Source organism: Photorhabdus cinerea, from assembly GCF_011189575.1.
GTDB lineage: Bacteria > Pseudomonadota > Gammaproteobacteria > Enterobacterales > Enterobacteriaceae > Photorhabdus > Photorhabdus cinerea.
The window spans coordinates 1-115343 of sequence record NZ_PUJW01000002.1 but is presented as its reverse complement, the minus strand read 5'-3'; the positions used below and the strand labels follow the sequence as shown (position 1 = coordinate 115343).

Annotated in this window: 105 protein-coding genes, 1 tRNA gene and 7 pseudogenes (1 of these 113 running past the window's edge); 39 read left to right on the top strand and 74 right to left on the bottom strand. The window is 41.0% G+C overall.

The features are described from left to right. The 3 genes from C5469_RS02660 to C5469_RS02650 form a co-directional block, all read left to right on the top strand. Positions 1–91 carry the 3' portion of a hypothetical protein gene (locus C5469_RS02660; protein ID WP_166301965.1) on the top strand. Its footprint begins 437 nt before the window's first position, so the window shows 91 of its 528 coding nt (coding positions 438–528); the start codon falls outside the window, past its left edge; its stop codon occupies positions 89–91. Between the two features lie 2 nt (positions 92–93). Then, positions 94–579, top strand: a complete 486-nt coding sequence (locus C5469_RS02655; RefSeq protein ID WP_166301962.1) for an Hcp family type VI secretion system effector — start codon at positions 94–96, stop codon at positions 577–579. Between the two features lie 833 nt (positions 580–1412). Continuing rightward, positions 1413–1568 carry a hypothetical protein gene (locus tag C5469_RS02650; protein ID WP_166301960.1) on the top strand — a complete coding sequence of 52 codons (156 nt, stop codon included), beginning with the start codon at positions 1413–1415 and terminating at the stop codon, positions 1566–1568. Positions 1569–1659: 91 nt separating this feature from the next. Here C5469_RS02650 and hrpA read toward each other — a convergent pair. After that, positions 1660–5391: pseudogene (gene hrpA / locus C5469_RS02645) on the bottom strand (ATP-dependent RNA helicase HrpA); the annotation flags it as partial. Between the two features lie 299 nt (positions 5392–5690). On the opposite strand from hrpA, the gene C5469_RS02640 reads away from it, so the two are divergent. Next, a complete protein-coding gene (locus tag C5469_RS02640) occupies positions 5691–6296 on the top strand; it encodes an FMN-dependent NADH-azoreductase (protein ID WP_166301957.1) in 606 nt (201 codons plus the stop codon). Positions 6297–6372: 76 nt separating this feature from the next. Here C5469_RS02640 and C5469_RS02635 read toward each other — a convergent pair whose 3' ends face one another. Beyond that, a complete protein-coding gene (locus tag C5469_RS02635; protein WP_339413590.1) occupies positions 6373–6555 on the bottom strand; it encodes a YnbE family lipoprotein in 183 nt (60 codons plus the stop codon). Between the two features lie 335 nt (positions 6556–6890). On the opposite strand from C5469_RS02635, the gene C5469_RS02630 reads away from it, so the two are divergent. From C5469_RS02630 to C5469_RS02620, 3 genes are all read left to right on the top strand, one after another. Beyond that, a complete protein-coding gene (locus C5469_RS02630) occupies positions 6891–7895 on the top strand; it encodes a 2-hydroxyacid dehydrogenase (RefSeq protein WP_166301954.1) in 1005 nt (334 codons plus the stop codon). A 22-nt stretch (positions 7896–7917) separates the two neighbouring features. Further along, positions 7918–8343 carry a heat shock protein HslJ gene (gene hslJ, locus C5469_RS02625; RefSeq protein ID WP_166301951.1) on the top strand — a complete coding sequence of 142 codons (426 nt, stop codon included), beginning with the start codon at positions 7918–7920 and terminating at the stop codon, positions 8341–8343. 350 nt (positions 8344–8693) lie between these two features. Next, positions 8694–9314, top strand: coding sequence for a hypothetical protein (locus tag C5469_RS02620; protein ID WP_166301948.1), 621 nt, complete (start codon positions 8694–8696; stop codon positions 9312–9314). A gap of 68 nt (positions 9315–9382) precedes the next feature. On the opposite strand, the gene C5469_RS02615 is transcribed toward C5469_RS02620, so the two are convergent. The 4 genes from C5469_RS02615 to C5469_RS02600 form a co-directional block, all read right to left on the bottom strand. Then, on the bottom strand, positions 9383–10021 hold the full coding sequence (locus C5469_RS02615; protein ID WP_166301945.1) for a hypothetical protein: 639 nt from the start codon (positions 10019–10021) through the stop codon (positions 9383–9385). A gap of 196 nt (positions 10022–10217) precedes the next feature. Continuing rightward, positions 10218–10652 (bottom strand): YcgN family cysteine cluster protein, encoded by a 435-nt coding sequence (locus C5469_RS02610; RefSeq protein WP_054476560.1) that lies wholly within the window; start codon positions 10650–10652, stop codon positions 10218–10220. 24 nt (positions 10653–10676) lie between these two features. Beyond that, on the bottom strand, positions 10677–11333 hold the full coding sequence (locus C5469_RS02605; RefSeq protein ID WP_166301942.1) for a fumarylacetoacetate hydrolase family protein: 657 nt from the start codon (positions 11331–11333) through the stop codon (positions 10677–10679). A gap of 239 nt (positions 11334–11572) precedes the next feature. Next, a complete protein-coding gene (locus C5469_RS02600) occupies positions 11573–11845 on the bottom strand; it encodes a YcgL domain-containing protein (RefSeq protein WP_054476563.1) in 273 nt (90 codons plus the stop codon). Positions 11846–11984: 139 nt separating this feature from the next. Here C5469_RS02600 and minC point away from each other — a divergent pair, with 139 nt between their 5' ends. The 3 genes from minC to minE are packed head-to-tail and all read left to right on the top strand — an operon-like array spanning position 11985 to position 13777. Then, positions 11985–12668 carry a septum site-determining protein MinC gene (gene minC / locus C5469_RS02595; protein ID WP_166301939.1) on the top strand — a complete coding sequence of 228 codons (684 nt, stop codon included), beginning with the start codon at positions 11985–11987 and terminating at the stop codon, positions 12666–12668. 23 nt (positions 12669–12691) lie between these two features. Beyond that, complete coding sequence (gene minD / locus C5469_RS02590) at positions 12692–13504, top strand: septum site-determining protein MinD (protein WP_166301936.1); 813 nt, start codon at positions 12692–12694, stop codon at positions 13502–13504. A 3-nt stretch (positions 13505–13507) separates the two neighbouring features. Continuing rightward, positions 13508–13777 carry a cell division topological specificity factor MinE gene (gene minE, locus C5469_RS02585; RefSeq protein ID WP_023045613.1) on the top strand — a complete coding sequence of 90 codons (270 nt, stop codon included), beginning with the start codon at positions 13508–13510 and terminating at the stop codon, positions 13775–13777. A gap of 145 nt (positions 13778–13922) precedes the next feature. Here minE and rnd read toward each other — a convergent pair whose 3' ends face one another. Further along, positions 13923–15050, bottom strand: a complete 1128-nt coding sequence (gene rnd, locus C5469_RS02580; protein WP_166301933.1) for a ribonuclease D — start codon at positions 15048–15050, stop codon at positions 13923–13925. An 88-nt stretch (positions 15051–15138) separates the two neighbouring features. Beyond that, the gene (gene fadD, locus C5469_RS02575) at positions 15139–16827 is read right to left on the bottom strand and encodes a long-chain-fatty-acid--CoA ligase FadD (RefSeq protein ID WP_166301930.1); all 1689 of its coding nucleotides are present in this window, start codon (positions 16825–16827) and stop codon (positions 15139–15141) included. A 369-nt stretch (positions 16828–17196) separates the two neighbouring features. On the opposite strand from fadD, the gene C5469_RS02570 reads away from it, so the two are divergent. Beyond that, a complete protein-coding gene (locus C5469_RS02570) occupies positions 17197–17706 on the top strand; it encodes a GNAT family N-acetyltransferase (RefSeq protein WP_166301927.1) in 510 nt (169 codons plus the stop codon). A 99-nt stretch (positions 17707–17805) separates the two neighbouring features. Here C5469_RS02570 and C5469_RS02565 read toward each other — a convergent pair whose 3' ends face one another. From C5469_RS02565 to yoaA, 4 genes and pseudogenes are all read right to left on the bottom strand, one after another. Further along, positions 17806–18387 (bottom strand): Slp family lipoprotein, encoded by a 582-nt coding sequence (locus C5469_RS02565; protein WP_166301924.1) that lies wholly within the window; start codon positions 18385–18387, stop codon positions 17806–17808. A 94-nt stretch (positions 18388–18481) separates the two neighbouring features. Then, positions 18482–19177, bottom strand: a complete 696-nt coding sequence (gene tsaB, locus C5469_RS02560) for a tRNA (adenosine(37)-N6)-threonylcarbamoyltransferase complex dimerization subunit type 1 TsaB (protein ID WP_166301921.1) — start codon at positions 19175–19177, stop codon at positions 18482–18484. A gap of 66 nt (positions 19178–19243) precedes the next feature. Then, a pseudogene (locus C5469_RS02555) lies at positions 19244–19517 on the bottom strand (helix-turn-helix domain-containing protein). A 59-nt stretch (positions 19518–19576) separates the two neighbouring features. Next, on the bottom strand, positions 19577–21487 hold the full coding sequence (yoaA, locus tag C5469_RS02550) for a DNA repair helicase YoaA (protein WP_166301918.1): 1911 nt from the start codon (positions 21485–21487) through the stop codon (positions 19577–19579). Between the two features lie 102 nt (positions 21488–21589). Between yoaA and C5469_RS02545 the strand changes: the two genes are divergently transcribed. Further along, positions 21590–21934, top strand: a complete 345-nt coding sequence (locus tag C5469_RS02545; RefSeq protein ID WP_166301915.1) for a RidA family protein — start codon at positions 21590–21592, stop codon at positions 21932–21934. A 1010-nt stretch (positions 21935–22944) separates the two neighbouring features. Here C5469_RS02545 and mdtI read toward each other — a convergent pair. From mdtI to zwf, 3 genes are all read right to left on the bottom strand, one after another. Next, positions 22945–23277, bottom strand: a complete 333-nt coding sequence (gene mdtI, locus C5469_RS02540; protein ID WP_166301912.1) for a multidrug/spermidine efflux SMR transporter subunit MdtI — start codon at positions 23275–23277, stop codon at positions 22945–22947. 1 nt (position 23278) lies between these two features. Then, positions 23279–23695, bottom strand: a complete 417-nt coding sequence (gene mdtJ, locus C5469_RS02535) for a multidrug/spermidine efflux SMR transporter subunit MdtJ (protein WP_054476590.1) — start codon at positions 23693–23695, stop codon at positions 23279–23281. Between the two features lie 502 nt (positions 23696–24197). Next, entirely contained in the window at positions 24198–25673 is a 1476-nt protein-coding gene (gene zwf / locus C5469_RS02530; protein ID WP_166301909.1) for a glucose-6-phosphate dehydrogenase, read from the bottom strand. Between the two features lie 342 nt (positions 25674–26015). Here zwf and C5469_RS02525 point away from each other — a divergent pair, with 342 nt between their 5' ends. Next, positions 26016–26876, top strand: coding sequence for a MurR/RpiR family transcriptional regulator (locus C5469_RS02525; RefSeq protein WP_166301906.1), 861 nt, complete (start codon positions 26016–26018; stop codon positions 26874–26876). A 53-nt stretch (positions 26877–26929) separates the two neighbouring features. Here the strand turns inward: C5469_RS02525 and C5469_RS02520 are convergent, their stop codons facing one another. The 4 genes and pseudogenes from C5469_RS02520 to C5469_RS02510 all read right to left on the bottom strand — a co-directional run bounded on the left by C5469_RS02520 (position 26930) and on the right by C5469_RS02510 (position 28987). Then, positions 26930–27694: a DUF4123 domain-containing protein gene (locus C5469_RS02520; RefSeq protein ID WP_166301903.1), complete on the bottom strand. Its 765-nt coding sequence runs from the start codon at positions 27692–27694 to the stop codon at positions 26930–26932. Then, complete coding sequence (locus tag C5469_RS23990; protein ID WP_278249739.1) at positions 27691–27816, bottom strand: hypothetical protein; 126 nt, start codon at positions 27814–27816, stop codon at positions 27691–27693. The genes C5469_RS02520 and C5469_RS23990 overlap by 4 nt, the downstream gene beginning before the upstream one ends. Positions 27817–27839: 23 nt before the next feature. After that, positions 27840–28139 (bottom strand): annotated as a pseudogene (locus C5469_RS02515) (hypothetical protein); the annotation flags it as partial. A 674-nt stretch (positions 28140–28813) separates the two neighbouring features. Then, positions 28814–28987 (bottom strand): hypothetical protein, encoded by a 174-nt coding sequence (locus C5469_RS02510; protein ID WP_166301900.1) that lies wholly within the window; start codon positions 28985–28987, stop codon positions 28814–28816. A gap of 348 nt (positions 28988–29335) precedes the next feature. Between C5469_RS02510 and pyk the strand changes: the two genes are divergently transcribed. The 7 genes from pyk to darE all read left to right on the top strand — a co-directional run bounded on the left by pyk (position 29336) and on the right by darE (position 38042). Next, positions 29336–30778: a pyruvate kinase gene (pyk, locus tag C5469_RS02505; protein ID WP_166301897.1), complete on the top strand. Its 1443-nt coding sequence runs from the start codon at positions 29336–29338 to the stop codon at positions 30776–30778. A gap of 544 nt (positions 30779–31322) precedes the next feature. Further along, on the top strand, positions 31323–31496 hold the full coding sequence (darA-b, locus tag C5469_RS02500) for a peptide antibiotic darobactin B (RefSeq protein ID WP_166301894.1): 174 nt from the start codon (positions 31323–31325) through the stop codon (positions 31494–31496). Between the two features lie 253 nt (positions 31497–31749). Next, positions 31750–31926 (top strand): darobactin family peptide antibiotic, encoded by a 177-nt coding sequence (gene darA / locus C5469_RS02495; RefSeq protein ID WP_166301891.1) that lies wholly within the window; start codon positions 31750–31752, stop codon positions 31924–31926. Positions 31927–32305: 379 nt separating this feature from the next. After that, positions 32306–34675 (top strand): darobactin export ABC transporter permease subunit, encoded by a 2370-nt coding sequence (gene darB, locus C5469_RS02490; RefSeq protein WP_166301888.1) that lies wholly within the window; start codon positions 32306–32308, stop codon positions 34673–34675. 8 nt (positions 34676–34683) lie between these two features. Beyond that, on the top strand, positions 34684–35937 hold the full coding sequence (darC, locus tag C5469_RS02485) for a darobactin export ABC transporter periplasmic adaptor subunit (RefSeq protein WP_166301885.1): 1254 nt from the start codon (positions 34684–34686) through the stop codon (positions 35935–35937). 1 nt (position 35938) lies between these two features. Beyond that, positions 35939–36601 (top strand): darobactin export ABC transporter ATP-binding protein, encoded by a 663-nt coding sequence (gene darD / locus C5469_RS02480; protein WP_166301882.1) that lies wholly within the window; start codon positions 35939–35941, stop codon positions 36599–36601. A gap of 151 nt (positions 36602–36752) precedes the next feature. Further along, positions 36753–38042, top strand: coding sequence for a darobactin maturation radical SAM/SPASM protein DarE (gene darE, locus C5469_RS02475; RefSeq protein WP_166301879.1), 1290 nt, complete (start codon positions 36753–36755; stop codon positions 38040–38042). 265 nt (positions 38043–38307) lie between these two features. Here the strand turns inward: darE and lpxM are convergent, their stop codons facing one another. The 3 genes from lpxM to znuA form a co-directional block, all read right to left on the bottom strand. Continuing rightward, positions 38308–39276, bottom strand: coding sequence for a lauroyl-Kdo(2)-lipid IV(A) myristoyltransferase (gene lpxM / locus C5469_RS02470; RefSeq protein WP_166301876.1), 969 nt, complete (start codon positions 39274–39276; stop codon positions 38308–38310). Positions 39277–39427: 151 nt separating this feature from the next. Next, complete coding sequence (gene mepM, locus C5469_RS02465) at positions 39428–40738, bottom strand: murein DD-endopeptidase MepM (protein WP_166301873.1); 1311 nt, start codon at positions 40736–40738, stop codon at positions 39428–39430. A gap of 20 nt (positions 40739–40758) precedes the next feature. Then, positions 40759–41706 carry a zinc ABC transporter substrate-binding protein ZnuA gene (znuA, locus tag C5469_RS02460; protein ID WP_166301870.1) on the bottom strand — a complete coding sequence of 316 codons (948 nt, stop codon included), beginning with the start codon at positions 41704–41706 and terminating at the stop codon, positions 40759–40761. A 76-nt stretch (positions 41707–41782) separates the two neighbouring features. On the opposite strand from znuA, the gene znuC reads away from it, so the two are divergent. Continuing rightward, positions 41783–42547 carry a zinc ABC transporter ATP-binding protein ZnuC gene (znuC, locus tag C5469_RS02455; protein ID WP_166301867.1) on the top strand — a complete coding sequence of 255 codons (765 nt, stop codon included), beginning with the start codon at positions 41783–41785 and terminating at the stop codon, positions 42545–42547. Continuing rightward, a complete protein-coding gene (gene znuB / locus C5469_RS02450; protein ID WP_166301864.1) occupies positions 42540–43325 on the top strand; it encodes a zinc ABC transporter permease subunit ZnuB in 786 nt (261 codons plus the stop codon). Before znuC ends, znuB begins: the two co-directional genes overlap by 8 nt. A 203-nt stretch (positions 43326–43528) precedes the next feature. On the opposite strand, the gene ruvB is transcribed toward znuB, so the two are convergent. From ruvB to aspS, 6 genes are all read right to left on the bottom strand, one after another. After that, positions 43529–44536 (bottom strand): Holliday junction branch migration DNA helicase RuvB, encoded by a 1008-nt coding sequence (gene ruvB, locus C5469_RS02445; protein WP_054476613.1) that lies wholly within the window; start codon positions 44534–44536, stop codon positions 43529–43531. A gap of 15 nt (positions 44537–44551) precedes the next feature. Continuing rightward, a complete protein-coding gene (gene ruvA, locus C5469_RS02440; protein WP_166301861.1) occupies positions 44552–45169 on the bottom strand; it encodes a Holliday junction branch migration protein RuvA in 618 nt (205 codons plus the stop codon). A 78-nt stretch (positions 45170–45247) separates the two neighbouring features. Continuing rightward, entirely contained in the window at positions 45248–45769 is a 522-nt protein-coding gene (gene ruvC / locus C5469_RS02435; protein ID WP_166301858.1) for a crossover junction endodeoxyribonuclease RuvC, read from the bottom strand. 112 nt (positions 45770–45881) lie between these two features. Continuing rightward, positions 45882–46625, bottom strand: coding sequence for a YebC/PmpR family DNA-binding transcriptional regulator (locus C5469_RS02430; RefSeq protein ID WP_166301855.1), 744 nt, complete (start codon positions 46623–46625; stop codon positions 45882–45884). 136 nt (positions 46626–46761) lie between these two features. Further along, a complete protein-coding gene (gene nudB, locus C5469_RS02425; protein WP_166301850.1) occupies positions 46762–47199 on the bottom strand; it encodes a dihydroneopterin triphosphate diphosphatase in 438 nt (145 codons plus the stop codon). Then, entirely contained in the window at positions 47199–48971 is a 1773-nt protein-coding gene (gene aspS / locus C5469_RS02420) for an aspartate--tRNA ligase (RefSeq protein WP_166301847.1), read from the bottom strand. The genes nudB and aspS overlap by 1 nt, the downstream gene beginning before the upstream one ends. A 297-nt stretch (positions 48972–49268) precedes the next feature. Between aspS and C5469_RS02415 the strand changes: the two genes are divergently transcribed. Further along, the gene (locus C5469_RS02415; protein ID WP_054476624.1) at positions 49269–49667 is read left to right on the top strand and encodes an MAPEG family protein; all 399 of its coding nucleotides are present in this window, start codon (positions 49269–49271) and stop codon (positions 49665–49667) included. A gap of 118 nt (positions 49668–49785) precedes the next feature. Here the strand turns inward: C5469_RS02415 and C5469_RS02410 are convergent, their stop codons facing one another. Together C5469_RS02410 and C5469_RS02405 are read right to left on the bottom strand one after the other, a co-directional pair. After that, entirely contained in the window at positions 49786–50067 is a 282-nt protein-coding gene (locus C5469_RS02410; protein ID WP_166301844.1) for a type II toxin-antitoxin system RelE family toxin, read from the bottom strand. Continuing rightward, a complete protein-coding gene (locus C5469_RS02405) occupies positions 50057–50308 on the bottom strand; it encodes a type II toxin-antitoxin system Phd/YefM family antitoxin (RefSeq protein ID WP_036772782.1) in 252 nt (83 codons plus the stop codon). The genes C5469_RS02410 and C5469_RS02405 overlap by 11 nt, the downstream gene beginning before the upstream one ends. Before the next feature lie 196 nt (positions 50309–50504). Between C5469_RS02405 and cmoA the strand changes: the two genes are divergently transcribed. Both cmoA and cmoB read left to right on the top strand, forming a co-directional pair. Further along, the gene (cmoA, locus tag C5469_RS02400; RefSeq protein WP_166301841.1) at positions 50505–51263 is read left to right on the top strand and encodes a carboxy-S-adenosyl-L-methionine synthase CmoA; all 759 of its coding nucleotides are present in this window, start codon (positions 50505–50507) and stop codon (positions 51261–51263) included. Continuing rightward, positions 51260–52231, top strand: a complete 972-nt coding sequence (gene cmoB / locus C5469_RS02395; RefSeq protein ID WP_166301838.1) for a tRNA 5-methoxyuridine(34)/uridine 5-oxyacetic acid(34) synthase CmoB — start codon at positions 51260–51262, stop codon at positions 52229–52231. The genes cmoA and cmoB overlap by 4 nt, the downstream gene beginning before the upstream one ends. 60 nt (positions 52232–52291) lie before the next feature. Here the strand turns inward: cmoB and cutC are convergent, their stop codons facing one another. Both cutC and C5469_RS02385 read right to left on the bottom strand, forming a co-directional pair. Next, positions 52292–53038 carry a copper homeostasis protein CutC gene (gene cutC / locus C5469_RS02390; protein WP_166301835.1) on the bottom strand — a complete coding sequence of 249 codons (747 nt, stop codon included), beginning with the start codon at positions 53036–53038 and terminating at the stop codon, positions 52292–52294. A gap of 163 nt (positions 53039–53201) precedes the next feature. Next, a pseudogene (locus C5469_RS02385) lies at positions 53202–53330 on the bottom strand (VOC family protein); the annotation flags it as partial. A gap of 53 nt (positions 53331–53383) precedes the next feature. Here C5469_RS02385 and C5469_RS02380 point away from each other — a divergent pair. After that, positions 53384–53719, top strand: a complete 336-nt coding sequence (locus C5469_RS02380) for a toxin (RefSeq protein ID WP_166301832.1) — start codon at positions 53384–53386, stop codon at positions 53717–53719. Further along, positions 53720–54034 carry a helix-turn-helix domain-containing protein gene (locus C5469_RS02375; RefSeq protein ID WP_166301829.1) on the top strand — a complete coding sequence of 105 codons (315 nt, stop codon included), beginning with the start codon at positions 53720–53722 and terminating at the stop codon, positions 54032–54034. It begins immediately after the preceding gene. Positions 54035–54049: 15 nt separating this feature from the next. On the opposite strand, the gene C5469_RS02370 is transcribed toward C5469_RS02375, so the two are convergent. The 13 genes and pseudogenes from C5469_RS02370 to C5469_RS02315 form a co-directional block, all read right to left on the bottom strand. Beyond that, on the bottom strand, positions 54050–54613 hold the full coding sequence (locus C5469_RS02370; RefSeq protein WP_166301826.1) for a VOC family protein: 564 nt from the start codon (positions 54611–54613) through the stop codon (positions 54050–54052). Between the two features lie 313 nt (positions 54614–54926). After that, positions 54927–55067: a hypothetical protein gene (locus tag C5469_RS23205; RefSeq protein ID WP_207628718.1), complete on the bottom strand. Its 141-nt coding sequence runs from the start codon at positions 55065–55067 to the stop codon at positions 54927–54929. A gap of 73 nt (positions 55068–55140) precedes the next feature. Continuing rightward, complete coding sequence (locus C5469_RS02360) at positions 55141–55881, bottom strand: hypothetical protein (protein ID WP_166301823.1); 741 nt, start codon at positions 55879–55881, stop codon at positions 55141–55143. Then, positions 55878–57812, bottom strand: coding sequence for a lipase family protein (locus C5469_RS02355; RefSeq protein WP_166301820.1), 1935 nt, complete (start codon positions 57810–57812; stop codon positions 55878–55880). The genes C5469_RS02360 and C5469_RS02355 overlap by 4 nt, the downstream gene beginning before the upstream one ends. A gap of 24 nt (positions 57813–57836) precedes the next feature. Further along, positions 57837–58025 (bottom strand): hypothetical protein, encoded by a 189-nt coding sequence (locus C5469_RS02350; protein ID WP_166301817.1) that lies wholly within the window; start codon positions 58023–58025, stop codon positions 57837–57839. Positions 58026–58260: 235 nt separating this feature from the next. Continuing rightward, entirely contained in the window at positions 58261–59037 is a 777-nt protein-coding gene (locus C5469_RS02345; RefSeq protein WP_166301814.1) for a DUF4123 domain-containing protein, read from the bottom strand. Next, positions 59034–61046 carry a type VI secretion system Vgr family protein gene (locus C5469_RS02340; RefSeq protein ID WP_166301811.1) on the bottom strand — a complete coding sequence of 671 codons (2013 nt, stop codon included), beginning with the start codon at positions 61044–61046 and terminating at the stop codon, positions 59034–59036. The genes C5469_RS02345 and C5469_RS02340 overlap by 4 nt, the downstream gene beginning before the upstream one ends. A gap of 218 nt (positions 61047–61264) precedes the next feature. Then, positions 61265–62023: a hypothetical protein gene (locus tag C5469_RS02335; RefSeq protein ID WP_166301808.1), complete on the bottom strand. Its 759-nt coding sequence runs from the start codon at positions 62021–62023 to the stop codon at positions 61265–61267. A 62-nt stretch (positions 62024–62085) separates the two neighbouring features. Beyond that, positions 62086–62841, bottom strand: coding sequence for a hypothetical protein (locus C5469_RS02330; RefSeq protein ID WP_166301805.1), 756 nt, complete (start codon positions 62839–62841; stop codon positions 62086–62088). Then, positions 62838–64690: pseudogene (locus tag C5469_RS02325) on the bottom strand (lipase family protein). Before C5469_RS02325 ends, C5469_RS02330 begins: the two are co-directional and overlap by 4 nt. Positions 64691–64712: 22 nt before the next feature. Beyond that, on the bottom strand, positions 64713–65129 hold the full coding sequence (locus tag C5469_RS23450; RefSeq protein ID WP_242689374.1) for a type VI secretion system baseplate subunit TssF: 417 nt from the start codon (positions 65127–65129) through the stop codon (positions 64713–64715). Beyond that, positions 65099–66460, bottom strand: coding sequence for a type VI secretion system baseplate subunit TssF (locus C5469_RS02320; protein ID WP_242689373.1), 1362 nt, complete (start codon positions 66458–66460; stop codon positions 65099–65101). Before C5469_RS02320 ends, C5469_RS23450 begins: the two co-directional genes overlap by 31 nt. Before the next feature lie 11 nt (positions 66461–66471). Then, on the bottom strand, positions 66472–66744 hold the full coding sequence (locus C5469_RS02315) for a PAAR domain-containing protein (protein WP_166301802.1): 273 nt from the start codon (positions 66742–66744) through the stop codon (positions 66472–66474). A gap of 950 nt (positions 66745–67694) precedes the next feature. Here C5469_RS02315 and C5469_RS02310 point away from each other — a divergent pair. Next, positions 67695–68072 carry a LecA/PA-IL family lectin gene (locus tag C5469_RS02310; protein ID WP_166301799.1) on the top strand — a complete coding sequence of 126 codons (378 nt, stop codon included), beginning with the start codon at positions 67695–67697 and terminating at the stop codon, positions 68070–68072. A gap of 195 nt (positions 68073–68267) precedes the next feature. On the opposite strand, the gene C5469_RS02305 is transcribed toward C5469_RS02310, so the two are convergent. Further along, positions 68268–68846, bottom strand: a complete 579-nt coding sequence (locus C5469_RS02305) for a YceI family protein (RefSeq protein ID WP_166302357.1) — start codon at positions 68844–68846, stop codon at positions 68268–68270. A gap of 29 nt (positions 68847–68875) precedes the next feature. After that, positions 68876–69430, bottom strand: coding sequence for a cytochrome b (locus tag C5469_RS02300; protein WP_149616902.1), 555 nt, complete (start codon positions 69428–69430; stop codon positions 68876–68878). Positions 69431–69802: 372 nt separating this feature from the next. Between C5469_RS02300 and C5469_RS02295 the strand changes: the two genes are divergently transcribed. Both C5469_RS02295 and argS read left to right on the top strand, forming a co-directional pair. After that, on the top strand, positions 69803–70540 hold the full coding sequence (locus C5469_RS02295) for a cyclase family protein (protein ID WP_166301796.1): 738 nt from the start codon (positions 69803–69805) through the stop codon (positions 70538–70540). A gap of 274 nt (positions 70541–70814) precedes the next feature. Next, complete coding sequence (argS, locus tag C5469_RS02290) at positions 70815–72545, top strand: arginine--tRNA ligase (protein WP_166301793.1); 1731 nt, start codon at positions 70815–70817, stop codon at positions 72543–72545. Positions 72546–72671: 126 nt separating this feature from the next. Here argS and murJ read toward each other — a convergent pair whose 3' ends face one another. From murJ to rimJ, 4 genes and pseudogenes are all read right to left on the bottom strand, one after another. Next, positions 72672–74210 carry a murein biosynthesis integral membrane protein MurJ gene (gene murJ / locus C5469_RS02285; RefSeq protein WP_166301790.1) on the bottom strand — a complete coding sequence of 513 codons (1539 nt, stop codon included), beginning with the start codon at positions 74208–74210 and terminating at the stop codon, positions 72672–72674. Between the two features lie 223 nt (positions 74211–74433). Next, positions 74434–74868, bottom strand: coding sequence for a DUF29 domain-containing protein (locus C5469_RS02280; RefSeq protein ID WP_036774974.1), 435 nt, complete (start codon positions 74866–74868; stop codon positions 74434–74436). A gap of 891 nt (positions 74869–75759) precedes the next feature. Next, positions 75760–76140, bottom strand: a pseudogene (locus C5469_RS02275) (hypothetical protein); the annotation flags it as partial. A gap of 472 nt (positions 76141–76612) precedes the next feature. After that, positions 76613–77197 carry a ribosomal protein S5-alanine N-acetyltransferase gene (rimJ, locus tag C5469_RS02270; protein WP_166301787.1) on the bottom strand — a complete coding sequence of 195 codons (585 nt, stop codon included), beginning with the start codon at positions 77195–77197 and terminating at the stop codon, positions 76613–76615. 187 nt (positions 77198–77384) lie between these two features. Here rimJ and mdtH point away from each other — a divergent pair, with 187 nt between their 5' ends. Both mdtH and C5469_RS02260 read left to right on the top strand, forming a co-directional pair. Then, positions 77385–78590, top strand: a complete 1206-nt coding sequence (gene mdtH, locus C5469_RS02265) for a multidrug efflux MFS transporter MdtH (RefSeq protein WP_166301784.1) — start codon at positions 77385–77387, stop codon at positions 78588–78590. A gap of 37 nt (positions 78591–78627) precedes the next feature. Next, positions 78628–79191: a lipoprotein gene (locus tag C5469_RS02260; protein ID WP_166301781.1), complete on the top strand. Its 564-nt coding sequence runs from the start codon at positions 78628–78630 to the stop codon at positions 79189–79191. A 55-nt stretch (positions 79192–79246) separates the two neighbouring features. Here the strand turns inward: C5469_RS02260 and C5469_RS02255 are convergent, their stop codons facing one another. Both C5469_RS02255 and ghrA read right to left on the bottom strand, forming a co-directional pair. Further along, entirely contained in the window at positions 79247–79786 is a 540-nt protein-coding gene (locus C5469_RS02255) for a TorD/DmsD family molecular chaperone (protein WP_166301778.1), read from the bottom strand. A gap of 71 nt (positions 79787–79857) precedes the next feature. After that, entirely contained in the window at positions 79858–80799 is a 942-nt protein-coding gene (ghrA, locus tag C5469_RS02250) for a glyoxylate/hydroxypyruvate reductase GhrA (protein WP_166301775.1), read from the bottom strand. A 325-nt stretch (positions 80800–81124) separates the two neighbouring features. Here ghrA and C5469_RS02245 point away from each other — a divergent pair. The 3 genes from C5469_RS02245 (at position 81125) to C5469_RS02235 (ending at position 82004) form a co-directional block, all read left to right on the top strand. Continuing rightward, positions 81125–81214 (top strand) — tRNA-Ser (locus C5469_RS02245). 209 nt (positions 81215–81423) lie between these two features. Continuing rightward, the gene (locus C5469_RS02240; protein ID WP_166301772.1) at positions 81424–81702 is read left to right on the top strand and encodes a type II toxin-antitoxin system RelE/ParE family toxin; all 279 of its coding nucleotides are present in this window, start codon (positions 81424–81426) and stop codon (positions 81700–81702) included. Beyond that, positions 81702–82004 (top strand): HigA family addiction module antitoxin, encoded by a 303-nt coding sequence (locus tag C5469_RS02235; protein ID WP_036774941.1) that lies wholly within the window; start codon positions 81702–81704, stop codon positions 82002–82004. Before C5469_RS02240 ends, C5469_RS02235 begins: the two co-directional genes overlap by 1 nt. Positions 82005–82144: 140 nt before the next feature. On the opposite strand, the gene luxE is transcribed toward C5469_RS02235, so the two are convergent. From luxE to C5469_RS02195, 8 genes and pseudogenes are all read right to left on the bottom strand, one after another. After that, on the bottom strand, positions 82145–83257 hold the full coding sequence (gene luxE / locus C5469_RS02230; RefSeq protein ID WP_166301769.1) for a long-chain-fatty-acid--protein ligase LuxE: 1113 nt from the start codon (positions 83255–83257) through the stop codon (positions 82145–82147). Between the two features lie 62 nt (positions 83258–83319). Further along, on the bottom strand, positions 83320–84294 hold the full coding sequence (gene luxB, locus C5469_RS02225; RefSeq protein WP_166301766.1) for a luciferase subunit beta: 975 nt from the start codon (positions 84292–84294) through the stop codon (positions 83320–83322). A 14-nt stretch (positions 84295–84308) separates the two neighbouring features. Beyond that, the gene (luxA, locus tag C5469_RS02220; protein WP_166301763.1) at positions 84309–85391 is read right to left on the bottom strand and encodes a luciferase subunit alpha; all 1083 of its coding nucleotides are present in this window, start codon (positions 85389–85391) and stop codon (positions 84309–84311) included. 57 nt (positions 85392–85448) lie between these two features. Further along, positions 85449–86372 (bottom strand): acyl transferase, encoded by a 924-nt coding sequence (locus tag C5469_RS02215; RefSeq protein ID WP_166301760.1) that lies wholly within the window; start codon positions 86370–86372, stop codon positions 85449–85451. Positions 86373–86384: 12 nt separating this feature from the next. Next, a complete protein-coding gene (luxC, locus tag C5469_RS02210; RefSeq protein WP_166301757.1) occupies positions 86385–87827 on the bottom strand; it encodes a long-chain-fatty-acyl-CoA reductase LuxC in 1443 nt (480 codons plus the stop codon). A 1535-nt stretch (positions 87828–89362) separates the two neighbouring features. Beyond that, a complete protein-coding gene (locus C5469_RS02205) occupies positions 89363–89830 on the bottom strand; it encodes a DUF6392 family protein (protein WP_166302354.1) in 468 nt (155 codons plus the stop codon). A 105-nt stretch (positions 89831–89935) separates the two neighbouring features. Next, complete coding sequence (locus tag C5469_RS02200; protein ID WP_166301754.1) at positions 89936–90388, bottom strand: DUF6392 family protein; 453 nt, start codon at positions 90386–90388, stop codon at positions 89936–89938. Next, positions 90388–92067, bottom strand: a pseudogene (locus C5469_RS02195) (S-type pyocin domain-containing protein). Before C5469_RS02195 ends, C5469_RS02200 begins: the two are co-directional and overlap by 1 nt. Before the next feature lie 489 nt (positions 92068–92556). Here C5469_RS02195 and dauA point away from each other — a divergent pair. Continuing rightward, positions 92557–94272 (top strand): C4-dicarboxylic acid transporter DauA, encoded by a 1716-nt coding sequence (gene dauA, locus C5469_RS02190; protein ID WP_166301751.1) that lies wholly within the window; start codon positions 92557–92559, stop codon positions 94270–94272. A gap of 102 nt (positions 94273–94374) precedes the next feature. Here the strand turns inward: dauA and kdsA are convergent, their stop codons facing one another. Genes kdsA through hemA form a run of 5 tightly spaced genes read right to left on the bottom strand, consistent with a single transcriptional unit; the run spans position 94375 to position 99289 of the window. Next, positions 94375–95229, bottom strand: a complete 855-nt coding sequence (kdsA, locus tag C5469_RS02185) for a 3-deoxy-8-phosphooctulonate synthase (protein WP_166301748.1) — start codon at positions 95227–95229, stop codon at positions 94375–94377. A 42-nt stretch (positions 95230–95271) separates the two neighbouring features. Further along, positions 95272–96081 (bottom strand): invasion regulator SirB1, encoded by an 810-nt coding sequence (sirB1, locus tag C5469_RS02180; protein ID WP_166301745.1) that lies wholly within the window; start codon positions 96079–96081, stop codon positions 95272–95274. Next, positions 96065–96913, bottom strand: a complete 849-nt coding sequence (prmC, locus tag C5469_RS02175) for a peptide chain release factor N(5)-glutamine methyltransferase (protein ID WP_166301742.1) — start codon at positions 96911–96913, stop codon at positions 96065–96067. Before prmC ends, sirB1 begins: the two co-directional genes overlap by 17 nt. Beyond that, entirely contained in the window at positions 96913–97995 is a 1083-nt protein-coding gene (gene prfA, locus C5469_RS02170; RefSeq protein WP_166301739.1) for a peptide chain release factor 1, read from the bottom strand. Before prfA ends, prmC begins: the two co-directional genes overlap by 1 nt. A gap of 31 nt (positions 97996–98026) precedes the next feature. Further along, positions 98027–99289, bottom strand: a complete 1263-nt coding sequence (gene hemA, locus C5469_RS02165; RefSeq protein WP_166301736.1) for a glutamyl-tRNA reductase — start codon at positions 99287–99289, stop codon at positions 98027–98029. A 250-nt stretch (positions 99290–99539) separates the two neighbouring features. On the opposite strand from hemA, the gene lolB reads away from it, so the two are divergent. From lolB to prs, 3 genes are all read left to right on the top strand, one after another. After that, on the top strand, positions 99540–100181 hold the full coding sequence (gene lolB, locus C5469_RS02160; protein ID WP_166301733.1) for a lipoprotein insertase outer membrane protein LolB: 642 nt from the start codon (positions 99540–99542) through the stop codon (positions 100179–100181). Continuing rightward, complete coding sequence (gene ispE / locus C5469_RS02155; protein ID WP_166301730.1) at positions 100181–101056, top strand: 4-(cytidine 5'-diphospho)-2-C-methyl-D-erythritol kinase; 876 nt, start codon at positions 100181–100183, stop codon at positions 101054–101056. Before lolB ends, ispE begins: the two co-directional genes overlap by 1 nt. 64 nt (positions 101057–101120) lie before the next feature. Next, positions 101121–102068, top strand: a complete 948-nt coding sequence (gene prs / locus C5469_RS02150; protein ID WP_015834664.1) for a ribose-phosphate diphosphokinase — start codon at positions 101121–101123, stop codon at positions 102066–102068. Positions 102069–102192: 124 nt separating this feature from the next. Here prs and ychH read toward each other — a convergent pair whose 3' ends face one another. From ychH to C5469_RS02110, 8 genes are all read right to left on the bottom strand, one after another. After that, positions 102193–102468: a stress-induced protein YchH gene (gene ychH / locus C5469_RS02145; protein ID WP_166301727.1), complete on the bottom strand. Its 276-nt coding sequence runs from the start codon at positions 102466–102468 to the stop codon at positions 102193–102195. 602 nt (positions 102469–103070) lie between these two features. After that, positions 103071–104039, bottom strand: coding sequence for an Ig-like domain-containing protein (locus C5469_RS02140; protein WP_166301724.1), 969 nt, complete (start codon positions 104037–104039; stop codon positions 103071–103073). A 105-nt stretch (positions 104040–104144) separates the two neighbouring features. Further along, a complete protein-coding gene (locus C5469_RS02135) occupies positions 104145–105470 on the bottom strand; it encodes a hypothetical protein (protein WP_166301721.1) in 1326 nt (441 codons plus the stop codon). Then, positions 105467–106153, bottom strand: a complete 687-nt coding sequence (locus C5469_RS02130) for a hypothetical protein (protein WP_166301718.1) — start codon at positions 106151–106153, stop codon at positions 105467–105469. The genes C5469_RS02135 and C5469_RS02130 overlap by 4 nt, the downstream gene beginning before the upstream one ends. 168 nt (positions 106154–106321) lie before the next feature. Beyond that, on the bottom strand, positions 106322–107815 hold the full coding sequence (locus C5469_RS02125; protein WP_166301715.1) for a hypothetical protein: 1494 nt from the start codon (positions 107813–107815) through the stop codon (positions 106322–106324). Positions 107816–107960: 145 nt separating this feature from the next. After that, the gene (locus C5469_RS02120; RefSeq protein ID WP_166301712.1) at positions 107961–109466 is read right to left on the bottom strand and encodes a hypothetical protein; all 1506 of its coding nucleotides are present in this window, start codon (positions 109464–109466) and stop codon (positions 107961–107963) included. Positions 109467–110026: 560 nt separating this feature from the next. Next, a complete protein-coding gene (locus C5469_RS02115; RefSeq protein ID WP_166301709.1) occupies positions 110027–111523 on the bottom strand; it encodes a hypothetical protein in 1497 nt (498 codons plus the stop codon). An 809-nt stretch (positions 111524–112332) separates the two neighbouring features. After that, a partial coding sequence (locus tag C5469_RS02110; protein WP_207628670.1) for an Ig-like domain-containing protein occupies positions 112333–115343 on the bottom strand: 3011 nt, incomplete at its 5' end.

Sequence of the window (115343 nt, the reverse complement as noted above, 5' to 3'; positions counted from 1 at the left end):
TGCACTGTATAAAAACAAAGGCGGTGAAAAATGCTTACAAAAACTTATTTCTACCACTGGTAATTCAAAATCATTTTCTGAAGGAGATTAACGATGGCTATTCCTCTCTATATGTATATAAAAGACGATGGCGGATCAGATATTAAAGGTTCCGTCGATGTCTATGGTAGAGAAGGCAGTATTGAGGTTTTAGGTCTTCATCATAGTGTCAGTATCGCCAATGATGATAATACGGGAAAATTGACTGGAACGAGGAAACACCTCCCATTTATGATTGAAAAAGAAGTCGACTCGTCATCACCCTATCTTTATAAGGCATTAACCACAGGGCAAACATTAAAATCAGCAGAGTTAAAATGGTATAAAATAAATGAGCATGGGCAAGAAAAAGAGTACTTCAATACTTTCATGGAAAATGTAAAAGTGGTTAATATTGTTCCTGTTATGCTCGATATAAAGGACGCATCAAAAGAGAAATTCAATCATATGGAAATCGTTGAACTTCGCTACGAAAAAATCACCTGGAAACATAATGATGGAAATATCATTCATTCCGATAGCTGGAATGATCGAGTTTAAATCCTATAGGGCAGAAGGCCAAAAAAATGGCCTTTCCTTATTATCAGAAAGTCACTTTTTACATATCACGAAATTATATAATAATAACTTATTGATTATATTTAGTCATCATCACTATTAATATGATAATGACTATTTCTTCTATACCCTCATTGTAGTGTTCAAGTAAATATAATAGACAAAAATATCTGACTCAAAAATTTGCTATTAAAGACGCTAATAAATTCAGGCATCATAATGATACAGTTACATAAATTTTGGAGCCAACTCCCATATTACATATTAGACGAATGAAAAAATAGTGTGCCATTAGTATAATGAAAAAACGTTAAAACAACAGTGTCAGAAAATGACCAATTATCACAATCTCAAGAATAAAGTCATTGGTGGAACCGGTCAAACGAGTAGTTATGACATTGAATTCACTTTTGACGGCAAAAAACCGTAAACTTTTCGGTTAGTATTCTTTCCATTAACTGATGATGTTATTGGAGCCGAAAGAATTACAGAAATATACGATATTGATCCAAGCATCTTGTTTGCCATATCGATCATCTTCTTTGACCAGGCTTATGAGTCAATACCTATAGACGAGTTAAATGGCAGAACGCCATTTGATAAAGTAGATAAAACCGTTCATTACAATAAGAATGAACATCGCTATTTCTTTAATGTCTTAATATCATACATCCTAGATTATATTGAAGAATCTGAGGTTCATTACCTGTACTTTAGTAGCTATAGTTATTCTCACAAAAGAACCTATGAAAGACTTTTACAAAAGGTGAAATCAGGATTAATATCCGAGTATGAATATCTAAAAGGAGGAGCTTATGTTGTTAAAACGTGCTACAGCAACAAAGAAAACGACGACGCAGGCCGACTATGATCGTAACCGCGAAAGCAAAACTAACATGGTTAATACTTTCATTAAAGTTAATAAAACCAAACATGCAGAAAGCATCTGCCAACTAGAGCACACATCTTAAGTAAAAGCCACCTCTAAAAGAGGTGGCCTCCCTCTAGCTCATAAAAAAACCACATCACCGAAACCATGAACAGTCTCTGGCTTTTTTCTCATCAGGAAGCAATTTGCTCCATTGTTTGCAAAATTCGTTTATCAGAGACCGGATATGGTGTACCCAGTTGCTGGGCAAACAAACTAATCCGTAATTCTTCTATCATCCAACGAATTTCTTGTACCTCAGGTAGCTGTTTCTGGTGCAGCGATAATTTCGCTAGCCATTGCTGCCATTGTTGCTGAACATTCTCAACACACCCCATTTGCGTCCGATCCCGATGTGGGTCAACGGCCAATTTTTCCAAACGACGCTCAATGCCATGCAGATAACGCAAAATATCTGGCAAACGTTTCCAGCCATTAGAGGTAACAAAGCCTCTGAAAACCAGACCAGAAATCTGTGCTTTAATATCAGATAACGCTAGCGCCAATGAGATATCGACTCGGCCTTTAAGACGTTTGTTAATAGCAAAAACGGCAGTGAGTATCTGTTCTACCTGCTTAGCAATTTCCACAACCGTATCATTTAACTCAGCCCGAACCTTATCCTGTAACTGAATAAAAGCCTGCTCATTCCAAACTAGACCTCCATGCCCTGCCATCAATTTATCAACACCACAGGCAATGCAATCGTCGATTAAATCCAGAACTTTGCCATAAGAATTAAAATAGAGACCCAATTTGGATTTGTTAGGCAATTTCTCATGTAAGTATTTAATTGGTGAAGGAATATTTAGCAATAGCAGACGACGAGTGCCTTCCCACATAGCAACCTGTTGTTCGAGTTCAGTTTCAAACAGTTTAATACCAATACTCTCTTTTTCATCCACCAATGCCGGAAATGCTTTGACAGAATAGCCGCCACGTTTTTGCTCATACCGTTCTGGTAATTCACCGAAGCTCCAAATATGTAACCCACTCTGTTCAATACCATCATCGGCTACGGCTGAAAGTGTCTCCTGAACTTTGTCTTTCAATCGTAATTTCAGCGCAGATAAATCTTTGCCTTCTGCAATAGTCCGGTTCTTCTCTCCTACAATTCGAAACGTCATTTTAAGGTGATCAGGTACTTGTTCTAATTGCCAATCATCACGTGACACTGTCATACCAGTCATACGCCGTAATTCTTTCTCAAGACTATCCAGTAAGGTAGATTGTGGCTGAGACACTCGCTCCATAAATGCCTGAGCATAGTTTGGCGCAGGTACAAAATTACGACGAACCGGTTTCGGCAATGATTTAATCAGAGCAACAACCAAATCGTAGCGGATACCTGGTATTTGCCAGTCAAATCCATCATCGTTAATCTGATTCAGCACTGGCAGCGGAATATGAACTGTCACTCCATCGGCTTCCGTACCCGGTTCAAACTGGTAGCTTAGCCGTAATTTGAGTGCATCCTGATACCAGTAATTAGGATAATCCAATGCGCTGATTTTATCTGCGTCACCTTTGATTAACATATTTTTTTCAAAGTTGAGCAGCTCTGGCTGTTCTTTCCCTGTCTTCTGCCACCAGCGATCAAAATGGCGGGCAGAAACTACATTCTGAGGTATACGTTGATCATAGAAGCTGAACAGGGTTTCATCATCCACCAGAATGTCACGACGGCGGGATTTATGTTCCAACGCTTCAATCTCTTCACGTAATTTCAGATTCGAGCGGAAAAATGCGTGCCGGGTTTGCCAATCTCCTTCCACCAACGCATGGCGAATAAACAATTCACGGCTGAGCATTGGGTCAATTTTACTGTAATTAACCTGACGGCTAGCCACAATTGGCAGGCCATATAAAGTGACTTTTTCCTTAGCCATTACCGCGCCCTGAGATTTTTGCCAGTGCGGTTCGCTGTAATGATATTTCACCAAATGTACCGCTAACGGTTCAACCCACTCAGGCTCCACTCTGGCAGCAATACGCCCCCACAAGCGACTAGTTTCAACCAGTTCCGCCACCATTGCCCATTTTGGCGGTTTTTTAAATAAACCGGAGCCAGGGAAAATAGAAAAACGAGCATTACGTGCGCCGGTATATTCCTGTTTATCTGTATCTTTCTGGCCGATATGCGATAACAACCCGGAGAGTAACGAAACATGAATACTGCGGTAATCTGCATCCTGGCTATTTACTGGTAAACCAATTTCTTTCACTACTTGCCGTAACTGGGTATATATATCCTGCCATTCTCTGACTCTCAGATAATTAAGATAATCCTGACGACACAATTTACGAAATTGCGCAGAAGATAGCTCCTTTTGCTGCTCTTTCAGAAAATCCCATAATTTCAGGAATGCGATAAAATCGGAGTCTTTATCAGCAAATCGACGATGCTTCTCGTCGGAAGACTGCTGTTTCTCCAGCGGCCTTTCTCTTGGGTCTTGAATAGACAGCGCCGCCGTAATGACCATCATTTCACGTACACAACCATGATTACGTGCTTCCAGTACCATACGCGCCAACCGAGGATCAACGGGAAGCTGAGCCAATTGGCGCCCTATTACAGTAAGACGGTAATTACCCTGAACCGTGGTTTTCTGGTCAATAGCACCAAGTTCTTCCAGAAGCCGGACACCATCCTGAACATTACGTTTATCAGGGGGTTGCACAAACGGAAACGCGCTGACATCCCCAAGACCAATTGAAGTCATTTGTAGAATGACCGATGCCAGATTAGTACGCAGGATTTCTGGATCAGTAAATTCTGGCCGTGAAAGGAAATCATCTTCTGAATACAAGCGGATACAAATCCCGTCAGATACACGCCCGCAGCGCCCTTTCCGTTGATTCGCCGATGCCTGAGAGATTGGCTCTATCGGTAATCTCTGGACTTTCGTCCGATAACTGTAACGACTGATACGCGCATAACCGGTATCAATCACATACTTAATTCCCGGTACCGTCAAAGACGTCTCTGCCACGTTAGTTGCCAATACAATTCTCCGGCCAGCATGTGACTGAAAAATCCGGTTCTGATCACTGTTAGAAAGACGTGCAAACAACGGCAATACTTCGGTATGACGCAAATTCAGTTTATTTAAAGCATCAGCGGTATCACGGATTTCCCGTTCACCACTCATAAAGATCAGGATATCCCCAGGCTCTTCACGACCTAACTCATCAACAGCATCAATAATTGCTTCAAGCTGATCCCGTTCTCCATCATTATCATCCCCCATAACAGGCCGATAACGCACTTCTACCGGATAGGTTCGACCAGAAACTTCAATAATCGGTGCATGATTAAAATGGCGAGAAAAACGTTCAGGATCGATAGTCGCTGAAGTGATGATGACTTTCAAATCAGGACGTTTTGGCAGTAACTGACATAAATAGCCCAGAATAAAATCAATATTCAGGCTACGTTCATGCGCTTCATCAATAATCAGAGTGTCATACTGTTTAAGCAATTTGTCATTTTGCAGTTCCGCCAGCAAAATACCATCCGTCATCAGCTTAACCAATGTATTATCGCCTACATGGTCACTGAAACGAACTTTATAACCCACAGCCGAACCTACTGAGGTTTCTAATTCTTCCGCCAGACGATTAGCAACAGCACGAGCCGCCAACCGCCGGGGTTGAGTATGACCAATCAATCCTTTGATTCCCCTACCCAGTTCAAGACAGATTTTCGGGATCTGCGTTGTTTTACCTGAACCAGTTTCCCCTGCGATAATCACAACCTGATGGTCACGAATGGCCTTATAAATATCATCTTTCTTCTGGCTGACAGGCAGGTTTTCTGGATATTTGATTGTTGGACAGACAGCCTGACGATTAATGATTTTCTGAAACTCTTTCACCTTACATTGGTCCTTTGATTTCTTATTTTGCTGATTAGCCAGTGTTTATTAATGGCCCAGTTTTTATTGGCAACATAGCTCTTATTGGCAATATAGTAGCACATCCTATTTATTGGAGATAATTTCGGCGGGTACTCCTGCGAATGGATATTGGTACGGGTAAAGTTATTCAATAAATTTGAATTCTAATCTCTAAATATTGATCTGTTACCAGAAAGTAATAACTCATAGAATGACGATATCGCGATTAACAAGTGAACTATCAAAAGTTAATTTAAGGAATAAAAATGAGTAAAGTTCTGGTTCTGAAATCCAGCATTATGGCGCAACATTCACACACTAACCAAATGGCAGATTTCTTTATTGAAAAATGGCAAGCTAACCACGCTGATGACCATATCACAGTACGCGATTTGGCTGCACAACCTATCCCTATTCTGGATAACGAACTGGTTCATGCATTACGTCCAACGGGTAATGAAATGACTGCTCGTCAGAAAGAAGCTTTGGCATTATCTAACGAACTCATTACTGAGTTGCAGGATCATGACGTCATTGTTATGACTGCGCCTATGTACAACTTTAACATTCCAACCCAACTGAAAAGCTATTTTGACCTGATAGCCCGAGCGGGTGTGACTTTCCGTTATACCGAGAATGGCCCTGAAGGTCTGATAAAAGGCAAACGTGTAATCGTTCTGACCAGTCGCGGTGGTATCCATAAAGACGGCCCTAGTGATCTGTTAGTACCTTATCTGAGTCTTTTTCTGAGTTTCCTTGGTCTCACTGATATGGAATTTGTGTTTGTTGAAGGTGTAGGATTAAGTCCTGATACTGCAAATCAAGCACAACAGGCTGCCCGTGAAACTCTGGAAAAAATAGCGACCAGATAGTCATTTTTATTCATCATTCACACGTCACTTATCTATATATTGGCTGTATTTTGCGCGCCACCTGGCTGGCGCGCTTTTATTTCTTTAGCCATTGACCATTAATACCCAACACATACTCTCCGGATGCAGCTCTATTCACCCATTTTTCACCCGTCAGTTTAGCTACCTGTTCTGTAGAAATGTTATTACTGGCAGCAACTTCTTCAACCTCTCCGTCTACCTTTACATGAATTTCATGCTCAATCTTGACATTCCATATTAATATTAAGAGGGATTAAAAACCATACAATTAGTACAAGTAATGCCAACAATATCAACACGATAATAAATATTTTTCACCCTTTAATTATCAAATCATTACCTCTTCTTATTAAGCCTTAGATCGGTTACTTCTATTATTATTCCATATTTTAGCAGACACACCTTAAACTAAAACATTGATTAATAAGAAAATTATGTTGAACATATAGGAAAACAACGAGCAATACATCTATAGAGTTACTTAATTTATCGGTTTATTTAATCCTTTACGTCAGCAATAATTTAAGCCCTAAACAATTTATTAGCTACTTAAATTATAGCGGAGATAATTCCATGAAATTAGTCGTTTACAGTACCAAACAGTATGACCATAAACATCTGGAGCTGGTTAATCAAAAGCTCGGGTTTGATTATGATTTCGAGTTTTTCGATTTTCCTCTCAGTGCACAAACCGCTAAAAACGCTATTGGTGCAGATGCTGTTTGTATTTTCGTTAACGATAATGCTGACCGTGAAGTACTCAAAGAATTGGCTGAAATGAATATAAAAATCCTCGCATTGCGTTGTGCAGGTTTTAATAATGTCGATCTAGATGCAGCTGAAGAGCTGGGTATTCAGGTTGTACGGGTACCAGCCTACTCCCCCGAAGCAGTTGCCGAACATACCATTGGGTTAATTCTGTGCTTAAACCGCCGTATTCATCGAGCTTATCAACGCACCCGTGACGCCAATTTTTCTCTCGAAGGCTTAATTGGTTTCAATATGCATAACCGCACAGCGGGAATTATCGGAACCGGTAAAATTGGTATCGCAACTCTACGTATTCTAAAAGGGTTTAGTATGCGCCTGTTGGCGCATGATCCATACCCCAATCAAGCTGTTTTGGATCTCGGTGCTGAATATGTTGATCTGGATACGCTATATGCACAATCCGATGTGATATCTCTTCATTGCCCGTTGACATCAGAAAACTATCATCTGCTGAATGAACTTGCCTTCAGTAAAATGAAAAACGGCGTAATGATCGTCAATACCAGCCGCGGAGCCCTAATTGATTCCGTTGCTGCTATCAACGCATTAAAACAACAAAAAATTGGCTCTCTAGGTATGGACGTTTATGAAAATGAACGCGATCTCTTCTTTGAAGACAAATCTAATGATGTGATTCAGGATGATATTTTTCGTCGCTTGTCTTCATGTCATAACGTGCTGTTTACCGGTCATCAGGCATTTTTAACAGAAGAAGCCTTAACCAGTATCAGTGAAACTACGCTGAGAAATATCCAGCAATTAATCAACGGGGAAAACTGCCCGAATATTGTTAGTAAGTACCCGTAAAATAATATATTAGGAGATAAATATGAAAAAAATACTACCTTTGGCTACAGCAACTTTATTGTTAGCCACATTCCAAGCTTCAGCGGTAGAAAACGTGTCAGTTAATGATTTACAACATCACAGATTTGTTCTAGTAAGTGTTAATGGCGAAAGTGCGAAAAATCAAGATGGTCGCGTACCAACCCTCGAATTCGGTGAGAAAATGCATGTCTCTGGTTCCATGTGTAATAACTTTATGGGTCAGGGTAAACTGAAAAATGGTGTATTGACCGTTAAAGATCTGGCCAGCACTCAGATGCTTTGCGCTGATGATAAGTTAAACAAATGGGATTATTTGATTGGTAAGGTATTGGCCGATGGCGTTAAAGTCACACTAAAAAATCAAAAACTGACACTATCCCACGATGATAATACGCTGGTTTATAAATTAAAGGATTATGTTCAGTAATTAGAAAAATAAGTTATATGGCTAGCATTAAACGTTTTTAGGATTAGGATTAGGATTAGGATTAGGATTAGGATTAGGATTAGGATTAGGATTTTCGGGATTAATCTGAATAAGACTTTCTTTATTAAAACGTTTTTTGTTTCAGGTGCCGGGAAGTATTCTCCGGCACCGCCAAAAATTAGCATCTAAATTATACCATATTCATTTGTGAATATATTAAACCAAGATCGACAAAAATAGATATAGATAATACAGCTTATTTTTAACTTATTTCCACCAATTTAAATAAAGAATTCTACACTTTTTAAATTTAACAAATAGTTTACTAACTAAATACAAGGAAATAATCTATGTCCGATATTACACTTACTGATATCCAATTTATCGACCTAATGAATGAAATGCGTCAACACGCAAAACGTATATTAGATAATCCTAACATTAAACCATTTGTACCATCGACACCTGAACTCCAGGAATATGCAAATATGCTTGAGGAACAATATGAAAGTGTAAATATTACCGAAAATAAGGAAATAGATGGTATTGTTAATGAATTGAAAGATTCAGTGAAATCTGGTGCTAATTCAATAGCACAAGTTTCTAAAGCAAGTGTCACTGACAGCACCCAGAAATATCAAAATGCGATTACCTCTGATCCAGACAATGCAGACCAAGACTGGATCGATAACATGAATAAATCTCGTCAAAGAACCAAAGATGAGAATAACAGACAAATTGATGCAAGTTACGATAAAGCGATTACATTCGGCTTACAATATCCGGAAGCCAGAGCGGCAATACAAAGCTTTATGGAGAAAACTGGAACATTTTTTTCCAACCTGTTTGGTAGAATTTCCAGCTTTATTCTTGAGGCGGCCAGGCAACTCACTGAATGGCTAAGTAAAGCATGGGAATCAATTAAATCTTTCTTCGAGAGAATTAGTTCTTGGGTTTCCAGTGCTTTCTAATTAATTGATAATGGTTCGAGTTAGTTCGAACCATTATATTAACCTCAGATATAACATAGTACAATTAATTACTTATCAGGCAATTTGATCTTGGAAATAATCGCTAATCTATCCATATAATACTCTGCATCACCCCATAACCAACTCTGCTCTTTACCAACATCATCCTCAGTTAAGATATTTCTCAATTCACAAGTCATAACATCATAACCGTAAACATAAAGCCCAAACTGTAATGCTTCATACATTCGAGCTTGCCAAAAAGAGATATCGTCTATTATTTGGTTGACGTTTGAAGCAACTACATCATATGTTTTAATTAGATAGTGGAAAAAGATTTTAGCTGCTAAATCACTTAACGCCGCTTTATGTTTTGGTTTTTTCGTTCGCCATACAAGCGTTTGCGACGCAGGACTGCAATTAAGCACCAAATCATTCATCACAATGACTTTGTTGTAATAAACAACTTCTTTTGCATCGTCACTCAGCAACGCCAATTCAAAGTGAGGCTCATCTATATCCAAATCTAACCTGCTATCAACCCTGACCAATCGGTAGCCCGGTGGAAGAATGAGCTCATTCACATCATGCACAATATCAGTACCAGAGGAATCAAGAATACTATAAAGAGCACGGTTGAGCTCTGGCTCATTTAAACAACTGAAATCATTGGTAATTTTTTCTATGTTTTCCGAATATCTTGGCATATTTTATGCTTCCTCTAATAAACCACAGGTTTAATTACCTAATGGTAATAGTATAGATGCAATTATATACAATCAACCTTTAGTTAATTTCGATAGATACACCCCTTGGATAACTTAGCTCTGGAGCAAGATCCCAAACTGCTCCAGCCGGGGAAACATAGAAAAATAATTTATTAAATTACAGTTAATTAAACCATTATTCTGGCTTATTAATGATATGGTCTTCCCATTCCACAACATCAATTTCCCGTACTGCAATATGCCTGACAGAAATCCTTTCACTATGCATTGCTGATTTAGAACCTCTAATCAGTGGATGCCAAGGTAACAAGGACTTTCCTTCTTCAAGCAAACGATATGCACAAGTCATTGGCAACCATTCAAAAGTTGGCAAATTGTAACGAGTCAGTTTGATACAATCCGGCTCGTATCTAAAACGGTCTTCATAATTTTTACACTGACAGGTTTTTATATTGAGCTGATTACAGGCAACGTTAGTGAAATAAATCTCATCGGTATCATCATCCATCAACTTATGCAGACAACATTGTCCACATCCATCACATAATGATTCCCATTCTTCATCCGTCATCTGATCCAGAGTTTTTACCTGCCAGAAAGGCTGAGACATAACTTCTACTATTCCTTATATTATTCAAATCACTCTTGTGGTGAGTGAATTATCATTCAGAGTAACCTTCAACGTATCACCGGATGCTAGTGATCCAACACCTTCCGGTGTACCAGTGAGAATCACATCTCCTGGCCGCAAAGTGAAAAAGTGCGACATGTAGCTGATCAGAGGAATGATGGGGGTCAACATATCGTTGGTATTACCATTCTGCCGTAATTCATTATTAACTGTCAGTGAAAGCTGGGCATTTTGTGGATCACCAAAACTACTCATCCGAATAAACCCAGATATCGGGCAAGAGCCATCAAACGCTTTACTTTTTTCCCACGGCTGACCTGTTTTCTTAAATTTAGACTGCAAATCACGCAAGGTAAGATCCAATGCGACAGCAAAACCAGCAATCGCTATACCAACACGCTCCTCATTTGCTTGTTTTAACTGTGTACCAATCAGCACAGCCAGTTCAACTTCATGATGAACAACACCAAAATCTTTTGGAATTGCAATTGGCTGATGTATATCACACAGTGCAGTTTCCGGTTTAATAAAAATGACCGGCTCTTCCGGCGGCTGAAAACCCATCTCTTTAATATGTTTGGCGTAATTACTGCCAACGCAAACAACTTTATTGACTGGAAGATCCAGTAATGCGCCCTGCCAGTCTCTGTGCTGATACATACCCATTTCTCACTCTGTCTGGTTTGTCAGGTACCTCTGATTATAGCATTTGTTACACTACATCATCAGGAATAACGAGTCTGCGGCATTCAGAGGAAATTTATCCTCTATATTGCTCGATGGCCCAACCGGTACAACTCTACGTTATTTTCCCTTGAAACACCGTACCCGTTAATATTGTGGTGGTTAATAAAACCACAATGACGGTCAATTTCACCCATCAAATCCTCAGATTTTCCTTATTTTTCCATCTGGTTCAAATGTTGATTCATTAAATTTTCGACCGGAGGTGGGATTTGTAGGTAAAAACCCTGTTCAATTAACGATATTTTTACTTTTTCTATATCAGCACCTGCCAGTTTTTTCCTGTCTGCTAGGGAAATCATCATTGCATATTGAGGCCGACCAAAGCTTTTCAGTAACTCCTCAGGAACACGAGAGAAATTATCTCTTTTTTCAACATAAAGATATGTTTGCTCCCGCTTCGGGCTTCTGTAAATCACACAAATCATTATAATAAACTCTTTTAAATTAAGGCTGCGACTTGCTTGAATAATTCAGTAATTATAACATGCTTATTGTATTTCAAAATATCGCATCCCAGATGTTGTTTCTGGGGATCTCAAATTTGCTGAATCTGAGTCAGGATAGATGTCACAGTCGCCAATTGAGCTAAAAGGCAGTAATTTTACACTTTCAGTCGTTCATCTATACAATGATCAACCTGAAATTATTCTACAGGCCCTACAGGAAAAGGTGGAACAAGCACCGGATTTCCTGAAAAATGCGCCTGTTGTCATTAATATCTCCGCTCTGCCGGCAGAAGCTGATCTAAAAGCTCTGCATCATGCTATTGATTCAGCAGGATTCCGTATTGTCGGAATTAGCGGTTGCCGTGATGAAAAGCAACGCCGGGCGGCAATAAAAGCATCCTTACCGCTGTTGAATGAAGGCAAAAAACAAAAAGTTTCGGTACAGGAAAATAAACCGGCAGAACCTACGGCTAAAAAAACTCGCATAATTAATTTACCTGTTCGTTCAGGCCAGAGAATTTATGCGCAAGGAAGTGATCTTATTGTCACTAGCAATGTGAGTGCCGGTGCAGAATTGATTGCGGATGGCAATATTCATATCTATGGCATGATGCGTGGCCGAGCATTAGCCGGTGCATCCGGTGATCAGGAATGCCTGGTTTTTTGCACTCATTTAAACGCCGAGTTAGTCTCTATCGCTGGGCAATATTGGCTCGGCGATAAAATCCCAACTGAATTAGCAGGAAAAGCCGCAAAACTTAGCCTGATAAATAATGAATTAACTATCGAACCTTTAATCTAGCCCTTTTAATAAGGAATTACTTCATGGCACGCATTATTGTTGTTACATCAGGTAAAGGTGGCGTTGGCAAAACCACTTCAAGCGCGGCCATTGCTACTGGCCTTGCTCAAAGAGGTAAAAAAACCGTTGTTATCGATTTTGATATCGGTCTACGTAACCTCGATCTAATTATGGGATGTGAACGTCGCGTGGTTTATGACTTCGTAAACGTCATTCAAGGTGACGTCTCACTTAATCAAGCATTAATCAAGGATAAACGTACCGAAAATCTTTATATCTTACCTGCATCACAAACCCGCGATAAAGACGCTCTCACTTCTGAAAGGGTTGAGCAAGTTCTACTCGATCTGGATAAACAGGGTTTTGATTTTATTATCTGTGACTCCCCAGCGGGAATTGAAAGTGGTGCATTAATAGCGCTCTATTTTGCTGATGAAGCCATTATCACAACTAACCCTGAAGTCTCTTCAGTGCGTGATTCGGACCGCATTCTAGGTATTTTGGCCTCTAAATCACGACGGGCTGAACGCGGTGAAGATCCAATTAAAGAGCATCTATTACTGACTCGTTATAATCCAGGACGTGTAAGCCGTGGTGATATGCTCAGTATGGAAGACGTTCTGGAGATTTTATGCATTCCTTTAATTGGTGTTATTCCTGAAGATCAATCTGTGCTGCGTTCATCCAACCAAGGAGAACCTGTCATTCTGGATACAGAATCCGATGCAGGAAAAGCGTATGCAGATACTGTTGAACGTTTACTGGGCGAAGAGCATCCTTTTCGTTTCATTGAAGAAGAGAAAAAAGGCTTCTTAAAACGCCTGTTTGGGGGGTAAAACATGGCCTTACTAGATTTTTTTCTGTCGAGGAAAAAGACGACAGCAAACATCGCTAAAGAGCGACTGCAAATCATCGTGGCAGAACGTCGCCGCGGTGATTCTGAACCAGCCTATCTGCCTGATATGAAACGGGATATTCTGGCTGTAATATGTAAATATATACAAGTAGATCCTGAAATGCTCTCTGTACAATTTGAGCAGAAAGGTGATGACATCTCCGTACTGGAGCTTAATATAACATTACCTGAAACAGAAGAAGCTCAGAAATAACGTGGGTGAACAAGGTTGTTTTATCATTATAACCATGCTGATTATGTAACAGCCTGAGATGGGGTAACCCTAAGTGAGAACCCCAACCCACACGCTTTAGCCTGATATTGAGCAGGCTAAAGCAGTCACTCTCATTCGATGCGAGTTAATTAGAATAGTTCGCCAAAATCTCTGTGACTGGCCCAGCTAGCAATTCTCCCCGCCATCCACTGAGCAATTCAGGTTTGCCATTTAATTGTTTCAATTTCCAGTGAGCGCTGAGTAACTGATTAATCTGACGACGAGACGCCAGTAATTCTGAATTAAATTTATGTTGTTCACTTACCTGATTGATCAGTGCCTTAATATCCTTAAATGCTGTGCGATAACCAGGTTGATCAATCAAGTTTGTCACTGGTGGGGGACATTCGCATTCTGGAATATTTCCACTTTCAATCACCATTGCCAACAGACGACGACCATGACAACGAATCTCTTGCCCACTTAACCCCAGTGCATCCAACTCACCCAAAGAGGTTGGCATATAACGCGCTACCTGCCATAAGTTTTCTTCACGAATAACAAAATTCACAGCCAAATTACGCTCTCTGGCCTGATTCAAACGCCATGCCGCCAGCTTTTTCAAACACGCAAGCTGTTGGGGACGTAATTGACAGATGTTACCTATCTGTTTATAAGCACATTCTGGCGCTAATATCTCTCCGCGGCGCCGGCTGATAAGCTGACATTCCCCAATTGCGGCTTCCATATATCCGGCCTGTGTCGTCGTAGCCATCAAGATATCAGCCAAAGGCAGTAGATAATAAACATCTGCCGCCGCATATTCGCACTGCTTTTCACTTAATGGACGAGCAAGCCAATCAGTACGGGATTCACTTTTATCCAGTTCGACATGGATATATTCAGCCACCAACGCGGCAAAACCACATGAAAGAGGATGCCCGGTAAAAGCGGCAAGGACTTGAGTATCTATCATCGGCTCCGGCAGACATTGAAAAGCATTCAGAAAGACTTCCAAATCTTCACTACCAGCGTGCAGAAACTTCAATATCTGAGGATTGGTAATTAATTCACGAAAAGGTTGCCAGTTGGTGATATTAAGTGGATCTATCAGAGACAGTTGTTCGCCATCATACAGTTGTATCAAACCTAATTGCGGGTAATACGTCCGTGTGCGTACAAATTCAGTATCCAATGCTATTTTTGAGTGTTCTTTTGCTCTTTCGCAGACTTGTTGCAACTGAGCATCTGTGGTGATCAACTGATAATTCAAAACATAGTTCTCTTAGCCATTCATGGAGTAAGCACGACAACGCCGGTTTTATCCGGCGTTGTCGTGCTTATAAGTATTATGAAAAGGATCAGGCTACAATTGCATTCCTTACCTTTTCCTCTTCACTTCGTAGTTCCCTTCGAAGAATTTTACCCACATTAGATTTAGGTAATTCATCCCGGAACTCAATGATCTTAGGTACTTTATACCCTGTCAAATAACGACGACAATGTGTTTTAAGCTCATCTTCGGTCAATCCAGGCTCTCTGCGAACCACAAATACTTTGACAGTTTCACCTGAGCTTTCACTTGGTACGCCTATTGCTGCTGACTCTAGCACTTTCGGGTGAGCTGACACAACATCTTCAACTTCATTAGGATATACATTAAAACCAGAAACCAAAATCATATCTTTTTTACGATCTACGATATGAATAAAACCTTGCTCATTAATATTCGCAATATCACCCGTCGCGACCCAACCATCTTTCAACACCTCTTCTGTCGCATCAGGGCGATTCCAATAACCTACCATAACCTGTGGGCCACGGACCCACAGCTCCCCCTGTTGGCCTATTGGTACCTCATTACCATTATCATCGGTAAGTTTGATCTCAGTTGAAGACACCGGAAAACCTATACTACCCGTGTAATTTTTCACGTTGTAAGGATTACAGGAAACTAGTGGTGAACACTCTGTCAAACCATAGCCCTCAAGAAGAGTCCTTCCAGTCACTTCAGCCCACTTCTCAGCAACTGCTTTCTGAACTGGCATACCACCACCAACAACAAGACGCAATGCGGAAAAATCAAGCTTCTTAAATTCTTCGTTATTCAACCAAGCGTTAAATAACGTATTCACTCCAGTCACTGAAGTGAACGGATAACGACTCAATTCTTTAGCTGTCCCTGAAATATCACGCGGGTTAGTAATCAGAAGATTACATCCACCCACGTAAATAAGTAGCAAACAGTTCACCATTAACGCGAATATATGATAAAGCGGCAGCGCAGTAACGATTAGCTCCTGACCTACACGCAGTAATGGTGAATAAACTGCTTTTGCCTGTTCAAGATTTGCTAGCATGTTACGGTGACTCAGCATTGCCCCTTTGGCTACGCCAGTAGTGCCGCCAGTGTATTGCAAGAAAGCCAAATCATCACCGTTAATATCCGGTTTCACATATTGCATGCGATAACCTTTGTGTATCGCACAACGAAATGAGATAGCATCAGGCAGGTGATACTTCGGTACCAGTCGTTTGATATATTTCACAGCAAAATCAACCAACGTACCTTTAGGACGAGATAGCTGATCACCCATACGTGTCAAAATAACATGTTTAACTCTGGTATTAAAAACGACTTTTTCCAGTGTATGAGCAAAGTTAGAAACGATTACAATGGCTGAAGCACCACTGTCATTAAGCTGATGTTCAAGCTCGCGTGGCGTATACAACGGGTTGACATTTACGGCAATCAAACCTGCGCGCAAAGCACCAAACAGAGCAACAGGATATTGCAACAAGTTTGGCATCATCAGTGCAATACGATCCCCTTTGCTTAATCCCAAACCATTTTGCAAATAAGCGGCAAATGCCCGGCTACGCTCTTCCAACTTACGGAAGGTCATAACCTCACCCATATTTATATACGCAGGTTGATCTGCATAGTGCGCAACGGCATTTTCAAACATCTCAACCAATGATGCATAACGATCCGGATCAATTTCCACAGGGATATCTGCCGGATAATGCTTTAGCCAGACTTTCTCCAAGGTAGTACTCCTGAAATTTTATAATTGCTATGTTATCACTCGCCTAATAAATAACGCACGCCTTGTTTTAACAAATTATTAACTCAGCATACCAGTTTAAAAAAGAAACATTGTTCAGGTTGAGATATACATCACTAATTTAATGTTAACTCTTCATACAGAAAACCAAGAGAACTGTGCCGTCTGTAAATTATTTTTAATTATCAGTATATTATTGCCGTAGTTAACATTTAACTTTGTCGCTATTGATTATACATTAACCGATACATTTTCACTTAAGATAGCATTTTTAGAATAGTATTTATTGCTTTCATCTATTCCAATACATTATTAAAAAACCAGAACTAATAAAACATGATTATGAACAACATGACGATCAGAATGGCGAGCTATGAAGATGGTGTTAACATCAGCGATATAGAACTACAAGCGGCTTCCCTTTTTCCAGATGAACTACTGCCGAAAACACTCTGTAGTCAAACCTTGCCTGTACATGAAATTGAATCAGCAGTTCAAGAACAACGGCTTTGGGTCGCAGAAAGTGATCAAAAACGGGTCGGATTCGCGCTAATCCGCTTTTCAAATCAATTAACTCTGTTAGCTGAGATTGATATACTACCTGAATATAATGGTAAGGGCATTGCCAGTGCCCTTCTTAATTCAATCATCGAAAAATTAAAGCAGCACGACAAAACGGCACTTTATCTCACAACTTTCCGCGATTTTATACCAAGCCGCAGATTATATGACAAATTTGGTTTTGTAGTACTAGAATCGGGTGATATTCCTGATGAATTACGGAAAACTTTGGCTAAGGAAGCAACCGCTGGCTTGGGTACAAGGATTGCAATGAAGTTAACGATAAGACCCCAAAAATAGCGACATAAATAACCGCCACATATAATGCGGCGGTTCCAACAAAATTAGATTACGGCACCCATAAACTGCTTATTAACAGTTCCCGGTATTGAAATTAGCTCACCTGGTCAAAATAGTCTCAACAAGCGCTGGATCGGGATAATACCAATTCCATCCCCAACCTGAAGAATATGGATAACCATAATAATTCCAGGCCCCCGAATTATAAGGCACCAATACCCGCTGAACAGTCTTCCAACGTTGATAGCCCGTTGCATTAATCACAACATAGGAGTGATCCGCATGACCAATTTTACCCTTCTCCAACCCCATTATCGGGCCAACAACCGTGACGTAATTTCCTTTAAAATCATCAGGCTCAAGAAAGTTATTAACATAAGCATAGACACGACCGAAAGAAGGCTCATGCAGTTCTGGACTGGCATCTGATGCTAATGGCAATGACGATATCTCCAGACGGGTACGATGATTTTCATTCACCACATCAAGTACCTTACCACCAAATCTCCCTTCCTGACCGATAAACAACTCAGGTGCGTTCTTAACAGAAAGCAGATCTTGAACTGGCGATGGTGACGTTCCTTTTACTGAATCAGGAACGGAGATACAACCTGTGAGCATGACAACAGCTAATACGACTAGTGCTTGAATACTCGTTCGGCAGTTTATTACTTTTAACATAACCACCTTCTCCTAAAAATTGATCCAATAATACGATCAAAATAACTCTATTTATTTGATACTTTGTTTTACTACAAGTTTCATCAATCGATGCTTAACGGCCCGGTAATTTTTTCCAAGTAACTTCATTACGTAAGTATACCGGTTCAGCGTGTTCTACGGCCGTTACCTCACCGTTCCGCCACATCTGCACAGCCAGGGGTAACATATCTTCAGCATGAGGTAATGTGATATCACTATCAGTTAGCGTTAAATGACTTATCACCAATTGAGGATAAGTCTGCCAGCCAGTACCAGCAACCACCCAATCTCCATTCAATGAAGCCATAATCTCCTGTACCCGCTCCGGTTTCAGCACGGCTTCTGTTTCATTTCCCTGCCATTCACCTCTCTGATTACGAACATATTGCCCCCAGTAAATTTCCCCCATCCGGGCATCAATAGCTGTTAATACCTGAGTTGATCCTGTCAAACGAAAAACACCTTGCGCCATTGTATTGAGCGTTGAAACACCAATTACCGGCAATTCAGCTCCCAGAGCCAACCCCTGAGCAATACCAACACCAATACGCACACCAGTAAAACTACCCGGCCCACGACCAAAAGCTAAAGCATCGAGTTGCTGTAAACTGACACCCGCTTCTGCCAAAACAGATTGGACCATAGGTAAAATACGTTGAGTGTGTTCACGTGGAGAAATTTCAAACTGTGCCAAAACGGCACCATCATTCCAAAGAGCAACTGAGCAGGCTTCCGTTGCAGTATCAATAGCCAGAATTCGTGTGGACATGCCTTAACCTCGGCAAGTAATATATAATTCGAAATAAGGCGCTATCTTATCATAACTTTGCCTATTTTACCCAGCAGCCGGCCCTCCGGGTTTTTTTGTCCCTCGCTCCCAATCCGATATAAGATTTTTACTCACATTTAAATACCGGGCAAAAACAGGTTGTGACAAATGTTCCCGCTCACGAAGAAAACGTATTTCCTCTGGATAATGATTCTATGGGGGTCAAACAGGCGGCATCAAACTCACGCATAGTTTGCTTATTGACACTCCCTATTTCACTCAATGCCTCCATCGTTTCGTGAATTGCAGCAAATGCCTCACTACGATACTTTTTAACCATATTTAATCACCTCTGAAAAATGCCCCTTGTCAATTAACCTGTCTTTTTCCTCCTTTGATTCAAGAAGATTGCCGAGCTTCAAGGAAAGCGATAGCTTTTGCTAAATCACGAGTTCGCGGCGAAGGGGGTAAACTGTTAAGAAACACTTCACCATATGGACGCATCACCAAGCGGTTATCACAAATCACAACCACGCCATAATCATCAACGTCACGAATAAGCCGCCCGACACCTTGTTTCAGGCTGATAACCGCATCCGGCAACTGAACTTCATTAAATGCATCACCACCTTTAAGCTGGCAATCTTCAATACGCGCTTTTAATAACGGATCATCCGGTGCCGTAAATGGCAACTTATCGATAATGACACAAGAAAGCGCATCACCCCGCACATCTACACCTTCCCAAAAACTGCTGGTTGCCACCAATAACGCATTGCCGGCAGAAATAAACTGCGAAAGTAACTGACTTTTGCTGGTTTCACCCTGAACTAAAATCGGCAATGTCATGCTGGCACGGAACTCTTCAGCCAAACTGCGCATCATCTGGTGTGAAGTGCACAAAAAGAAACAACGGCCTTTATTAGTTTCAATCAGAGGCTTAAGCATCTTCGCCAACCATTTTGCACCACCAGCCTGATTCGGTGACGGCAAATGACGAGGAACACAAAGTAGTGTCTGACTCTGATAATCAAATGGACTTGGCAACAATAAGGTCTTTGCTTGTTTTAGCCCAAGCCGTTCGGTGAAATGTGAAAGCTGTTCGTTAACAGATAATGTGGCTGACGTAAAAACCCAACAGCTGGATTGCTCATTAATAATTTCACTGAATTTGTCGGAAACAGACAGAGGTGTCAACGCCAGAAGAAAATGACGACCATAACTTTCAAACCAATAACTGTAACCGGGGATGGTCACATCTTTCAAACGCTTAAGGCGATTGCGATAAACTGTCGCTCTCTCAAATGCGGCATCCAACATAACTGAACGCCCTAAAGACAACTTCATCACGTCGTAACAAAGCTCAAATGCATCATCAAGCAATACGAGTGCCCGTTGTACCTGCGTATTTTGCAATAATTCTCGCAAATTGCCACGATAACCATTCTCGCCCAACGCCAACCGGAAATCCTGTGTACTCTGACTTAGGCGATCAGCGCTCTTTTGTAACTGAGCTTGATCCCGTACTTCCGTGCGGTACGCCATAATAATATCTCTGGACAGATCCATTAGCTGGCGACTGCTTAATTGCTGACCAAAATATTGACTAGCGATATCGGGAATTTGATGTGCCTCATCAAATATCTTGACTTCCGCTTGTGGGATCAACTCACCGAATCCAGTTTCTTTCACCACCATATCTGCCATAAACAGATGATGGTTGACAACGATCACATCCGCATCCATTGCCCGACGGCGAGCTTTCAGAACAAAGCACGCCTGATAACTCGGACAATCACTGCCAAGGCAATTATCATTAGTACTGGTTACCAACGGCCAAACCTGGCTATCTTCCGCTATCTGATAGCAAGTGCTGATATCCCCCTCTTCCGTTTGCGAAGACCAGCTTTTCAGTCGAACCATATCTGACAGAACTTCCGCTTCCAGTTGCCCTCCGCTAAAAGAATTCTGTTCCAGCCGTTCCAGGCAAAGATAATTTGAACGGCCTTTTAACAGCGCCAGTTTACCAGAGAAATTAATTGCCTCAGCAACAGTCGGCAAGTCACGATTATAAAGCTGATCCTGTAGTGCTTTGGAACCAGTAGAAATAATCACTTTCTGCCCAGAACGCAATGCAGGCACCAGATAAGCAAATGTCTTACCCGTTCCTGTGCCCGCCTCTACCACCAATTGTTGATGGTTTTTAATTGCACACTTAATAGCAACAGCCATTTCTCGTTGAGCATCACGGGGTTTGAAACCTTTTATTGCTTTAGCAAGCGCACCGTTTTTCGCAAAATCGTCTGACACAGACTGTCTCTTTTAATAGAATGGATGGAGATTATGCCAATACTATTCCCTGATCACCACCCAAAATCAGGCAGATATAGTCGTTAACTTAAAGAGGTATCCATGAAAATTGAACGTATTGATCCACAAGATCGCTGGTCCGAAGCAGTAATCCACAACAAAACCATTTATTACACCAGTGTCCCAGAAAAACTGGATGGTGATATTACGGAGCAGATGGCTGATACACTGGCCGCTATTGATATCATGTTACAGCGCCTTGGTTCTGATAAAAGTAAAATTATTGATGCCACTATTTTTCTGGCTGATAAAGAAGACTTTGCCGGTATGAACACCGTCTGGGATGCATGGGTTGAAGTAGGAAGTGCGCCAGTGCGCTGCACAATTGAAGCCAAACTGATGAACCCCAAATATAAAGTCGAAATAAAAATTATCGCGGGAATTTAATATTAATCTCGGGATATTCTTTACTACCCGTGTTTATATTTTGATTACGTGGAATTTATTAAGAATATCCCAACAAGTCTTATAATATCTATATTTTACTGTTTCAGATATATTTCCAGCTTTGCAGACAATAGCTGACAAAAATTTGATATCAAAACTTACTATAAATCAATCTCTCAGACCAAAACATCGACTTTAACAATGGCCCTTTTTAGAAAAAACTTTAAATTATGCCATGTTTAAATAACTAATAAGACTTTGATAATAAATTTAAACAAAATAATCACCACTACTGTTTATAATAAATAGAGTTTATTTCATCTGACAAAGTTAATACACCAAACGGATTTTCTATATTTACACTTCAAATATTGAATTATGCTTATGAGTCATCCATACTTTCTAATAAGCACATAAGTGCCCGGCCATTGTTTAGTGAATATCAACGTGGCCTAAACCTTTAATAACTTTTATCACTTGGTATGGAGCATTCTATGGATGTTTGTTCAAGTTGTAACTGTTCCTTTCATGATTCAATTGTTGCAGAACTAGAAGGCAAGCTCTACAAAAGTTGCCCATCTTGTTCTGTCTCAATTGGTCAACACATTTTCTATCGCTATGAAGACTTTGGCATGAGGGATATGGGTGATGGTCTCCATATCGTCCAATCTTGGTGCCCTGGCTGTCGTTCGAAAGATGGTCATACACCAGATGTATGTTTTACTTGCTAAAAGTCATTTTATCTATATCTGCTGGCTATTATGCAAAATAGTTATATACCAGCAGATATATAAAAAAACAAATAATAATCCGCCCTCATCATTTATTTAAAAACCAAAATGCTAATAATATATCTTTGCCCTGATTTTTAAAATTAAAGAGGGAGGCGACATACAGTATTTAATTAAAATATCTGAGCAGAGAAAAAATAATTATAAGCTGCATCAGAAGCTAAAAAATTAAAACAATCTCTGTAAATCACACTCCCCCAGATTGGGTTACGCTATGGCTTAAGCCATCTTGATCATCACCATCCCCAACAGCAATAAAGCAATTCCCCCCCAACCTTTACAATTCAAACGTTGATTAAACATAATCCAACCAGCTGCAACTGTTGCGATAATACCGAAAGCCCCCCACAAAGCATAAGCAATAGAAAGCTCAATTCCCTTCACTGCCTGAGCAAGCGCACTGAAAGCCCCAAGGACAGCAATAAGTGAGAGAATACCCATCCAAGGACGTCTGAAACCATCAGAAAATTTCAGTAAAATATTCGCTAAAATTTCTAACACTACAGCAAGAAACAGAAACGCAGCATGCCACCATTCAAATTGTTGCAACATGTTATGCCTCCTTTATTTTACTGTTTTTGGTGGTTGCGGCACTGACAGCCTTACTTGCCATCTGTTTCATTGCCTCAGCTGATTTTTTGACCGTAGCTTTTTTAGTGCCAGATTTAATCAGCATAATTCCTGTCACCAGCAGAGCCAAACCGCCCACTTTCATCAATGACAGTGATTCATCAAACCACATCACACTAAAAACAGTAATAAATAGAATGCCAACGCCTTCCCACAAAGCATACGCAACGCCCAATGCAACTTTTTTCACCGCCATTGCCAGCAAGATATAGGATGTGGCGATCATGATGTACATAACTGCCATGCCAGCTACACCACCGGAAACACTGGCATGTTTCATCGATAAGGTACCGATAACTTCGGTAACAATTGCCATTGCAAGGAATAACCAATAAATCATTTTCTTTCTCCTGAACACGCAAATATGCACGTCAAGACACAAGTCACAAATAACCTATTTCCACCTACGCATGAGATGAAAAATAAATAACCTGATGTTTTGACGAAACAGAAACACCGGTTGAAAACCGGTTAACAGGAGTCAGACGCTACAATGCACCGCACCAGTAATGTTCACTGGATAAAATGGCAGAAAGGAAAAGTACGTGGGTGGAACTTTGAAACTTGACGCTTTTGGCGCTGTTCATGGTATTTTATTCTTTCATCGCACCGACAATCTGTGCGATATACTAAGAATCCTCATAGTTATAGTGTCGATTACTTTGATACTTCTACCATATGGAATAATAGAAAGCAATTATTCAATTTTATTCTTTTCTCGTCTGACATCACAAAATGAATAAAAAACAGCGCAGATATCGGCATAAGCCGATAAGACCAAGCCGCTTATAACGCGGCTTGAGCCTCAATGAAAGGGTTATACGTTCCTCATTTATTGCCCGTTATTCAAACTCATTCCACGAACGGCCATCACGGGTGATCATAGCAACAGAAGCAACTGGCCCCCACGTTCCCGCCTGATAAGGTTTAGGAGCATCATTATCTGCCACCCATGCCTCCATAATGGAATCAACCCACTTCCAAGCTTCTTCCACTTCATCACGACGAACGAATAACGCCTGAATACCACGCATAGCTTCCAGCAGCAGCCTTTCATAAGCATCTGCTAACGGAATATGATTGAAAGTTTCAGAAAAACTCAGATCCAGCTTGGTGGTTTGCAAACGGTGCTTATGTTCAAGCCCCGGAGCTTTATTCAGCACTTCAATATCAATACCTTCATCCGGTTGCAGACGAATAGTCAGCTTGTTCTGCGGTAATTGTTGATAAGATTCAGAGAACAGATTCAGCGCTGGTTTCTTAAAATAAACCACCACTTCAGAACATTTAGTTGGCAATCGTTTACCGGTTCTCAGATAGAAAGGAACCCCGGCCCAACGCCAGTCATCAATATCGACACGGATAGAGACAAAAGTTTCTGTCCTGCTAGACTGGTTCGCGCCCTCTTCTTCCAGATAACCCGGAACTTTACTCCCTTGCACAAAACCGGCGGTGTACTGACCGCGTACCGTTTTCTCCCGCACATTGGTGCGATCAATACGACGCAGGGAACGCAATACTTTCACTTTCTCATCACGGATATGGTCTGTTGTCAAATCTGCCGGCGGAGACATAGCAATCATAGTTAGGATTTGTAACAGGTGATTCTGAATCATGTCGCGCATCTGCCCGGCTTGATCAAAATAACCCCAACGGCCTTCAATACCGACTTCTTCCGCTACTGTAATTTGTACATGATCAATTGTCCGGTTATCCCAGTTACTGACAAACAACGAATTGGCAAAACGCAGTGCTAACAGGTTTAATACCGTTTCCTTGCCCAGATAATGGTCAATGCGATAAACCTGACGCTCATTGAAATATTTAGCAACCTCATCATTGATGGCTTTGGATGACTCAAGATCCGTCCCCAGAGGCTTTTCCATCACAACTCGGTTTGGCTCTTTATTCAACCCCGCAAGACCCAATCCGTGGCAAACAGCACCAAAAGTGCTTGGTGGCATCGCAAAATAGTGGATTGCAGGCCGGTTATCTTGCTTAAGAATTTTTTTCAGTCTGGTGAAATCTTCCTTTTCGTTCACATCCAGATTACAAAACGCCAAACGTGCACTCAACGTCTGCCATAACTTTGGATCTAATTCTTCCGGCAAAAATGTATTTAAAGCTTCTTCAACAACTTTGGTATAAGCTTTTTTATCCCAATCAGCCCGACCAACACCAATAATCCGTGTTTCCGGATGGATATAACCCGCTTTTTCAAGCTGATAAAGGGAAGGTAATAATTTCCGGCGAGCCAAATCCCCTTTAGCCCCAAAAATTACTAAATCACAAGCCTGAGCTGTGGAAGTAACCGCCATATTGCATCTCCTCGTTGCGGGATATTGTAATTTTGTTACAGCCTTAACCAATAATGTACCCTTTTGGTTATAGCGCGTAAACAGCTATAGTAAATAACTCTAATCTTCCATTAACAACAGGCGCTACCACCACTGAATAGTTATATTAATATGTAATTTTGCAACTTATATGAAAGATAATTACCAATATGAAAGTTAGACACTTGTCATACTTTTATGAAAAATATTAGATTATTGTGATTTCCTGCTGCCAGCTTCAATTTACTAGTAGTATATTTTCATAAAACTTACATAGATTTCTCCTTTGAATGAAATCATTAAAACCATAGGTAACTACGTTTTATGAACACACTGGAACGGGTGCAAAACAGTATTGAATTCTTAAGTAAATCAGAAAAAAAAGTGGCGCAAATTATTCTGGCTTCACCGCAAACAGCAATTCATTCCAGTATTGCAACGCTGGCAAAAATGGCACAAGTCAGTGAACCAACCGTTAACCGTTTTTGCCGTCGTCTGGATACCAAAGGTTTCCCCGATTTCAAACTCCATCTGGCCCAAAGCCTTGCCAATGGCACACCTTATGTAAACCGTAATGTTGAAGAAAGCGACACCGTTAGCGCCTATACCAATAAGATATTTGAATCGGTAATGGCGACGCTGAACACGGTAAAAAACAATTTGGATATCACAGCGGTTAATCGGGCTGTCGATTTACTGACTCAGGCGCGGAAAATCTCATTTTTTGGCTTAGGTGCTTCTGCCGCTGTTGCTCATGATGCAATGAATAAATTCTTCCGGTTCAATATTCCGGTTATTTATTTTGATGACATTGTGATGCAACGGATGAGTTGTATTAACAGTACCGAAGGTGATGTAGTCGTGTTGATATCCCATACTGGCAGGACAAAAAGCCTGGTTGAAGCGGCACAACTTGCGCGTGAAAATAATGCAACGGTCATCGCGATTACCTCTCAAAATTCCCCACTTGCTCGCGAAGCAACGCTCGCCATTCTTCTGGATGTACCGGAAGATACAGATATCTATATGCCAATGGTTTCAAGAATCGCCCAATTAACTGTTATCGATGTTCTGGCTACCGGATTTACCTTGCGTCGTGGCGCAACATTCAGAGATAACTTAAAAAGAGTCAAAGAAGCACTACGAAATTCACGCTTTAATAAGATTGGCTTTCCCCCGGTCTGAAACCTTCTATTACTGTCATGCTGACTCGCAACGATTGCGCAGTCAGCGATCGCCTATTGCTCATTGAGTGTCTGTAAATAATCTGCACTGGTCAGTTTACCAATGTCATCCCCACTTGCTAAACGATATCGTAACCAATCAGTAATCTGTTCCTGTAACTTTCCTTTTGGCGCATCCAGTTTCTCAGCCAATCCACCGTGGTTTTCCCATAGATGACTACTGAGCGCAAATACCAACCCTTGCAGGGCATAAGTGGAACGATACCAGGCTTGAATCAAATGATGCTCCAGAACAAAAGGCTTATCGCTCCCGCTTTGATCACAACTTTCAGTACGGTAATAAATGTGTGGTTCAGGTGTACCTATCATCAACTCACTTACCGGGGTCAGCAATCCTGACCAATCGCTATCGGTCATTGCCGGGAATAACGAACTAAAAATGCGCGCATCCATTAAGCGAAAAACCACCTGTTTTTCCCGCAATATCACCAACTGACGTGAGCGCCAGTGATTAAGCTGTTGCGACCATGAATTATCACTACGATAAGCCCAACCCCAGCTGATATCACTCAATGCATGGCGATCAAGCTGATGAGCTATCATTGATAAGCAGCCTAACTTTGGCCGAACTAACCAAGGGCTTTGCGCCAAAAGGTGATTCATCTGTGTATCACTATATAAAGGAAACGCCTGTTCAACCCAGTCCTGAGTGTAAAAGAGATCAACCGGATCGGGCTGGGCCAGCGAATTCAGCATAAAGAAAACGGGCGATTTATTGGGGGCAGTCAACCACTGTTGCCAGCTCATAGCAATATTCATATATCCTCCTGTTGATTGATAACCCAGTTAGCTTCGCGTTGAGCCAGCACAGCACAAGACGGTTTAGCCGGGAATTTGATATCCGGCAGCGGCTCTACACCATCCGGCAGTTGCAGAGACAAACCACGCCCGACACCGGCGGAACTCCACCATTAAAAGGTAATTTCGTCTGAAAGTAACCCGTTTGCGGATCAGCCTTCACATCCAGACGTAATCCGTGATAGGTCGGTACCTTATAAGACGACATATCCGCATGCCACTGAGATTTAAGACAGTCTTTTGATATATACACTGCGGATACAGACGGTTTTGTGTATTTCGGTGCTACCCCCTCTACGATGATCCACTGGTTATCTTTCGGAGGCGAAAGCGGTTCATTCGGATCAGCACAGCCTGATATGAATATGACTAATAATATCGGTAAGTATTTTTTCATATTTATCATAGTCAGTTTTCTTCAATCCCTATCGCATTATCAGTATAGCGAGTTAAAGCCAACAGACCCTGTTTATCCTGTTGAGTGCAAATCAGTGATTGTTTCAACTGGTGGTCCATCTGTAAAAATAAAGTATCCCTCTGTCGAATATCAGCAACAATATCACGCCTCTTTCTTTAATTGCGACTACACCCAGAAACACCAGCGGTTCTCATTCCCGTAAATACAGGTAAATAATGATGACAGTCAATCGAATGACCACGCTGTTATTCTCGGTTCATCTTCGTAGATACGAAGAACCGATACTTAGGATTATTAGGATAGAAAACGTCAGGATTTACCCTGTGACATAACAAAGCGATAATCCATTGTTCATATTTAGATAGAGTTGGCAGATAACCCTTGTCAAGTTATTTTATTTTCCAGTCACCAATAGCATTGCTGCTGATATTCACTCGACCCTGAGGTTAATCCCGTTCTCATCCCCGTAAGCACAGGGAACAGTGGTTGAAATAAATTGAATTACCACTTCATTTACGGTTCATCTCCGTAGATACGGAGAGCATATGACTAAATACTATATTAGGATAGAAAGAATTAGGGTTTACTCGGTGATATAACAGAGCAAAGTATCATCCATCGTTCATTATGAATATTGAATTAGCTTAGGCAGCTACTCATTGTCAAGTTATTTTAGTTTTCCTTAAGCCAGCACGCTCATCCACCAACTGGAACTCTATCCAATGTTTCAGAATGTTCTCACTGTCAATACAATCCAGTGGACCTAATTTGCTTATCAATATCACTCCCTTTTTCTTGGTGACTACATCCATCCTAAAACACAGCTCAAACATCATCGGTTATCCCCGGTCAGTATGTCATAGGAAGCCTTATCACCTTCCATACTGCATTTTTTAGCATAATAATCCCCCCATATAAAAATATTTAAGCCATTATATAAATAGGAACAAAATAAACAGATGGCAGGTATACCAGATAAATAGCTTCTAGAATAATGCTGTGTTTTTGTTCACTATTTATTAAATTGTCAGACTGATAGCATATACTGACGGTAATTTTAAAAATGTAATCTGTAACCAACCTTGATAGTTGGATTGCCGAAGAGGTTTTTTTACTCGTTTTATAGGATAATTAATAGATTATTGATTATTTTTATAAATACTCACAGGTCAACGGAGTAATACATGTCCAGACGGCTCAGAAGAACGAAGATTGTTACTACCCTTGGTCCGGCTACCGACCGCGATAATAACCTTGAAAAAATTATTATTGCGGGTGCAAACGTAGTCCGCCTCAACTTTTCCCACGGCACGGCAGAAGATCACCTCCAACGTGCCAATAAAGTCCGCGAAATAGCAGCCCGCCTAGGCCGCCATATCGCTATTCTTGGCGATCTTCAGGGACCTAAAATCCGCGTATCAACGTTTAAAGAGGGCAAAATTTTCCTGAATGTCGGAGATAAATTTCTACTTGATGCCAACCTTAATAAAGGCGAAGGCAATAAAGAGAAAGTCGGTATCGATTACAAGGGATTACCCGCTGATGTTGTACCGGGTGATATTCTGCTGCTGGATGATGGACGTGTTCAACTGAAAGTATTAGAAGTTCAGGGCATGAAAGTATTCACGGAAGTCACTGTTGGCGGCCAGCTGTCTAACAATAAAGGTATCAACAAACTAGGTGGAGGCTTATCCGCTGAAGCTCTGACCGAAAAGGATAAAGAAGACATTATCACCGCCGCCAAAATTGGCGTTGATTACCTCGCCGTCTCTTTCCCTCGTACTGGCGAAGATCTCAATTATGCCCGCCGTCTGGCGCGGGATGCCGGCTGCGAAACGCAAATCGTGGCAAAAGTTGAACGTGCTGAAGCCGTCAGCAGTGATGAAATTATTGACGAAATTATTCTGGCTTCCGATGTTGTAATGGTTGCCCGTGGTGATCTCGGCGTAGAGATCGGTGATCCAGAGCTGGTCGGTGTTCAGAAAAAATTGATCCGTCGTGCCCGTCAATTGAATCGCGTCGTAATTACCGCTACTCAGATGATGGAATCCATGATTACCAATCCAATGCCTACCCGTGCAGAAGTGATGGATGTAGCGAACGCAGTTCTTGACGGTACTGACGCAGTGATGCTTTCCGCTGAGACAGCCGCAGGCCAATACCCGGCTGAAACTGTTGCTGCCATGGCTCAGGTCTGTTTGGGGGCAGAAAAAATGCCAGGACTCAATGTATCCAAACATCGGTTAGACACTATTTTCGAAAGTACCGAAGAAGCCATTGCCATGTCTACCATGTATGCAGCAAACCATCTAAGAGGTGTGAAGGCGATTATCGCAATGACCGAATCAGGTCGCACCACTCGGATGATGTCCCGCATCAGTTCTGGTTTACACATTTTCTCTATGTCGCGTCATGAAAAAACATTGAACCAAACGGCGCTTTACCGTGGCGTTACACCGGTTTATTGCAGCAGTCATACTGACGGCATTACAGCCGCTAATGAGGCCGTTAACCGTCTGCGTGATAAAGGTTATCTGGTTTCCGGCGACCTTGTTCTGGTTACTCAAGGCGACCAAATGGGGACAATTGGCAGCACTAACACCTGCCGTATTCTTGAAGTGGAATAAAACATTACTACAGAAATTAAGGGGCGCACCCGAACTGTGCGCCTTAATTTTATATTGATATCGACCAGAAATTTAATCGGCAACTTAATGATCATAATGCAATAATTATTTGATATAACTCAGGCCGTTTATAATAGTGAACCTTCTACCTCAAAAGGATAATTTTTATCTCTTCTAATGTTTTACTGTAGAAATATTTTAACTATATATTATAAAATATGATATTAAATTCAGGTTAAATACATTTACTTTAAATAACAGTAATAATAACGACTTAAATCAATTCTCATAACCTATAAAATTAAATCCTGCAAGACGATACTTGCCTGATACATCCAAAAATCCAGATTTTTACTTCTTAAGCGATGTCATAAAAGACAACAAAGCACATTGACAATGCTTTAACATAGTACTATTAATTAAATGCTGATATCAGCATTTTTCATATGGATATAGAACAAGAGACATCCTGACAATACATTTGTATTTAAAGGAAATAATCAATCAATTAACTAATCATCTGAAAATGTGAGCGGAGAATATCATGCAAAATATTCCTATTGAAACCTGCAAAGATCAAGAGTTACTAAATTCCCTTGTCACATCATTCAAAGGGACAGAACTATCAATTACGGAAAAGGCTCTGGACGAATTAGCCAGTAATACCGAGATCCCTGAAATTAATGCCTGGAACTGGACAAAAAGATTCCCTATCTAAATAGGGTAAGGATGTTATTAATCTTTCATTGTAAGGTAATAACCAGACATATCTAAGAGATTTAATTTTTATCTTTTAGATTGAGTCATAAAAAACAGAAAAACACATTGACAATTATTCAACATAGTATTATTAATTGGGCGTTGATATCAGCATTTTCCATATGGAAGTAAGAATTTCCTGACCATATTTTTATTCGAAGGAAATCGTAAATTATCTCATTAACCATCTGTAAAACAAAATGGAGATTATCATGCAAAACATTTCAGTTGAAACTTGCAAAACTCAAGAAGCACTAAATTCTCTTGCTGCATCATTCAAAGAAACCGAACTCTCAATTACTGAAAAATCGCTGAATGAGTTAAGCAGCAAGTCAAAAATTCCTGAAATCACTGCCTGGAATTGGTCGAAAAGCTTTCAGGAAATTTAATTCCTCCAATTAAGACATTTATTAAACCTTAACCATAGGGTAATCCTATGAATTTATTAGGATTACCCTAAATAATTTCATCATGTTAATATAATAATTTGAACAATATGGATAAGTTCCTCAAATCTAAAACTTTACCCTTGAATATTACTACCTTTTACCACTAATATTATTACATATTCTAATTTCTACATAAAAACATAATACACTCCAGTAACTAAAAAGAGTAAAAACGCGATAAAAAATCAATATTGACAGAAAAAAACATTTTAGTTGGATCTTTATGTATATTATGTGAAATACTCAGAAACAGAGACGAAGATCTCGGTATCTAAATACTATAAAAGTTAATCTCAAGAAAAGGAATGGTAGCTACAAAATGAACGCTATTAACATCTCAAAATCCATGAAGCGTTTCAATATATCGGTATCGATACTCTCGGTATCAATAGCAATACTAGCCCTTTATTTACTTTCTACCGCCTTCTATTCAGATACTAAAATCGATAACTATTATCAGGATAATGGCAACTTTTACCGGGTAGAAACCACATTCAATTTACCTAACGGAGAAAAAGTAAGATCAGCAAAATCTCCACTACCACTCATTGATGAACTGAGAAAAGATGCAAGAGTAAATCATGTAGACTACATTTTCAAACTTAATACGACCATTGAACTACAAGGTAAAAAGATCACTAAAGTTCCTGTGTTTGCAGTGAGCCATGAATTCCTGAATACCTTATCTCCCTTTAAGAGAGCAGATAACACCCTGGGAGCAAATGAGATTTATATCACAAAAGATTTCAACAACCGATATCTCGGACTGGAAGATCCCAAAGGAAAATCTATTACTCTGGATAATGAAACCTATATCATCAAGGATATCTTAGAAAGACGTCATGATTCGAGTCTCAATATGGATGCTATTATTTCATTTAAACCAAACCTTATAAAAGACTACAACAAAGAAATATTCAATTGGTATGATACACACGCTTATATTTTTGTAAAATTTACTGATAAAAATACAACATTTAATAAAGATATACTTCTCAAAAATATCATTGAAACAAAAGCATCCAATCTTCCAGGTGCTCCATTTACTGCCAGTGAATTTATTCATTTGTCATTAAAGAAATTAAAAGATATTCATTATCAAGACAAATTACCTGATGAAATTGCTATTGGTTTATCAAAGGAAGTCATCTATAGCTCATATATAGCATTCACATTTATTTTATTTGCTGCGTTAACAAACTATTATAATTTAACTTCCGCTGATTCATCAGAAAAAAGGGATATCTATCAATTAAAAAAAGCGTTGGGTGCATCGACCTTCAATATTATTTGTGATTCACTACCAATAATGCTGGTAAGAATGGTATTTTCCACTCTTATTTTCTTAGTATTTATCATAACCATATTCAATACATCCCTATATATAAAAAACCTATTTTACACTTTAGAAACAAACAACTTGATATATCTTGGGATATTTTCTATTCTTATTGCGTTTATTCTTGTTTCATCAATACATTTTTCATTCTCATTACGCTTCTATATTTATCAGAGAAACCGAAAAATGGATATGAGATATGAATCAACCTTATCCTCTTGGTTTAGAAAATCATCATTGGCTATTCAATTGCTTGTTTCTGGCATCTCTATCTATTTAGTCACTGGATTAGTTAATCAATATATTCATCTTGTTGATGTACATACTCCATATGATAATACCAAAACAATATCAATCACCATTAATAATGACAATAACAAGAAATTAAGCATTAATGAATTAAGCTATGATCTTGCTAGCAAATATAGCACTTCAAAAATAACACTTAGTAACTGGCAACCATTTGACATGTCAAGAGACAATATAACCATTTATTATTCTGGCCAACAAGATATAAATAATTATATATCTTCAAATGTCATTATTGCAGACGAGAACTTTACTGACGTCTGGAAAATGAAAATATTAGCGGGTAATGACAAACGAGTATACCAAAGCGATAATACTGATGTTGTTAATGCATTAGTGACAAAAGAGTTTTTGAAACAAAATGGAATTATCAAGTACGATGATATTTTTAACAACTACTATTGGTATACAATAGAAGGTAAAAAAATCCAAATCAGGTTTATTCAGATTATAGAAGATTTTAATTTAGGTGCTATAGATGAACCATTCAAGCCAATAGTTATTTTTATAAAAAAGGATCAGAGTAAATATGCTTCACTAAATTTAAATAACATAGATAACCTTTCACCGGTACTTAATGAATTGCTAGCATATGGCTTTGATAAAAATGAAATTAATTTAACCAGCAATTTATTCAGTTATTATTATGATAATTATTTAAAAGTAATAAAACTATCATCTGCTGTCGCTATTTTCTCAATATTATTATTGATTATAGCCTGCTTTACTACCAGCATGACTGATTTCAACCATATGAAAAAGGAATTAAGTATAATGGAGTCCATTGGGGGTTCTATTTATACAAATCTTATCCATTTTTTATCGAAAAGCGTCATTCCTATAATTGCATCAATTTTCATAGCATATATATCAGGAAGAACCATTTTGGTTTATTTACTCGGCGAATATAATGTGATTTACACTGATTCTTTTGTATATAGCGCTCTCGCCTTATCTGCGACAATGATATTCACCGTTATTATAATGATCATTACCTATTTGATGAATTATAGAAAATTATCTGCTACTAAATTTTTGTGAGATTAATCATGGATATAGAAATCAGAAAAAAAGGCATACATAATAAAGAGAAGTTATTAATTCTTATTTTCTTTATCGCTTTTATTTCATTTATCGTATTTATGGCTTATTATGTCATTTCATCTAAAGAAGCTTCCGTGAATGAAAATGAGGTCAAAAAATTTCGTATCAGCAGCAAAATAGATAGTGATATTTTAAAAACAAGAGCCGTTGTTGTTCCTAATAAAAGCGTATCGATCTCAACAGAGATTGGCGGAATCGTTACCGATATAATGAAAAAACCATCACAAAATGTCTTAAAGGGAGAAGAAATAGTTAAATTATCTAACTTTAATTTCACATTGAATAATTCTGCAATGTTAGCAGACGTTACAGATAAACTGAATAATTTAATAAACATAAGAATAAGCTTGCAATCTGATTATAGAGATATCAATAACAGATTCTTAGAAGCATCCAAAGAGTTAAAAGAAACAGAAGATAAGTCAAGAAGATATAATAACCTGGTAAATAAAAATTATGTTTCTAAAGAAACCATTTCTGATTTAAAGATTAAAAAAGACTATTGGCATGATGTTTATCTATTTTACAAAAAATTAAAAAATGATAAAGATCGTGACATATCAAAGCAATTAAAAGAGATAGACGAATTTGTTGAAAAACAGAGAAAGCTCTCTGAAATCATTGAAAATGGTTTTGAACAACTTTCAATAAAATCACCTATAGCAGGCAATATAAGTTCATTAGATTTAATTTTAGGTCAACGGTTAAAACCTGGCGATCAAATAGCTATTGTTGATGATTTATCAAGTTTTTATTTCGAATCAGAAATCAACGAATACTACTTGAACAAAATAACATACAACTCATCTGCTAATTTAGTCTATAATAATGGAAAAACACCTTTGCTTGTGAAATTGATTTCATCTGAGGTGAATAATGGAACTTTCAAAGTCAGATTTGAATTAGAAGATAAAAAAGCACTTGATTTCAAGCGAGGTCAATCAGTTGATATCATCATTAAACTTGATGAAGATAGGAAAATATTCTCTGTCCCTTCATCTATGGTGTTCTCCATTGATAACAAGAGCTATGTGTTTATTTACCATCCAGATAAAAAAGTTGCCCAGCGCATTCAGGTCTCCACCGGCCAAGATAATGGCTCTGATATTGAGATCAAAAATGGTATTACTGAAGGGCAAACAATAGTTAGCTTTGGTAAGAATAGATTGGTTAATAATGATACCGTAAGGATTGAATAAAATGATTAGCATGATGAATGTCTGTAAATCATATAAAACGAAATTCATTCAAACAAATGTTTTGAATGAAATAAATCTCAATATAGATAAAGGTGAGTTTATTTCTATAATGGGAGCATCTGGATCAGGGAAATCAACATTACTGAATGTTATTGGCATGTTCGAGACCATCGACAGTGGTCAATTGACACTGGATAATAATAATATTTTAAAGATGAAATATTCTGAGAAAATATCATTCAGACGCGAATTTATTGGATATATTTTTCAATCATTCAATCTGTTACCCAATCTGACCGTATTTGAAAATATAGAATTACCTTTGAAATATAGAGGTTTTTCTAAAAAGCAGAGAAAGAATAAAGTACTTGATGCAATAAATAATTTTGGATTAGAAAATCGGGGAAATCATAAACCGATACAATTATCTGGTGGGCAACAGCAACGTGTCGCTATCGCCAGGGCAATGATCTCAAACCCCACTATTTTATTAGCTGATGAACCGACGGGGAACCTGGATAGCATAAATGGTCAGAATATTTTATCTTCACTGAAAGATCTGAATGAAAACGGCACGACTATTGTTATGGTAACCCATTCCGTAGAAGCGGCTTCATTTTCCGACAGAATATTAACAATGAAGGATGGCCATTTGCTTGTTTGAGCATATACCCAATAGATTTCAAGATGCATCGCGACGGCAAGGGAGCGAATCCCCGGGAGCAGAGATAACTCTGTGACCGGGGTGAGTGAGTGCAGCCAACAAAGAGGCAACTTGAAAGATAACAGGTATAAATAACATGAAGGAGTTCGTTATGGATACTATAATCCCAATAAAACATTTAGATTCAGACGGATCATCGATTCTCAAGAAATCGCCTAAAATTAATTACAGGCAACTAGCTTGTAGGATTATTGGTGAAATTCCTGCCGAAAAAATATTAGATGATGATGAACTGGCTCTATATAATGAGGAAATCGGCATACAATTTAGCCCTGAAGTGGTCAATGCCAATAAGTTAGTTGTTGTTGTTAAAGCTACAAGGCTTTGCAACTTGAGGTGCACTTATTGTCATTCCTGGGCTGAAGGAAAAGGGAATACCTTAACGTTTTTTAACTTGATGCGCTCTATGCACCGTTTCTTATCCATACCCAATATAAAGCGATTCGAATTCGTTTGGCACGGTGGTGAAGTCACCTTATTGAATGTTAATTATTTTAAGAAATTAATCTGGTTGCAAGAACAATTTAAAAAACCAGATCAAGTTATCACTAATTCGGTACAAACCAATGCCGTCAATATTCCCGAAGATTGGTTGGTATTCCTTAAAGGTATCGGAATGGGAGTCGGTATAAGCGTTGACGGTATTCCAGAAATACACGATAGCCGAAGATTAGATTACAGAGGAAGGCCAACATCTCATAAAGTTGCTGCAGGTATGAAGAAATTAAGAAGTTATGGCATACCTTACGGTGCACTGGTTGTCGTCGATAGAGATGTTTACGAATCAAATATCGAAAAAATGCTCTCTTATTTTTACGAAATTGGTTTAACAGATATCGAATTTCTAAATATTGTGCCAGATAACCGGTGTCAGCCAGGTGACGATCCTGGAGGAAGTTATATAACTTACCATAATTATATCAATTTCCTTTCTAATGTTTTCCGGGTCTGGTGGGATGGTTATAAAGGTAAAATAAATATTCGTCTGTTTGATGGATTTATTGATAGTATTAAATCATCTCAAAAGAAAATATCAGATTGTTATTGGGCTGGTAACTGTTCTCAGGAAATCATTACATTGGAACCCAACGGTACTGTATCAGCATGTGACAAATATGTTGGTGCCGAAGGGAATAATTATGGTTCAATTATCGATAATGATCTTGGAAATTTATTAGTTAAATCAAATACAAATAAAAACCATCTTATAGAGGAGAGGGAATCATACGAAAAAATGCATCAATGCAAATGGTTTCACTTATGTAATGGCGGATGCCCTCACGATCGAGTGACTAACAGGAAACATAATCCAAACTATGATGGTTCTTGCTGTGGAACCGGCGGTCTGTTGGAGACAATAAAACAAACCATAGCCGCATAAATGTTGTCCTGATATTTTAAGTGTAAGTAACATGCTTCATCATAAAACCCCCTAATCACTGGATATTATATCCAGCATTAGGGGGCAATTTAAATTCTCAAACTGTAATGATGACTTTCACATATATACCCAATGGATTTCAAGATGGATCGCGACGGCAAGGGAGCGAATCCCCGGGAGCATAGATAACTCTGTGACCGGGGTGAGTGAGTGCAGCCAACAAAGAGGCAACTTGAAAGATAACAGGTATATCTCGTGATTAGAATCACAGATCTTCTCTGTTATACGGCTCAATATCACCCTCTTTCCGGGTCTTAAGCAATTTAAGTATCCAGGTATATTGTTCAGGATTTGGTCGCACTAATTGTTCTAATTCTTCATTCATCCGGCGAGCAATAAAAGCATCATCTTTGCCATCAATATCATCCATTGGTGGACGAATATAAATATCAAGCTGGTGAGTACGGTAATTATAAACCGGAAACAAGGGAACAATAGCCGCACGACAAACTTTCATCAATCGCCCAATTGCCGGTAATGTTGCTTTATAAGTTGCAAAGAAATCGACAAATTCACTGTGTTCTTCACCATGATCCTGATCAGGAAGATAATATCCCCAGAAACCCTGGCGAACAGTGGTGATAAAAGGTTTAATTCCAGCATCACGGGAATGTAAGCGACCACCAAATTGACTGCGAGCTTTATTCCAAAAATAATCTGATACTGGGTTTTTTTGATGATGAAACATAGCCGCTGCTTTCTGTCCACCCGCCGTCAGTAATATCGCAGGAATATCCACAGCCCAGCCATGAGGAACCATGAAAATAACGTTTTTTCCCTGCTCTTTCAGTTGAAGAATAATCTCTTCGCCATGCCAATGAGTCCGGTTTAACGTTGATTTTGTACCACGTAAATAAATTTCAGCTAACATGACAAAAGGTTGAGGCGCGGTAGAAAACATTTTATCAATCAATGCTTCGCGCTGCTGTCCAGTCAATTCCGGCATACAGTAACACAGGTTTATTCTCGCTCTGCGACGCGCCCCTTTTGCAAATTTACCAGCCAACCATCCTATTTTCGCCAACAAAGGATCACGCAGTTTAACTGGAACATAAGCTAGCCCAGCCAACACCCCCACTCCCGCCCATATTCCCCAGTAACGAGGATGCAGGTAGGATTTATGAAATGTCGGCACATAACCCACTTTACTGTCTGTATCTGTCTCTTTATGCATGAGATAACTCTTTAAAACAAAACGATAATTTGCCATTTTAATACAGGAATCTATATCAACAAATGTCAACATATCTTGTTCTGCAATACAAAACGACAGCGGATGATATCAATCATCCGCTTTAAAGTCTGTTATTTATGATCAGTTAAACTCAATCCAGCAAAAGCTGAGGTGTCACCTCTTTCACCGTCGCCAGGAATTCTGTGCGTTCTTTACCACTCAGACCACCAGAACGCGGCAATTTCGCAGTTAATGGATTTACTGCCTGCTGATTGTTCCAGAATTCATAGTGCAAATGAGGGCCAGTAGAACGACCGGTACTACCGGACAGTGCGATACGATCACCGCGTTTCACTTTCTGCCCCGGTTTCACCAATAGTTTTCTCAGGTGCATATAGCGGGTGGTATATTGGCGACCATGACGGATAGCAATAAAGTTACCTGCTGCCCCATTATATTTAGAGACAATAACCTCGCCATCCCCTACCGCCAAAACAGGGGTTCCCACTGGCATGGCAAAATCCACACCTTTATGCGGCGCAACCCGACCTGTCACCGGATTCACACGCCGGGGATTAAATTGGGAAGAGACACGGAATTGTTTGGTTGTTGGAAAACGCAAAAAACCACGCTCAAGACCGGAAGCCTCTCGATCATAAAAACGACCATCTTCCGCACGGATTGCATAATAATCTTTACCACCACTATTCAAACGAACACCAAGTAATTGACTTTGTTCACTGTGACCATCCAATATTTCACGGGAAAGTAGTACAGAGAAACGATCGCCTTTACGTAATTTACGCAAATCTATTTGCCATTGTAGTGCCTTGGTGACTTCACGTGCTTCGCTACTGGTTAAACCCGCATTTAAAGCACTGCTGGTAAAGTTATTATCAACAACACCTATAATAGCGCTATTTTTCCATTCACCTTTTTGAAACTCTTTCGTTTCTTTAAATACATCACCTTCACGGGTATAAATGCGGGTTTCTCGACGGGAAACACCCCAGGTCAGGCTTTGCAAGTCACCCGTTTCGTTTACTGTCCATGACAATGGCTGTCCGATATTAAGCCCCCGTAACACGCGGTGCTGATTAGCCAGTAACGCCACATCAGAAGAGTCGATACCAAATTGAGTCAGAATACTACTGAGAGTGTCACCGTCAGAGACAATATATTCATGCGGAGTTTGAGCGGTGGCTTCCGAATTGGTTTCCTCATCAGGAATACCTTCATCCGGTAATTGTTCACTACTATCCGCAATAATCTCATCGGTATTTGCTGCGGGAGTATTGATAGCAATGCTACCCGTTGTGATTTCTTCTTGTTCATGATGATAAGCAATCGGCTGCCACATCGTGACAACCAATGTTGCTACAGTCAACGAACCAAGCATAATCTTATGCGGTCGCGGTAACTCCCTATACACCAGAACGATAGTTTTAACTATCTGTTGCACTAATAGAATTCCTTATTACTCTAATTCAGGCAACCTGCGTACTGTTCCGACAACTGAGTTATAAATTTCATATAGCTGTCCTTATCCAATACAATGCGGCTTCCTAACGGGTCTAAAGTGCCCATGCGCACTCCCGTATCTTTCGCGACAACATTTATCACGGTCGGCCTGAATTGTGGCTCAGCAAAAATACAGGTTGCTTTTTGCTCAACCAATTGTGTTCGTATGTGATGTAATTTTTGTGCGCCAGGTTGTATTTCAGGGTTAATCGTAAAATGCCCTAGTGGAGTCAGGCCATAATGCTGTTCGAAATAACCGTAAGCATCGTGAAAAACAAAATACCCCTTACCGCGCACCGGTTTAAGAATATTAGCAATATTTTTGTCAGTTTGCGCAAGCTGAACGTTGAATTTACGTAGGTTTACGTCCAGTGCAGCTTTTTTATGCGGATAGTGCATCAATAATTGGTCATGGATCGCCTGAGCAGCCTGTTTCACTATTTCTGGCGATAGCCAGATATGCATATTATATTCGCCATGAGAATGATGTTCATGACCGTCTTCATGTTTATGCTGATCTGGTTCGTGTAAATCTTCATTATTTTTCAGCAATAATGGTTTAATCGTTGGCAATTGTGCTAAAGCCAGCTGCTTATCTTGTGGAACTTTGGCTAACGGTTTAGACAAAAAGACTTCCATATCAGGTCCAACCCACACAACTAAATCTGCCTGATTAATTTTCTTAAGATCGGACGGTTTCAATGCATAATCATGCGGTGATGCGCCATCAGGTAACAGTACCTGTGTATCAGTTACCCCATCTGTTATTGCAGAAGCAATAAAACCCAACGGGCGGATTGAGGTTACGACATCAGCACTAGCGGATTGTATTGTTCCTGACATTAAAACCGTGGCAATCGCAGCTTTGCAGAAAAATTTGTGCGTCAGTTTATATGATTTGTGTAACATAATGTAAATATCTCGTGGACATAAGCAAGAATTGTTATATTATAACATCTCAATGTTCACGCAAGATATATTTAGCATGCCTACACTTATCGCCTTAAAAAATGTTGCCGTTACCTTTGGCAATCGTCAGATACTAAACAATATTTCCCTCAGCTTGCAACAAGGGAATATCCTGACTTTGTTAGGGCCTAATGGTGCCGGTAAATCAACATTAGTCCGTGTTGTTCTGGGGCTTGTTGGGCCGTCATCCGGCACCATTGAACGTACCGATGGGTTAAGAATCGGCTATGTTCCACAGAAGTTGCATCTTGACCCCACCCTGCCATTAACCGTCAAACGCTTTATGATGCTGAAACCCGGTGTAAAATCTGCCGATCTATTGCCAACACTTGAGCGGGTCAAAGCTGCTCATCTATTGCAACAACCCATGCAAAAATTATCCGGCGGAGAAAGCCAACGGGTTTTATTAGCCAGAGCGCTATTAAATAAACCCCAATTATTAGTTCTTGATGAACCAACACAAGGAGTCGATGTTAATGGTCAATTAGCGCTCTATGATTTAATCAATCAAATTAGAACTGAATTGAATTGTGCTGTACTTATGGTATCCCATGATTTGCATCTGGTAATGGCGAAAACAGATGAAGTTTTATGTCTTAATCAACACATTTGCTGTTCCGGTACACCTGAAGTCGTTTCTATTCACCCTGAATTTATCGCTATGTTTGGTCACCATGGGGCCAGACAATTAGCAGTATACCGACATCAGCATAATCATCATCATGATCTGAAAGGGGAAATTGTTTTGAAAAATAACAGGGAATGTGCCACTGATGCTTGAATTATTACTTCCCGGTTGGCTAGCAGGAATATTATTAGCCATTGCGGCTGGGCCATTAGGTTCATTTGTTGTCTGGCGCAGAATGTCTTACTTTGGCGATACTCTGGCGCATGCCTCATTACTAGGCGTTGCTTTCGGATTATTGCTAAATATTAGCCCTTTTTACGCGGTTATCGCTGTCACGTTGATATTAGCAATCATTCTGGTCTGGCTGGAAAAACGCCCTCAACTGGCAATTGATACTTTATTGGGAATTATGGCCCACAGCGCATTATCATTAGGACTGGTCGTTGTCAGTTTAATGTCTAATGTGCGAGTTGATTTGATGGCTTATCTGTTTGGTGACTTACTGTCAGTCACTTATGAAGATATCTGGTTGATTGCGATCGGTGTCGCTATTGTCACCACACTGCTGTTTTGGCAATGGAACGCCCTGCTTTCTATGACCGTCAGCCAAGAAATAGCTTTTGTCGATGGCATTAAAATACAGCGGCTGAGAGTACTGTTAATGCTGGTAACCGCGTTGACCATTGGCTTGGCAATGAAGTTTGTCGGCGCTTTGATTATTACCTCGCTCCTGATTATTCCAGCCGCTACCGCCCGCCGTTTTGCCCGTACGCCTGAACAAATGGCAGGTATCGCTATTGCAACGGGTATAATCTCCGTCACTGGCGGATTAGCCTTTTCTGCCCTTTACGACACCCCAGCCGGGCCTTCTGTTGTTCTGTGCGCTGCGGTGTTATTTATTATCAGCCTGGTCAGTAAAGCAAGAAACTAATCATACCCGTTATCTTTCAAGTTGCTTCTTTGTTGGCTGCACTCACTCACCCCGGTCACATAGTTATCTATGCTCCCGGGGATTCGCTCCCTTGCCGTCGCGATCCATCTTGAAATCCATAAGGTATATATTCCCATTCCCCAATTTCTTATTTCTACAAGGAAAACAAGAATGGGATGCCCTTGAAGGCGTCCCTATTCCCATTACTCCTGATCTTTAACCATACCAAAATGACGGTAAGCATGATTGGTGGCAATTCGTCCACGGGAAGTACGCTGAATAAAACCTTGCTGAATCAGGAAGGGTTCCAGCACATCCTCAATTGTTTCCCGCTCTTCGCCAATGGCGGCGGCAAGGTTATCCACCCCGACAGGACCACCCATAAATTTATCAATGATGGCAATCAGTAACTTACGATCCAAATAATCAAAACCCGCAGAGTCTACACTCAGCATATCCAGCGCTCTGGTAGCAATATCACCATCAATGGCACCATTCCCTTTTACCTGGGCAAAATCACGCACCCGCCGCAATAAACGGTTTGTAATACGCGGCGTTCCACGAGAACGCATAGCAACCTGCCGCGCCCCATCGTCAGTAATATCGACCCCCATAAAACGAGCGCTGCGTGAGACGATACTTTGCAAATCATCCACGTTATAAAATTCAAGCCGCTGCACAATACCGAACCGATCACGCAATGGAGAAGTCAAAGAACCTGCGCGGGTAGTAGCTCCAATCAAGGTAAAAGGAGGCAAATCAATTTTTATCGAACGGGCTGCCGGTCCCTCACCGATCATAATATCCAATTGATAGTCTTCCATTGCCGGATAGAGAATCTCTTCCACTACCGGAGACAAACGGTGAATTTCATCAATAAACAGCACGTCGTGAGGTTCAAGGTTCGTCAACATTGCCGCCAAATCGCCCGCCTTTTCCAAAACAGGGCCAGAAGTTGTACGGAGGTTCACACCCATCTCATTAGCAACAATATTCGCCAGCGTGGTTTTCCCTAACCCCGGCGGGCCAAAAATCAGCAGATGGTCAAGAGCATCACCCCGCTGTCTGGCAGCCTGAATAAAAATCTCCATCTGCTCACAGACTTGCGGTTGCCCGACATATTCAGACAACAATTTAGGTCTGATGGCCCGGTCAATGGCTTCATCGTCTTGCAAAACTTCCGCAGAAACCAGACGGTCAGCTTCAATCATGGCTTACCCCTACAACTAAAGAACTGCGCGAAGTGCTTCGCGGATAAGTGTTTCACAATCCGCCCCCGGTTTAGCAACCTTACTTACCATTCGGCTCGCTTCCTGTGGCTTATAGCCGAGAGAAACTAATGCAGCAGCAGCTTCCGCTTCTATATCAGCATCAGCAGTTGTCTGTTTAGCCGTTGCGGGCAGATCAATATCACTGCTCTGATTGAACAAATCGCCATTAAGCCCTTTAAAACGATCTTTCATTTCAACCACCAGCCGTTCAGCGGTTTTCTTACCCACACCGGGCAATTTAACCAGAGAAGCTATCGCCTCTTTCTCAATCGCAGAAACAAATTGCTGCGCAGACATGCCTGAAAGAATCGCCAGTGCCAATTTAGGCCCTACGCCATTCACTTTAATTAATTCACGGAACAGCGCCCGCTCTTGCTTATCATTAAAACCATAAAGTAATTGCGCATCTTCACGCACCACAAAGTGAGTAAACAAGACAGTTTCCTGTCCGATATCAGGCAATTCATAAAAACAGGTCATTGGCATATGCACTTCATAACCCACGCCATTCGTTTCCAATAAAACTAACGGTGGTTGTTTCTCCAGCACAATTCCTCTGAGACGCCCTATCACTTGTTTACCCCCTGAAAATAAAACTGATTATTCTGCTAATGCTTATAACACAAAAAAGGCTGGATGCATATCCAGCCATTATTTTAAACGCCCACGTGCCAGAATTAATCTGGGGTCACCAACACGCAAAAGATTCTGATTAAAATGACAATGAGTTATTGCAATTGCCAATGCATCTGCCGCATCTGATTGCGGATTAGCAGACAATTTCAGCATAGAACGCACCATATGCTGAATCTGACTTTTTTCAGCGGCCCCGGTTCCAACAACGGTTTGTTTCACCTGTCGGGCGGCATATTCAAAAACCGGTACAGATTGATTAACCGCAGCAAGAATAGCCACCCCACGCGCCTGCCCTAACTTCAGGGCTGAATCAGGGTTCTTCGCCATAAATACTTGCTCGATAGCGAAAGCATCCGGTTGGAATTGTGTAATAATTTCAACGATACCGGCATAAATGCGCTGTAATCGGCTCGGTAGATCATCAACTTTGGTACGGATACAACCACTGCCAAGATAAATCAGATGGCGCCCTTGCTGACGGATCACACCATAACCGGTGACACGGGAACCAGGGTCGATACCTAAGATGATCGCCATATCTGTTTATTCACCTTCGATTATCACCGCTAATTAAAAGGGTGATAAAAACATTAGAGAAAGTGCCCTGAACAACAGCACACTTTCTCTACGCTGTACAACCCAATTGAAATTACAGCAAAGCCGCAACTTCATCAGAGATTTCACCGTTATGGTAAACCTCTTGCACATCGTCTGAATCTTCCAACATGTCGATCAGACGCAGTAACTTAGGTGCGGTTTCCGCATCCAGTTCAGCTTTAGTCGAAGGAATCATTGAAACTTCTGCTGATTCAGCAACAAAACCCGCTGCATCCAACGCATCTTTCACATCACCAAAAGTTTCTGGTGTCGTGTAAACATCAATAGCGCCATCATCATAAGTTTCTACATCATCAGCACCCGCTTCCAATGCCGCTTCCATAACCGCATCTTCATCCAGTCCCGGAGCATAAGAAATCACCCCTTTCTTGGTGAACAAATACGCAACAGAACCATCAGTTCCCAGATTACCACCGGTTTTGGTAAAAGCATGACGAACGTCAGAAACAGTACGGTTACGGTTATCACTCAAACATTCAACCATTACCGCAGTTCCCCCCGGACCATAACCTTCATAAATGATGGTTTCCATGTTATCCCCATCATCGTTGCCAACACCACGAGCGATAGCACGGTTCAAGGTATCGCGGGTCATGTTGTTGGACAGCGCTTTATCAACCGCCGCACGCAGACGTGGGTTCGATGCAGGATCGCTACCACCCAAACGGGCAGCTGTTACCAACTCACGGATAATTTTGGTGAAAATCTTACCGCGTTTCGCATCCTGTGCGGCTTTACGGTGTTTGGTGTTGGCCCATTTACTATGACCTGCCATAAGGTTCTCCGATAAAATATCTATTCATATACCTTTCATCCTTCAAGTTGCTGCTTTGTTGGCTGCGTTCACTTGCCACCGCGCTGCAAATTGAAATCTATTGGGTATAGACTCAAAACCTAATTTCAATAGGTTTTTAATCAATAACAAATTCTTCAATTGCCTGCCGATTGCTCCATGACTTAGTGAGCTTTGCCGCTTTATCCGCATCCAGCCACTGATAAGCCTGGTGTTCAGTCAACAGGAATTCACGCTCTTCAGGCAATGCCAGACAGAACCAGTACTCTTTATTACGGGTTACTCCCGGAGCATAGCGATGGCGCAAGTGGATAAAAATCTCAAAATAAAGGGAACGCTGGCAATCTATCAGTTCAAGATTTTCACCCATGATATCAATACCAACTTCCTCTTGCACTTCGCGCAATGCCGTCTCGCGCGGCGTTTCATCTCCGTCAAGGCTGCCAGTCACAGACTGCCAGAAATCAGGATCATCACGCCGCTGTAACATTAGCACCCGTCTGCTGGAAAATGCATAAATAACTACCAGCACAGATTCAGGGCGCTTATAAGCCATTATTCACTCTCTTTTCTGGCAACTACCGAGATTGCCAATTCTTCAAGGGCCGCTGTATTGGCATAGCTTGGTGCTTCAGTCATCAGACAAGCGGCAGCCGTTGTTTTAGGGAACGCGATAACATCACGGATGTTGTCAGTACCTGTCAGCAACATCACCAGACGGTCAAGACCAAATGCCAAACCTGCATGTGGTGGCGTACCAAATTTCAGTGCATCCAACAGGAAGCCAAATTTTTCCTGCTGTTCCTGCTCATTGATACCCAAAATGCGGAACACAGTTTGTTGCATTTCGTTACGATGAATACGCACTGAACCGCCGCCTACTTCATAACCATTAATTACCATATCGTAAGCATTGGCAATCGCCGAAGTCGGATCTTGCGCCAATTCTTCTGCTGACATATTACGCGGTGAAGTAAATGGATGATGCATTGCACTCAGACCACCTTCTTCGTTATCTTCGAACATTGGGAAATCGATAACCCACAGCGGTTGCCAACTATCCAATTTCGTCAGATTTAGGTCACGACCCAGTTTCAGACGCAACGCACCCAAGGCATCAGTGACTACTTTTATACTGCCAGCACCAAAGAACAAGATATCGCCATCTTGTGCACTGGTACGGGAAAGCAGCCCTTCAATCACTTCTGCATTGAGGAATTTGGCTATCGGACTTTGTACCCCTTCCAGACCCGCAGCTCGCTCATTAACTTTTATCCATGCCAGCCCTTTAGCGCCATAAATTCCAACAAATTTGCCATATTCATCAATTTGTTTACGGCTCAGTTCAGCGCCACCCGGTACCCGAATCACGGCTACACGACCTTTACTGTCATTTGCCGGCTCAGCAAAAACGCTGAATTCCACATTCTTAACCAAATCAGCAACATCAACCAATTCTAATGGATTACGCAGATCAGGTTTATCAGAACCGAAACGACGCATGGCTTCTGCAAAAGTCATGACCGGGAAATGTCCTAAGTCAACGCCTTTAATTTCAAGCCACAGTTCACGGATCATTTTTTCCATCATTTCCCTTACCTGCTCAGCAGTCATAAAGGAAGTTTCCACATCGATCTGAGTGAATTCTGGCTGGCGATCTGCACGCAAATCTTCATCACGGAAACATTTAACAATCTGATAATAGCGGTCAAAACCGGACATCATCAGCAATTGCTTAAATAATTGCGGAGACTGAGGCAATGCATAAAATTTGCCTTTATGAACACGGCTTGGTACCAAATAGTCACGCGCGCCTTCCGGTGTCGCTTTAGTCAGCATTGGGGTTTCAATATCCAGGAAATCCTGACTGTCCATGAAACGGCGAACAAAACTGGTAATTTTAGCGCGGGTTTTTAAGCGATTTGCCATTTCAGGACGGCGTAGATCAATATAGCGATATTTCAGACGCTGCTCTTCACTGTTAGTCTGATTGCTGTCCAATGGCAGAGGTTCGGAACGGTTGATGATATTCAGGCTTTCCGCAAAAACCTCGATCTCACCGGTAGCCATATCTTTATTGATTTGACTGTCAGGACGGGCGCGTACAGTACCGGTGATTTGAATACAAAACTCATTACGCAATTCAGCAGCCTGAGAAAATGCGGCTTGCTGATCCGGGTCAAAAAATACCTGAACGATACCTTCACGATCACGCATATCAATAAAAATCAGTCCACCCAGATCACGGCGGCGATTTACCCAACCACAAAGAGTCACCTTCTGGCCTTCATGGGTCAGATTCAACTGCCCACAATAATCAGTACGCATACAATATCCTTTTACTCGGCTGTTGTGCTGTTGCTGCGGAAATTTTGGCATCGTTCTTGAATTTGGAAAATTCTTTTTCAGAGCTTAAAAAATTCAGAACTGTCAAAAAAGGCCGCTATTATAATAGAAATTCTGCTCAGAGATAAGGGCAGGCAATTACCCTTGATTATACCATTGCCTTGATGTCTGATAATCAGGCAATTTATTTTCAATTACTGTTTTTTTATAGCGACAGTTTTATTTTTGCAGTTTATCATTACTTAATTGGCCAATTTCGGTTAGGCAATGGGGTTAAAAATGGTTAGCTCGCTTTATGTTGTGTTGGGCGCACTATTATTGATTAAGCTGTCTTTTGATGTGGTTAAATTAAGAACACAATATCGAGTCTCATATGGAGATGGCGGCTTCTACGAATTACAAACAGCTATCCGTATCCATGGCAATGCCGTGGAATATATTCCTATTTCCATGTTATTGCTGGTCATGATGGAGATGAATGGTTCAAATGTGTGGATGATACATGTTTGTGGTTTGATCCTACTCATCGGAAGATTGTTACATTATTATGGCCTGCACCACCGTGAGTTCCGCTGGCGACGTTCAGGCATGGTAGCAACCTATCTTTCAATGGTATTAATGATCATGGCTAATATTTACTACTTGCCTTGGGAGCAGATATTTTCTCTTTATGTCTAATATTTCCGGCACTATTTTACAGGCAGCAAGTTCTGCTGCCTATTACTCCAACTGTCGCTATTCCATATGAGGCAGACTTTCCAGCGTTGATATGCAAGCGAGTAAGTGTTATGTTTTTTTACCGCTCATTGGCGAGGGTATAAACTGCATTTCCGGCCCGTTTACCAATAGCAATTACCAGCAAAATAATCTTGCTATCATTCACTTCATAAACCAAACGGTAGCCAGAAGACCGCAATTTAATTTTGTATCGGTTAGCTCGCCCACTTAACCTTGCTGACGGCACATGAGGGTTTTCTAAACGTTCAGCCAGTTTTTTCTTTAGCTGTTCCTTGACTGGATGAGCTAACTTCTTCCACTCTTTTAAGGCCCGCTTTTCAAATTGTAGGCTATAGCTCATCTAGGTTCACACTGACAAATTCAGCATCTTTTAAACGTTCATCCGCAATTCTATTTAGTGCGGCATCCTCAGCCAGTTCCTGATAGTAGGCGAATAACTCAGGCGGCACACAATAAAACGCAGGTTCATTCCGATTAAGTATTGCGACAGCCTCACCTTCTCCCTGCAAATAGGTCCCCATTGGGTTACGTTTCAAATCGGTAATACTTGCCGCTAAATTTGTTAAGATCTGATATGCCATACACCACCTCGCGCTTTTATGTAAGCAAACAATAGGTCATTTAAAGGTGCTTTTCAATGTGTCTTCACTTTTTTATATAAAATCAGAAGATCCCCTATGCTAACTGACCATTAAAGAAAGAGAAAATTGGTTCAAGGTCAAGCTTTACATCTGTTAGAATGCCGCCTTCTATTTTTTTCTGATAATCAATGCTGTTATGTCAAATCAAGATCCTCACAATCAAAGGGATAGCCTGTTTGCAGCGCCTATTGCCAATTTAGGTGACTGGAGTTTCGATGAACGGGTTGCAGAAGTATTCCCTGATATGATCCAACGTTCTGTGCCAGGTTATTCAAATATCGTTTCCATGATTGGTATGCTGGCCAGTCGTTTCGTGACATCAAACAGTCAAATTTACGATCTGGGTTGCTCTCTTGGCGCATCAACCTTGGCAATGCGCCGCAATATTACAGCGGAAAACTGTAAAATCATCGCAGTTGATAATTCCCCCGCAATGGTAGAACGCTGTCGTCGCCATCTTGATGCTTTCCGCGCGCAAACACCCGTTGAAGTCATTGAAGCTGATATTCTTGATATCAACATTCAGAATGCTTCTATGGTCGTGCTGAATTTCACCTTACAATTTCTCAACCCGCAAGATCGGCAAGGTTTGCTCAACCGGATTTATCAGGGATTACGTCCCGGTGGCGTTCTGGTCTTATCAGAGAAATTCAGCTTTAAAGATCAACAAATTGGTGAGTTGTTGTTCAACATGCATCTCGATTTTAAACGTGCTAACGGATACAGCGAATTAGAGATCAGCCAGAAGCGCAGTATGCTTGAAAATGTGATGTTGACCGATTCAGTCGAAACACATAAGTCTCGCCTCCATCAATCTGGTTTTGAACATGTTGAAGTCTGGTTTCAGTGTTTCAACTTTGGCTCATTGCTGGCGATAAAAGGAGCCGGTCAATGATCGATTTCAGTAATTTTTATCAACTTATAGCGAAGAATGATCTTAAGCACTGGCTCAATTGCCTGCCGGCCCAACTGGATGAATGGCAAAAAGCTGCCCTGCATGGCAGTTTTAAATCGTGGGTAAAAACCCTGGAAAACCTGCCAGAAATTTCACCAACAACATTAGACCTAAAAAACGGTGTGATCGCAGAACGCGATCCCGCACTATCTGAAGGTGAAGAAACCTGTATTACAAATATATTGCGAGTATTCATGCCATGGCGCAAAGGGCCATTTTCTCTTTATGGTGTGAATATTGATACCGAGTGGCGTTCAGACTGGAAATGGCAGCGAGTGCTGCCCCATATTTCCCCATTAACGGGTCGAACAATTCTTGATGTTGGCAGCGGCAGTGGCTATCACCTCTGGCGTATGGTGGGTGAAGGCGCTGAACTTGCCGTGGGTATCGATCCAACTCAGCTTTTTCTCTGTCAGTTTGAAGCCGTCAGAAAGTTACTGGGCAGCGATCAGCGTGCGCATCTTTTGCCTTTAGGAATCGAACAATTGCCAGCTCTGGCCGCTTTCGATACGGTTTTCTCGATGGGGGTCCTCTATCACCGCCGTTCTCCACTCGATCACCTCTGGCAGTTGAAAAACCAACTGGTATCCGATGGCGAATTAGTCCTGGAAAGTCTGGTGGTTGAAGGTGATGAAAATACCTGCTTAATCCCTGGTGAACGCTACGCCCAAATGCGCAATGTCTATTTCATTCCATCAGCAAAAATGCTGAAAGTCTGGCTGGAAAAGTGTGGTTTTGTCGATGTAAGAATCATCGATCAAGCAGTGACCACCACGAAAGAACAACGCCGTACTGCATGGATAAAAACGGAATCATTATCTGATTTTCTTGATCCTACGGACAACAGCAAAACCACCGAGGGTTACCCTGCACCTCTACGTGCAATATTGATTGCCCGTAAGCCCTGATAATTTGATGTGAGAACTGGCCCAACAGGGTCAGTTCTCAAATTTACTTAACAGCAGGATTTATTCAAATAAAGTTAAACTCAACATCCCCTTCATCACCTCTACTGCACCACCATCAACACAATAATGTGAAAATTCATCCACTTCATTGTCCGCACTCATCGTAACCCCTGCTTTGCGGTAAGTCATGGTAGAAGGCATAATCCGACCCGCTGAGCTATGAACTTCCGTTAACCCTATGTCGATAAATTTATGGATATTACTAAGGCGAACACCTGCACCTGCCATAATAATTGGCCCTTGACTGGCTTGATGAAGTTCTTTCAATAATGGTAATCCCAATTCAGCATTTTGTTGCTGACCGGAAGTCAATATCCGTTTAACACCAAGCTGAGTTAGCTGGTCCAACGCAACATAAGGATTAAAACACATATCAAATGCACGGTGAAAAGTAACAGCCATATCACCAGACAATGCCATCAATTGTTGCATACGCGGCAAATCAATATGCCCTTCTTCATCCAATATGCCAAAAACAACCCCCTCAAATCCCATATCACGGATCTGAGCGATATCATTTTTCATCACCTCAAAATCTGAATGGCTGTAACAAAAGTCTCCCCCTCTTGGGCGAACAATGGGGTGTACAGGAATACTTAATTGCTCAATCGCCTGCTTTAATGTACCAAAACTCGGTGTTAATCCTCCTTCCGCCGGACTAGCACACAACTCTATCCGGTCAGCCCCAGTCTGTTGCGCGATTAATGCGCAACCTACGCTAAAACAACAAATCTCTAACTTTGTCATCAGAAGTTCCTTAAACACCAGGTCATTAGCAAGCAATGAATCTAAACGATTCAGTAAGTCAATTCACTAACTATGGCATTTAACTATCTCCAATGATTTGTAGGAAATCACAAGGTCAGAATTTTTCTCTGAATCGCAGGGATGAAGAAGTTAATTTTGCCGACTAGTGCTCACTTTCAACAATTTCACGCAATGTAAATGGGTGAAACTTGATAGAGATCTCACCATCAGTAATCGCTAAGGTGGGATTAGGCAGCCGCTCTTGCTCCCCTTTGGGCTGACTCTGTTTAACTATCCCCAACTTGGGTGTATATTATATTCAAGTTGGGGACAGATGGATAAGTGATGGAAGCGATATTTATTGAACTACCACCCTTTGAACGTTACCGCCATAACTACCTAAGTGATGAGGAGTTTCGAGCCTTCCAAAATATGCTGTTGAAAGATCCAACAGTAGGAGACGTTATCCAACACACTGGCGGATTACGTAAGGTGCGTTTTACTGATTCCCGAAGGAAAAAAGGAAAACGGAGCGGTATTCGGGTAATTTACTATTGGTGGGTATCTGAATCGCAATTCATACTTTTCACTATCTACGATAAAGATGAAATGTCAGATTTGACTAAAGAGCAACGCGAATCTTTACGTCAAATGTTGGAAATGAGAAAAAAGGGGGCATAAATGAGCCGTGATCTATTTGCAGAACTCAATGAAGGAATGAAAGCTTGGGAGGAAGCTAATAAAGGCAAACTCACATTGAAAACTCACAAGAGAGTGTTAAAAAATGATATCTCCATCAATCCGGATGAGTTGAAATCCATCCGGAGTAAACTGAATATTTCTCAGGCTGTTTTTGCCCAGTACCTGCATACCGGTGAGACAACATACCAAAACTGGGAACAGGGACGGGCTAAACCGAATAAACAAGCAGTATTACTGATTAAAATGGTGGATCGCCACCCGCAGGCACTAGAATTCCTTGCCAGCCTCACATAACGATATCACTTTAATTCATGTAGCCAGGAATTCACTTTCAACAATCTCACGCAATGTAAATGGGTGAAATTTGACGGTGATTTCACCATCAGTAATCGCTAAGGTGGGATTAGGCAGCCGCTCTTGCTCCCCTTTGGGCTGACTCTGTTTAACAGAAAAACCTGTCGGCAAAGGTTGCGGTAATAACGCCTTTGCTGCTGCTGATAATATTTCGGGAGCCACAGGCAACACCAGTTCTACATGTTCCCAACCCTGATGCGGGTAAATTTTCTTACCCGGATAGGGCAATTCAACACAATCAATTTGCCAATTAAGTACCGCAATTGGCTGCACTAAATCAAACAGACAAATCGGACGCCCATTAATAATATTTTCTGACATCAAACTACCACATTGCAAAAAACCTTTACGCCAACGTTCCGCTACAGATATATCATGACAACGTAAGGAAATATGATCAGCTTGATATTGCTCAACATGCAAATTAAGCCGCTGTTTAAACCGTGCCAATTTTTGCGCAAATATGGCCAGATCAGCCACTAAATCCTGTAATTCAACAATAGAAGAAAAATGAGCCATATTATCCCAGTTAAAATGCTATAGATTGGTACCCTTCCCTTGGCCTCTAATCGCCCAAGAGTTCCAAAGACTTGCCGCTATTCAAACTTCGAATGATACTCTCAATTTATAGCAAATTGAAATTTAGTACGCTCTCAATAAGTTCCTGATTCTCTGCTGGCTTCTTGCAGTGCCTGCGGACATTTACCTTGATGATGAATAGACACGATTTATCTGCGGGTATGGCTTCAACCGGGTGCTCACTGAAGTCAAAGATTTTACCGAGCATCAATTTAAAACCATGACTTTGCCCACCGCCGGCCAGACGTTGGTTCTAAACTGCCTGCTGACGGCGCTGGACAAACAGTTTCGCCTCCGCATCTTTCTGAAAAAGCCAGTTAAAAAAGGTATCGCCTAACGCCCAGTAAATAAAAGAGAGAAATAATAAGAGCAACGTTATTTTCAATATCTTCATACTAACGATTCCTTTAGAACACAGTGTTCTCGTGTTGGTGTTTAGATAAACTGGTGATATAGCCTTCGTGACATTACTTTATTTTCCAGTAGTCTATTGTCTGGCGATTAAGGTCAATTCGCCCATCCGGGTATTCAACCCATTCCTTCCCTTTAGTAATAGTTATTTTCGGCATCTTGGTTTCATCTAATTTAGGTTTATAAGTAATTCTCCATTTAGCGCCTGATACTAACCTCAATCTAAAGGGATACATATCAACCTTACCCTGCAAGAATACACTCTTCGGGAATTTTTCAGATATTTCCAAAACAGGATAAATAACCGGACTAAAGTCAATAGTATTTAATGCCGCGATTTCGCTAATATTCGTCTGGACAGCATCATTGATAAATGCGGTTAAACCAGTTCCCGTATACGGCACAGCATCTTTTACCAAATGGCGTACATCGGTATACCCCACTGCCACAGAAGCTTGATTGATTTTCCATTTACACCATCCTCCACCATTGAAAGGTAATTTCGCCTGAAAATAACCGGTTTGCGGATCAGCTTTTACATCCAAATCCAACCCATAATAAGTCGGCACCTTATAAGGTGACATGCCTGCATCCAACTGATATCTAAGACAGTCTTTTGAGATATACTGCGCGGACACATACGGTTTGGTATATTTCGGCACGACACCTTCCACAGTAATTAACTGTTCCTTCCCGGCAGATGAAAAGGGAAAAAGCCAGTTAAAAAAGGTATCGCCTAACGCCCAGTAAATAAAAGAGAGAAATAATAAGAGCAACGTTATTTTCAATATCTTCATACTGATAGTTCCTTATTATCGCAGTAATGTTGTAAGGCCAGTGTGCCTTGTTCTTCCTGTTGGCTGACGGTCAGTGATTTTATTAACTGTTTGTCCATATCCAGAAAATAGAGATTACGATAATAAATGTTGTCAGGGATAAGCATCTTATCATTATCCATTTTCGCCTTAAATTGACGCTGACTGTCCTGATAGACCGTAATCTTATCCGGTTCGCATAACTCTCTGAGACGATTATCAATATAACCTGCATATTTATACGAGCTATGATTAGAAAAGCCAAATCTCCCTTTTAAATCAGCCCCTCTGTTTTCAACAAACAGTTCTTCTTTTTCTTGTTGACTGAGCTGATTAAACAACGCATTTTGCTGCTCACCGGCCAGAGAAAAATCTTTTTCTGTTTCCGGGTTTAATTCAGGAATTAAATACAACTTGGTGGTGTTATTCAATACTTCTTCGGTCACTCCAGCCACACCCATTATAAAGAGGACATTCCTGGCGGAAATCAGCCATTCTGGGCAACTGTTAGCTTGAAAGAAATGAACAACCTTACCATGATGCAAATAGATTTCTTTACTGTCAGTCGCTTGTTTAATGGCTTTAAAAATCGGTGACGGTGGCAACAACTTTATCATTGCCCATTCATACCCCGCCGGCGCCCAGTAATTAAAAAATCTATTATCCATATCCTGTTCAAAAGGTACCGAAGGGATCGGGTCATCTTCATTTACATGGCGATAATGGATAATGGCAGACAATTCCTCTACCGCACTGCGGGTCAATGTTCTCGGCATCCTATAACTGTAAAGACAAGGATTATGTTCTTTCAGTTGCGCACTGTGCAGTAATGCCAGTGCACCACCCAAACTATGGCCACAAATAAATAATCGTTTGTTTGTAACCAAATTGGTGATATCTCGAAACACTGTTTTAGTTTTAGTTTTATCACTGGGAACGATTAACCTCCCACCCAGATTAAATGCCTCCCAAAACCCTCTATGCACTTTGCCGTGATGAATAAACTCACTGCATAATGCTTTGTCATCATCGCAGCTTAAAGCCAATGGTTGGAAAGTGGCATCAGTCAGGTAATTTTCCAGAGTAACCGTACCTCGCCAACTGATAATCACATCTTTCTTACTGGCAGCATAAAACAGTTTGGTATCACCCTGTTTATTATCCCCTGCTTGTGAATCAATAAATTCCACCCGGGTATAACGTTCGCTAAACGGCACATTATAAACCACAGGGGTCGCCGATGCTTTTTCCACCTGATAAGGCAATTTCGAAACATCCACCATTTGCCGGTTAAAAAAGTGAGTCACAGATCCTTCAACATTAACATCCCCATCAGCGTAGGCTAGCACGCTCATCAAACACTGATTATAAGCATTCACAATGGAATACTCTTTCTGATGATGCAACAGCAAAACCCAGGCCCGGAATGGACAGACTTCCAATACATACCGCTGATTTAACGGATGGACCTGATAACCTTTTGGTTCCGGATTAGGGAAATGATAAGGCGGTGGAATGTCTTTAGGATCGTTCCAATCCTTAATCACCGGCACTCCATCACTGATTTGCCCGATAGTCACATAGCGATATTGATGGCCTTCGGCTTCTGCTTTTGGCTTCACCACCGATGCCTCTTCTCCCCGTATTTCTCGCAATGGCCGTTGTTCCATCTCATCCGCCAATGGCTGAGCACCGATATACAAAGTGACTGGATGGGGCGGCATCTCTTCTTCCCTTAATAATCCATTGCCATCGGTAACCCCTTTACGTCCCATCAGAGGATTCCCCCGAACTTTCAAACGGTAAGGCATATTAACCAGCGGTTTTCCCTGTTCATCCACCAGCTGAAATTCTATCCAGTGTTTCAGAATGTTTTTACAGTCAATATGATCGAGTGGACCTAATTTGCTCATCGATATGATTTCCTTCTTTTGACATTACATATAAGCACGCAGCCCAAACATCATGTTCTGAAAGTCCCGCAAGACTTCCCCCGTCCGAGCATCAATCACTTTCATCATCAGAAAAGCGCCTGCACTGATGAAACCAACATAGATATCCCGCCAGAAATGGAAATGATGGATTGCGTCACCAAAGAAATAAGATAGTAAAAATCTTATTACCACAGACAAAAAGCACCGCTTATGCCATGAGTCATGGTGCATTGAACGACAGGAAGATAAAAATATATCCCCATCAATTAATCCCTTCGAACAAAGGGAACGGAATTTGAAATTTCCTTCATACTGTTCATATGATGGAACTCAAATTATAGTTATTAAGCTATCATCAAATAGCAAGAAAATTTTTCATTTTTTTAATATCACTATGACCATTTATCATAGCGACCAATGACATCATCTATTCATTCAAATATTGTTCATCAAGCCTCTGCAAATAATCTGCACGGGTCAGGTTGCTAATATCACCTCCATTTTCTAAACGCGCTTTTAGCCAATTAATAATCCCTTCCACTAATTGTCCCTCTGGCTCATCCAGCTTTTCAGCTAATTTTCCGTGGTTTTCCCATATATCATTACTGATCACAAATGCCTTTCCTTTCAAGGCATAATCGGAATGATGCCAGGCGTGCAGCAAATGACTCCCCAAAACAAAAGGCTGTTCACTCCCTCCGTGACCACAATTTTCAGGACGGGAATACTTCCGGGGTTCAGGGACATCGATCATTAACTCACTCACCGGTGTTAAAAATGCCGCCCAATCACTGATTATCATTGCCGGTAATAACTGACTGAAAACTCGGGGGTCCATACTACGCAAAATCACCTGCCTCTCCCGCAATATCACCTGCTGGCGCGAACGCCAGTGATTAAGCTGTTGGGTCCACACATCCTCACTACGATAAGCCCAACCCCAGCTGTTATCGCTCAGAGTTTGGCTATCAAGCAGATGACCGATTATTGATAAGCAGCCTGACTTGGGCTGAACCAGCCAGGGACCTTGTGCCAGAATATGCTCCATCGGTGTACCGCTATATAGTGGAAAAGCCTGCTCTACCCAGTCATTTTTATAAAAGAGATTGACGGGATTTGGCTCTGCCAACGAGTTGAGCATAAAGAAAACAGGGGGCTTATCAGGCGTAGTCAACCACTGTTGCCAATTTATGGCAGTATTCATACATCCTCCTGGTTATCGATAATCCAGTTAGTTTCTTGTTGAGCCTGCACAGCACAACATGGCCTGACTGGAGATTTTATATCAGGCAAGGGTTCTACACCATCCGGCAGTTGCAGAGACAAACCACGCCCGGCACCGGCGGAGCCTTGCCCGACGGATAAATCCGGGGAAGTCAGAATACCGCCGGGAGTTAACCGGATAAAATGACCGCCGACTTTTAACGTAATCTCTGACGCCGCTTCCAATACCATTTTTCCGCCACTTTTCAGATGCGTTTCCTGACCACTTTCAGCGACTAACGCTTCTCCGGTCTGTAAATGCTGACTGCCGGTAATACGGTGTGACACGTTGCCATCAGTGCTGTGCTTAATTGAACCAGTGATTTTTTGGTGATCATCAGCATGAATTTCACTGTAACGGTTATTATCGATCCGTTGTTTATGGTCATGTTTGATATGCCAGTAAGCATCATTCTGGATATGGGCGGTCAAATCTTTCTGCCCGTGCAGGTAAATCTCTTGCTGGTCTTCAGCATCCTCAAACCGCAATTCATTAAAGCCTTTTCCTTTGTGGGTCCGGGTCTTAAAGGTGGTGCGGGTTTTTTCGGCGGGTAAATCCAGCGGCGGACGATTCAGACCGTTGTAGGTACAGCCGGTAACAATCGGACGATCAATATCACCATTCAGATAGGAAACAATCACCTCCTGACCAATGCGAGGAACCGCCATAAAACCGTAACCGTTACCATTCCAGCCCTGCGCGAACCGTATCCAACAGGCGGCGTTTTCATCGGCCTTATCATAACGATCCCAGTGAAAATGGATACGAATACAACCGTCTTCATTAACATAAATCTCTTCCCCTGCCGGGCCAACCACCGTGGCGACTTCATCACCATCCGCCAGCGGTTTGTAACGATATAGCGGTCGCCAGTCCTTATAGCCCGAAATAAAACTGAATTCGTTATGCAGATAAGTGCCTGACTCTCTGCTGGCTTCTTGCAGTGCCTGCGGACACTTACCGTGATGATGAATAGACACGATTTGCCAGCGGGTATTTATGGCTTCAACCGGGTGTTCGCTGAGGTCAAAGATTTTACCGGGCATCAGTTTAAAACAATGACTTTGCCCGCTGCCGGCCTGACGTTGATTCTGGACTGCCTGCTGACGGCGATGGACAAACGGTTTCGCCTCCGCATCTTTCTGAAAACGACCGTAGCTTTCAAAGATCGAAAACAGGGTTTTCTGCCCCGCAACACGTCGATCGGTATCGGCCCAGTGCGTCAGGAAGTAAGCAGGATTTTGCGGATTTCTATCCTTATAAATAACCCGTTGCGGGGTCATGGAAACACCCAGATGCACCTGATTGATCACATTCATTTCTGTGGCAGTCTGTATCTGGGGATTGTAGACCAGCGGTAAATTGGCGGTCATGCCTAAGTGGCTATCACTGAAAAACAGTTTGTGGTCTTCAAACCAGAAATTCAGCCCTTCTTCGGCGACTAACCGGGCAAAAAAGTCATAATCGGACTCCCGTTTCTGCGTCACATATTCACGTGTGTAATGAAACTCATCCAGTTGGGAATCAGCCAGCACCTGATGTTTTTTTAGCAAACTATTAAGAATGGCCGGCACACTTTGCTGATGATAAATCCGGCTATCCTGATTCAGAGTCATTCGCCAAAGCGCGGGCCGGACAGTGAGGGAATAAAGGGTACGATGAGCATGAGTCTCTCTTAATACCGCCTGGGCGATAACACCACTGACCTGACGTTGTTCAACGCCATTAAAAACCACCCGGAATTTCACCGACTGTAATAACAGTGATTCTAAATCAATATCGGCCCGTTTGCTGACCAGAGTTAAGGACAGCGTAAACAGCTGGGACAATTCCTCCTGCAAAGAAAATTCAGCGACCGCAAACGTTTTCTCCGGCAAATCGGTAACCTGACAGAGAAAATGTAATCCATCGTTCAGCTCCGCGTTTAATAAAGTGTGGGATGCGTTCATTACATTTCCTTATTTATAAGGTTGATATTTATATTTAAACAAATCAGTGATAAGACCTTTTCAGCATTATTTTATTTTCCAATAGTCAATAGAATCTCTGTTAATATCCACCCGGCCATCTTTCAATACCGGTAAGTATTTTTTTGTATTTACCATAGTCGGCTTTCCTCAATATCTACAGAGCTATCCGTATGAGTGTCAAAGTTATATTTCCCCGCTTATTTTGCTGGAGGTTTTGGTGCCGTTATTTTCCAGTAATCTATTGATTGCCGATTCAGATCAATTCGCCCATTAGGATACTCAACCCACTCGCCCTTGCCATCAGTCACAGTAATTTTCGGCATTTTGGTTTCATCCAATTTAGGTTTAAAGGTAATTTTCCATTCCGCTCCCGGTGTTAATTTCAATCGAAAGAAACGCATGCCTACTTCACCCTGTAAAAATACGCTTTTCGGCAATCCTTCAACTAAATCCAGAACAGGGTAAATAACCGGGCTAAAATCTATGGTATTCAGTGCCGCTGTTTCGCTAAGGCTTGTTTGGACCGCATTGTTGATAAATGCGGTTAAACCTGTTCCTCCTCCTCCGTCGTATAGAACCGCATCTTTCACCAGGTGGCTAACATCGGTATAACTCACCGATACAAAAGCTCGATTGATTTTCCATTTGCACCGACCTCCACCATTGAAAGGTAATTTCGTCTTAAAGTAACCGGTTTGCGGATCAGCTTTCACATTCAAACGCAATCCATTATAAGTCGGCACCTTATAAGGCGACATATCAGCATGCAGCTGATATTCAAGGCAATCTTTTGAAATATACTCTGCCGATACATGCGGCTGTGTGTATTTCGGTGCCACCCCTTCTACGGTAATCCATTGATTATCTTTTGGGGGCGAAAGCGGTTCATTCGGGTCAGCACAGCCTGAGATTAATGTGGCTAACAATACCGGGAAGTATTTTTTTGTATTTACCATAGTCGGCTTTCCTCAATATCTACAGAGCTATCCGTATGAGTGTCAAAGTTATATTTCCCCGCTTATTTTGCTGGAGGTTTTGGTGCCGTTATTTTCCAGTAATCTATTGATTGCCGATTCAGATCAATTCGCCCATTGGGATACTCAACCCATTCCTTTTCTTTAGTCACGGTGATCTTCGGCATTTTGGTTTCATCCAGTTTAGGTTTAAAAGTAATTTTCCATTCCGCTCCCGGAACTAACGTTAACCGAAAGGGGCGCATTCTTAATTCCCCCTGCAAGAATATTCTTTTCGGGAACTTCTCAACCATCTTCAATACAGGGTAAATAGTAGGACTGTAATTAATGGTATTCAATGCCGCCGTTTCGCTAAGATTTGTTTGAACTGCATCGTTGATAAACGCGGTTAACCCCGTTCCTCCCCCTCCTTCATATATTACAACATCTTTCATCAGATGACTGACATCGGTATAACTCACCGATACAAAGGCACGGTTGATTTTCCATTTGCACCGACCTCCACCGTTGAAAGGTAATTTCGCCTGAAAGTAACCCGTTTGCGGATCGGCTGTCACCTTCAAACGAAGTCCGTTATAAGTTGGCACTTTATAGGGCGACATATCAGCATGCAGCTGATATTCAAGGCAGTCTCTTGAGATATATTCTGCCGATACATGCGGTTGGGTATATTTCGGTGCCACCCCTTCCACTGTAATCCATTGATTATCCTTTGGGGGAGAAAGCGGCTCATTCGGATCAGCACAACCTGATATGAATATGACTAACAATACCGGGAAGTATTTTTTTATATTTATCATGGTAAATGATCCTCAATTCCGACAGCATTTTCTGCATAGCGCGTTAAAGCCAATAAGCTTTGTTTGTCCTGTTGAGTGCAAATCAACGCTTGTTTCAACTGGTGGTCCATCTGTAAAAATAATGTATCGCGTTGTCGAATATCAGCAACAATATCGGTCCTTTCACACAATGTTTTTTCAAATAATTGTGCCTGATCCCGGAAAAAGTGGTATTTCTCCGGTGCAACCAGTTCTGCTAATCGAGCACCAATATAGCGGGCATATTTCAGTGAACTGTGGTCTGGGAAGCCCAGGGCATCTTTTAAAGTCGGGTTTTCATTCAGCGGAAACCATTTAGCTTTATCTGCCTCACTGATTTGTTGAAAAAATCTTTTCTGAATATTCCCAGCCTCTTTCAGATTACTTTCTGTTTCAGGGTTGAGTGACGGAATTAAATACAATTTTGTTTTGGTCGGTAAAGTAGTTCTGAGCCGTACATGATTACTTGGGTTACGTTCTTCCAGCCACTCAATAACCAGATTGATTTTACAAAAATGTACTATTTTTCCATGATGCAGATACACTTCCCCGCTGTCGGTAAAATCCAGCAATTCAATGGGGCTAAACAGATAACCTAGCGGCCCCCAACAACGATAAAGCCAGTTATCCAGATTTTTTTCCGGTGGCACAGCGGGGACCGGATCATCTTCATTCACATGGCGATAGTGGGTAATAGCTGCCAGCTCTTGTACTGCACTGCGCGTTAATGTTCGTGGCATCCCGTAGCTGTAGAGACAGGGATTATATTCTTTCAGCTGTGCCCGCAAATAAATAACCTTTTGCTTGCGACCAAATCCAAAATATCATTGAAGACGGCTGTAATACTGTCACTAGGGATTGTTAGCTTTTCAACCAGACTAAATGCTTCCCAAAACCCTTTATGCACTTTACCACTGTGAATAAACCCGCTACACAGGGCTTTTTCATCACAATCTAACCCCAAAGGCTGGTATGCTGCATCCGTGACAGCATCCGTCATGTTAGTTGTACCCCGCCAACTGACAATTACATCACGCTGGCTGGCCGCATAAAACAGCTGGGTATTACCTTGCTTATTATCTCCGGCTTTTGAATTAATAAACTCCACCCGGGTATAACGTTCACTAAACGGCACATCATAAACAATCGGGGTTGCCGACAATGTCTCTACCTTATTAGGCAGCTTCGAGACATCCACCATCTGCCGGTTAAAAAAGTGAGGCACTGAGCCTTCTACGTTGATATCCCCGCCCGCATAAGCCAATACGCTCATCAAACACTGATTATAGGCATTCACAATGGAATACTCTTTCTGATGATGCAACAGCAAAACCCAGGCCCGAAATGGACACACTTCCAATACATACCGCTGATTTAACGGATGGACCTGATAGCCTTTGGGCTCCGGGTCCGGGAAATGATAGGGAGGTGGAATTTTTTTAGGATCATTCCAATCATCAAGCACCGGCAACCCATCACTAATCTGCCCAATCGTCACATAGCGATATTGATGACCTTCCGCTTCTGCTTTTGGTTTCACCACTGACGCCTCTTCTCCCCGTATTTCCCGCAATGGCCGTTGTTCCATCTCATCCGCCAATGGCTGAGCACCGATATACAAAGTGACTGGATGGGGCGGCATCTCTTCTTCCCTTAATAATCCATTGCCATCGGTAACCCCTTTACGTCCCATCAGAGGATTCCCCCGAACTTTCAAACGGTAAGGCATATTAACCAGTGGTTTTCCCTGTTCATCCACCAGCTGAAATTCTATCCAGTGTTTCAGAATGTTTTTACAGTCAATATGATCGAGTGGACCTAATTTGCTCATCGATATGATTTCCTTCTTACTATTACATATAAGCGCGCAGCCCAAACATCATGTTCTGAAAGTCCCACAAGACTTCCCCCGTCCGACCATCAATCACTTTCATCATCAGAAAAGCTCCCATGCTAATGAAGGATGTCATCAGACGCATGACCACCAGACTGAACTGATACATCTCCCCCTGATTGACGTAACAATCCGGGTTCAGGGTCAGGATAAGCTGGTGTCCCCGCACAGGAACGCCCTTATCCAGGCGATCTATCGGAATGTTCTCCAGTTGGACGATGCCGTTTATATGTGCCTGAATACGCCGGCTTAATACCTGATCTGGAGAAAAATCAAATATCTTCAAAAAGTCTTGTAACGAGTGAGTTTTAAATATTATCCAGGGCGAACCGGCAAAGCTGGAAATCAATGGCCAGGCCGATCTGTCTTGTACCATCGGTGGATAGCAGGCAGAAACCGGGTGATATTGCTGATTGTCAGCCCCATAGCGTTTTCTCCCGGCTGATTAATCTCACCAATACCGAGATCAGCGGCCTTTAACTGATAGCCAGTAAACTGACAAAAAATCGGTTGCGGTGGCAGGTTATTCGCCGGCTGACCATAACAGTCAAAAAAATGAAGCTGATGGTGGATATGCTGCAAAATATCGCAGTCCGTATTCAGTTGATAATAATAAATAAACTCAGCATCCGGCTGGAAATGAGCCGTTGGGGTAATTGTTTCGATAGGCAGATAGCGGTATGGCTGCCCGCGCTCCAGCTTCGGCTCAGTCAATATATAAACGTGATCAAGGCTGAACAGCTGTTGAGTCGGCTCTAAGGGGATTTTATAATCATTACTCCCCTTGTTTACCGGGATTTCCACACTGGTCATTGGCTCCAGGTGCCTGACCGGTACACAATCCAACAGAAAGGTTTGAGTAATATCGGTCAGTTCCAGATTACCTTCAAACCGCAAAATCAGCTCGAATGTCCGATCCGCGTTCAACTTCACTAACGAACGATCATCCCTGATATCAATGGTCACAAAATCATGGACATGAGGCAGATAATAGTATTCAGTCATCAGTTGCAGAATAGAAACCGGCGAGTTTTCCCTGGCGGGCAGAATGGAAACCTGCCGCTCTGTCCCCCACAACGCCGATACCGGGTAGCAGTTATCCAGCGTGATGGTTTTATCCTGTGTCCGTAACTGGACATCACAGAGATAAAAGTCAAGCCATAAGGCTAATTGCGCCGCCTGCTCACGATCTCGGCCTAAAAAGAAATGCAGCGGGCAGCTTCGCCATTCTGGGGTATTACCCGAATAGTACAGCGTTAACGTTATCTCACTGTACTCCGCGGTTGTATTCAATTGCCGGTTAATCACCGTCAGCGGTTCGATATGCAGGGGACAACAGGTTTCAAAACACATTTTTTGTTCACCTTCGCCGGCAAAAACCGATGTACCTGCCGGCAAGGTCCTTGCGCCTAAGTGATTTTCCCCAGTTGGTGAAAACTGAACGAGACTCGTTGGTGGTAACGGACGCAGTGCTTGCGGCCAAATACGCATTATCATCCCTAACCCATACTCAGGAAAATCATCTTCAATTTTATAGCGGACGCGGGAAGCGAGCAGTGCAAAGCCCTGCGTTAATCGCTCAATCCCCGGTTCACCGGCCCCTTCAGATAAAAAATTCGCTAGATGTGGGCTTTCTTTTGCAACTTCCAGCGCCAGTTGTCGCATATAACTCAGTTCTTGCAGGAAAAGCGATTGTCTTCTATTCATCACTCGCTCTCCTACATGATTTTTATCTGACAACGTGTCTGTGAGGCAACCAAAGTTGCCCCACAGGAAGTTTTCATGCCCTCCAAAGCAAGCCCTTGTTGATTAGTCCCGACTGTATTAGAAACCCCTTCAACAATGATTTGATACCCGCCACACGTTGGACAGGACACCGGATCGTTAATCCGCGCCACACTTTTTCCCAAAACCTGAAAACTCTCATCACCCGCTAATACAGAACCGCCATGAGAGGTTTTGTCACCTTGTCGTATGATATTTTTCAACATAGATATCCCGCCAGAAATGAAAAGGATTAATTGCGTCACCAAAGAAATAAGATAGTAAGAATCCTATTATCACAGGCAAAAAGCACCGCTTACACCATGAGTCATGGTGCGTTGAATGACAGGAAGATAAAAATATATCCCCATCAATTAATATCCCTTTAAACAAAGGGAACGGGATTGAAAGTTTCGTTCATATGATGGAACTCAAATTATAATTATTAAACTATCACCAAATAGCAAGAAAATTTTGTATTTTTTTTACTCACAGAAAATCAGTTCGTAAGAAAGCGCGGAAAATTCAACAGGGATTGAGTTATCGCCAGACATTCAACCTATTAATTTTTAATTAAAAAATATCGCCACTACCATTTATCATAGCGACCAATAATATCATCCATTTAATCTTTTAATTAATCGTTTGATTAATAACTCAGTCTGTATTAAATACCGGATATATATCCAATAGATTTCAAATTGCAGGGCGGCGACAAGTGAACGCATCCCCAGTCGTGGGATCATCTGCAAGATATTTCTGAAACTCACGAAATACTATTTATCAATAATTTACTGTAACCATTTTACACAATTTCCGCACACAATGAGAATTAAGGGAAACCTTGGTTCTCTAACCTAATTATATTAGGAAATAAAAAAGAGAAATCTTATTCTTTTATCCTGACGATTCTGGAAGATCATTTAAAATCAAAAATCATAACAAAGTTTATTATTCAATTTGAAATTAATATTTCATAAAAAACAAAAATGAAAAAACAATTATAACACTAAATTAACCATCTCTCTGAAAATTATTATTGTTATTAACGCAGATCACAATCCATGATTTTTTTCATTGTTGCTTCTATCATAAAAATATAAATTTTCTTTTAGTCAAATATATAAAAATCTTTGACTAAATTATTTCTATAAAATACAATTTCAGAGACAACACTATGTACAATTGGTCAGGGAATGTTCTAGCTAACGCTATAAACGGTACATCCACAGGGCTTATGCTCAAACAAGGAGATACAATCTCTGTTGTTGCTCATGGATGGGTGAAATATGGCCTTGGTGATACTGAATGGGCATCACCTGATGGCCCTGTACCTAATAATCCACAACCGCCATCAATAGCCACGCTCGCCGCTAAAATTGCCAACAGAAAGTTTAAAATTGGCAATGGAATACTTCATAAAACAGTTCCTGTAGATGGCGAATTAATACTTTTATTCAATGACACAACGGGTAATTATGGTAATAACTCACGTGAATTCCAAGTCGAGGTCATAATAGAATCTCAGTACTCCCCTCTACAAGAAATAGTGTAAATATGTATTAACAATAAAATAATAAACATTCTCTCATTGATATAATGCCAAGTGAAAAATCACATCATTTCACTTGGCAGATGGCATCCCACAATCTATGATATCAACTAAAAAGAGGGTTTTTCCTATCAATAAAAAGGCCACGCAATGCGCAGCCCTTAATAAATTGCACTACCGAATTAAGTCATCAGAATATTACTTCTCCCGAACGCCTTCGATAGAAATTAATAAATCCGCTTCCTGTGATTTAGGCCCCAAATCTTTTTGGAAATTAAAGTCTTTCAGTTTGATTTTACCATAAGCTTCAAAACCTACGCGGTAGCCACCCCACGGATCTTTACCTTCACCCATCAATTTTGCATTCAGTACCACTGGCTTTGTCACACCATTTAAAGTCAGATCACCTGTAACAATATATTTCTCCCCTTCTTTTTTCACTTCAGTTGAAATGAATTTTGCTTCAGGGTATTTCTCTGTATTAAAGTAATCTTTACTACGCAGATGTTTATCACGCTCAGCATGGTTAGTGTCCAGACTGGCTATTTTGATCGTCACATCAACTTTATTTGCTGCCGGATTTTTCTCATCAAATGTGAAAGAGCCATCAAAATCTTTAAATGTCCCATATAGCCAGCTATACCCCAAATGCTGAATGCGGAATTCAATAAAGGCGTGCTGGCCTGGGATATCAATTTTATAATTGGCTGCTAATGCAGAACTTGCATTCAGTAACAATGCACCCGCAGTCAGGCCAAGTAACGTCTTCTTTAACAACATATTATTCTCCATAAGCATTTTTTGTATTATTCAGAACGGAAACCCAGCATACGCTTCAGGGTTGCATCACGATCAATAAGATGATGTTTTAACGCAGCAATAGTATGTAATAACGATAAAATCACCACCGTCCAAGCAAGGTAAAGATGAATCATTCCAGCAGCATCTGCCTGTTTGCCCTGACCCATTAATGTGGCTGGCACAGTAAACCAATCAAAGACAGTAATCGGTTGTCCATCAGCGGTCGAAATTAAATAACCACTAATTAAAATGCCAAACAGTAAGATGTACAACAGAATATGCATTAAAACAGCACTGACCCTAGTCAAACAGCTATAACTGGCTAATGGTTTTGGTGGTGGTGATACAAAACGCCAGATAACACGCCCAACCATCGTTATCAGTAGCACTATTCCGATGCTTTTATGAATTTCAGGTGCTTTGTGATACCACGTATCGTAATATCCCAACGTCACCATCCACAATCCTAGTGCAAACATGCCATACACAGCCAATGCAACCAGCCAGTGTAAAAGGACGGATAAATGACCAAATTGGTTAGAAGTATTCTTCCAAAGCATATGTAGTTCCTTTTTAGGTCAATGCTGGTGAGCTATTTTGGATTAATTAAATCATAAACGATATGGATTTCTTTTTTATCAAAAATTTCAACAAATAATTTGCAAAAGATTTTCAATTTTAATCAATAAAACTCATTTAAAAATAAAAAAGCATTAAATAACAATAAAATAGAAATAAATCACATTAAGAGCACGAACCAAAAACATATAATATATATTTTTTTATTATATTGGATTTTGAATTTTAACTAATGTAAGAATCAATTATCTTATTCTCTGAGGAATATCACTATTTACAGCAACAAATCTTACAGCATTAATCATGCAATAGTGGTAAAAATAACATCAATAATTATCAAAAAGGAGGTTTTTATGTCAGATAACATCTTACAAGCACTGACTTTATTAAAATCGAAAAAATGGGTCGATTTGACACACAGCTTCGATAAAGACTCTCCACGTTTTTTTATGTTTGATTCAGCAGAGTTTAAAACTCTTTTCAATTATAAAGATGGCTTTTTTACTCAGCAATTTTCTTTTCCCGGCCAATACGGGACTCACATTGATGCTCCCTGCCATTTTGTTCCCAATACCCGTTATGTTGATGAGCTAGAATTAAAAGAGCTGGTTTTACCTTTAATCGTACTTGATCAATCAGAAAGAGCAAAACAGGACCCTCATTTTTCACTTTCTAAAGCAGATATTCTTAAATTTGAAGAAGAATACGGGATTATCGAAGCAGGTACTTTCGTTGCTCTCAGAACTGACTGGAGTAAACGCTGGCCATCTCAGGAAGCAATGGATAATAAAGATGATTCTGGCAATAACCAAATACCTGGTTGGGGAATAGATGCCCTCAAATTTTTATTTGAAGAACGCCATATTAAAGCCATTGGACATGAAACATTTGATACCGATGCCGCTAAAGATTTTAGAAAGAATAATGCGTTGCTAAGCGAAGATTATGTATTAAAGCAAGATACTTATCAGATAGAACTTTTAGCTAATTTAGATCAAATCCCTGTGCGTGGTGCCGTTATTTTCAATATCGTGGCCAAACCTAAAAAAGCATCTGGTTTTCCAGTTCGCTCGTTTGCCATACTCCCATGACTACTCCTGCTGCCTTGAAATTAATGATACCTTATGCCGTATATTAATTACGGCATTATATACCCGTTATCTTTCAAGTTGCCTCTTTGTTGGCTGCACTATTTTTCGATAAAATGCGTTTTTTGTCTTCGCAGCCTGGCACAAAGCAACAGTAAAGTGGAACGTCATATGTTGAATATGGTATAAAACCTGCCGTTTTTTCTTATGAATCATTTTGTATAGGGTATTGTTTGCTACAATATACCTATTCTCGTTCGTAATTTAAGGTAACCAGGTGAATATTCAGGCGATTCTTTCAGAAAAAGTCAGCCAAGCGCTGATTGCAGCCGGTGCTCCAACCGACAGCGAAGCTCACATCCGCCAATCTGCGAAAGTACAATTTGGTGACTATCAGGCCAATGGCGTGATGGCCGCCGCGAAAAAAGTGGGTATGCCACCCCGACAACTGGCAGAAAAAGTTGTTAGCCTGCTAGATCTGCAAGGTATCGCCAGTAAAGTTGAAATCGCTGGCCCCGGTTTTATCAACATTTTTCTTGATAAAGCATGGATTGCAGCCAATATCGAAACTGCACTGAAAGATGAAAAACTGGGCGTTACCCCGGTCAAACCACAAACTATCGTTGTCGATTATTCAGCTCCCAATGTCGCTAAACAGATGCATGTGGGTCATCTGCGCTCCACGATTATTGGTGATGCCGCGGTCCGTACGCTTGAATTCCTCGGTCATAAGATTATCCGCGCTAACCACGTTGGTGACTGGGGAACGCAATTCGGTATGCTGATTGCCTATCTGGAAAAAGTGCAAAATGAAAATGCCAGCGATATGGCACTGTCCGATCTGGAAGCTTTCTACCGTGAAGCGAAAAAGCACTACGATGAAGATGAAGAGTTTGCGGTTCACGCCCGTAGCTATGTAGTAAAACTGCAAGGCGGTGATGAATATTGTCGTACCATGTGGCGCAAGCTAGTAGACATCACGATGGCCCAGAATCAGCAAACCTATGATCGTCTGAATGTCACTTTGACTAAAAATTCTGTCATGGGTGAAAGTCTGTACAACGATCTGCTGCCGGGTATTGTCGCTGATCTGAAACAAAAAGGACTGGCGGTAGAAAGTGATGGTGCAACCGTGGTTTACCTTGAAGAGTATAAAAATAAAGAAGGTGAATCCATGGGCGTTATTATCCAGAAGAAAGATGGTGGTTACCTTTACACCACAACGGATATTGCCTGTGCAAAATACCGTTATGAAACCCTGCACGCTGACCGCGTTCTTTACTACATCGATTCCCGTCAACATCAGCATTTGATGCAAGCATGGGCTATTGTCCGTAAAGCAGGCTATATCCCAGAATCTGTGTCACTGGAACACCATATGTTTGGCATGATGTTGGGTAAAGATGGCAAGCCATTTAAAACTCGCGCCGGTGGTACGGTCAGATTGACTGATCTGTTGGATGAAGCCATCGAACGCGCTAATATCCTTATCCGTGAAAAGAACCCGGATATGCCAGAAGACGAACTAAAAGAAGTCGTTGCAGCTGTGGGTATCGGCGCAGTGAAATATGCTGATCTTTCCAAGAGCCGTACCACAGATTACATCTTCGATTGGGATAATATGCTCGCCTTTGAAGGTAATACTGCACCTTATATGCAATATGCTTACACCCGCGTGGCTTCAATTTTCAAACGTGCTGAAATTGATGAAAGCAGCCTGACACTGCCAGTTATCTTGAATGAAGATCGCGAACAAGCGTTAGCCACCCGTTTATTACAGTTTGAAGAGACCATTACCACCGTCGCCCGTGAAGGTACACCACATGTTATGTGTGCCTACCTGTACGATCTGGCTGGTCTGTTCTCTGGCTTCTATGAACACTGCCAGATCCTCAATGCGGAAAGCGAAGAATTGCGTCAAAGCCGCCTGAAACTGGCTCTATTGACCGCTAAAACACTGAAGCAAGGTCTGAATACTTTAGGTATTGAGACAGTAGAACGGATGTAATTAATAGAGTAATCATTGCCTTGCTAAAAAATTGGCGTGATATGGGATATATCACATTGTCACGCCTTTTATTTTAAGTTAGCTTAGCTCTGCCTGAGCTGATAATAACGGCTGATATACCTAAACTTATTGCAAATCGCGTTGAGCGAAATCTTTCAACCGAAATCCCATCAAAGCTAATGCGGCAAAATAACTACCCGCCCCAGCGATAACCACCATCATTAACCTCAACAAACGGATTGCCATATTTCCCTGCTCCCATGCTGGCATTAACCATAAAGTCACCGCTAATACGGCAATCATTACCGCAATGGCCACAACCAGTTTAAATAAGAAAACGCCCCAACCAGCTAATGGCTTAAAGATATTTTGTTTACGTAATTGCCAATAAAGCATACTGGCATTAAAACAAGCTGCCAGACCGATAGAAAGCGCCAACCCTGCATGTTTCAATGGACCAATAAAAACAAGGTTCATTAACTGGGTCAGAATCAAAGTCGCAATCGCAATTTTTACTGGGGTTTTAATATCCTGACGGGAATAGAAGCCCGGTGCCAACACTTTGACAATAATTATCCCCATCAACCCAAAGCAATAAGCAATCAATGCTCTCTGGGTCATTTCCGCATCAAATGCAGTAAAATTACCATATTGGAAAAGAGAAACCGTCAAAGGTTTTGCCAGAATACCCAACGCAATAGCACAGGGTAACGCCAATAGAAAACAGAGCCGAAGTCCCCAATCCATCAGCCTGGTATATTCCCCATGATTTCCGCTGGAAAAACTTTTCGCCAAGGAAGGCAAAAGAATAGTTCCGAGAGCAACACCTAACACGCCGGAAGGTAATTCCATCAAACGGTCAGCGTAATACATCCAGGACACAGAACCAGATACCAGAAATGAGGCGAAAATCGTATTGATAATTAATGAAATTTGGCTAACTGAAACCCCAAGAATCGCGGGTCCCATCTGCCGCATCACCCGCCATACTCCGCTGTTACGGAAAGAAACTCGTGGCAATACCAGCATGCCTATTTTTTTCAGGTGAGGAAGCTGATAGACGAGTTGCAAAACACCGCCGACAACCACAGCCCAACCCAACGCCATCACGGGTGGATTGCAATAAGGTGCGACAAACAACGCAAATACAATCATGCTGATATTAAGCAGCGTCGGGGCGAAAGCAGGCACAGAAAACCGGTTCCAGGTATTTAATATCGCTCCTGCCAACGAAGCCAGTGATATTAGAAAAATATAGGGAAAAGTAATTCTTAACAGATTCGTCGTCAAAATAAATTTATCCGGAGTATCAGTAAAACCCGGAGCCGTAATATAAATCACCCACGGTGCCGCTAAAATACCCAGTACAGTGACAACCGCCAGAATTAGCGTCAACATACCGGAAACATAGGCAATAAACGTCCGGGTGGCTTCATCACCCTGTTGATTTTTATATTCTGCCAAAATTGGCACAAACGCCTGAGAAAATGCACCTTCTGCAAATATACGGCGCAATAGATTAGGTAATTTAAATGCAACAAAAAAGGCATCCGGTGCCGCACCTGCGCCAAATATGCGGGCAATAATGGCATCACGGATAAAACCCAGCACCCGGGAAAACATAGTCATAGAACTGACCGCAGCCAGCGACTTCAATAAACTCATTGTATTTATCCCAAAATCATGTTAACTGATTACGAATCAATAACATAAATGAAAATTAGCGCAAAACTTATGCGACAAAACATCACATGTCGTTAAACACTTCAATAAATTACATCACCATTTAGAACGATAAAAGGGCCAGAAGGCCCTGTTTATGCAAATAGTAAACTTCAAAAAACGCACCAACCGAAGTAGTGCGCCAAATAAGTCAACTCATTGAAGTTTAGTCAGGATAGAACTCTTGTGAAAAGATCTGATTTATATTCCAGATACATTCATCCGGGAACATATCCAACCCGGTTTCGTCGATAGCGGAAGAAACTGCATCAGCCCAAACTTTAGCAAACCAGTCCTCATCAGCAATTGTGTTTTTCAGACTGGGTGTCTCTTTTATATGCAATACTAGTGCTTTTCTCTGTTCCTTGATAGTTCGTTGCCAACTTGAACCACGACGCCCAGGCTGGAATTGCCATTTCAGAAGATGGGCCAGCAAAACCGCCATACGACTTGCCAGTTCACGTTTTTCACTCTTGCCCACGTCCTCAATCTCCTCGGCAATATTGGCTACATCGATCTCAGAGAATTTACCTGCGCGCAATAATGCCGCTTGTTCATTCGCCCAAGCGAGCACATCAGTTTCGTAACGGGTATGACTCATGCTTGCCTCCGTTGATAAACCTGCCATACAGATAATTCCTATGTATTTCCTAAGCTGCCTGTACAGTAGTGCATGTAAAGTGCACGTAAACTATTAGTTTACTCTCATTTGACAAAATTTTCTAAGCTACCTGTCCGGCAATACACCATTAGATATTAAATTTAACTTGCTGATTTTAAAAGAATATAATGGTTATAAGGTGAAAAAACCTTTTTAAGAAATACTTAATTTTATAATAAAATCAATAAATTATGAATTTATACAAAAAGGCAAATCAGGTTCGACGCAAACATCATCCTTTTATAACAGCCAAAATACAGATTTGGGTAGAATTTAGTAGACATTAAAATAAATCGATTTATCAGGAATTTTTATAATTCATTGGAGTGAAAAATAAATAACTTATATAACGATGACATGAATATTTATTTTCAATTTAACTGACATTACTCGAAAAAATATAAAATAAAAGTTAGTATTTATCAAATCATTATTAAGCGGAATTTCACACTAATTAAATTCATAGATTAGAATAAGCGTAATATTTTGCATGATAGCCGCTCTCTGAAAGCCTCCACCCTGCCAGCGTACCGATCACAGGGTAGAGAAACCATTCCATTAAGCTCTTTCAAAAGGATAGGGCTTATTGTCATATATCTGCCAGATTATTCTACCGGACATTCTGGCTTAACCTAACGGCGTTACCTGTTTATTAGCGTCTAATATCTTATTAGGGTCTAACGCCTTATTAGGATCTAACGTCTTATTAGGGTCTAACATCAGAATAATTGTATTTGTTACTTGATTCTGAGATGTTCCAGCATTCACTGGTTTCTGAGTTACCTCTGCATTGACTGCTTTCTGATTCTGAGGTAGCTCAGCGATCACTGCTTTTGGATGCAGCGTATACATCCCGCCATTAAACGGATCAAATAAGAGCCAACCAATTAAACCACCGAATATAAAATTACCACCAATATACCAACCATTAGCGCTCGCTTTAATTGGTAACGTTACAGACTCAGAATTCTCTTTAGTAAAAGAGACCAGATAGCCTTTCTTACCAAAATAACTCCCGTCGGACTTCTCTAAAATCACATCTTGAGGCGTTTTCCCTTGTGCAACAACCCTGCCTAACTCATCTTTGATGGAGAATGTGGCTCCTGATGGATTACTATCAACCTGAATATGCTGAGTTTTATCCCCCACAATCGTAGCGCAACCGCTAGTAAACATTACAGCAGCCAAAGACAAGGCGGTAATATTATTCATTACTAATCATCCACTTTATTAATAAGCGCGGCGAGTATACATAAACACATGCTTATGCACTAGAGCTCATTACGCTATAAATCATTAACTTTTATAAACTACCTGTACGGCAGTGCACGTATGATGCATATACCTTAAATCCAACTTCTGTTTCTAAGCTGCCTGTACGGCAGTGCACCCTCAGAGCGGCCACGCTGCCAATTATCTGTTTTTCTAAGCTGCCTGTACGGCAGTGCACACATTGTTGCATATTAACCTTAACTTACTGACAGTTAAAGTATATTTTAATAAAACAACGAAAAAACCCTTTTTTACAAGAGAAATAATATTCCATTGAAAATCAATAAATTAAAATCGCCTCTTAAAAAAGGGTCAAAAATAAGGTGCGGGGAACCTGGCAGATTTTTAACAGTAATTTAATTCATCATTACTAATCCTCTTCACTTTATCTGGTGACAATACAGCTTAAGCATCAACTTTTTTCACTCCATTTTTCATCCGTCAATGCCGTTAATACATGATCCTGCCAGACTCCATTGATCATCAGGTATTTCCTGGCATAACCTTCTCGTTCAAAGCCTAATCGTTCCAACAATTTTCCACTACGATGATTATTTGGCATATAATTAGCCATAATCCGATGTATCCCCTGTTGACGTTGCATATAACGAATAGCTGGCTGTAAAGCTTCATACATCAGCCCTTTTCCCTGCCATTTTTCACCAAGAGAGTATCCCAAATAACAAGCATGGAAAGCACCTCGCAATATGTTACTGAAGTTTGCAACCCCCATAACTTCATTCTCATTCGGCTCAAGCAGCAAAAAATGAAAAGCCGCGCTCTGTCTTTGCATTTCTGTAATTAAATTAAGCCGGTTCATCCAACCAGAAGGTTGGCAATGGCTTTTATCTCTGTCCGGTTCCCAAGGTTTAAGAAACTCATGATTTTCTGAATAATACTCCGCCAAACGATAAGCATCCCGCTCATACACTAAACGCACCACCATTCTATCTGTTATCAGACGAACTTTCGGTAAAGTGGAACGATAACCAAACATTATTTCTCCCTAACTATACAAATTTATCCGTTAAAAATTTAAACCACTTACCCGTAAAACACACCTTCCAGTCATCACTTTACGATAAAAAAATATTATCCATAAATCACTATCCTAATAATTAAATTAAGTACAGAATATAGAAGAATTATATTATCCTCTCTTCTCAATATTCCAATGGTGAGCAATGTCACTGGTTTCGCAAGCACGTAGCCTGGGTAAATACTTCCTGTTGTTCGATAATTTACTGGTTGTTCTGGGCTTCTTCGTCGTCTTTCCTTTAATATCAATACATTTTGTTGAGCAACTCGGTTGGGCTGCATTAGTTGTCGGTTTCGCTCTTGGTTTGCGTCAGTTTGTGCAACAAGGTTTGGGCATTTTCGGGGGCGCAATTGCAGACCGTTTTGGTGCAAAACCGATGATCGTCACCGGAATGCTGTTACGCGCCCTTGGCTTTGCTTTAATCGCCTTAGCCACTGAACCGTGGATACTGTGGCTTTCCTGCATATTATCCGCGCTGGGGGGTACCTTATTTGATCCTCCCCGGACCGCACTGGTCATCAAACTAACCCGACCGCACGAGCGTGGCCGTTTCTTCTCGCTGCTGTTGATGCAAGACAGCGCTGGAGCGGTTATCGGCGCGCTGATTGGCAGCTGGTTGCTGCAATATGACTTCCAACTTGTCTGCTGGACAGGAGCCGGGGTTTTCGTCCTGGCCGCTATCTGGAATGCCTTGTTCCTGCCTGCCTACCGGATTTCTACTACCCGCACTCCCATTTGGGAAGGTATGGGGCTCGTCATTAAAGACCGCCGTTTCTTCACTTATGTACTGACATTGACCGGCTACTTTATGCTGTCTGTACAAGTGATGCTGATGTTCCCGATTATCGTCAATGAAATCGCCGGGACACCCGCTGCGGTGAAATGGATGTACGCGATTGAAGCCACCTTATCGCTCACTTTACTGTATCCGCTCGCCCGCTGGAGCGAAAAACGATTCCGGCTAGAACAGCGTTTAATGGCCGGGCTTTTCCTAATGAGCTTGAGTATGTTTCCAATAGGCTTGATTGGTGAAATAAATACTTTGTTTGGCCTTATTTGCCTGTTCTATCTCGGTACCGTCACCGCGGAACCTGCCCGTGAAACATTAAGTGCTTCACTGGCTGATCCCCGCGCGCGTGGTAGTTATATGGGATTTAGCCGTCTTGGTCTGGCATTGGGCGGCGCCTTGGGTTATACCGGGGGCGGTTGGTTATATGATACTGGTCACGCATTGAATATTCCGCAATTGCCTTGGTTCTTGCTTGGGACTATTGGCTTAATCACGTTGTATGCCCTGCACCGCCAGTTTAATCAACGTAAAATTGAATCTGCCATGCTGAGTGGCAGTTAATGAGGTAAAATCTGCCCTCCAAAATAAAGGAGTCGATATGAGAAAATTTTTCTTGGGGGCAGTACTGCTGCTAGCGGGGTTAATCAGTGGTTGCGATCAGTTCAAGGATGTCAGTATCAGCGAAGAGCTAATTAATGGTTATCTGGCGAAACATGTTCATTACCAGAAAAAGATTGAATTACATGGTCTTGCTAATGCAGATATAAAATTAACAGAACTTTCCAGCCAAATTGGCCGGGTAGAACCGGACAAAATAACATTAACTGGCCGCGCAGAAGTCAATATTACCTCCCTGCTTGGCCCGGCAAAAGCCGATATGAAGTTAACACTAAAAGCCCAACCTGTATTTGATCCAGAAAAAGGTGCTATTTTTCTGAAAGCGTTAGAAGTCATTGATTACCAAATCACACCGGAAAAAATGGAAAAACCGGTTAACGCACTGGTTCCTTACTTGAACAAATCACTTAGCGCTTTCTTTGATACTCACCCGGTTTATGTATTGAAACCCGATCATAGCAAAGCTGAAGCCGCCGCCAAAAAATTGGCAAAAGGGTTAGAAATCAAACCTGGCAAATTTGTTATTACACTTACCGATAAATAATTTTCATAAAAGAGGCAAATAATTGAACATTATTTGCCTCTTTATCATTTCAAAATCAAGCGTCTAACTCTTCTCTTAACGCCTGCAATGCTTCGCGGGTAATGATTGCGAGTGTCCGATAAAAACCCGTTGTCGCATGGGCTTCTACTTTCCCTAAAAATTGCCCACACCACGGCAGAAGATATTCATCAAACAGCTCAATCTGCCCCTGAACCTCATCTTCTGCTGCCTTATCTTCCAGCCATGAAGCGGCTAATAGCAGAGATCCAAACTGATCGGACGGCGCATCTGACAATGGCATACCCCGTTCGGTCAGAAATTGACGAACACCCTCTTCACTTTCACCGGTATAGCCAGAACGATGACCAGATACACTGGCATCATCTCCACAAAACAGTGCGATATAATCAGCTTGCATTGCTGGTAGATCACAATCTTGTTGCAAACGATCCAGCAACGCATCCTGCTCCAATGGCCAGGACTGCTTCAATTTACCTTCTGCAATCATCGTCAGAAGAGGTTTCAGAACAGCATCTTGTGGCTGGCGATTAAATAAAGTACCTAAGATACGGCAGACAATTGAAAATTCATTCATCTCAGTTTCCAAATAACAGCTATTTTGCCACTATTGTCCCTAATAGCCGCCCCTACTGTAAAGAGACGTGATTAATATCCCAATTCCATATCCACAACACCGGTTGGTAATTCACCTTTTTCAATTCGCTGAATATTTTCACTAATCGTATTCATAGCAATATCAGGAATAGTAATAGCAGCAACATGTGGAGTAACCGTTATACGTGGGTGAGTCCAAAACGGATGCATTTCCGGTAAAGGTTCCTCAACAAACACATCCAATGAAGCCCCGGCGATATAACCTTTATCAATCGCCACCAACAGATCGTGCTCTATCAAATGGGAGCCTCGCGCGATATTAATCAGATATGCCTTTGGTTTTAGCTGGCTAAACAGCGATAAATTCAGAATACCACGGGTTTTTGGTGTATCTGGTAGCAGATTAATAATCACCTTACTCCCTGAGAGAAAATCGGTTAATTGATCTTTACCGTGAAAACTCTCTACCTTATCAATCTGCTTTGGAGTACGGCTCCAACAACGGACAGAAAGCCCCCATTCAGCCAGTGTTTCTGCGACACTACTTCCTAAAACACCCGCGCCCAGCACACCGACGACAAAATCTTTGCGATCATGTGGCTCAAATTGCTTCCACATACGCAGCCCCTGTTGCAACTTATACTCATCCATGCGCCGCAAATAGTACAAAACCATTGCCACCACATATTCCTGCATTTGCAACCTCATACCTGCATCTTCAAGCCGCATCAACGGCACACCGGCTGGTAATGTTCCTGGTTTTTGCTGTTCCTGTTTTAAAATCGCTTCTACACCTGCTCCTAATGCAAAAATCCCTTTCAACCCGGAGCGATTTGCCAACATTTCATAGGGTGGCAACCAAACCATTGCATAATCTGCATAACCATTATCGCCTCGTTTCCATTGGCGGATATTAATATTCGGCAGTCGTTGTTGCATGCCTTGAATCCACTGATTGGCATCAAAAAAAGGGTGGTAAAAGATAATCTCCATGACTGTTTATCCTCATCTTATTTTTTCATACAGGGTTATCTGATTGACTGTAGGTTGCAAGTCCCTTTGTTAATCACTGTCATGAAAATGTTGAGAATGTTAAGTAGTTAACGGATTTATTTTTTTCTGACCAAAGGACTTGTATCTATACTATTCCGGCGGCATCAGGTGGATATAAATTCATCGAATTGACCTTTATTTCGCTAACCAATCAAAAAACCAAAGAAAAATATCAGAAGAGTGTTGACGCTTGTAACGCTTTTCCCTATAGTAGCGCCCCGTTGCAGCAACGATGTTAAACAAAGTTGCTGGAATGAAAAAACATGGTGAGGTGTCCGAGAGGCTGAAGGAGCACGCCTGGAAAGTGTGTATACGTGAAAACGTATCGAGGGTTCGAATCCCTCCCTCACCGCCAGATTCGAAAGAAAGCTCAGGTTAAATACCTGGGCTTTTTTGCTGCATATACCTCCGATGCAGGGAGGGTTCGACCGCCAAAGGCGGCCCGCAGGGTGAGCGCAGCGAATCCATCCCTCCCTTTCCTCCAGACCTTAGTTCAAATGATGTTGCGTAATAGGGAACACTTTGTTATAAGATTTCTTGTAGCGCAACACGGAGCGATAAGGAATGATAAAGAGTTTCAAGCATAAAGGACTGCGCCAGTTTTTTGAAAAAGGTGTTCCTGTTGGAATTAACCCTCAACATGCAAACAAACTCCGCCAACGACTCGCTGTTATTAACGAAGCTGAGGATATAGGGGAAATCAATCTTCCCGGATACAATCTGCATCCTTTAACGGGAAACAGGCAAGGACAGTGGGCAATTACCATTCCAGGAAATTGGCGTGTGACATTCGAATTTATCGATGGTGATGCGTACATCGTTAACTATGAGGATTATCACTAATGAAAATGTTTAACCCCCCTCACCCAGGAGAAATTATAGCTGACTCTTTAGAGGAACTAGGTTTAGGAATTCGTGATTTAGCGCGGGCATTGAATGTTGCTCCGTCTACAGCTCAACGTCTAGTGTCGTGTAAAGCAGCAGTCACGCCAGAGATGGCAATAAAACTGTCACAAGTGCTTGGTAGCTCTCCGCGGTTGTGGTTAAAACTGCAAGAAACTTATAGCCTCGATAAAGCAGAAAAGACAGTTGATATCTCCAAACTGACTCCGTTATTTAAACCCACCCATTTATTTCACACTTAAAAGCCAACATCCTAAGCTCAGGTTTACCACCTGAGCTTTTTTACTTGCATATACCTCCGATACAGGGAGGGTTGAGAACCCTCGCTTAGGGTTTGACAAAACATGAGTGAGTTTATCGCACAAGTAATTAAACAAAGGAGTTAACTACCAAATGCTTCAGTTAAGCTTAAAGCACAGCCTTTCTGTGTCCTCGTATTGACGCGACGTAAAATTTCAACCAGCACACCGGGATACTTACTATATTCTCTGCTAATTATCCCGATATCATCGGTAACAATAAATGCCGGGTAACTCGTTGATGACGCATCCATATAACTCATCAAACCCGGCATCCCATCAGGTACCGGTTTCAATGTTTCAGGATCAAGTGCTCGCGCATATACCCAAGGCGGAACATGTTTACGCTGCATCTCATCCTCAAAGAAACAAGTATTAAGTTCAACTTGATTAAATATATCACGGATCTGGCTAATATCACTGAGGTTGAAAGTATCAAATAACAAATGATTGAAGTCGTCGCGTTTCAGAGATTCTTTTTCGTAACTTTTCCAGCCTCCCCCCGTTATGATATAAAGACTTTTATCTCCAGAGAATAAGATATTTTTATCTTTCATATAACGGCAAAGCAAATAAATAAAGTATGGCGAACCAATAAGACAAATATCTTTCCCTTGACGTTTTATTCGCTCAAGACTATTTAGTGTTTTAACAAAATCTATGCGTTCTTCTGTTACGGTGAATGACGTAGGATATAACAACTCGACCAGACTCATAACATATTTAAACCAAATATTATGAGCATTAAATCTATCTGGTCCTAGGTTGACCAATTCCATTTGATGATCGAACCAACTACCAATATATTTCATACCATAACTCACAGAACCTAAGAGCCTCTCAATACTTAGTCTGTCACGTGGCACCTGACTTTTTAAACCATTCGTCCCACTACTGGTAAACCAACTTTCAATTTCGTTCTCCTTAGAAGTTAATAAGCGAGTAAATTTAAAAACTGATGTTGGGAATACAGGTATGTCATCAATTTCCGTAATATTGTCATCTACTTTATGTGCCTGACAGTAGTGACGGTATTCTTGACAATGTTTATAGTGATTACGAAACGCATCAAGCACAAGTTTTTTTCTAATCTTTTCCTGTTCATCATAAGACCAGACTAATGGATCACTCGAAAAAATCAAATCATCAATTTCTGAGCTTGCTGTGATTTCCTGTTTATCAACATATGAAGTCATACCTGTTTTACCTCGGCAACGAATATTAAAGGGTATGACAGAGTCACTGCCATACCCTTTTATTACATGTGATACTTTTTAATATTATCATTGACAATATCAATTGCATTTATTTGACGCGTAAAGTCATTCATTGATTCAAAGGACAATAATATGCCTTTCGCACCACATTTCTCCATTGCCAATTTAGCCGCAGTTGTACACTCCATATAATCTCCAACGGCGTTTTCTGTAATTATTTCTTCAAATTTCTTTTCGAAATTTTCATTAGGGTGCATTTCAAAAATATAATCACTGATAAATGCACGCGTTTCCTCTTTAGCTTTCTCACTATCTTCATTATAGTTAACCAATATCATTAACTGATGATCTATCTCTGCCAGATCAATACCATATTCATCTGCTATAGCTTGATATCTTTTCGCATATTCATGTTTAACGTCATTGGAATCATCCCACTTAAAGATGAGAGAAATGCCTTTTTTGGCCGCCCACTCAACAACATGATAATTTGTTGCTGTTACATATTTCCGAGGCCCACCTTGTGTATAAGCATGGGGGTTTACGGATATTTTTGGGAAATTATAAAAATCATTATCTGGATTACAATAGCCTGTTCTTAAAGCATCGTTAATAATATCATAGCACTCTTCAAATAATTGCTGTTGGTATTGTTCAGGGCGATTAAAAAAATGCATTTCATTCTTTTTTTCGCAATCACTAAACCCTAAAATAAATCTTCCTTCGCTTAACTGATCCAATAAGCATGCTTCCTCCGCTATGCGGACAGGATGATGAGTTGTAATGATATGGTTCAATGAACCAATTTTAATTTTTTCTGTTAGGCCAAGTAAAAAACCAGAAACAGTCAGAGGAGCGCCGACAATGCCATTCTCTGAAAAATGATTTTCACACACCAAAACCTGTTCAAAATTCAATTTGTCGACATATTCTGTTATTTCCTGCATGCGAGCTATACTTTGCTCCTGAACAGTTGTTGAATTGATAAAGTTAAGGAAGAACAATCCAAATTTCATTTTATTTCCCTTAGCTAATATAATAGCGAACGTTGTTTTTCTTTAAGAAACGGCATTACACCAGACTGGAAGAGCTTCATGGAAGCAATAATCTCATCTACTGTTCCATTAGCTTCAAACCCACAACAAATATTTGATATTCCTGTGGCATCAATGTCTGTTTGAATTATATCAATACATTCCTGCGGGGTTCCCACAGGATTAATTTCGTAACTATAGTCAACGCGGCGATTAGTATCTTTATGTCCTTTTAAGACAAAATCACGCCATTGTCCTTTATTGAAATCATAACCCTTTGTTTTGTCTGAATCATCAAAAATGGTTGTGGCATGAACGTAGGAATCATACCAATGCCCCAGAAAATTCCGGCAAATTTCTTTCGCTTTCATTGAGTCATGGTCTACAGATGTTATATATGATAAGCAATGGTCGATATTATGAATATCGTGCCCATATTCTTGAGCTACCTCGTTATAAAGCTCAATTTGTGCTTTCTTTTCGTTAGTATTTATAATCCAACTTAAGATCATCGGCAAACCATGTTGAGCGGCCCATTCAGTCGTAGAAGCAGATTCAGCAACGACATAAATAGGTGCACCACCTTGACTATATGCCGTCGGCAGCACTTTTACCTTATGGAATTTGATATGTTCGTTGTCAGCTTCCATATATCCCTCTGTCATTCCATTTCGTATCAACTTATACCAGCACTCCATTAAGGCGCGACTGTTATTCATATCTGTACCAAATACGCGAAAATCTTTGTTGTAAAGCCCCCGACAAATACCAAACCGAAATCGTCCTTTTGACATTTGATCCAGCAGATTCACATCTTCAAGTTGGCGTGCTGGATGAGCGGTGGGGAGAACAATAGCTGCAGTCCCTACATTCAATTTCTTGGTTGCACCAAGTAAATAGGCAGCAGCCACATAAGGGTTACCAAGCAAACCAAACTCCGTGAAATGATGCTCAAGTAACCATACGGTATCAAAACCACATTCCTCAGAGATGCGGCCTAATTTAACCAACCGTTTTATTACCTCTGTTTGAGAAAATTGGGGGGGTTGGTATGTAAGTAAAAAGTTTCCAAATTTCATAGAGAGTCCTTATATTTCTATTTGAATGATAGAATTAACCATCTATCTCAATAGGTTTTAAGATAGCGCAATTGCTTGATTTTCAATTTCAATTTTCATTCGACGTTCATTGACTGCCGCAATGGTTAAATGTTCGAATGACGGTTCAATGATATCGAGATCAATATCCAGACGACCATTATCCATTGCGATAGCGGCTTTCGTAACCGATTGATAAAAATTGCGCAGGACCACTAAGTTCTCACCCAAATCATGTGAGCTTCCTAGTAAAGAATATATCTTGCATTGCTGACTACCCATGCTTGATAGTAATGTAATCACTTCATCTTGCTTTACCCAATCGTCATTATTTGCAGTAAAAGCAATAAACGGTACATCAAGATGCATCATGCTATTAATTGTAGAAGTTAAATCTTCCCAGCCAGAATCAAAGCAATCTCTCGCAAAAACCTCAGCACCCAATTTATGGCCTTCAAAATCTAAATTATCTGGCAATTCATCAATGGGTAAGCTGAGATAATCAAATCCTAAAGCTCTTTCAAGAGTATATCTTAAATTAACCACACCGACCGCAGTGATTAAAAACGAAACATGGATTTCAGATAGACTGGCATAAGCTATCCGCGCAGATAAGCTTGAAGCCAGCATACCGAGGTTATTTATTTTTCGGGTATTTAACCAATCAACTACTGCTAACAAACTCTGTTTTCCTATAGACATTGTAAATTCATCAATTGTCCCTGAACTCAATCCAACGTGGTGAAGAGAATCATAACGGATCACATGAAATCCATTCTGCGACAAATACTCTGCCAGACCCGCAAAATGATCCATCCTGCGGGCAAAACCCGATGCAATAATAAGGGTATTCTTTCTCGTTGGACTATTTTCTTTTGGCAGCGTCTCCCAGACATGAATTTCTTTATTTTCTTCAACACCAATAACATGGTCGATGGTTTTATATCTGGATTTATTTTCCATATTTTTTACCTATTATGGGACAAATACCAGGAACTTATCTTCTTCCAGGAATCGAGTCTGTTCTATTTCAACCGCAACATCCTTAGAAGTATAGTGGGATGGTCTTTCATGAGAAATATATGTCACTAATCGTTGTAACGGTCTCATTCCGTCATGGGCACCACCAACTCGAAATATGTTATTCATTCCTGCTTCTACAATCCTTTCTGCACCTTTTAATGCTAATGCATCTCGATACTTAAGCGCAGCCTCCCAAGGAAAAACAGATATGGTTTGCGTTTTATTTTTCCGCACATAAGGCAATACTTGCTCAATATTATCGACGTGATGAAGGTACACACATCTGCCAAGTGGTTGATTAAGTTCCACACCCGCATTTGACTCAATAACCATCCAGCGCTGATGAACATCAACCTCTACTTTTAATCCAGCAAATAAACATTCTTTTTGAACTAAGGAATAGGCCGCCTTTTCATCAAAATCTTTTTTGGTGTTTGGTAATATATGCGCATATAAGTTCAGTTTTTCTATCAACGTTAACTTAAATTCTTCATAATGACTTCCCATGTAGTATATGTTTTGGGTGGAAAAGCAAGCTTGCTGATCGTAAAAACAAACATCATGAGCCGCCCCTGTAGCTGCGGATATTAAGTCAACGGGGTTATCAATAATGCAAAAACTCTTCTTAGGACCAAACTTAATGACATCAATATCGGGTGGTGCATGCTTTACTGCCCAATTAATCGCATCTTCTCCTCCCCAGGCGACAACGACATCCGCATGTTGCATAATTTCTTTTGCGAGTGATATATCACCTTGATGTTGCCAATATATGACTGACAAAGAACGCGTTACCGGATGATGAGGGTCCACATCGATAAAACTTAATGCTAATGCATTAGCGGTAAAAGGATCGGTTGATGAAGTTTTTATAATGCATTGATTCTTTGTTAAAATTGCACGTAATATAGACAGCACACCAGATAATGGTACATTACCCGTCAACAGATGTATGGACTTTCCTTTCGGAAAAGCTCTAACATAACTTTCATCCTGAGGTAGCCATTCATCCATAATATGGCGAGAACCAAGTTCATTTTTTACAATATCATAAAGACTACCTTTAGAGCACAAAATCATAGATATCCAATTGGCCTCTAGCTTAGCCATTTCTGCTGAATACCCCATATATCTTTTTAGATCACGAATATATGTCCTGCGTCTTGAATATTCTTCATTTTTCCATCTTTGCCCTACCGTATAGAGAAAATTGATGATGTTATGCAACTGCAATTCATTATTTTCATTATAATCAATAATGTTTTTTACTTGAGAATCATTCAAGATTGGCAAATGAATATTATCATCACCAAAATTAATGGATTGCACTAAATCATCACTTTCAGGAAATATTTCGACTCGACCGTTAATAATGAATGAAATTTTTTTAGTCATACTTGCCATCCATTTAATAGGGCAATTTCAACTTAAATTGCTGTTTAACCATCTTGCAAACACGCTACAACTTTCTGCTTAAGACTGTCAGTGTGACTGAGTGAACCATCAACACACTGCCCCCGTTTGACAATATCTGTTAAAATAGCAAACGAAAATTTTCACATCAACAAGATTTGTTAATAAAAAGTTTCAATCAAATAGAAATATTTCAAATTAAAAGAATCGCAATTTTTTTATACGTGATAATATTTATGGAAATTATTATCTGGCTTATAAGTTAAGTTATATATAAATCAGGAAATTTTCCATAATTACCCGAAAAACCAAGGCTTTTTACCCGATATTTATCCAATTTCCCTTAAAGCCTAGTCCTTTAAATGTTGCCAGTAAAAGCTTGCCCTTATTCAGGGTGAAATACCCTATTTTTAACATGGATATTGTTCTTAAAAACAAATCCATTTAAGCGCAAAAAACACATATTAATACCCGATTTAAAAGATACAGCATGACTAAAAACACCCTATTCACTGCCATATTTAATGATTTATCGACGATATTATCCCTCCGTTTATTTTACATTTACCTAATCCGCCATAACCATTTAAAAGCACAAATGCAGAGATATTAAAGTTTTTATATAAAGAGTGGATTAACCTAATAAATGCAGCTTTTCAAAAAGACAATTAACTGCGCTTAATCGAATCCCATCAACCATTAATACATGATTAAAAAGCGATCAGCGCGAAAAAATATTATCCGAAAGGACGGGTATTTAAATGTTTTCTCCCCACTATTTTATGAAGGAAACCCTAAAAATAACGCAATAAAAAAATGGATAAAACGGTTAATCTGGCAGGATTTAAACCCTGAAAAAGGTTGATTATCCCGTAAAAACATAAAGAGGATGCCTTATTAAAACTATTCAAAATTACAGGTAAAACAACATCATTAAAGCTAAAATCGGCTATGATTAACGTTTATTAAACGTAAAACCATGATATGCCATGATGATTAAACTTGATAAAAATCAGGCGTTAAAAGTGGTAAACACTACAGTTAAAACTTTATATACCAATTAAAATCGCAGATTAACACTATGACTTTTAAAATGGCCTATTATAAAATTATCAGTGAAAAATGAAAAACAAAAATTAACTCTGTGAATACTTATGTCCATTTTTTGGAAAAATAACAAATAAGAATATCAGTTTTCTAATCAAAAATATATTTTCAAAACGAAAATAAATTTATTAATGTTTTCAATCCTGCGTAAACCTTGTTGTAAATCGATTAAATAATCGTTACAGGAATAAGAAGTACCAGAATATAATCGCGAAAATCCTTTTCTTCCGGCATCGGGAGCAATTCAATATCGCTGCCCACTTTATCTGAAACAAATAATAAGAAATTACTCCTCGCTAAAAATTCAATTAATTATTCCATTTTCGGTTAAGCCAATTCATCTTCAATTTAACTTTTCAAACTGCTGATTGATGAATTGGCTCTTAAGAAAAATCTCCTCTTTATATTAACTACCAACGTACTGCTGAGGTGGGTAAGAATGTCACCAGTCTGACCTGTTCTAGTAGATCATAATCAACCTGCATGCTGGTTGGAAGACGAAAATCCAATAACGTATATAGCTCGGTCCAGCCAATTTCTTTAGTCAACCTTTTTCTTGGTGGAAGTGATTTTTCAGGATCACCAAAATGTTCATGAATCCATTGCCGGAACATTAACGGTATTAAAGGAGACGGTAATTTATTTGGAAATATAAAATTAGGTCGTTTATGATCAATTAAAGTTAACGTTATCTCAGTGAGTATTTTATTCTCCCGCAAAAATGATAAGAAAACCCCTTCCTTAACCATATCAAGAGATATATCAGAATCCCCGGGAAAACCTGTTGGCTTCGTCTTGTAAGGGATCAATCCCTCATCAAATATTTCCTGATAAGACTTGCCCAGACTGTTTATTAACGCTTCAACATTGATTGTAATTATTTATATAACCTCTTCATTTATATATGACTTCTAGCATACATGCACGGACAATGGTTTACTAACCACTATCCGCCGATTATAGTATGTAAAAAAGCTCTCTTCTCAGATAGTGTTGAAAGTAATTGCTCTCACCCGATAATAAGCATCATAAATGAAAATGACTTCCACATTTGGATAAGATTTTATACGATTTATATAAGCATCGTATCCACCAATAACACCTATAACAGGTGCTTTTATCATATCTTTTGACTCCGTTGGTTCTCCGTATTCTGCTCTTATCGTTGCCTTATCCATTAAAGGTAAGAATGGATAAGGCAAACTACCATTATATTCTTCATGATCACCATGTATATCAATTAGAGTTATCTGGACTGAATTCAATTGCCTGGATTTAGAATCAAAAACTAATGTGATTCCTTTTTCAGGTTCGCAATTGAACGATTCATCCCCTTCAAAATGAAACTTAAATATTCCTTTAGATATCTCACCATCTTCAACTAACGTTTCAACGGTTCTTCCAAGATATTTAATTAATTTCGTAATGTCAGCCACTATTTATACCACCCTTGTTCTTTATTCAGTTGGTGTAATTCTTCTCGTGCCTTGTTCAACTGCTCATCTGTATAGCCTTCTTCTCGTAGGCCAGGAACTTGAGCATCAAAATTACTGTCTACCGCCGCTCTAATATCTGACGCGTCTTTAACTTGTTTCGCCTTTGTATTCCTACCTTTATAAGTTTCACTATAGCCTCTGTGAACTCTATGAGGAATAGCTATGGATACACCACTATTGAGTATCTTATCTATGTCTTTATCCGTTGCAGCCTTACCTAACTTATTTTTTAGAAACAATTTCAATGCCGCCTTAGACGGAATATGATCAATATCCATTCCATCATTACGGCTACGTCCAGCCAGATCCTGATATTCTCCCACTTCCAAAGGTTTCACCGGCGGTTTACTTAAATACACATACACCGGTGGCATATTCGGGATGGGAAGCACCAGAATATAATCGCGAAAATCCTTTTCTTCCGGCATCGGGAGCGATTCAATATCGCTGCCCACTTTATCCGGGATCGGCAATACGATTATTTGCGCCGGAATAAACAGCGGTTCTTCATTCCCGGTATGGGCCGGCACTTTAAATTCCTGTTCGTTCGGCGTCCATAAAATCGTCGGCCTGTTTTCTCCCGGTTCCCAGAACTCGTAATTCCCCGTAGTCCGGTTCAATCTCATCATATGAACCGGCACTTTATCCAGACCACTTTCCGGGCTGACGTGATACCCCTGAACGGTCATCCTGCCGCTTTTTTCATCTCTGATCCAGCGGAAACGAATACGAGTCGGGGCTTTACCAAACTGTTCCGCTATTTGCCTGAGTTGATACTGACTTAAGTAATCCTCTTCCCCCTGATTCAGCTGTGGCGAATAGAACAGCCCCATTAGCCCAACCGTTACCGGATTGGGTGCCGCCAGCCAGCGCCCGGCACTGACCGCACTGCCACCAATGTAACGCATTACCAGCGCTTCCCCTTCCGCTCCCGCGCTGCGGGCAGTCGCCGCTACAGCGGTCGCGGCGGCTTCGGCTTTATCTTTGCCATCACTAAACCACCGTTTATACCACGGCAATTTTTTATCCTGCGGTTTATCCGGTTCAGATGGATGTTGCTTGCTTTATGGGGGCGGTTCTGGCTTCGGCGTCGTCACCGGAGCGGGAGATGATGAAACCTGATAGATCCCCATTCGCCCGAAATTGTCCACCGGTTCAGCGTCAGTTCCGGCATCGGTACAGCCTTTACCTCGCAGGCAGGACTTGGTAAACACCGGTGTTGGAGGCGGCGCTTTTATCACCGGAGGCGGCCCGGACTGAACGCTTTCCGCTTCTTTCAACGGCGACGAGAAATTCTGGGCCGCCATATTCACCGGCGCGGTGGCCGGATGATTGGGCTGCTCCCGCTTTTCGTAACTGTCCATCTCCGAATTAATGAATCTGGCCCGACAGGGGCACATACTCACACTGTCCAGCGTACCCGCCAGCTTGCGCCCCATGTCAAACACATCTGAGACACCACCGACAATCAGGTAAGTACCGGGATGTTTACCACAGGTCACCTTATCCCCTTCACGAGCCGTTGCCCGACCATTAAATGTCATGGTGGGGTCACCGGTAATAATCTGGCCGCCACAAGTGGTCTTGTCACCAACGAGCAGGAAATATCCGATTGCCATCTATTTGCTTCTCCATTGACTGACCCGTTGGAGAGTGGATCTGACTAAAATCATCATCATGTTTTTACCTTACTTATTCGTTAACATAGATGATGAATAATTCATCAGATTTTCCTTGGAGATCATATAGGAATATTCTGAAAGTTGCTGATTTTATCGTCGCGAATGCATGTAATAACTCATTATTTATAACAAATTATAAATATATTGATAACATTGAGACCCACAATACTATCGTGGCTCTTCTGTTGAAAAGAGAAATACGGCTGTAGTATTAAGTTGCCAATAAGTCAGCAATCAATGCAATTTTTAATCAAAAATTAATACAAATTGTTACCTTCCCCTTTTGCTTTTTATTTTACTGTCGCTAAGCTATTAACCCGTAATTTGATGTATAGCACTATCGTTTTGAACTCAAAGCATTATTACCGCAATTTGGATTTTGATTCCCTTATTGCTTTTTTTATTATTTTTTTGGCTTATGCACAGATGAAAACTCGTAGAATGAACGGCATACGGCCGTTTAGTGCTGTTATTGATGCTTGTTGGAAAGAACCATACTCTTTTACCCGTTTAATTAAAGATATTATTGCCGGTATTACTGTCGGTATTATCGCCATCCCACTCGCTATGGCGTTAGCTATCGGGAGTGGTGTTGCTCCGCAATATGGGCTTTATACCGCAGCTATCGCCGGTATTGTTATTGCAATAACTGGCGGCTCTCGTTATAGCGTCTCCGGCCCTACCGCCGCTTTCGTCGTCATTCTCTACCCGGTATCTCAACAATTTGGCCTGAGTGGCTTGCTCATTGCGACGTTGATGTCGGGCATTATCCTGCTGGTTATGGGATTAGCCCGTTTTGGGAAGCTAATAGAATATATCCCACTTCCCGTCACACTGGGTTTTACTTCCGGAATCGCTATCACTATCGCAACCATGCAAGTAAAAGATTTTTTTAGTCTGCAACTGGAACATGTACCAGAGAATTATATCAATAAGGTTGCTGCTCTATTTCAAGCGCTGCCAACCCTACATCTGAGTGATACGCTGATCGGCCTGACTACCCTTTCAGTGCTAATTTATTGGCCTAAGCTGGGGCTAAAATTACCCGGGCATCTTCCGGCTTTAATCGCGGGATCTGCCGTGATGGGGATGATGAGTTTATTTGGTCAGGATGCCGCTACCATTGGTTCTAAGTTCAGTTATATTCTCAATGATGGCACACAAGGCCAAGGTATCCCGCCAATCCTGCCTCAATTTGTTTTACCGTGGCATTTACCTGATACGGGTACCCATAACATTGAGATCAATTGGGCGACAATTTCAGCCCTATTGCCCGCTGCCTTTTCAATGGCCATGTTAGGTGCGATTGAATCGCTGCTTTGTGCCGTCGTTTTGGATGGTATGACAGGCAAAAAGCACCATTCAAACAGTGAATTGATTGGTCAGGGATTGGGTAATATTGTCGTTCCCTTTTTCGGTGGCATTACCGCTACTGCCGCAATTGCCCGTTCAGCCGCCAACATCAGGGCCGGTGCAACGTCACCCGTTTCAGCCATTGTTCATTCTCTACTAGTTCTACTGACTTTATTAGTATTAGCTCCCATGCTCTCTTATCTTCCGCTCGCCGCTATGTCTGCCCTGTTGCTGATAGTTGCCTGGAATATGAGCGAAGTACATAAAGTTATCGATCTGATTCGCCGCGCACCAAGGGATGACATTATTGTTCTGGTGCTTTGTATGTCGCTCACGGTGTTGTTTGATATGGTTATCGCAATTACGATTGGTATCGTATTGGCTTCGCTGTTGTTCATGCGTCGAATCGCTAATATGACCCGCATTAGCCAATTGTCACAGACAGATAGAGACAAAAAACTATTGGTTGTTCGGATCAATGGCCCGCTATTCTTCGCTGCGGCTGAACGTATCTTCACAGAATTAAAAGAAGAAAGTGCAGGTTATCAGACGATCCTCATGCAGTGGGATGCCGTTCCTGTACTGGATGCGGGCGGATTACATGCTTTCCAGCGCTTTATTGATGAGGTGGGAAAAGATAAATATATCGCTGTTTGTGATATTCCATTTCAACCGTTAAAAACGCTAGCCAGAGCCAGAGTTCAACTAATTGAAAATCACCTTAGTTTCCATGCAACATTGCCACAAGCCATGGAAGAATTACATTTCAATTGCAAAACAGTTAACTAAAACCGCAATAAAAAGTCGTTTGGTAAACTGTTTCAAAATAATGGCGCTGTAATCCAGCGCCAGACCTATTCATCATTTGATGCGTGACATCAGAAAACGACTTTATTTACTGGTATCCAGTTCTGGAAAACCTTTTACCACGTCATCAATGGCTTTCATCTGAATCAAGAATGGCTCAAGTTTTGCCAACGGTAATGCCGATGGGCCATCACATCTGGCATTCGCTGGATCAGGATGAGCTTCGAGGAACAGACCAGCAATACCGACCGCCATTCCGGCACGCGCCAGTTCAGCAACCTGAGCACGACGGCCACCTGATGCAGCACCTAACGGATCTCGACATTGCAGTGAATGGGTCACATCAAAAATTACAGGATGCCCCCCGGTTGCCTGAGCCATGACATTGAATCCCAGCATATCCACAACCAGATTGTCATAACCAAAATTGCTACCGCGGTCACACAAGATCACCTGATCATTACCGCCTTCTTTGAATTTTTCGACAATATTTCCCATCTGAGTTGGGCTGACAAACTGTGGTTTTTTAACGTTAATCACCGCGCCAGTGCGAGCCATTGCCTCAACCAGATCTGTCTGACGCGCGAGGAATGCAGGAAGTTGAATCACATCAACTACTTCCGCCACTGGCTGAGCTTGTGCGGGTTCATGCACATCAGTGATAATTTTCACACCGAATTGTTTTTTCAGCTCCTGAAAAATCTTCATTCCCTCTTCCAGACCCGGGCCGCGATAAGAGTGAATTGATGATCGGTTTGCTTTATCAAAGGAGGCTTTGAAAACATAAGGAATGCCCAGTTTTTGCGTCACTGTCACATAGTGCTCACAAATACTCATGGCCAAATCCCGTGACTCAAGGACATTCATACCACCAAAGAGAACAAACGGCAGATCGTTCGCGACCTTGATATCACCAATATTAACCACTTTCTGTTGCATACTTATACCTTCTGTTAAGGGCAAATAAATTAACTGGATAAATCAGTGCAGCACAATGCATTGCTGCTCAATGGAATATATCTGCATTCTGATCATTTCTGCGACAGGGTCCTCCGGACAGTGTTCCACAAAATAATTCAAATCAGAAACCGCAATATGATTACAATCAAGTTCGGCATAAATCAGCCCTCTATCACGTATTTCATAAGGGTCATCCGGCTCAAACATCAGAACAGCTTCACTGGCTTTCAATGCTAATTCCATCTGCTTTTCTTCCATTAATACGGCTTTTATTGTATCCAGCACTTTGCGTACAATGCTGATGTTATCGGCTTCCTGTAAATCATCCGCTGCTAATTTAGCAGTTTGGCTAATATTACCCTTAAGCCACACATCAAGCATGTATTCACTCAAAGTTTCACCATTGATTGGATTAATAAACCTTGCTGGTTTATCCAGGCAATCAACACGCAGAATCAACTGTGTTGGAAAAATAACCGGCATAAATAGCAGTTCTAAAGCCTGAGCAATATGGATAAGAATTATCCCTAAAACAACCGGAGAACCCTGACGAGAATGCAGTACTTTATCCAACCATAATGTATCTGACAGGCAATAAACACCACTAGCACCGCCAAATTTCCAATTCTGATAAAAAAGCGTTAGTAATTTTTCCAGTTGTTGTTCTTTATTCATCTGTGGAGATATTTCACGCTTGGCTTCATCAATCAATGCCTGAAGCCGCATCTCCACTGAACGCTGAGGGAAGTCAGAGCGAATGGCTTTTGATATTAATAGGATACCACTACTTAAAGATGCGTTATTAAATTCATAATCAGCTATGGCTTTCATCACTTTTCCACTGGCCCAGTGTTATTCGTTCGTTACCGCCATAATCCTGAAAAGTAGCCACCTGCTGATAACCACTCTCAGAAAATAGGCTTCTTACAACGTCTCCCTGTTTCCAACCATGCTCCAGTAACAACCATCCATCAGGTAACAAAAAATTACGCGACAGATCAATAATCGTATTCAGATCAGCCGTTCCCTGTTTTGCCGCAATTAATGCACTATCAGGCTCAAACCGAACATCACCCTGCGACAGATGGGAATCTGCTTCATCTATGTAAGGCGGATTACTCACAATCATATCAAACTGTTGATTATTCAACGAAGAAAACCAACTGCTCTCCAGAAAATCCACATTTTGTATTTTCAGTTTTTCAGCATTGCCCCGTGCCAAAATGACTGCATCAGGATTGATATCAACACCTGTCACCCAACAGTCAGAGCGTTCACTGGCAATCGCTAACGCAATCGCCCCCGTTCCTGTGCCCAAATCCAGAATGTGGCAAGATGTTAGTGGTAACCGTTCAAGCGCTTTTTCAACCAGACATTCAGTATCAGGACGCGGGATCAATGTGGCAGGAGAAACATTCAATGGCAACGACCAGAATTCACGCTCGCCGGTAATGTAAGCAATGGGTTCACCTTTTACCCGGCGGGCTAATAAAGCCTCGAGCTGGCTAAATTGTTCTGGAGAGATCTGGGTTTCCCCGAATGCCAATATATAAGTCCGGGCATGGCGAGTGACGACCCCCAACAAAATCTCTGCATCCCGTTTAGGGCTGTCACTTGCTGCTAACTGTATTGTGGCTTGTTTGAGCCATCCCTGATAATCCATCAATCCTGCTCTGACAAAGCTGATAATTGATCGGCCTGATACTCATTAACAATCGGCTGAATAAGCATATCCAATTTGCCTTCCATCACTTCATCAAGGCGATACAAAGTTAGGTTAATGCGGTGATCCGTCACCCGTCCTTGTGGGAAATTATAAGTACGGTTGCGATCTGAACGATCACCGGAACCCAGCAAATTACGGCGCTCAGAAGCTTCTGCTTCCTGACGTTTACGAACTTCCGCGGCGCGAATACGTGCCGCTAATACAGACATCGCTTTCGCTTTGTTTTTATGCTGTGAACGTTCATCCTGACATTCAACGACAATGCCAGTTGGAATATGCGTGATACGGATTGCTGAATCCGTGGTGTTTACATGCTGTCCACCCGCACCAGATGAACGAAACGTATCAATACGCAAATCACCCGAGCTGATTTCCGGCAACTCTGCTTCCGGGATCTCCGGCAAAACAGCAACAGTACAAGCAGAAGTGTGAATACGCCCTTGTGATTCGGTTTCTGGTACACGCTGAACACGATGGCCACCAGATTCAAATTTCAGATGACCATAAACCTGTTCACCGGAAACTTTAGCAATAATTTCTTTGTAACCACCGTGCTCACCATCATTGGCGCTCATCACTTCTATTTTCCAACGGCGAGATTCCGCATAACGACTGTACATACGAAACAGATCCCCGGCGAAAATAGCCGCTTCATCACCACCGGTTCCAGCACGAACCTCAAGAAAACAGTTACGTTCATCATCAGGATCTTTCGGCAACAGCAGCAGTTGCAGTTGCTGCTCCAACTCCTCATTACGGGCTTTAGCATCCTTGATCTCTTCCTGTGCCATTTCTCGCATTTCAGGGTCATCAAGCATTATTTCAGCTGCTTTAAGATCATCCTGAACGGTACGCCAAGTCTTAAAACAATTAGTCACATCAGTCAGTTGAGCATATTCCCGTGACAAAGCACGGAAACGTTCTTGATCAGCAATCACACCGGCATCACCGAGATGAGCCAAAACTTCTTCGTGACGTTCTTGTAATGCTTCCAATTTAGCAACAATAGAAGGCTTCATTCGTGGTTTCAGACCCTATTCAGAGATATGGTTAATTCTGTTCCAGCCCAAGGCTGTCACGTAATAAATTAAGACGCTCCAGGTCACCATCACTGGCAGCCTGTTGGAGTGATTTGGTAGGAGCATGCATCAAGCGGTTCGTCAATTGATGGGTCAACTGATTTATTACCTGTTCGATATCAGCCCCCTGATTGATAGCAGACAACGCCTTAGCTGTCATTTCAGCCCGCACCCGCTCTGCCTGATTACGATATTCACGGATTGAGTTTACCGCTCCTTGTGAACGTAACCAGTCCATAAAATAACCGCTTTCTTGCTGAACAATATATTCAGCCTGGATAGCCGCTGCTTTACGCTGTGCAAGATTCTGCTGAATAATTGCTTGTAAGTCGTCAACACTGTAGAGATAGACATTATTCAGTTTTTCCACATCAGGCTCTATATCACGGGGAACTGCAATGTCAATCAGCAACATCGGTTGATTACGACGTAACTTTAATGCACGTTCAACCATGCCTTTCCCAATGATGGGTAAAGGGCTAGCGGTTGAACTGATAACAATATCAGCTTCAGCTAAGCGTGTATCAATTTCAGGCAAAGTAATCACTTCAGCCTGAACTTCATTAGCCAATATCTGCGCCTTTTCTTTCGTCCTGTTAGCGATCATCATATGGTGCACTCGATGCTCTTTCAGGTGGCGGGCTGCCAGCTCAATGGTTTCACCTGCACCTACCAGCAAAATATTCAGCTCAGAAAGTGATTCAAAAATCTGCCGTGCCAGGGTACAAGCCGCAAAAGCAACTGAAACCGCATTTGAGCCAATCTCAGTTTCAGTTCTGACGCGCTTGGCAACAGAAAATGATTTCTGAAACAATCGCTCCAACTCGCTTGATAAGGATTGGCTGTGCTGCGACTCCGCAAATGCTTTCTTCACTTGTCCAAGAATCTGAGGTTCCCCAAGTACCAATGAATCCAGCCCACTCGCCACTCTCATCAAGTGGCTAACCGCTTCATTATCGTGATGCCAGTAAACACTGGATTTCAAATCTCTGGGATTAAGCTGATGGTATTCACATAACCAGTTGATTAACTGTTCATACAGATTATCCTGCTGCTCTACACTGAGGTAAAGTTCTGTACGGTTACAGGTTGATAGCACAACGCCTCCCCTCACCAGCGGCTGCTGGAGAAGGTTATCAAGTGCCTCCCCAATCGCGTCAGGGGAAAAAGTCACCCGTTCACGCAGAGATACAGGCGCAGTTTTGTGGTTGATACCAAGTGCTAACAAAGTCATATGAACTGCATTGAGTTATCAGCAGAGAGACAATTCATCGTAAAAATGTTTTATTTGATGAAATCATCACCCTTAATAAGGACTCTTCTTAAGCTGTGCATTCTACTTGATACGCCAGACCAATAAAAGACAATCAGCAACGTCTGATATCATTATTCAGAATATTTTTTCGAAATTTAACTGGATTAATACTTTATTCTTCATTATTAAGTAATGTAAAAATTTTCATGCTGTTAAACAGAGATTATCGATGAAGCCAATGAAAAAATTATCACTCTTCTGCCTACTACCACTCCGCCTACTGCCACTCTCTTGTGTGCTACTAACCGCTTGTACATTAACAATACAGCCGGTAGGAACCGGGTCCACTGATTCTCCTCAGTGGCAAGCACGCGCACAACAATTACAGCAATTGAATCAATATCAAACCCGTGGATCTTTTGCTTATCTGACTAATGAGAAAAAAGTTTATGCGCGTTTTTTCTGGCATCAATATAACCCAGAACGCTACCGTTTATTGCTGACTAATCCCCTGGGCAGTACTGAATTAGAACTAGTCGTTCAACCCGGTATGACTCAGTTAACAGATAACCAAGGCAAAAAATATTTCAGTGATAATCCTGAGGAGATAATTTATCAACTCACCGATATGCATATTCCACTGGATAATCTGCGACATTGGATAACCGGTCTGCCCGGTGAAGCAAAAGACTTTAAACTTGATTCTGGCTATTTATTGAAAACTGTCAGTTATCGACACAATGGTGCAACATGGTTAGTTAATTATCAATCCTACGATACCTCAACGATCCCCGCCCTTCCTAACCGTCTTGAGCTGACTCAGGGCGATCGCCGCATTAAACTAAAAATGGATAACTGGACCACAAAATAATGACTTTAACCTGGCCTTCACCGGCAAAACTTAACCTATTTCTCTATATCACCGGTCGTCGCGCTAATGGCTACCACCAATTGCAAACGCTATTTCAGTTTCTTGATTATGGCGACGAAATTACAATTAGCCCACGCCAAGATAATGAAATTCGTTTACTGACACCAGTAGACGGTGTAGAACACGATAACAACCTGATCATTCGCGCAGCACGTCTATTGCAATCCTACAGCCACCAACATGGCACTGGCATTGCTCATCAAGGCGCTGATATCAGCATCAATAAGCGTCTGCCAATGGGCGGTGGATTAGGTGGTGGTTCATCTAATGCCGCTACTGTGCTTATCGCACTGAATTATCACTGGCAAACGGGCTTCACAGACGAAACACTGGCAACCCTTGGCGTGAGTCTTGGTGCTGACGTCCCCGTCTTTATCAAGGGTCACGCGGCGTTTGCAGAAGGTATTGGTGAAATCCTGCAAATAGCAGAACCAGACGAAAAATGGTATCTGGTTGCTCACCCTGGTATTGAAATCTCAACCCTGCGCATCTTCACAGATCCAGAATTAAAACGTGATACACCAATTCGCTCTCTGGCCGCGTTATTAAAGGCTCCGTACGCAAATGATTGTGAGCCTCTTGTAAGAAAACGTTTTCGTGAGGTTGAACAGCTTCTTTCATGGCTGCTAGAATACGCGCCGTCGCGCCTGACCGGAACCGGTGCATGTATATTCGGTGAATTCGAATCAGAAGCATCGGCCCGTAAGGTGTTAAATAAAGCCCCTGAGTGGTTGCATGGTTTTGTTGCGCGTGGCGTAAACAATTCACCTTTGCACAATTTCCGCTCTGGGATACCCGTGTTATTGAACCAATGAATAAATATTGTTATTTAGTATTGGTCAACAATATCTCTCTGGACGCAAGCCTGAGGTCTTTCTCGTGCCCGATATGAAGCTTTTTGCTGGTAACGCTATCCCGGAACTAGCACAACGTGTTGCCAACCGCCTGTACACTAACCTCGGAGATGCTGCTGTCGGCCGTTTCAGCGACGGTGAAGTCAGTGTGCAAATTAACGAAAATGTGCGCGGTGGTGATATATTCATCATCCAGTCCACTTGTGCACCGACTAACGACAACCTGATGGAATTAGTCGTTATGGTTGATGCACTGCGTCGCGCTTCCGCAGGACGTATTACCGCAGTAATCCCTTACTTCGGTTATGCCCGTCAGGACCGCCGTGTCCGTTCAGCCCGTGTGCCGATTACCGCCAAAGTGGTTGCAGACTTCCTGTCCAGTGTCGGCGTAGACCGCGTGCTGACAGTTGATCTGCATGCTGAACAGATTCAAGGTTTCTTTGATGTTCCGGTTGATAACGTATTTGGCAGCCCAATTCTGCTGGAAGATATGTTACAAAAAGAGCTGGAAAACCCTATCGTTGTTTCCCCGGATATTGGCGGGGTTGTCCGCGCTCGTGCCATCGCTAAGCTACTGAACGATACGGATATGGCTATCATCGATAAACGCCGCCCACGCGCTAACGTTTCTCAGGTGATGCACATTATTGGTGATGTCGCTGGCCGCGACTGCGTATTGGTCGATGACATGATCGATACCGGCGGCACATTATGCAAAGCAGCCGAAGCACTGAAAGAGCGTGGAGCCAAACGTGTATTTGCTTACGCAACTCACCCCATTTTCTCCGGCAACGCGGTGGACAACATCAAAAACTCCGTTATTGATGAAGTGGTTGTCTGTGACACCATTCCGCTGTCTGCTGAGATCAAGGCTTTAAATAAAGTTCGTACTCTGACTTTGTCAGGTATGTTAGCTGAAGCGATCCGCCGTATCAGCAATGAAGAGTCAATCTCTGCGATGTTTGAACACTAAGTTTTATAGCATCGTTTATTAAGAAAAAACCCGTTGTATAAAAGCCTCAACGGGTTTTCTGTTTACCTGGAGTCATAATAATATAGCTCCATTTAACACAAGCTGTGACTAAACATATTTATTATTATGGATACCGATGATCATTTCGACGATAGCGCTCATCGTAATTTCTCAACCACCAGTAACGATCTGCTATACCTTCCCGACCTCCAACACCGGCGCCAGCCAGCCAAACAAGAGCGCCAATAAAGACACCCAATAGCGCTGCTTCAGATAAAAACTCAGGCCAGCCAAGACTGAAAATGTGGGGCAGTAATGTATAAACCAGACTGCTAACTATAGTGAACATACCGATGCCCATTAATACATTACCCACTATGAAGGCACTTTGACGTTTCATACCTTACCTCCAACTCTTTTCGCGAACACTAAGAACCAAAAACTCCAAAGTTAATGCTTACTAAAAACCTATACCAGTAGGCGTAATTGAGGCAGTGACTATCTACAGCTATACGTGACGTGACCATCTATGGCTATGCTGCTGCTTTGTTGGCTGCATTCACTCACCCCGGTCACAGAGTTATCTATGCTCCCGGGGATTCGCGCCCTTGCCGTCGAGAAGCATCTTGAAATCCATAGGCTATAGATAGTATAGCCCTATTTGGTAAAAGGTCATTGCGGGTACGATCACAACTAAAGGAGATTTAATAACCACACCCTAATCATTATAAGAAATAACATGAAAAAATAATGAGTTAGGTGGCCTGAACTTCAGTTAAAGAGAAGTTTAGGTTTTTAACTAAATATTGATGTATAACAATGATAGTTGTGAAATTCCATCCAGGTTATATATTTTCAATTAGTGCTTCTTATCGAGATAATAAAAATCGTCTTATTTTCAAACTGTATGATAACGGCTAAAAATAGGGGATTTCTCCAATTTTCCAATAAGTAATCATGCAATCAGCATCCCCCCAAATATCCAGAGCCTACTATTACTAACTAACATAGCCCTGGGGTTAACGTTATCCACGTTTGATAATATATCAGTCCATCTATACAACTTATACCAACAGATGAAAATTTACTCATAGGAGGAACATGACGATGAGGCGAATACCCTTGAGTATAAGTAGAATAAACACTAAAGCTAAAATATCCATTTTTATCGGTAGTCATATTTTTGTCTTTATCACTCACTGACAGATAAGATCCCGTAGATACTGCCATGGTTACATTAGGTTCACCTATACCATTCTTATATAAATATCCAGTTATAATACCGCTCGAAAATGAAGACAACCCAGACGGAGATTTTGTGATCTTTAACCGATATGGATTATATGTGAAACTCACAGCTATACCCTTTATAATATCTCCCACTCGTGCTATTAGTATCACCTTGCCATCGCTATCAGATTGTATTGAAACCGTTATTTTACCATCTTTATCTGTTATACCCGACGATGGAAATACCGTTGCCCCACTATCTACATGAAAGATTATTTCTTGGTCTTTAATTCCTTTACCAAACTGATCATACACAGTTGCAACTACGCTATTCTCATCGGTACTATTAGCCCATACATTATTTTTTTCTCGGTCAAGATTAATACCTGCCACACATTGAGGGACAGCAGTAAACTCTATCTGGAGAGGAGAGGCTTTTATTTGAGTATCACCGTCCAAATAGGCATCTACATTTCCTTGACACGGAGTTGAACCAACAGAGATAATTTCAACTGATGCTTCACCCATTACTCCTGTATTTTTTGTAATTTTACGCTCATTATTTTCTTTAAATACCATAGATTCATTATCTAATGTTAAAATTACATTCATCCCATGCAATAAATAACCATCTTGAATTACGTTTATACCAATATGTATAGGCTTATCCGCAGTTTCCATTTTTTTACTTGATACCCAACTTAATGTTTTAGCATCTTTTGGTGCTTGTTCATCATTCATTTCATTCTCCTAATTTATCACTATTATGTATATTTATATATGTTATCATCGATTTAAAGTTAAAAATAAAATGATTTCAACTTGATAATAACAATATTCCTTACACTAAATAGAAGGAAAATATTTAAAATTAATAGAAAATTGAATCGACTTATCAGTATCGGGTAAACTTATTATCACATTATTTTTTTCTGCTTTGGTATTAGTTATATGGAAAGTTGTACAACCATCCTGACTAATTGCAACCTGCAACTCTCTCTCGTTATCACCAAAACCTGAAATTATCGAGGAGCCATCAGTACGAACAAGTAATCTTTTACCGGAATAAATAGTACGGTCCACAATAACATAACCACTACAAACACTCATACCATCAGCAGGTACTTCAGAGGTAAATGCATAAGCTTTAATAATATCTCCTCCATCTCTCCACTCACTAAATATCGCCTGACCTACACCCGGTGTTACAGTCCCATCCTCCGCAGAAACAGTACAGCGAAAACTACCCGTTTCCTCAGATTGCAAATGGAAATAAGCCAGACCGAAACTATTGGGGGCAAATTGATATTTTGTATCATCCCCTTCAACAATATTGCCCGACTCAACACTAGCCGATAACCGCTTTCCTGGTGGCCCATAAACCGCAACCAAATTTTTCGGCTTTATTCTGGGATATTCATTAGATACCATCGGCGCACCTTCACTAATTGATATCATGACAGACGACATATCCATTAGCGACAATATCACTGAACCTGGAGCAGAAATAGCATTACCAACCTCATAATACCCGGTTCCCACTCCTTCCTGCCCCAAACAAAGAACATTTTCCGCCGGCACCACTAAAGAAACATAACCCTGCTTAACATCTTCATCACTGACCGTTATTGGTTGTGCATCCCAGGCCGCCCTCGCAATTGGCTCATAGTTGAAGTTATATCCTTGCCAGTGGAATATGACGCTGTCGCCTTTCTGCATCTGCTTATAACTAATATGCACATTTAATCCATGATGTTGTACAAGAGACGAATAGTGAATAACGCTAGATGTTGCATCTGGATAAATCGATGGTAATAATTTTATTGATGGAGAATTAATAACTTTAATAACAGTCGGTTTAGAGAAATTTTCATTCTCGAAATCATCCGCTGATGTATAAGTCACATTATAGCAACCATCTGGTATTTCAGAGAACGGCATAATTACAGTAAAAAAATCAAGATTAATATTCTGAACATAATAGGGGTGAGAAAAAATCCCCCCAACATTTACCACTATCACATCCCAGATTTTTATCTTCTTATGATAAGGTACTTTGATAATTAAATCTTGGTTCTGTTGAACAGAAACATCAATCAAACCATCATTATCTGCTTGCGGCAATTCTGGCGACGATAAAGGAATAAATATATTTTCGTGATTGGTAATCATATTTCACCCTCCATTGGAATCGGTCTAAACGATAAAATAAAATTGACTGTATCCCCTGAATCTGAATCAGGTGCTGTTAGCCAAACATTAACTTTACCTGCTGTGTTGCTAGTCACATTCACTGTCGCACTACCATCCTCCTTTAATGGAATATCTGCCCAGTCTTTATTATAACCCTCAATGACTGCATTATTATTCACTCTTATACGGATTTGGTTAATATCATCATTATTTTCGCGATCAATAAAAAGATATATCGAGCAAGGCGTCTTCCCATCTGCCGGAGCACCTGTAGTATAATTATAGGCGGTAAATACTATCGCTTCATCAGACTGACGATAATTACCAAAAATAAGCGGGAAAGATATTACCTTATTCATATCCTCTTGTGGGGAAATCATCACAAAAGCCGAAAACTCTTCGCTATTTTCAATATTTTTATGTTCAAACGGAGAACGAACATAAAAATGTCCTGCTCCAGTCTCATCTAACGTCAATGTGATCTGATCCACATCAATATTATCATCTACAATAGAAGCACCGATAGATGTCGTAGCATAGAATTTATATCCAGGTAGACCATATATAGTCACAATATTTTTGGGATTAAGATTAGGGTAATCGGTTAAATCACTTATCGCCGCGTTTTCTGTGATAATCACACTTGAGATGCCGTTATTCATATTGTCACCATTAACTCCATGATTTATTAATTGAAAATACAATGATAACGCTTAATAAAATATTACAGTTATGCAATAAATAAATCGCCAGTTCACAAATAAGAAACATATTCGGAAGAATGGAAAATGCTCAAGCGTTTTCCAGCAAATAAATAAAAGCTCAATCAGTTATGGAACCGTATCAATACGGCCAAACCAAACCTTAGAGTCCTTTATTCTTACACTATAAGTAATATAAACTAATCCTGGTCCATCATCATACGAGTCTACACCTGTAAAAGGTGCCTGACCCAGCAGAATAATAGCTTCGCCTGCCGCCACTTCATCGGCAGTTACGGTATGAGGTTCAAGAGAATAAATTTTTGAAGATGGAATATCATTGACAACACCATTAACGTAAATACGTACATTGATAACACTATCCACATCTATTCCATTGTTTTTACCCACAGCAATATGTGCATCCAGCCCTCCACCTAAAATTTTTGCACGATTAATCTTGCCTCGCTGTTTAAGTTCGCTCTGATCTTTATGAGTGAAAATTCTAGGTGCCGCTAATGTACGCCTAATCTCTGGTGGTTGATTCGGTACTGACCTCGTTAAATTAAAATAGAGGGAAGATGACATAGTTATATTTCCCGTTGCATCAGCCATATAGTAATATAATTCATTATCGCCAGTATTTGGAACACTGGCATATGGAACTGGAATAAACGGACTATCCAACTGATTCAGATCAGTAATGACAGCAGACACACTTGGCGTTTCATCATTATCTTCTCTGATCATTAAGAAAATTCTATCTCTCGGTTTAACACTTTCATAAAATGGGATACTCACATGAAAACCTGTACTACTATTTCCTACTGGTGGTGTTAATCTATCACCGTTCAACTCTACAATATCTGGCGTTGCCAGCGTTGGAGCAATGTCTTTTGTAATAAACAGAATATTTGATGAAGATTTCTTTGAGAAATCCGGCAATTCTGTGAACATATCAACCGCATAATTCCCCTTCCCTTTCTGACTGGGGAAAACCCTTAAAGCAACAAAACCGTTTTCATCCGTATTAATATAGTATTTATTACTATTTAATTTTCGAATAAAAGGAGATATTTCTTCCGTAAGTTGCCCTCTTTCATAACCAAAAATACGCACTACCCTATCAGTTACCAGAGGGATTTGAAAATAGGGTAACGGCTCACTTGTTTTACTCAACGCATATAGATTAATAAGCAAGCTGCCATTAAATTCAGAAGGCCGTTCATCATCCTTTGCCGGAGATAAATCTTTTATCAACGATTCGCCAATAATGATAGGTCCAAACGCTGCATGTGAAAAACCATTTTTATCAATAGGATGAAATGCTATCTCTAATTTAGCATCGGGGTCCGTAGCCTTATCCATTGAAAATGTTATGGTAAAATCATTGGCGCCCAAATTAGCAGTAACAACAAATTTTGCAGTGCAAGTATTATTCTTAACATCCCTTGAAATACGAGGAATCTCATCAAAACTGACATCTTGCTGGTCACTGTACACTATATCAGTCGTTTCCGTTACTTTATGAGTTTCATCACCTGAATAAATCACAGTAATAACAACCGGGCACTCTTCTAAAACCGTTATTCCTGAAACGATATCTGCTGTAAGTGTCGACATATTAAACCTCATATTAAAGTTAAACACCAAATAATATAGCTCGGTAATAAAGAAATCTTTAGTTCACAAAACAAGCAACATGTCCGGGAAAATGGAAAACGCCTACGCATTTTCCATAAACAGATAAAAGCTCAATCAGTTAAATTTATTTCCTAGGTGGAACAGTATCAATATGTCCAAACCAAATCTTAGACTCTTTTTTGCCTACGCTATAAGTGATATAAACCGAGCCTAGCGTACCATCACTATATGAATCTACATTAGTAAAAGGTGCCTGACCAAGCAGAATAATAGCCTCTCCAGCCGCCACTTCGTCAGCAGTTACCGTATGAGGTGCAACAGAATAAATCTTTGAGGATGGATTCTCATTTACAATACCATTAACGTAAATACGTACATTAATGACATTATTTACTTCTATTCCGTTTTTTTTACCCACAGCAATATGAGCATCCAATCCTCCACCTAAAATATATTCAAGATTAATCTTACCCGGCCAGCCAAATTCCTCCTGCCGTCTATGATTAAAAATTCTAGGTCTCGCTAATATACGCCTAATCTCTGGTGGCTCATTCGGTACTGACCTCGTTAAATCAAAATAGCGGGCATATGACATAGTGATATTTCCCACTGCATCAGAAATATAATAATATAACTCATTATCGCCAATATTTGGAATATTGGCATATGGAACTGGAATAAATAAATTATCCAACTGATTCAGATCATTAATGACAGTAGACACACTTGGCGTTTCATCATTACCTTCTCTGATCATTAGGAAAACTGTGTCTTTCGGTTTAACACCTTCATAAAATGGAATATTCACATGAAAATCTGTACTGCTATTTCCTTCTAATGGAGTCAATTTATTACCATTCAGCTCTGCAATATCTGGCGCCGCAAGCGTTGGATCAATGTCTTCTATAATAAACAGAATATTTGATAAAGATTTCTTTGAAAAATCCGGTAATTCTGTGAACATATCAACTGTATAATTACCATTCTCCTTTTTACTGGGGAAAATTTTTAAAGCAACAAAACCTTCATTATTTGTATTAATATAGTATTTATTATTATCGTAATTTAGAACAAGAGGCAATATTTCTTCCGTAATTTGTTCTCCATCATACCCAAAAACACGCACTAAATTATTAATTACCAGAGGAATTTGAAAATAGGGTAACGGCTCATTTGTTTTACTCAACGCATAGATATTAATAAGCAGGCTGCCATTAAATTCAGAAGGTCGTTCATCATCTGCTGCCGGAGATAAGTCTTTTATCAACGAATCACCAATAATGATAGGTTCAAACGCAGCATGTGAAAAATCATTTTTAACAATAGGATGAAATGCAATCTCCAATTTAGCATCAGGGTCCGTAACCCTATCCATTGAAAATGTTATGACGAAATCGCTGGCACCAGAAGCAGCAGTAACAATAAATTTCGCAGTGCAGATATTATTCTTGACATCCCTTGAAATACGTGGAGTCTTATCAAAACGGGTATTTTCTGGGTGACTGTACACTATGTCAGTCGTTTCCGTTACTTTATGTATATCATCACCTGAATAAGTCACCGTGATAACAACAGGGCACTCCTCTAAAACCGTTATTCCTGAAATTATATCTGCTGTAAATGTCGACATATTAAACCTCATATTAAAGTTAAACACCAACAAGTAACAAACACCTAATTTCTATCAAAATAATGCGTTTATACAACGATGCTTACTCTCTATTATCTCCTTCCTGTTTGTCACACAAATAAATTATTTACTTTAGCCGTTAATGTAATAACAACAAACCCTTACTCGAAGCATAAGCTTTATATCCAAGTATACTCTATATAGTTATAATATATCTGGGATTAAGATTACGGTAATTGTTAAATCACTTTTCTCCATACCTCACATTATTCATACTATCATCATTAATTCCATGATTCATTGATTCATTGATTGAAAATAACAACACTAATAAAACATTATAGCTCGGTAATAAAGAAATCGCCAGTTCACCAATAAGAAATATGTTCATAAAGATGGAAAATGCTTATGCGTTTCCCAATAAACAGGAAAAAACTCAATCAACTAAATCTATTGTCCAGATGGAACAATATCAATATGTTCAAACCAGATCTTAGATTCCTTTTGACCTACACTGTAAGTAATATAAACTAAGCCTGGCTCGTCATCACGATATGAGTCTACGGAACAGTATCAATGTATCCAAACCAAATCTTAGATTCTTTTTTGCCTACGCTGTAAGTGATATAAACCGAACCTGGAGTACCATCACGATATGAATCTATATTAGCAAAAGCGGCCTGACCAAGCGGAATAATAGCTTCTCCTGCCGCTACTTCTTCGGCAGTTACCGTATGAAGCTCAATAGGATAAAGTTTCGAAGATGGATTATCATTTATAATACCATTAACATAAACACGTATATTGATAATATTATTTACCTCTATTCCACTTTTTTTATCCACAGTAATATGGGCATCTAATCCTCCGCCTAATATATCGTTAAGATTGATCCAAGCTGGCCAGCCGAATTCCAACTGTAGTATATGACTAAAAATTCTAGGTGCAGCTAATGTACGCTTAATCTCTGGTGGTACATTTGGTGTTGACCTCGTTAGATTAAAATAGAGGGCAGATGACATAGTTATATTTCCTGTTGTATCAGCCCTATAATAATATAATTCATTATCTCCAATATTTGGAACACTAGCATATGGAACTAAAATAAATGGATTATTCAACTGATTCAGATCAGTAATGACAACAGACGCACTTGGTGTTTCGTCATTATCTTCTCTGATCATTAAGAAAATTCTATCTCTCGGTCTAACACCTTCATAGAATGGAATACTCACATGGAAACCTGTACTACTATTTCCTACTAATGGCGATAATTTATTACCATTCAACTCTTCAATATCTGGCGTTGCAAGCGTTGGGTTAATATCTTTTGTAATAAACAGAATATTCGATGAAGCTCTCTTTGAAAAATCCGGCAATTCTGTAAACATATCAACTGCATAGTTCCCCTTCCCTTTCTGACTGGGGAAAACCGTTAAAGCAACAAAACCGTTTTTATCCGTATTAATATAATATTTATTACTATTTAATTTTTGAATAAAAGGAGATATTTCCTCCGTAATTTTTTCTCCATCATACCCAAAAATACGCACTATCCTATCAGTTACCAGAGGAATTTGAAAATAGGGTAATGGATCATTTGTTTTATTCAACGCATATAGATTAACGAGGAGGTTGCCATTAAATGAAGAAGGTGTCTCATTATCCGCTGCCGGAGATAAATCTTTTATCAACGCATCACCAATAACTATAGGTTCAAATGCTGCATATGAAAAACCGTTTTTATCAATAGAATGAAATGCAATTTCTAATTTAGCATCGGGGTCCGTAGCCTTATCTATTGAAAATTCTATGGTAAAATCACCAGCGTCAGAAGCAGCAGTAACAACAAATTTTGCAGTACAGGTATTTTTCTCAACATCTCTTGAAATACGAGGAATTTTATCAAAATAGGTATTTTTGGGGGTACTGTGCACTATGTCAGTCGTTTCCGTTACTTTATGAGCATCATCACCTGAATAAGTCACTGTGATAACAACCGGGCACTCCTCTAAAACCGTTATTCCTGAAATTATATCTGCTGTAAGTGTCGACATATTAAACCTCATATTAAAGTTAAACACCAATCAGTAACAAACACTTAATTTTCTATCAAAATAATGCGTTTATACAACGATGCTTACTCTCTATTACCTCCTTCCTGTTTGTCACATAAATAAATTATTCGCTTTAACCATTACTGTAATAGCAATATATTCTTTATCCAAAAGATATCGTAAAATAGGATACGGTGCTTCCTCCTCACATTCAAAAAACTAAGTCGGAAACTATCAGCATATGAGTCCATATATGAAAAAAGCGACTGACCAAGCTGAATAACACTTATTCTATTATTCTAACCTCCGTATCTTCCTTAGATTCATGTATGAGGATCAATAGTAATAAATACTTAAATCTAACTCCGCTCCCATAATACCATTAGCGTAAACACTTACATCAATAACATCATCTACATTGATTTCAACTTCCAGCCCTACAACATAAGCATCCAAGTCCCTTCCTTGAATAATCAAATAATTGATTTTCCCTCACTGTTCAAATTCTAAATAATCTTGATGAGTAAAAATTCCAGCTACAGCTAATGCACAAGAAACTTCTGTGATCGTTCATTAGGGACTGGATCGATTCAAATAACGAGAAGATAGCATGGCTACATTTTCACTATAAGTCACAGTAATGACAATTGGGCACGCTTCTAAAACCGTTATTCCTGAAACTATATCTGCTGTAAGTGCTAACATATTAAACTTCATATTAGAATTAAACACCAATCAGTAACAAACACCTAATTTTCTATCAAAATAGTGCGCTTCAACAATAATGCTCACTACCTATTATTTCCTTTCTACTCTTCACATAAAACTGCATAAGCCACTGCATCTAGATCGTTATTATCCAGCAAATGAGCCTGAATTTTCTCTTGTCCTGCTATATACAACCCTCCCATTGTTATTCTTTTATTAACTAGCCCTGTATTTGGATTACCTAACAAACCTTTTTTCATAAGATTTAAATTCAAATCATTAACCAGATAATCAATTGAGCTACCAAGATCACTCTCCTTTATCCTATTTCCTCTTGTACAACGAGGTAAAGGTTTACTCATGTCAATACGACTATTCAGGTCAGGGTAACCAACCCCCGGCCCTATCGGGTTAGAATCAACAATTACAAAGTGGTTAATTTTCACATCGGGAATAACATATTTTAAATACCGACCAGATTCTGGGTGTGTAAACGTTGCAGTTAATGTAACCATTCCTGCTTTTTTAACTTGAAAACTCTCCCCATCCACATCAATTACGTTCCTATTACTTGAGTCATATACTCCAATATAACCACCAGATATTCCTATTTTTCCATGCAAATACTCAGGTTTAAACTTCATTCTTTGCCAGCCAAAGTTCATTCTTTCCTTTGGTACTGAACGCCCGAGAGATTCTCCATCTTTATGGTGATAATCCGATATAAAGAAGTTAGCAACATCCTGCTCATTAGCCTTAATTTCCACTGTTTTATTCTTAGAACCAACAGATGAATCATTCACTTTGGCCGTTACCATAACAGCAACAAACCCACCACTTTTACTATATATCTGATATTGCGCTTTCCCATCAGCATCTGTTTTACCATCACCCACTACCTGAGTAACTAGGTTTTTATCAGTGATGGTAACTCCCTCGCTATTTGTTGCACTCCAAGCCACCGTAGCACCGCTTTTTGCCTGCCCGGAAAAATCTTTTACAGTGGCAGTAAAGGTGTAAGTATGCTCTGCGCCTTCTCCTTCTGTTACGTGATCTGGGCTAACAGTAAGAGAAGCAAGCTCATCAGGGCTGATAAAACTGACTTTTTTATCCGCATTCATCAGCGTTTGCTGGGTAGCCGTTTTTGCGGACACTTGTACATCAATCGCTACCATCGTGCTGCTTAAGGTCGCCGTGACCTGCCCCTGTGCGTTACTCACCGAATTGCTTTGTTTTGTCAGGATTAATCCGTCAACCGTTGGATCTGTCTGCCAGTCAATCTCGATCGGTTTATCCACCACCGGCTTGCCATACGCATCTTCCACTGTCGCCGTGAAGGTATAACTGTCCGTGCCATTGTTGTAGAGCGGCCCCTCTTTATCCACCGTCACGCGGGTAACCCGATAGCTGCTGCTCAGCTCCGCAAAACTGACTTTTCTATCCGCATTCACCGCCGCCGTCTGCTGGCTAGCGGTTTTCGCCGACACCTGTACATCCGTCACCGCCACCGTGCTGGTTAAGGTCGCCGTGACCTGTCCCTGTGCGTTACTCACCGAATTGCTTTGTGTCGTCAGTGTTAACCCGGGCTCCGCTTTATCTGTCTGCCAGTCAATCTCGATCGGTTGATCCACCACCAGATTGCCATGCCCATCCTTCACCGTCGCTGTGAAGGTATAACTGTCCGTGCCGTTGTTGTAATGCTCCTTGTCCTTATCCACATCCACCGTCACGCTGGCAACATAATAGCTGCTGCTCAGCTCCGTAAAACTGACTTTTCTATCCGCATTCACCGCCGCCGTTGGCTGGCTGGCGGTTTTCGCCGATACCTGCACATCAGATACCGCCACCGTGCTGGTTAAGGTCGCCGTGACCTGCCCCTGCGCGTTACTCACCGGGCTGCTCTGCTTCGTCAGTTTTAACCCGGGCTCCGTTTTATCTGTCTGCCAGTCAATCTCGATCGGTTGATCCACCACCAGATTGCCATGCCCATCCTTCACCGTCGCCGTGAAGGTATAACTGTCCGTGCCGTTGTTGTAGCGCAGCTTGTCTTTGTCCAAATCCACCGTCACGCTGGCGACATAATAGCTGCTGCTCAGCTCCGTAAAGCTGACTTTCCCGTTCGCGTTCACCGCCGTCTGCTGGCTGGCCGTCTTCGCCGACACCTGCACATCCGTCACCGCCGCCGTGCTGGTTAACGTCGCCGTGACCTGCCCCTGCGCGTTACTCACCGAATTGCTTTGTTTCGTCAGTGTTAACCCGGGCTCCGCTTTATCTGTCTGCCAGTCAATCTCGATCGGTTGATCCACCACCAGATTGCCATGCCCATCCTTCACCGTCGCCATGAAGGTATAACTGTCCGTGCCGTTGTTGTAGCGCAACTTGTCTTTGTCCACATCCACCGTCACGCTGGCGACATAATAGCTGGTGCTGAACTCCGTAAAACTGACTTTCCCGTTCGCGTTCACCGCCGCTAGCTGGCTGGCAGTTTTCGCCGATACCTGCACATCAGATACCGCCACCGTGCTGCTTAAGGTCGCGGTAACCTGCCCCTGTGCGTTACTCACCGAATTGCTTTGTGTCGTCAGTTTTAACCCGGGCTCCGCTTTATCTGTCTGCCAGTCAATCTCGATCGGTTGATCCACCACCAGATTGCCATGCCCATCCTTCACCGTCGCCGTGAAGGTATAACTGTCCGTGCCGTTGTTGTAGCGCAGCTTGTCTTTATCCACATCCACCGTCACGCTGGCGACATAATAGCTGCTGCTCAGCTCCGCAAAGCTGACGGTTTTATCCGCATTCACCGCCGTTGGCTGGCTGGCGGTCTTCGCCGACACCTGCACATCCGTCACCGCCACTGTGCTGCTTAAGGTCGCCGTGACCTGCCCCTGCGCGTTACTCACCGGGCTGCTCTGCTTCGTCAGTTTCAACCCGGCCACCGCTTTATCTGTCTGCCAGTCAATATCAATCGGTTTATCCGCTACCGGGTTGCCATACGCATCCTCCACCGTTGCTGTGAAGGTATAAGTGTCGGTACCGTTGTTATAGAGCGGGTCCTCTTTGTCCACCGTCACGCGGGTGACCCGATAGCTGCTGCTCAGCTCCGTAAAACTGA

Bases quoted from the DNA above. Each gene is read 5' to 3' on its own strand.
- darA (WP_166301891.1), top strand. From the start codon at position 31,750: ATGCAAAACATTTCAGTTGAAACTTGCAAAACTCAAGAAGCACTAAAT.
- C5469_RS23205 (WP_207628718.1), bottom strand. From the start codon at position 55,067: ATGAAGATATTGAAAATAACGTTGCTCTTATTATTTCTCTCTTTTATT.
- lolB (WP_166301733.1), top strand. From the start codon at position 99,540: ATGAAGCCAATGAAAAAATTATCACTCTTCTGCCTACTACCACTCCGC.
- mdtJ (WP_054476590.1), bottom strand. From the start codon at position 23,695: ATGATTTATTGGTTATTCCTTGCAATGGCAATTGTTACCGAAGTTATC.
- C5469_RS02295 (WP_166301796.1), top strand. From the start codon at position 69,803: ATGTCAGATAACATCTTACAAGCACTGACTTTATTAAAATCGAAAAAA.
- hslJ (WP_166301951.1), top strand. From the start codon at position 7,918: ATGAAAAAAATACTACCTTTGGCTACAGCAACTTTATTGTTAGCCACA.
- znuC (WP_166301867.1), top strand. From the start codon at position 41,783: ATGCCTACACTTATCGCCTTAAAAAATGTTGCCGTTACCTTTGGCAAT.
- mdtH (WP_166301784.1), top strand. From the start codon at position 77,385: ATGTCACTGGTTTCGCAAGCACGTAGCCTGGGTAAATACTTCCTGTTG.
- C5469_RS02370 (WP_166301826.1), bottom strand. From the start codon at position 54,613: ATGGCTCATTTTTCTTCTATTGTTGAATTACAGGATTTAGTGGCTGAT.
- C5469_RS02380 (WP_166301832.1), top strand. From the start codon at position 53,384: ATGGAAGCGATATTTATTGAACTACCACCCTTTGAACGTTACCGCCAT.
- ruvC (WP_166301858.1), bottom strand. From the start codon at position 45,769: ATGGCGATCATCTTAGGTATCGACCCTGGTTCCCGTGTCACCGGTTAT.
- lpxM (WP_166301876.1), bottom strand. From the start codon at position 39,276: ATGCATAAAGAGACAGATACAGACAGTAAAGTGGGTTATGTGCCGACA.
- minE (WP_023045613.1), top strand. From the start codon at position 13,508: ATGGCCTTACTAGATTTTTTTCTGTCGAGGAAAAAGACGACAGCAAAC.
- C5469_RS02630 (WP_166301954.1), top strand. From the start codon at position 6,891: ATGAAATTAGTCGTTTACAGTACCAAACAGTATGACCATAAACATCTG.
- C5469_RS02355 (WP_166301820.1), bottom strand. From the start codon at position 57,812: ATGAGCAAATTAGGTCCACTCGATCATATTGACTGTAAAAACATTCTG.
- nudB (WP_166301850.1), bottom strand. From the start codon at position 47,199: ATGGCTTATAAGCGCCCTGAATCTGTGCTGGTAGTTATTTATGCATTT.
- C5469_RS02335 (WP_166301808.1), bottom strand. From the start codon at position 62,023: ATGGTAAATACAAAAAAATACTTCCCGGTATTGTTAGCCACATTAATC.
- darE (WP_166301879.1), top strand. From the start codon at position 36,753: ATGGATACTATAATCCCAATAAAACATTTAGATTCAGACGGATCATCG.
- murJ (WP_166301790.1), bottom strand. From the start codon at position 74,210: ATGAGTTTATTGAAGTCGCTGGCTGCGGTCAGTTCTATGACTATGTTT.
- C5469_RS02650 (WP_166301960.1), top strand. From the start codon at position 1,413: ATGTTGTTAAAACGTGCTACAGCAACAAAGAAAACGACGACGCAGGCC.
- C5469_RS02320 (WP_242689373.1), bottom strand. From the start codon at position 66,460: ATGAATAGAAGACAATCGCTTTTCCTGCAAGAACTGAGTTATATGCGA.
- mdtI (WP_166301912.1), bottom strand. From the start codon at position 23,277: ATGTTGCAACAATTTGAATGGTGGCATGCTGCGTTTCTGTTTCTTGCT.
- rimJ (WP_166301787.1), bottom strand. From the start codon at position 77,197: ATGTTTGGTTATCGTTCCACTTTACCGAAAGTTCGTCTGATAACAGAT.
- C5469_RS02240 (WP_166301772.1), top strand. From the start codon at position 81,424: ATGATAAAGAGTTTCAAGCATAAAGGACTGCGCCAGTTTTTTGAAAAA.
- C5469_RS02545 (WP_166301915.1), top strand. From the start codon at position 21,590: ATGAAAATTGAACGTATTGATCCACAAGATCGCTGGTCCGAAGCAGTA.
- luxA (WP_166301763.1), bottom strand. From the start codon at position 85,391: ATGAAATTTGGAAACTTTTTACTTACATACCAACCCCCCCAATTTTCT.
- C5469_RS02130 (WP_166301718.1), bottom strand. From the start codon at position 106,153: ATGAATAACGGCATCTCAAGTGTGATTATCACAGAAAACGCGGCGATA.
- C5469_RS02255 (WP_166301778.1), bottom strand. From the start codon at position 79,786: ATGAATGAATTTTCAATTGTCTGCCGTATCTTAGGTACTTTATTTAAT.
- C5469_RS02570 (WP_166301927.1), top strand. From the start codon at position 17,197: ATGACGATCAGAATGGCGAGCTATGAAGATGGTGTTAACATCAGCGAT.
- cmoA (WP_166301841.1), top strand. From the start codon at position 50,505: ATGTCAAATCAAGATCCTCACAATCAAAGGGATAGCCTGTTTGCAGCG.
- zwf (WP_166301909.1), bottom strand. From the start codon at position 25,673: ATGGCGGTTACTTCCACAGCTCAGGCTTGTGATTTAGTAATTTTTGGG.
- C5469_RS02610 (WP_054476560.1), bottom strand. From the start codon at position 10,652: ATGTCTCAGCCTTTCTGGCAGGTAAAAACTCTGGATCAGATGACGGAT.
- C5469_RS02615 (WP_166301945.1), bottom strand. From the start codon at position 10,021: ATGCCAAGATATTCGGAAAACATAGAAAAAATTACCAATGATTTCAGT.
- sirB1 (WP_166301745.1), bottom strand. From the start codon at position 96,081: ATGAAAGCCATAGCTGATTATGAATTTAATAACGCATCTTTAAGTAGT.
- luxC (WP_166301757.1), bottom strand. From the start codon at position 87,827: ATGACTAAAAAAATTTCATTCATTATTAACGGTCGAGTCGAAATATTT.
- prfA (WP_166301739.1), bottom strand. From the start codon at position 97,995: ATGAAGCCTTCTATTGTTGCTAAATTGGAAGCATTACAAGAACGTCAC.
- C5469_RS02235 (WP_036774941.1), top strand. From the start codon at position 81,702: ATGAAAATGTTTAACCCCCCTCACCCAGGAGAAATTATAGCTGACTCT.
- C5469_RS02215 (WP_166301760.1), bottom strand. From the start codon at position 86,372: ATGGAAAATAAATCCAGATATAAAACCATCGACCATGTTATTGGTGTT.
- ychH (WP_166301727.1), bottom strand. From the start codon at position 102,468: ATGAAACGTCAAAGTGCCTTCATAGTGGGTAATGTATTAATGGGCATC.
- C5469_RS02655 (WP_166301962.1), top strand. From the start codon at position 94: ATGGCTATTCCTCTCTATATGTATATAAAAGACGATGGCGGATCAGAT.
- C5469_RS02330 (WP_166301805.1), bottom strand. From the start codon at position 62,841: ATGATAAATATAAAAAAATACTTCCCGGTATTGTTAGTCATATTCATA.
- cmoB (WP_166301838.1), top strand. From the start codon at position 51,260: ATGATCGATTTCAGTAATTTTTATCAACTTATAGCGAAGAATGATCTT.
- aspS (WP_166301847.1), bottom strand. From the start codon at position 48,971: ATGCGTACTGATTATTGTGGGCAGTTGAATCTGACCCATGAAGGCCAG.
- C5469_RS02415 (WP_054476624.1), top strand. From the start codon at position 49,269: ATGGTTAGCTCGCTTTATGTTGTGTTGGGCGCACTATTATTGATTAAG.
- C5469_RS02280 (WP_036774974.1), bottom strand. From the start codon at position 74,868: ATGAGTCATACCCGTTACGAAACTGATGTGCTCGCTTGGGCGAATGAA.
- C5469_RS02120 (WP_166301712.1), bottom strand. From the start codon at position 109,466: ATGTCGACATTTACAGCAGATATAATTTCAGGAATAACGGTTTTAGAG.
- dauA (WP_166301751.1), top strand. From the start codon at position 92,557: ATGAAAACTCGTAGAATGAACGGCATACGGCCGTTTAGTGCTGTTATT.
- C5469_RS02405 (WP_036772782.1), bottom strand. From the start codon at position 50,308: ATGGCATATCAGATCTTAACAAATTTAGCGGCAAGTATTACCGATTTG.
- C5469_RS23450 (WP_242689374.1), bottom strand. From the start codon at position 65,129: ATGGTACAAGACAGATCGGCCTGGCCATTGATTTCCAGCTTTGCCGGT.
- C5469_RS02360 (WP_166301823.1), bottom strand. From the start codon at position 55,881: ATGAAGATATTGAAAATAACGTTGCTCTTATTATTTCTCTCTTTTATT.
- C5469_RS02135 (WP_166301721.1), bottom strand. From the start codon at position 105,470: ATGATTACCAATCACGAAAATATATTTATTCCTTTATCGTCGCCAGAA.
- hemA (WP_166301736.1), bottom strand. From the start codon at position 99,289: ATGACTTTGTTAGCACTTGGTATCAACCACAAAACTGCGCCTGTATCT.
- C5469_RS02125 (WP_166301715.1), bottom strand. From the start codon at position 107,815: ATGTCGACACTTACAGCAGATATCGTTTCAGGAATAACGGTTTTAGAA.
- luxB (WP_166301766.1), bottom strand. From the start codon at position 84,294: ATGAAATTTGGATTGTTCTTCCTTAACTTTATCAATTCAACAACTGTT.
- C5469_RS02115 (WP_166301709.1), bottom strand. From the start codon at position 111,523: ATGTCGACACTTACAGCAGATATAATTTCAGGAATAACGGTTTTAGAG.
- ruvB (WP_054476613.1), bottom strand. From the start codon at position 44,536: ATGATTGAAGCTGACCGTCTGGTTTCTGCGGAAGTTTTGCAAGACGAT.
- tsaB (WP_166301921.1), bottom strand. From the start codon at position 19,177: ATGTCCACACGAATTCTGGCTATTGATACTGCAACGGAAGCCTGCTCA.
- ispE (WP_166301730.1), top strand. From the start codon at position 100,181: ATGACTTTAACCTGGCCTTCACCGGCAAAACTTAACCTATTTCTCTAT.
- darD (WP_166301882.1), top strand. From the start codon at position 35,939: ATGATTAGCATGATGAATGTCTGTAAATCATATAAAACGAAATTCATT.
- pyk (WP_166301897.1), top strand. From the start codon at position 29,336: ATGTCCAGACGGCTCAGAAGAACGAAGATTGTTACTACCCTTGGTCCG.
- C5469_RS02640 (WP_166301957.1), top strand. From the start codon at position 5,691: ATGAGTAAAGTTCTGGTTCTGAAATCCAGCATTATGGCGCAACATTCA.
- minC (WP_166301939.1), top strand. From the start codon at position 11,985: ATGTCACAGTCGCCAATTGAGCTAAAAGGCAGTAATTTTACACTTTCA.
- C5469_RS02605 (WP_166301942.1), bottom strand. From the start codon at position 11,333: ATGTATCAGCACAGAGACTGGCAGGGCGCATTACTGGATCTTCCAGTC.
- C5469_RS02315 (WP_166301802.1), bottom strand. From the start codon at position 66,744: ATGTTGAAAAATATCATACGACAAGGTGACAAAACCTCTCATGGCGGT.
- darA-b (WP_166301894.1), top strand. From the start codon at position 31,323: ATGCAAAATATTCCTATTGAAACCTGCAAAGATCAAGAGTTACTAAAT.
- C5469_RS02260 (WP_166301781.1), top strand. From the start codon at position 78,628: ATGAGAAAATTTTTCTTGGGGGCAGTACTGCTGCTAGCGGGGTTAATC.
- znuB (WP_166301864.1), top strand. From the start codon at position 42,540: ATGCTTGAATTATTACTTCCCGGTTGGCTAGCAGGAATATTATTAGCC.
- C5469_RS02620 (WP_166301948.1), top strand. From the start codon at position 8,694: ATGTCCGATATTACACTTACTGATATCCAATTTATCGACCTAATGAAT.
- C5469_RS02300 (WP_149616902.1), bottom strand. From the start codon at position 69,430: ATGCTTTGGAAGAATACTTCTAACCAATTTGGTCATTTATCCGTCCTT.
- minD (WP_166301936.1), top strand. From the start codon at position 12,692: ATGGCACGCATTATTGTTGTTACATCAGGTAAAGGTGGCGTTGGCAAA.
- znuA (WP_166301870.1), bottom strand. From the start codon at position 41,706: ATGTTACACAAATCATATAAACTGACGCACAAATTTTTCTGCAAAGCT.
- darC (WP_166301885.1), top strand. From the start codon at position 34,684: ATGGATATAGAAATCAGAAAAAAAGGCATACATAATAAAGAGAAGTTA.
- C5469_RS02340 (WP_166301811.1), bottom strand. From the start codon at position 61,046: ATGAACGCATCCCACACTTTATTAAACGCGGAGCTGAACGATGGATTA.
- cutC (WP_166301835.1), bottom strand. From the start codon at position 53,038: ATGACAAAGTTAGAGATTTGTTGTTTTAGCGTAGGTTGCGCATTAATC.
- C5469_RS02375 (WP_166301829.1), top strand. From the start codon at position 53,720: ATGAGCCGTGATCTATTTGCAGAACTCAATGAAGGAATGAAAGCTTGG.
- ghrA (WP_166301775.1), bottom strand. From the start codon at position 80,799: ATGGAGATTATCTTTTACCACCCTTTTTTTGATGCCAATCAGTGGATT.
- prmC (WP_166301742.1), bottom strand. From the start codon at position 96,913: ATGGATTATCAGGGATGGCTCAAACAAGCCACAATACAGTTAGCAGCA.
- luxE (WP_166301769.1), bottom strand. From the start codon at position 83,257: ATGACTTCATATGTTGATAAACAGGAAATCACAGCAAGCTCAGAAATT.
- kdsA (WP_166301748.1), bottom strand. From the start codon at position 95,229: ATGCAACAGAAAGTGGTTAATATTGGTGATATCAAGGTCGCGAACGAT.
- C5469_RS02430 (WP_166301855.1), bottom strand. From the start codon at position 46,625: ATGGCAGGTCATAGTAAATGGGCCAACACCAAACACCGTAAAGCCGCA.
- C5469_RS02525 (WP_166301906.1), top strand. From the start codon at position 26,016: ATGAACACACTGGAACGGGTGCAAAACAGTATTGAATTCTTAAGTAAA.
- C5469_RS02410 (WP_166301844.1), bottom strand. From the start codon at position 50,067: ATGAGCTATAGCCTACAATTTGAAAAGCGGGCCTTAAAAGAGTGGAAG.
- C5469_RS02520 (WP_166301903.1), bottom strand. From the start codon at position 27,694: ATGAATATTGCTATGAGCTGGCAACAGTGGTTGACTGCCCCCAATAAA.
- darB (WP_166301888.1), top strand. From the start codon at position 32,306: ATGAACGCTATTAACATCTCAAAATCCATGAAGCGTTTCAATATATCG.
- C5469_RS02310 (WP_166301799.1), top strand. From the start codon at position 67,695: ATGTACAATTGGTCAGGGAATGTTCTAGCTAACGCTATAAACGGTACA.
- C5469_RS02345 (WP_166301814.1), bottom strand. From the start codon at position 59,037: ATGAATACTGCCATAAATTGGCAACAGTGGTTGACTACGCCTGATAAG.
- C5469_RS02600 (WP_054476563.1), bottom strand. From the start codon at position 11,845: ATGATTTGTGTGATTTACAGAAGCCCGAAGCGGGAGCAAACATATCTT.
- C5469_RS02565 (WP_166301924.1), bottom strand. From the start codon at position 18,387: ATGTTAAAAGTAATAAACTGCCGAACGAGTATTCAAGCACTAGTCGTA.
- C5469_RS02510 (WP_166301900.1), bottom strand. From the start codon at position 28,987: ATGATGTTTGAGCTGTGTTTTAGGATGGATGTAGTCACCAAGAAAAAG.
- C5469_RS02140 (WP_166301724.1), bottom strand. From the start codon at position 104,039: ATGAATGATGAACAAGCACCAAAAGATGCTAAAACATTAAGTTGGGTA.